The sequence below is a fragment of the Methylorubrum sp. Q1 genome, assembly GCF_004683995.1.
Lineage (GTDB): Bacteria > Pseudomonadota > Alphaproteobacteria > Rhizobiales > Beijerinckiaceae > Methylobacterium.
Genome location: NZ_SRHQ01000009.1, coordinates 113,719 through 196,445, shown reverse-complemented (window position 1 = coordinate 196,445; position 82,727 = coordinate 113,719). Strand labels below are relative to the sequence as shown.

74 protein-coding genes and 1 tRNA gene (1 of these 75 running past the window's edge) are annotated in these 82,727 nt (G+C 67.7%); 45 read left to right on the top strand and 30 right to left on the bottom strand.

All coding sequences use genetic code 11. The features are described from left to right. Nucleotides 1-122: 122 nt before the first annotated feature. On the top strand, nt 123-869 hold the full coding sequence (locus E4V01_RS11230; RefSeq protein WP_135298387.1) for a sigma-70 family RNA polymerase sigma factor: 747 nt from the start codon (nt 123-125) through the stop codon (nt 867-869). 97 nt (nt 870-966) lie between these two features. Here the strand turns inward: E4V01_RS11230 and E4V01_RS11225 are convergent, their stop codons facing one another. The 4 genes from E4V01_RS11225 to ilvN all read right to left on the bottom strand — a co-directional run bounded on the left by E4V01_RS11225 (nt 967) and on the right by ilvN (nt 5,188). After that, nucleotides 967-1,806, bottom strand: a complete 840-nt coding sequence (locus E4V01_RS11225) for a class II glutamine amidotransferase (RefSeq protein WP_135298386.1) — start codon at nt 1,804-1,806, stop codon at nt 967-969. A gap of 139 nt (nt 1,807-1,945) precedes the next feature. Next, nucleotides 1,946-3,715 carry an N-acetylglutaminylglutamine amidotransferase gene (locus tag E4V01_RS11220; RefSeq protein ID WP_135298385.1) on the bottom strand — a complete coding sequence of 590 codons (1,770 nt, stop codon included), beginning with the start codon at nt 3,713-3,715 and terminating at the stop codon, nt 1,946-1,948. Nucleotides 3,716-3,938: 223 nt separating this feature from the next. Then, complete coding sequence (locus E4V01_RS11215; RefSeq protein WP_135298384.1) at nt 3,939-4,583, bottom strand: glutathione S-transferase family protein; 645 nt, start codon at nt 4,581-4,583, stop codon at nt 3,939-3,941. A 62-nt stretch (nt 4,584-4,645) separates the two neighbouring features. Beyond that, the gene (gene ilvN, locus E4V01_RS11210; protein WP_060772074.1) at nt 4,646-5,188 is read right to left on the bottom strand and encodes an acetolactate synthase small subunit; all 543 of its coding nucleotides are present in this window, start codon (nt 5,186-5,188) and stop codon (nt 4,646-4,648) included. 106 nt (nt 5,189-5,294) lie between these two features. Between ilvN and E4V01_RS11205 the strand changes: the two genes are divergently transcribed. Then, on the top strand, nt 5,295-6,206 hold the full coding sequence (locus tag E4V01_RS11205) for a methyltransferase domain-containing protein (protein WP_135298383.1): 912 nt from the start codon (nt 5,295-5,297) through the stop codon (nt 6,204-6,206). Between the two features lie 60 nt (nt 6,207-6,266). Here E4V01_RS11205 and E4V01_RS11200 read toward each other — a convergent pair whose 3' ends face one another. From E4V01_RS11200 to E4V01_RS11190, 3 genes are all read right to left on the bottom strand, one after another. Beyond that, nucleotides 6,267-8,042, bottom strand: a complete 1,776-nt coding sequence (locus tag E4V01_RS11200; protein WP_060772444.1) for an acetolactate synthase 3 large subunit — start codon at nt 8,040-8,042, stop codon at nt 6,267-6,269. Between the two features lie 832 nt (nt 8,043-8,874). After that, entirely contained in the window at nt 8,875-10,371 is a 1,497-nt protein-coding gene (locus E4V01_RS11195) for a YdiU family protein (RefSeq protein WP_135298382.1), read from the bottom strand. Nucleotides 10,372-10,561: 190 nt separating this feature from the next. Then, nucleotides 10,562-11,065: a ferritin-like domain-containing protein gene (locus E4V01_RS11190; protein ID WP_135298381.1), complete on the bottom strand. Its 504-nt coding sequence runs from the start codon at nt 11,063-11,065 to the stop codon at nt 10,562-10,564. A 291-nt stretch (nt 11,066-11,356) separates the two neighbouring features. Between E4V01_RS11190 and E4V01_RS11185 the strand changes: the two genes are divergently transcribed. Beyond that, entirely contained in the window at nt 11,357-12,691 is a 1,335-nt protein-coding gene (locus E4V01_RS11185; protein ID WP_135298380.1) for an MFS transporter, read from the top strand. Between the two features lie 387 nt (nt 12,692-13,078). Continuing rightward, entirely contained in the window at nt 13,079-14,095 is a 1,017-nt protein-coding gene (locus tag E4V01_RS11180) for a PAS domain-containing protein (protein WP_135298379.1), read from the top strand. 73 nt (nt 14,096-14,168) lie between these two features. Here E4V01_RS11180 and E4V01_RS11175 read toward each other — a convergent pair whose 3' ends face one another. Beyond that, nucleotides 14,169-14,540 carry a hypothetical protein gene (locus tag E4V01_RS11175; RefSeq protein ID WP_135298378.1) on the bottom strand — a complete coding sequence of 124 codons (372 nt, stop codon included), beginning with the start codon at nt 14,538-14,540 and terminating at the stop codon, nt 14,169-14,171. 972 nt (nt 14,541-15,512) lie between these two features. Between E4V01_RS11175 and E4V01_RS11170 the strand changes: the two genes are divergently transcribed. Together E4V01_RS11170 and E4V01_RS11165 are read left to right on the top strand one after the other, a co-directional pair. Then, complete coding sequence (locus E4V01_RS11170; protein WP_135298377.1) at nt 15,513-15,968, top strand: hypothetical protein; 456 nt, start codon at nt 15,513-15,515, stop codon at nt 15,966-15,968. A 460-nt stretch (nt 15,969-16,428) separates the two neighbouring features. After that, nucleotides 16,429-17,130, top strand: a complete 702-nt coding sequence (locus E4V01_RS11165; RefSeq protein ID WP_060772067.1) for a GntR family transcriptional regulator — start codon at nt 16,429-16,431, stop codon at nt 17,128-17,130. 4 nt (nt 17,131-17,134) lie between these two features. On the opposite strand, the gene E4V01_RS11160 is transcribed toward E4V01_RS11165, so the two are convergent. Continuing rightward, a complete protein-coding gene (locus tag E4V01_RS11160; protein ID WP_135298376.1) occupies nt 17,135-17,545 on the bottom strand; it encodes a nuclear transport factor 2 family protein in 411 nt (136 codons plus the stop codon). A gap of 210 nt (nt 17,546-17,755) precedes the next feature. On the opposite strand from E4V01_RS11160, the gene E4V01_RS11155 reads away from it, so the two are divergent. The 7 genes from E4V01_RS11155 (at nt 17,756) to E4V01_RS11125 (ending at nt 25,723) form a co-directional block, all read left to right on the top strand. Further along, nucleotides 17,756-18,946, top strand: a complete 1,191-nt coding sequence (locus E4V01_RS11155; RefSeq protein ID WP_135298375.1) for an ABC transporter substrate-binding protein — start codon at nt 17,756-17,758, stop codon at nt 18,944-18,946. Nucleotides 18,947-18,992: 46 nt separating this feature from the next. Then, nucleotides 18,993-19,862 (top strand): branched-chain amino acid ABC transporter permease, encoded by an 870-nt coding sequence (locus E4V01_RS11150; protein ID WP_060772064.1) that lies wholly within the window; start codon nt 18,993-18,995, stop codon nt 19,860-19,862. Between the two features lie 2 nt (nt 19,863-19,864). Beyond that, complete coding sequence (locus E4V01_RS11145; RefSeq protein ID WP_135298374.1) at nt 19,865-22,336, top strand: branched-chain amino acid ABC transporter ATP-binding protein/permease; 2,472 nt, start codon at nt 19,865-19,867, stop codon at nt 22,334-22,336. Between the two features lie 41 nt (nt 22,337-22,377). Beyond that, nucleotides 22,378-23,271 (top strand): polysaccharide deacetylase family protein, encoded by an 894-nt coding sequence (locus E4V01_RS11140; RefSeq protein ID WP_193763191.1) that lies wholly within the window; start codon nt 22,378-22,380, stop codon nt 23,269-23,271. Nucleotides 23,272-23,444: 173 nt separating this feature from the next. Continuing rightward, complete coding sequence (gene ggt, locus E4V01_RS11135; RefSeq protein ID WP_193763190.1) at nt 23,445-25,061, top strand: gamma-glutamyltransferase; 1,617 nt, start codon at nt 23,445-23,447, stop codon at nt 25,059-25,061. Nucleotides 25,062-25,184: 123 nt separating this feature from the next. Continuing rightward, a complete protein-coding gene (locus E4V01_RS11130; protein ID WP_135298371.1) occupies nt 25,185-25,448 on the top strand; it encodes a hypothetical protein in 264 nt (87 codons plus the stop codon). Between the two features lie 77 nt (nt 25,449-25,525). Continuing rightward, a complete protein-coding gene (locus E4V01_RS11125) occupies nt 25,526-25,723 on the top strand; it encodes a hypothetical protein (protein WP_135298370.1) in 198 nt (65 codons plus the stop codon). A gap of 268 nt (nt 25,724-25,991) precedes the next feature. On the opposite strand, the gene E4V01_RS11120 is transcribed toward E4V01_RS11125, so the two are convergent. Beyond that, nucleotides 25,992-27,107 carry a calcium-binding protein gene (locus tag E4V01_RS11120; protein ID WP_135298369.1) on the bottom strand — a complete coding sequence of 372 codons (1,116 nt, stop codon included), beginning with the start codon at nt 27,105-27,107 and terminating at the stop codon, nt 25,992-25,994. A gap of 396 nt (nt 27,108-27,503) precedes the next feature. Between E4V01_RS11120 and E4V01_RS25675 the strand changes: the two genes are divergently transcribed. Next, the gene (locus E4V01_RS25675; RefSeq protein ID WP_158509762.1) at nt 27,504-27,662 is read left to right on the top strand and encodes a hypothetical protein; all 159 of its coding nucleotides are present in this window, start codon (nt 27,504-27,506) and stop codon (nt 27,660-27,662) included. A 49-nt stretch (nt 27,663-27,711) separates the two neighbouring features. Here E4V01_RS25675 and E4V01_RS11115 read toward each other — a convergent pair. Next, nucleotides 27,712-27,787, bottom strand: a tRNA-Lys gene (locus tag E4V01_RS11115). A 195-nt stretch (nt 27,788-27,982) separates the two neighbouring features. On the opposite strand from E4V01_RS11115, the gene hemC reads away from it, so the two are divergent. Continuing rightward, complete coding sequence (gene hemC / locus E4V01_RS11110; protein ID WP_135298368.1) at nt 27,983-28,912, top strand: hydroxymethylbilane synthase; 930 nt, start codon at nt 27,983-27,985, stop codon at nt 28,910-28,912. 244 nt (nt 28,913-29,156) lie between these two features. Here hemC and E4V01_RS11105 read toward each other — a convergent pair whose 3' ends face one another. Continuing rightward, nucleotides 29,157-30,218: a GSCFA domain-containing protein gene (locus E4V01_RS11105; protein ID WP_135298367.1), complete on the bottom strand. Its 1,062-nt coding sequence runs from the start codon at nt 30,216-30,218 to the stop codon at nt 29,157-29,159. A 47-nt stretch (nt 30,219-30,265) separates the two neighbouring features. On the opposite strand from E4V01_RS11105, the gene E4V01_RS11100 reads away from it, so the two are divergent. Further along, nucleotides 30,266-31,288, top strand: coding sequence for a WcbI family polysaccharide biosynthesis putative acetyltransferase (locus E4V01_RS11100; RefSeq protein ID WP_135298366.1), 1,023 nt, complete (start codon nt 30,266-30,268; stop codon nt 31,286-31,288). Between the two features lie 104 nt (nt 31,289-31,392). On the opposite strand, the gene E4V01_RS11095 is transcribed toward E4V01_RS11100, so the two are convergent. After that, nucleotides 31,393-31,791 carry a response regulator gene (locus tag E4V01_RS11095; RefSeq protein ID WP_135298365.1) on the bottom strand — a complete coding sequence of 133 codons (399 nt, stop codon included), beginning with the start codon at nt 31,789-31,791 and terminating at the stop codon, nt 31,393-31,395. A 102-nt stretch (nt 31,792-31,893) separates the two neighbouring features. Between E4V01_RS11095 and E4V01_RS11090 the strand changes: the two genes are divergently transcribed. The 11 genes from E4V01_RS11090 (at nt 31,894) to E4V01_RS11040 (ending at nt 43,466) form a co-directional block, all read left to right on the top strand. Further along, nucleotides 31,894-32,247, top strand: a complete 354-nt coding sequence (locus E4V01_RS11090) for an Hpt domain-containing protein (protein ID WP_060772054.1) — start codon at nt 31,894-31,896, stop codon at nt 32,245-32,247. A gap of 382 nt (nt 32,248-32,629) precedes the next feature. Beyond that, complete coding sequence (gene pal / locus E4V01_RS11085; protein WP_056116883.1) at nt 32,630-33,142, top strand: peptidoglycan-associated lipoprotein Pal; 513 nt, start codon at nt 32,630-32,632, stop codon at nt 33,140-33,142. A gap of 172 nt (nt 33,143-33,314) precedes the next feature. Next, nucleotides 33,315-34,340 carry a tol-pal system protein YbgF gene (gene ybgF / locus E4V01_RS11080; protein WP_135298391.1) on the top strand — a complete coding sequence of 342 codons (1,026 nt, stop codon included), beginning with the start codon at nt 33,315-33,317 and terminating at the stop codon, nt 34,338-34,340. After that, on the top strand, nt 34,337-35,365 hold the full coding sequence (gene tilS, locus E4V01_RS11075; RefSeq protein WP_135298364.1) for a tRNA lysidine(34) synthetase TilS: 1,029 nt from the start codon (nt 34,337-34,339) through the stop codon (nt 35,363-35,365). The genes ybgF and tilS overlap by 4 nt, the downstream gene beginning before the upstream one ends. A gap of 137 nt (nt 35,366-35,502) precedes the next feature. Further along, a complete protein-coding gene (gene ftsH, locus E4V01_RS11070) occupies nt 35,503-37,431 on the top strand; it encodes an ATP-dependent zinc metalloprotease FtsH (protein WP_060772051.1) in 1,929 nt (642 codons plus the stop codon). 115 nt (nt 37,432-37,546) lie between these two features. Further along, nucleotides 37,547-38,296, top strand: coding sequence for a sulfite exporter TauE/SafE family protein (locus E4V01_RS11065; RefSeq protein WP_060772050.1), 750 nt, complete (start codon nt 37,547-37,549; stop codon nt 38,294-38,296). Between the two features lie 234 nt (nt 38,297-38,530). Further along, nucleotides 38,531-39,871: a phosphoglucosamine mutase gene (gene glmM / locus E4V01_RS11060; RefSeq protein WP_135298363.1), complete on the top strand. Its 1,341-nt coding sequence runs from the start codon at nt 38,531-38,533 to the stop codon at nt 39,869-39,871. A gap of 264 nt (nt 39,872-40,135) precedes the next feature. After that, nucleotides 40,136-41,002, top strand: coding sequence for an outer membrane protein (locus tag E4V01_RS11055; RefSeq protein WP_060772048.1), 867 nt, complete (start codon nt 40,136-40,138; stop codon nt 41,000-41,002). Between the two features lie 183 nt (nt 41,003-41,185). Next, nucleotides 41,186-42,043 (top strand): outer membrane protein, encoded by an 858-nt coding sequence (locus E4V01_RS11050; protein WP_003601522.1) that lies wholly within the window; start codon nt 41,186-41,188, stop codon nt 42,041-42,043. Nucleotides 42,044-42,282: 239 nt separating this feature from the next. Continuing rightward, complete coding sequence (locus E4V01_RS11045) at nt 42,283-43,182, top strand: outer membrane protein (protein ID WP_135298362.1); 900 nt, start codon at nt 42,283-42,285, stop codon at nt 43,180-43,182. A gap of 26 nt (nt 43,183-43,208) precedes the next feature. After that, the gene (locus E4V01_RS11040; RefSeq protein ID WP_135298361.1) at nt 43,209-43,466 is read left to right on the top strand and encodes a hypothetical protein; all 258 of its coding nucleotides are present in this window, start codon (nt 43,209-43,211) and stop codon (nt 43,464-43,466) included. A 7-nt stretch (nt 43,467-43,473) separates the two neighbouring features. Here E4V01_RS11040 and E4V01_RS11035 read toward each other — a convergent pair whose 3' ends face one another. Beyond that, the gene (locus tag E4V01_RS11035) at nt 43,474-44,022 is read right to left on the bottom strand and encodes an HNH endonuclease (RefSeq protein ID WP_060772045.1); all 549 of its coding nucleotides are present in this window, start codon (nt 44,020-44,022) and stop codon (nt 43,474-43,476) included. 715 nt (nt 44,023-44,737) lie between these two features. On the opposite strand from E4V01_RS11035, the gene E4V01_RS11030 reads away from it, so the two are divergent. Together E4V01_RS11030 and E4V01_RS11025 are read left to right on the top strand one after the other, a co-directional pair. After that, nucleotides 44,738-47,467, top strand: coding sequence for a DUF3772 domain-containing protein (locus E4V01_RS11030; RefSeq protein WP_135298360.1), 2,730 nt, complete (start codon nt 44,738-44,740; stop codon nt 47,465-47,467). Nucleotides 47,468-47,686: 219 nt separating this feature from the next. Next, the gene (locus tag E4V01_RS11025) at nt 47,687-48,115 is read left to right on the top strand and encodes a CAP domain-containing protein (protein ID WP_060772442.1); all 429 of its coding nucleotides are present in this window, start codon (nt 47,687-47,689) and stop codon (nt 48,113-48,115) included. 21 nt (nt 48,116-48,136) lie between these two features. On the opposite strand, the gene E4V01_RS11020 is transcribed toward E4V01_RS11025, so the two are convergent. Continuing rightward, complete coding sequence (locus E4V01_RS11020) at nt 48,137-48,970, bottom strand: flagellar motor protein MotB (RefSeq protein WP_060772043.1); 834 nt, start codon at nt 48,968-48,970, stop codon at nt 48,137-48,139. Between the two features lie 14 nt (nt 48,971-48,984). Continuing rightward, nucleotides 48,985-49,758, bottom strand: coding sequence for a motility protein A (locus E4V01_RS11015; protein WP_060772042.1), 774 nt, complete (start codon nt 49,756-49,758; stop codon nt 48,985-48,987). 269 nt (nt 49,759-50,027) lie between these two features. Between E4V01_RS11015 and E4V01_RS11010 the strand changes: the two genes are divergently transcribed. Then, nucleotides 50,028-51,800, top strand: coding sequence for a glucan ABC transporter ATP-binding protein/ permease (locus E4V01_RS11010; protein WP_135298359.1), 1,773 nt, complete (start codon nt 50,028-50,030; stop codon nt 51,798-51,800). A 120-nt stretch (nt 51,801-51,920) separates the two neighbouring features. Here the strand turns inward: E4V01_RS11010 and E4V01_RS11005 are convergent, their stop codons facing one another. From E4V01_RS11005 to E4V01_RS10955, 11 genes are all read right to left on the bottom strand, one after another. After that, the gene (locus E4V01_RS11005) at nt 51,921-52,478 is read right to left on the bottom strand and encodes a hypothetical protein (RefSeq protein WP_135298358.1); all 558 of its coding nucleotides are present in this window, start codon (nt 52,476-52,478) and stop codon (nt 51,921-51,923) included. A 129-nt stretch (nt 52,479-52,607) separates the two neighbouring features. Next, entirely contained in the window at nt 52,608-53,339 is a 732-nt protein-coding gene (gene pgl, locus E4V01_RS11000) for a 6-phosphogluconolactonase (RefSeq protein WP_060772039.1), read from the bottom strand. Further along, nucleotides 53,336-54,328 (bottom strand): phosphogluconate dehydrogenase (NAD(+)-dependent, decarboxylating), encoded by a 993-nt coding sequence (gene gnd / locus E4V01_RS10995; protein ID WP_135298357.1) that lies wholly within the window; start codon nt 54,326-54,328, stop codon nt 53,336-53,338. The genes pgl and gnd overlap by 4 nt, the downstream gene beginning before the upstream one ends. 117 nt (nt 54,329-54,445) lie before the next feature. Next, nucleotides 54,446-56,041: a cytochrome c gene (locus tag E4V01_RS10990; RefSeq protein WP_135298356.1), complete on the bottom strand. Its 1,596-nt coding sequence runs from the start codon at nt 56,039-56,041 to the stop codon at nt 54,446-54,448. Nucleotides 56,042-56,084: 43 nt separating this feature from the next. Next, a complete protein-coding gene (locus E4V01_RS10985) occupies nt 56,085-56,450 on the bottom strand; it encodes a hypothetical protein (protein ID WP_060772036.1) in 366 nt (121 codons plus the stop codon). A 3-nt stretch (nt 56,451-56,453) separates the two neighbouring features. Further along, nucleotides 56,454-56,963, bottom strand: coding sequence for a TspO/MBR family protein (locus tag E4V01_RS10980; protein WP_060772035.1), 510 nt, complete (start codon nt 56,961-56,963; stop codon nt 56,454-56,456). Next, on the bottom strand, nt 56,960-58,153 hold the full coding sequence (locus E4V01_RS10975) for a geranylgeranyl diphosphate reductase (protein ID WP_135298355.1): 1,194 nt from the start codon (nt 58,151-58,153) through the stop codon (nt 56,960-56,962). The genes E4V01_RS10980 and E4V01_RS10975 overlap by 4 nt, the downstream gene beginning before the upstream one ends. 4 nt (nt 58,154-58,157) lie before the next feature. Continuing rightward, the gene (locus tag E4V01_RS10970; RefSeq protein ID WP_135298354.1) at nt 58,158-59,522 is read right to left on the bottom strand and encodes a BCD family MFS transporter; all 1,365 of its coding nucleotides are present in this window, start codon (nt 59,520-59,522) and stop codon (nt 58,158-58,160) included. Further along, nucleotides 59,519-60,406, bottom strand: coding sequence for a chlorophyll synthase ChlG (gene chlG, locus E4V01_RS10965; RefSeq protein ID WP_060772032.1), 888 nt, complete (start codon nt 60,404-60,406; stop codon nt 59,519-59,521). The genes E4V01_RS10970 and chlG overlap by 4 nt, the downstream gene beginning before the upstream one ends. Nucleotides 60,407-60,528: 122 nt before the next feature. Continuing rightward, nucleotides 60,529-61,989: a transcriptional regulator PpsR gene (gene ppsR / locus E4V01_RS10960; RefSeq protein ID WP_135298353.1), complete on the bottom strand. Its 1,461-nt coding sequence runs from the start codon at nt 61,987-61,989 to the stop codon at nt 60,529-60,531. A gap of 27 nt (nt 61,990-62,016) precedes the next feature. Further along, nucleotides 62,017-62,904: a B12-binding domain-containing protein gene (locus E4V01_RS10955; RefSeq protein ID WP_135298352.1), complete on the bottom strand. Its 888-nt coding sequence runs from the start codon at nt 62,902-62,904 to the stop codon at nt 62,017-62,019. Between the two features lie 256 nt (nt 62,905-63,160). On the opposite strand from E4V01_RS10955, the gene bchF reads away from it, so the two are divergent. The 14 genes from bchF to hemA are packed head-to-tail and all read left to right on the top strand — an operon-like array spanning nt 63,161 to nt 78,791. Continuing rightward, a complete protein-coding gene (gene bchF, locus E4V01_RS10950; protein WP_060772029.1) occupies nt 63,161-63,664 on the top strand; it encodes a 2-vinyl bacteriochlorophyllide hydratase in 504 nt (167 codons plus the stop codon). Next, nucleotides 63,661-64,929: a ferredoxin:protochlorophyllide reductase (ATP-dependent) subunit N gene (locus tag E4V01_RS10945; RefSeq protein ID WP_135298351.1), complete on the top strand. Its 1,269-nt coding sequence runs from the start codon at nt 63,661-63,663 to the stop codon at nt 64,927-64,929. Before bchF ends, E4V01_RS10945 begins: the two co-directional genes overlap by 4 nt. Before the next feature lie 5 nt (nt 64,930-64,934). Then, the gene (gene bchB / locus E4V01_RS10940) at nt 64,935-66,530 is read left to right on the top strand and encodes a ferredoxin:protochlorophyllide reductase (ATP-dependent) subunit B (RefSeq protein ID WP_060772027.1); all 1,596 of its coding nucleotides are present in this window, start codon (nt 64,935-64,937) and stop codon (nt 66,528-66,530) included. Then, a complete protein-coding gene (locus tag E4V01_RS10935) occupies nt 66,505-70,233 on the top strand; it encodes a magnesium chelatase subunit H (protein WP_135298350.1) in 3,729 nt (1,242 codons plus the stop codon). Before bchB ends, E4V01_RS10935 begins: the two co-directional genes overlap by 26 nt. Next, entirely contained in the window at nt 70,230-71,123 is an 894-nt protein-coding gene (gene bchL, locus E4V01_RS10930) for a ferredoxin:protochlorophyllide reductase (ATP-dependent) iron-sulfur ATP-binding protein (RefSeq protein WP_060772025.1), read from the top strand. The genes E4V01_RS10935 and bchL overlap by 4 nt, the downstream gene beginning before the upstream one ends. A gap of 16 nt (nt 71,124-71,139) precedes the next feature. After that, nucleotides 71,140-71,871 carry a magnesium protoporphyrin IX methyltransferase gene (gene bchM / locus E4V01_RS10925; protein WP_135298349.1) on the top strand — a complete coding sequence of 244 codons (732 nt, stop codon included), beginning with the start codon at nt 71,140-71,142 and terminating at the stop codon, nt 71,869-71,871. After that, nucleotides 71,868-73,313, top strand: coding sequence for a BCD family MFS transporter (locus E4V01_RS10920; RefSeq protein WP_135298348.1), 1,446 nt, complete (start codon nt 71,868-71,870; stop codon nt 73,311-73,313). The genes bchM and E4V01_RS10920 overlap by 4 nt, the downstream gene beginning before the upstream one ends. A 13-nt stretch (nt 73,314-73,326) precedes the next feature. Beyond that, nucleotides 73,327-74,100 (top strand): photosynthetic reaction center subunit H, encoded by a 774-nt coding sequence (puhA, locus tag E4V01_RS10915; RefSeq protein ID WP_060772022.1) that lies wholly within the window; start codon nt 73,327-73,329, stop codon nt 74,098-74,100. Nucleotides 74,101-74,111: 11 nt separating this feature from the next. After that, complete coding sequence (puhB, locus tag E4V01_RS10910) at nt 74,112-74,816, top strand: photosynthetic complex putative assembly protein PuhB (protein ID WP_135298347.1); 705 nt, start codon at nt 74,112-74,114, stop codon at nt 74,814-74,816. Nucleotides 74,817-74,831: 15 nt separating this feature from the next. Then, nucleotides 74,832-75,302 (top strand): photosynthetic complex assembly protein PuhC, encoded by a 471-nt coding sequence (gene puhC / locus E4V01_RS10905; RefSeq protein WP_060772020.1) that lies wholly within the window; start codon nt 74,832-74,834, stop codon nt 75,300-75,302. Between the two features lie 17 nt (nt 75,303-75,319). Then, nucleotides 75,320-75,616, top strand: coding sequence for a hypothetical protein (locus E4V01_RS10900; RefSeq protein ID WP_003600930.1), 297 nt, complete (start codon nt 75,320-75,322; stop codon nt 75,614-75,616). Next, nucleotides 75,613-76,707, top strand: a complete 1,095-nt coding sequence (gene acsF, locus E4V01_RS10895; protein WP_135298346.1) for a magnesium-protoporphyrin IX monomethyl ester (oxidative) cyclase — start codon at nt 75,613-75,615, stop codon at nt 76,705-76,707. The genes E4V01_RS10900 and acsF overlap by 4 nt, the downstream gene beginning before the upstream one ends. A gap of 1 nt (nt 76,708) precedes the next feature. Further along, a complete protein-coding gene (puhE, locus tag E4V01_RS10890; RefSeq protein ID WP_060772018.1) occupies nt 76,709-77,518 on the top strand; it encodes a putative photosynthetic complex assembly protein PuhE in 810 nt (269 codons plus the stop codon). A 55-nt stretch (nt 77,519-77,573) separates the two neighbouring features. Beyond that, complete coding sequence (gene hemA, locus E4V01_RS10885) at nt 77,574-78,791, top strand: 5-aminolevulinate synthase (protein ID WP_060772441.1); 1,218 nt, start codon at nt 77,574-77,576, stop codon at nt 78,789-78,791. 16 nt (nt 78,792-78,807) lie between these two features. Here the strand turns inward: hemA and E4V01_RS10880 are convergent, their stop codons facing one another. From E4V01_RS10880 to clpS, 3 genes are all read right to left on the bottom strand, one after another. After that, nucleotides 78,808-79,080, bottom strand: coding sequence for a hypothetical protein (locus tag E4V01_RS10880; RefSeq protein ID WP_060772017.1), 273 nt, complete (start codon nt 79,078-79,080; stop codon nt 78,808-78,810). Between the two features lie 135 nt (nt 79,081-79,215). Continuing rightward, nucleotides 79,216-81,699: an ATP-dependent Clp protease ATP-binding subunit ClpA gene (clpA, locus tag E4V01_RS10875; RefSeq protein ID WP_135298345.1), complete on the bottom strand. Its 2,484-nt coding sequence runs from the start codon at nt 81,697-81,699 to the stop codon at nt 79,216-79,218. A 22-nt stretch (nt 81,700-81,721) separates the two neighbouring features. Continuing rightward, nucleotides 81,722-82,117, bottom strand: coding sequence for an ATP-dependent Clp protease adapter ClpS (gene clpS, locus E4V01_RS10870; RefSeq protein WP_060772015.1), 396 nt, complete (start codon nt 82,115-82,117; stop codon nt 81,722-81,724). Between the two features lie 445 nt (nt 82,118-82,562). Between clpS and E4V01_RS10865 the strand changes: the two genes are divergently transcribed. After that, nucleotides 82,563-82,727 carry the 5' portion of a serine hydrolase gene (locus E4V01_RS10865; RefSeq protein ID WP_060772014.1) on the top strand. It continues 1,320 nt past the right edge of the window, so the window shows 165 of its 1,485 coding nt (coding positions 1-165); its start codon is at nt 82,563-82,565; the stop codon falls past the right edge of the window.

The window sequence follows — 82,727 nt, the reverse complement described above, 5'->3', positions numbered from 1 at the left end:
TGGCCGATACGCTCTTTCGAGCCCTGATAATCTATGTTGGCGCAGGGGACGGCAAATCGCGAGACAAGTCCGCCGTTGTGGCACGAACCCGTGTGCGCGTCCGTGACCAGCCAAAGGCCCTGATGCCAAAGACTGCCTTCAACGACCTCGCCTCGCCCCTCGACGATGAGGTGCCGACGCTCCCTGCTGCCGTTCAGCAACGCCTTGGAGCGCTTCTTGCCGATGCCTATGCGCAGATGCCGGGTAATCCGGGGGTCGAAAGCAGTCGCTTCGACGCCTTGCTGGCGAGGCTGGAGACCGTCCTCGTCGCCCAGGAAGGGAAGGACGAGGAAGCGTTCCGGGCCTCCATCATCGAGATGACGCCGCGCCTCTACAACTTCGCCATGTCGCTGACGAAGAACCCGTCGGCCGCCGACGACCTCGTGCAGGACACGTTCCTGCGGGCGTGGCGCAGCCGCGCGCGCTTCACCGTCGGCACCAATCTCGGCGCGTGGCTGTTCACGATCATGCGCAACGCCTTCTACTCGCGCCACCGCAAAGAGGTGCGCGAGGTCGCCGACAGCGACGGCGATTACGCCGAGCGCCTCGCCACGGCACCCGAGCAATCGGGCCATGTCGATCTGATGGACGCGCAGACCGCGCTCGCCAAGCTTCCCCTGCCGATGCGGCAGGCGTTGATCCTCGTGGCAATCGAGAACCTTAGCTACGAGGAGGCGGCCACCGTCATGAATTGCCGCATCGGCACGGTGAAGAGCCGAGTCTGGCGTGCCCGGGAGCAGCTTGCGCAGATCCTCGGCTACGGCGCCGCCGATGTCGGCTCCGACAGCATGACGCTGTCCGCTGTCAGCGGCTCGACTTGGATGGCCTGAAGCATCGTCCTTTTCCGAAAGCCGGCAACCACTTTCAGGTTGATACTCTGGCCCCGCAGGGTCGAAGGCGCCGGGTGCGGCCCGGCGCCGCGGTCGTTCACGCGCTCATCTGCATTTGCAGTTGCGGCAGTTGGGACGTCCGGGCGAGACCGAACTCCTTCAGCGATACGACCTCGACCAGCGCGTCCTTGCGGGCGATCACGACGCTGTTGTCCGGCACCGGGGTCCAGGTCGCGTGCTCCTTGTCCAAGGGCTCCGAGACCACCACGACGCCATCCGCCGACTGGCGGTAATACATGCTGTTGGCCGCATCGTTGGCCGCGTAGCGGAAGGCGTAGAGGTCGCGTCCATCGGCGAGCGCCGCAGTGAAGCGGAATGGGTGACCACCCTCGATGCCGCCGACCAGCTCCGTCACCGCGGCGAGCGCCCGCGTCGTGGCGGTGATCGGGTCGCGCTCCACTTCCGAGGCCATCAAACCCTGGCCGAGGATCGCCAGGAACAGCGCCTCGGAATCGGTCGTGCCGTTGCGCGAGGGATAGAGTTCATCGGGAATCAGGGCCTCGATCGGCCGGCGCAGCCGCGCCCAGTCGCCGATATAGCCGTTATGCATGAACAGCCACGGCCCGCAGGCGAAGGGGTGGCAGTTCGGCCGGGTGATCGGCGTGCCGGTCGCCGCCCGCACATGGGCGAAGAACAGGTGCGAGTGCAGATGGCGGCAGATGTAGCGCAGGTTCTCGTCGGACCACGCCGGCTGCACCTCGCGGAAGCGGCCGGGTTCGGGATGGTCGCCGTACCAGCCGAGGCCGAAGCCGTCGCCGTTGGTGCTCGCGGTCGATTCGAGCGCCTTGATGCTTTGCGAGACCAGCGAATGCGCCGGCTCGGTCACGTAATGCTCGAGCGGGATCGTGCGGCCTCGATAGGCGATCCAGCGACACATCGTTTGGGGTCTCCCGCAGCGTTCCAGCGCAGTGCGCATCGGCCAAGATCGTGGAGAATCCACGTCACCTTGAGCGATGCCACCCGCGCCGGGCGAATTTCGGCACGGCGGTTCATGCGTGCAACGCAGGAGCGGCGGATCAGATGCCGTGCGATTGCAGCCACGCTTCGAGCAGCGCGACCTGCCAGAGCTTGGAATTGCCCTTCGGCGTCAGCGTCCCGTCGGGATCGGCGAGCAGGTGATCGACGTAAGCCCTGTTGAAGATACCACGCTCGCGGGCGGCCGGACGGTCAAGAACGTCGCGCACGAACTCCAAGAACGGCCCACGGATGTGCTTGAGGGCCGGGACCGGGAAATAGCCCTTCGGCCGGTCGATCACCTCCGCCGGGACCACGGCGCGGGCAGCTTCCTTGAGGATGTATTTGCCCCCGTCGCGCACCTTCAATTCGGCGGGGATGCGGGCGGCGAGTTCGACTAGTTCGTGATCGAGGAAGGGGACGCGCGCCTCAAGCCCACAGGCCATGGTCATGTTGTCGACCCGCTTGACCGGATCGTCCACGAGCATGATCCGCTGATCGAGGTCGAGAGTCTTGTCGATGGCGCTCGCGCTCTGCGAATCGGCGAAGAAGCGGGCAAGGAAATCGCGGCTGTAATCCTCGTCCACGAAGTCGGGTGTGAGCGCCTCGCGCATTTCCGCGTGGTCGCGGTCGAAATAGGCGCTCGCGTAATCCGTCGTCGGATCGGTCGATCCCATCAGCTTGGGATACCAGTGGTAGCCGCCGAACACCTCGTCGGCGCCCTGACCGCTCTGGATTACCTTCACGTGCTTGGCGACCTCCTGCGAGAGCAGAAGGAAGGCCACCGCGTCGTGGCTCATCTGCGGCTCGGCCATGGCATGGATCGCCGACGGCAGGGCCTCCAGCGTGCGCGAGCCGTCCACGACGAGCTTGGCGTGGTCGGTCTCGAACCGCTCGGCGATGATGTCGGAGTACTTGAACTCGTCGCCCTCGACGCCGTTCACCGCATCGAAGCCAACCGAAAAGGTCTTGAGGCCGCTCTGACCGCTCTTGGCCAGAAGCGCGACGATCACCGAGGAATCGAGACCGCCCGACAACAGCACGCCGGTCGGCACGTCGGCGATCTGACGGCGCGCGACCGCCGTGGTAAGCGAGTCGAGCACCGCCGCACGCCAATCCGCCTCGGTCCTGTGGCGGTCCTCCTCGCGCGGACCGACCACGAGCGACCAGTAGGTCTCTTCGCGGCGCGAGCCATCGGGCTCGAACGTCAGGGTCGTGGCCGGGTGGACCTTCCGCACGCCCTTGAGGATCGTCAGCGGTGCCGGCACGCCCGCGTGCCAGCTCATGTAGTGGTGAAGCGCCACCTTATCGATCGTGGTGTCGACATCGCCTGCTGCGAGCAGGGCCGGAAGCGAGGAGGCAAAACGGAAGCGCTTGCCGGTCTCTGCGTAATACAGCGGCTTGATGCCGAGCCGGTCGCGGGCGAGCGTGACCCGGCCCGAATCGCGTTCGTGAACAGCGAAGACGAACATGCCGAGGAAACGCTTCACGCAATCCCGGCCCCAGGCGTGGAACGCCTTGAGCACCACCTCGGTATCGCTGGTCGAGAAGAAGCGGTAGCCCTTGGCGACGAGCTCCTCGCGCAGGTCCTTGTAGTTGTAGATGCAGCCGTTGAAGACGATCGAGAGCCCGAGTTCGGCATCGACCATCGGCTGCTGACCGGCTTCCGATAGGTCGATGATCTTCAGACGGCAGTGGCCGAACACGACACCGCCCTGGCCATGGATCCCGCCGGCATCAGGACCACGGGGGCGGAGAACCTCCATCATGGCCCGCACGGCGTTCGGATCGGCCGTACCGCCGAAATTGATCTCTCCGCAGATCCCGCACATCGCCGCCAGCCGCCCTCGTCTCGTCTTCGGTCGTTGAATCTAAGCGGCAGAACGGAGGCGCGCCCGGCGCGTTCCATGCCGCCCGCGAAACCGCCACCTTCGTTCGATTCCACACGAATAGGTCGCTGCCGCTGTCGCGGCCAAGCGATTCCCGCGCCAAGTGCGGCGACCTCGAAGATGGCCCACCAACGACGGGATGACGGTTTGACCGCGTGCCGAGGTCTCAGGCCGGCAGCGCCAGCCCCTCGCGGGCGAAGACGGCACGCACCGCAGCCCGTTCGGCCATGCGGCGGGCATGCGCCGTCCAGGCCGGGAAGAGCGCGGGCATATCGAAGCCGATCGTGGGGCCGCGGGCCCAGACCCAGAACACCATGAGGTAGGCATCGACGACGCTGTAGCGCTCGCCGAGCGCCCAGGCGCCGTTGGAAAGCCGCACCTCGGTCATGGTGCAGAGATCGCCGAAGGTGTCGGCCCCCTTCGCCCGGATCTCCGGGAAGGCGGCCTCGTCGGCGCTGCAGCGCTCGGGCCGGCGGACATGGGCATAGGCGATGTGATGCCCGGTCGAGAGCCAGGCCATCCACTCGTCGGCCGACGCCTGCCCACGCAGATCCTCCGGCAGCAAGCCGGCCTCCGGATGGGAGCGGGCGAGGTGGCGCAGGATCGCGGCGTTCTCGGTGAGCACCCAGCCCTCCTCATAGAGGGCCGGTACGCGTCCGCGCTCGTTGACTGCAAGGTATTCCGGCGCTCTCTGGTCGCCCTTGGCGAGGTCGAGGCGAATGGTCTCGTAGGGGGCGCCGATCTCCTCCAGCACGATGTGGGAGGCGAGCGAGCAGGCGCCGGGGGCATAGTAGAGGGTGCGGGCGGTCATGGACTTCTTATCGCTGCGGACGACGCCTCCCAAAGAATAGCGCCGTCCGCGAGAACGCCCAGCTACAGCGGCTCCGCGCCACGCCCCATCGCGGCGATGCCGGTGCGGGAGATCTCCACGAGGCCGATCACGCTGAGCAGGCGGATGAAGCGGTCGATTTCCTCCGTCGAGCCGGTCAGCTCGAACACGAAGGAGTTCAGCGTGGCGTCGAGGGTGCGGGCGCCGAAGGCGGCGGCGAGGCGTAGGGCCTCGCTCCGGTGCTCGCCGGTGCCGGCCACCTTCACGAGGCACAGCTCGCGCTCCAGCGCCTGCCCCTGGAGCGTCAGATCGACGACGCGGTGCACCGGCACGAGGCGGTCGAGCTGCGCCTTGATCTGGTCGATCACGGCGTTGGTGCCGGTCGTGACGATGGTGATGCGGGAGAGGTGGCGCGCCTCTTCCGTCTCGGAGACCGTCAGGCTCTCGATGTTGTAGCCGCGGCCGGAGAACAGGCCGGCGATACGGGCCAGGGCACCGGGCTCGTTGTCCACGACCACCGCGAGGGTATGGCGGTTGACGCTCTCGATCCGCGTGGGCTCGGGGTAATGGGTGTTCATCGCATTCATTTCGTCGCGTCCCTCAACTTGATCTTCCTACGATCTCGCCTGCGCCACCTCAGGTCGGCACTCCGGTGCTGGACCCGCCTGCCGATGGCATGATACCGGCCGCGCCATGGATCGGCGTCAGCGTGTTTTGAATCTCGTCCGGCCGCAGGGCCGAACCGGCGTCGAGCTCGGGCCCCTCACGCGCCCGATCGTCCTCAAGAGCGACGGCAACGTCCTCTATGCCGACCACCTCTCGACCGAGGGGCTGCGCCACCAGTACCGCGACCACCCGACCCTCGGCCCCGCCGGCATCGAGGGGATCGTTCCCGTCGATGTCGTGCTCGGCGAAGGCGGGCTGCCGCGGGCGCTCGGCTCGCGCGGTCCGGTCGATTACATCGTCGCCTCGCACGTCGTCGAGCACGTTCCCGACTGCATCGGCTGGCTGCGGGAATGCGGCGACGCCTTGAACGAAGGCGGCGTGTTCTGCCTGATGGTGCCGGACAAGCGCTTCACCTTCGACCATTTCCGCACGCCGAGCAGCGTCGGCGCGCTCGTCGCAGCCCATCTGCTGCGGCTGCGCACGCCACCGCCCGAGGCCGTCTACGAACATTTCGCGAGGGCCAGCGAGATCGACGTGCTCGCGACGTGGCGCGGCAAGCCGGTACCGGACAGGCCGATCGTCGGCGGTCCGCCGGCGGCTCTCGATGCCACCGCGACCGCCATCGCCAGCGGAGTGCACATCGACGTCCACTGCACGGTGTTCACGCCGTACAGCTTCGCCCGCGCCCTCACAGAACTCCTCGAACTCGACCTGCTCCCGTTCGAATGCGCGGCCCTGGAGCCGACCCGTCCGTGCGAGACCGAGTTCTTCGTGCTTCTGCGCAAGCGCAGCGACCTCACCGCCGCAGAGCGGGCCGCCACGGTGCCCCACCTGGACCCGAGCCGGCACGACGCCCTGCCGCCGCCCGCGGGTTGGCCGAAGCGAACCCGCGCGGCAGCGCGCCGATGGATCAGGCGCCTCCGCGGAAAGAGGTCCTGACCGGTCGAGGCGGGCGACGCTGGGCATGGCGGTCCGGGCGTTCGCGCGATGCGGGGCCGATCAGACCAGCATCTTGCCCTCGGCCGAGATGACGTCGCCGATCTCCACCCCGGTCTCACCGAGATAGTCGGACAGCAGCATCTCGTTATGCGCCTTGCCCGACGGGATCATCGGGAAGCAGTTTTCCTTCTTGTCGACGATGCAGTCGAAGATCACCGGACCGTCGTAGTCCAGCATCTCCTGGATCGCCGCGTCGAGTTCACCGGGCTTCTCGCACCGGATCCCCTTGGCGCCGTAGGCCTCGGCCAGCTTCACGAAGTCGGGCAGGCTCTCCGAGTAGCTCTGCGAGTAGCGCGAGCCGTGCAGCAGCTCCTGCCACTGGCGCACCATCCCCATATACTCGTTGTTCAGGATGAAGATCTTGACCGGCAGCCGGTACTGCACCGCCGTCGACATCTCCTGCATGTTCATCAGGATCGAGGCCTCGCCCGCGATGTCGATGACGAGGCCGTCGGGGTTGGCGAGCTGCGTGCCGATCGCCGCCGGCAGGCCGTAGCCCATGGTGCCGAGGCCGCCCGAGGTCATCCAGCGGTTCGGCTCATCGAACTTGAAGTACTGCGCCGCCCACATCTGGTGCTGGCCGACCTCGGTCGTGACGAAGGTCTTGCGGTCCTTGCACGCCTCGTAGAGCCGCTGCACCGCGTATTGCGGCTTGATGATCGTGCCCGACGGCCAGTAGGCGAGGCAGTCGCGGGACTTCCAGCGGCTGATCTTGTTGAACCAGTCCTCCATCCGATGCTTGTCGGGCTGCTTGGGCAGGGCGCGCCACTGGGCGAGCATCTCCTCCAGCACCGCGGCGCAATCGCCGAGGATGCCGACATCGACCTTCACGACCTTGTTGATCGACGAGGCGTCGACATCGACGTGGATCTTCTTCGAGAACGGCGCGAAGGCGTCGAGGCGGCCGGTGATGCGGTCGTCGAAGCGCGCGCCGATGCAGATCATCACGTCGCAATCGTGCATCGCGAGATTGGCCTCGTAGGTGCCGTGCATGCCCAGCATTCCGAGGAACTTGTCGTCAGAAGCCGGGAAGGCACCGAGGCCCATCAGCGTGGACGTGACCGGGAAGCCGGTTTCGGCGACCAGCTCCCGCAGCAGACGCGAGGCTTCCGGGCCTGAATTGATCACGCCGCCGCCGGTATAGAAGACCGGGCGGCGCGCGCCCGCCATGAGCTCGACCGCTGCGCGGATCTTGTCGGGATCGCCCTTCACCGGCGGGTTGTAGGTCTTGTGGCCGTCCTGCGCCGGGCGGGAGTAGACCCCGCTCGCGAACTGAATATCCTTCGGCAGGTCGATGACGACCGGGCCGGGACGACCGTGGCTGGCGACGTAGAACGCCTCGTGCAGGATGCGCGGCAGGTCCTCGATCGATTTGACGAGGTAGTTGTGCTTCGTGCAGTGCCGGGTGATGCCGACCGTGTCACATTCCTGGAACGCGTCCGAACCGATCAGGTGCGTTGGAACCTGACCCGTCACCGCGACGAGCGGGATCGAGTCCAGCATCGCGTCGGTGAGGCCGGTGACGATATTGGTGGCCCCAGGGCCGGACGTGACGAGGACAACGCCGACCTTGCCCGACGAACGGGCATAGCCCTCGGCCGCGTGGACCGCGCCCTGCTCATGGCGCACCAGCACGTGCTGGATCTTGGTCTCGTCGAAGAGGGCGTCATAGATCGGCAGCACCGCGCCGCCCGGATAGCCGAACAGGGTATCCACGCCCTGATCCTGGAACGCCCGGATGACCATCTGGGCCCCGGTCATGACCTCGCCGCTCATCGATTCCTCCATCAATCCGTTCTTCGTCTTCCGATCCGCATGCCGGCCCGCTGGGTTTCGCGCAATAAAAAAGGGCCCCGAGGGACCCTGCATGCGCCACCGACCGGGCCTGTCAGGCTTGAGATCAAGCCCGCCCCGTCTGTGGCGCTTCCACTACGATAAGAACCGTGCGCATCGTCGATCCGTTTGCCGCTGACCCGCCGAGTTTCGGCGAGTGACCTGCAAGTGACATTCTGCAAGTGAGGGGCGCGGAGTAAGCGATGCGCACCCTCCCGTCAATCCGCAGATCCCGTATTTGCGGCGGCGAAGCTTGTATTCGATACGCGCCCCGCCGTTCCGCCGCTTCAGGCCGCCCGCACCGTGCCCGGGAAGTGCGTCACCTCGGCGCGGAGACGCTCCGATTGCGGCGACGGTTCGGACGTCCGCGGCACGCCGGCGATGCTCGACGTCAAAGCGCCGGTTCGGAAGCGGCCTGAGCGTCGCTGCGCCCCACTCGTCCACCGCCGCCGCATCGGCGGCGCGGGCGCACATCTCGCAGCCGATTGCCGCTGACCGCAAGGGTGGAGACCCGTACGAACAGGCGGCCGAGCAGGGCAGCCCAGGCTGCGGGCGACAGCAGAACCGTCTGGAGTGAGCGGACGGTTTGCGCGATGACGAACGCCTCGACGACATCTCAGGAGCCGATCGATCGAGGACGAGCGTTAGAAGTGCATCCCTATCGAGCGATTCGTCTCGATTACGTTTGATTGCAAATATATATAAAATCTCATGCAGGCGCTTATATCACATAACGGTTGCTCGATACCAAATATACTGACGAAAATATTCTTTCTCAGGTTCCGCAGAAGGTGCGATATCCCCGGCCTCCGCCTTCCGGAGGCTCGGCATATTGTGCGAAATCCGGCTGGTCGTCGTAGGGGCGTGCGAGGACCATCAACAGTGTCTCGAACGATGCGAAATCCTGCCGTTCGACCGCGGCCGCGATCATCTCCTCGACGCGGTGGTTGCGTGGGATGAAAGCGGGGTTGGCGGCCCTCATGATCTGCCGCCGGGCGGCAGCATCGCCGGCTTCCTCCTCGAGCCGCCTGCGCCAGCCTTCGGCCCAGCGATCGAAGGCGGTCGGATCGATGAAAAGACTCCGCACGGCTTCGACAGCGGCCGGATCCGGTTCGCCATCGGGTCCCGGCGCAGCCTCGCCGAGGCGCCGGAAGGTGAGGGTGAAGTCGGCCTCGTTCTCGGCCATGGTTTTCAGGAGATCGCCCGCAAGTGCGGGATCGCCGTCGCGCGTCGTGGCGAGACCGAGCTTGCGGTTCAATCCGCCGTGATAGGCCGCCTCGAACTGGCCGGCGAAGCCGGTCAGCGCCGCCTCGGCCTCGGCAACAGCCTGCGTCTCGTCGTCCGAGAGAAGGGGCAGCAGGGCCTCCGCGAGCCGGGTGAGGTTCCAGAGGGCGATGCGCGGTTGGTTGCCGTAGGCGTAGCGCCCATGGCGATCGATGGAGCTGAAGGCGGTTGCAGGGTCGTAGGTGTCGAGAAAGGCGCAAGGACCGTAATCGATGGTCTCGCCGGCAATCGACATGTTGTCGGTGTTCATCACGCCGTGGATGAAGCCGACGGTGAGCCAACGCGCGACCAGCTCGGCCTGACGGCGGATCACACCGTCCAGCAGGGCGCGGTAGGGATTGTCGGCACGCGCCGCCTCGGGATCGTGGCGCGCGATGGCGTGGTCGGCGAGCGCGCGCAGACCCTCGACGTCCCCGCGGGCGGCGAAGAACTGGAACGACCCGACTCGGATATGGCTCGATGCGACACGCGTCAGCACCGCGCCCGGCAGCACCGTCTCGCGGATCACCCGCTCGCCGGTGGTCACGGCCGCGAGCGCGCGGGTGGTCGGAATGCCGAGGGCGTGCATCGCCTCGCTGACGAGATACTCGCGCAGCACCGGACCGAGGGCGGCGCGTCCGTCGCCCTGGCGGGAAAAGGGGGTCGGACCAGATCCTTTGAGTTGGATGTCGCGGCGGTGCCCGTCGCGACCGACGACCTCGCCCAGCAGGATCGCACGCCCGTCGCCGAGTTGCGGCACGAATTGCCCGAACTGGTGCCCGGCATAGGCCGCCGCTAGCGGCTCAGCACCTTCCGGAACCCGCCGTCCGGCCAGGACGTCGACGCCCTCCGGGCTTTCGAGACGATCGGGATCGAGGCCGAGATCCACGGCCAGCGCCCGGTTCAGCCGGACCAACCGGGGTGCCTCGACCGCCGTCGGCACGACCCGGCCGAAGAAGCGGCCGGGCAAGCGCGCGTAGCTGTTGTCGAAGGGAAAGAGGGCGGTCATCGGCAGTACCGGTGTGAAAGCGGCTCAGTGCGAGACGCGGGCAGAGCAAAGCGAAGGGCCGGGCCGAACGCAAGGTCCCCGCGCCGGAAGGCACGAGGACCGCTACGTCCGGCACGACGGGATCACCGGGTTGCCGATCCGATCAGAGCCGACCGGTGATGGAGCCACGGCGGTCCTTTCGTCGGGGTGTTCAGGCCGCCTTCTGGTTCACCCGGCTCTCGGCCAGAGCCGTGAGCTTCTGGTCAGTCGCCTTTTCCTCGTCGAGCGTCTGCTGGAGCACCGCCGCGCAATCGTCGCGGCCGAGCCGCTTGGCCCACGCGACGAGGGTGCCGTAGCGTGCGATCTCGTAATGCTCGACAGCCTGCGCCGCCGCGAGCAGGGCGGCATCGAGCACCTCCTTGTCGGCGACCTCGCCGGCGGTCTCGTTGGCTTCCTTAATGATCCCGTCGATGGCAGGGCAGTTGACCGCCTTCGGCTTGTGACCGTGCATCTCGAACACCTGTTCGAGGCGTTTGATCTGCCCTTCCGTCTCGCGCAGATGCGTCTCGAATCCCTGGCGCAGCTGCGCGTTCGTCGTCTTTCCGATCATCGTCGGCAGAGCTTTGGTGATCTGGTTCTCGGCGTAATAGACATCCTGCAACGTGTGCACGAAGAGGTCGTCCAGCGATTTGATGTCCTTCGTGAACAGACCCATGGCGTCCTCCTGTAACGGTCTCGGGCCCATGCCTGAGCAAGTCCCGTCGCAAGGGAAGCCCGACGGCGCTGCGGCGGTTCCGATACGCCAGCCATAGGTTCTGGCATCGCCAACGGCTTCGCTTCACGTTTGGGACAACATAGTTCTATTTTCCAATCCCGGCGGCGCCCTGCGGCGATCGGCGGTCACCCCCGTGGCGGCGCCTGAACCCGCTTCTATCCGGCCCCCGGCAAGTCCGGTACGAGATCCCCGCGCACGGCCTGCGGCAAGGCGATCGGACGGGGTGACGGCATGGCGGATGCGCTCACGAGCAAGGTGGCGCGGCGCCTGCTGCCCTTCCTGATGCTGTGCTACTTCTTCGCCTATCTCGACCGGGTGAATGTCGGCTTCGCCGCACTCACGATGAACCGGGATCTCGGCCTGTCGGCAACGGCCTACGGGTTCGGGGCGGGCCTGTTCTTTCTCGGTTACGTCGCCTTCGAGGTGCCGAGCAACCTGATCCTGGAGCGGGTCGGGGCGCGGGTCTGGATCGCGCGGATCATGGTGACGTGGTCGCTGATTTCGGCCTCGACCGCGCTCGTCGTCGGCGAGTGGTCGTTCTACCTCGTGCGCGTCGGACTCGGGCTCGCCGAGGCCGGCTTCTTCCCCGGCATCATCCTCTATCTCACCTACTGGTTTCCCGCCCGACAGCGCGCCGGCATCGTCGGGACCTTCATGATGGCGGTGCCGCTCTCGGCGGCGATCGGTGCGCCGCTGTCGGGCCTCGTCATGAGCCTCACCGAAGGCTGGCTCGGGCTTGCGGGCTGGCAGTGGCTCTACCTGCTGGAAGCCGCACCCAGTCTGCTTCTGGGCATCGCAACCCTGTTCGTGCTGACCGACCGGCCGGAACGCGCCTCCTGGCTGACCGCCGACGAACGGGCGAGCCTCGTGGCGCGGATGGCGGAGGATCGCCGGCTCAGCCCGAACCGGACCGCGCATCTGAGTGCGGCCCTGCTCGATCCGCGAGTGCTCGGGCTCGGGCTGGTCTATTTCGGACTCAGCACCGGACTCTACGCCGTCGGCCTGTGGTTGCCGCAGATCGTAAGCGGCTTCGGCTTCACGACGACGGCGACGGGGTTCGTGACCGCCGTTCCCTACATCGTCTCGGCTGCGGGCATGCTGGCCTGGACACGCCATTCCGACCGCACGGGTGAGCGCACCCGACATGTCGCGATCCCGACCGTGGCCGCCGGCCTCGCTCTCTTCGCCGCGAGCCGAGCCGGCACACCGCTCCTGACCATCGCCGCGCTCAGCGCGGCGGCACTCGGCGTTTTCGCGGCTCTGCCGACCTTCTGGACACTGCCCACCCGCCTCCTCACGGGCAGCGCAGCCGCGGGCGGCATCGCCCTGATCAACGCGCTCGGAAGCCTCGGCGGATTTGCCGGGCCCGCCCTCATGGGCTGGATCCGCGATGCGACCGGACGCTTCGACGACGCGTTGGCTGCGGTTGCCGCCGTGCTGGTTCTGGCAGGGCTCGCGGTTCTCCGCCTCGGCCGGGACATCGCACGGGATACGGGCGCATGCGCGGATGCCGGACCGGCCCGAAGCCCCGAGGGAGACGCTCGACCGGAGCCAAATCGACCGTGACATTGCCGGCGCCGCGACCGACGGATGCCACGCCGCGATCCGCTGGACCGGTGTCGAGCCCGTAGGATGGCGGACAGGCGGCCCTGAACCTGCCACGGACGACCGAACGCAAAGCTGGACGTCACGCCTTGCCGGATCGAGGGCGGCAGGCTCGCAGTAGAATGGCCCATGTCGACGACATTGGTTGGCGGCGCCGAACGCGGCGATCGTGATCGCGCGGCATTCTGAAGATTCCGCTGACACCTTCTCCCCAAGGGAAAGCTGAACTACGCATGCAACACATATGTTAGTTTTGCCCTCAGCGCTCCTCTGCTATCGAGGTCGTAAGTGGAGCGCCGCGCACAATCTGGTCGCACGAAATCATTCTCTCGTTAGAGAAACCGGGATATGCCCACGGCTGTGTCCCCGATCATGCCCCACGAAATCCTTCGTATGGTCGAAGGCTTCGGCCTGACCGGAACGTGGTCGTGGAGATTCGCCACGGATGAGCACGTCTGGTCGCCGGGTCTGTTTCGCATCCTCGGCCTCGAACAGACCGCAGCGCGGGCGGAATACGGCCTGCTCTTCGCCCTCGTCCATCCGGAGGACCGGGACAGTATCACCTCGACGTCGGAGATGCTTCAGACCGGCCACATGATCCAGCAGACCTTCCGGATCATTCGTCCGGATGGAACGCTGCGCACGGTGATGAGCCGCGGCGAGGTGATCATGGCGCCGGACGGGCGCCCGCTTCAGGCCATGGGCGTGCTGATCGATGTGAGCGACCGTGAGATGCTGGCGCGCGCGCAGGCCGCGGAACGTCGGCGCAAAAGAGCTCTCTTCGAGCGGACCGGGGCGTTTACCTCTGTCACCGCCATCTACCCCTACACCGATTTTTCGCCCGAGTGGCTGCAGCTGGTCGGGTTGCCGAGACAGGCCCTGCTCGAGGAGCCGACGCTGCCCGTGCTGAAGGAGGAACGCGCGCGTTGGCGTGAACACGGCCGAGAACTCTACCTCACGCGGCAGGTCGTCCACACGCGTCCTCGTCTCATTCTGGCAAGCGGCGCGATCGCAGCCTACCGCATGGTGATGGTGCCGATGCGGAACGCGAGCGGCGACGACGATGGTTGGGTGAACTACATCGCGCCGCTCCATCTCGACGGGGCCGTGCCCGGGATCATGCGGGAGAGCCTGGAGCAGCTTGTCCGCGGCATCCATCTGCGGGCGGGTCGCGCTCTGCTCGACTGGTCGATGCAGCAACTTGCCGAAGCGGCCGGAGTCTCGTTCTCAACGGTCCGCCGGCTCGAGGACGAGGACGTGAGTGCCTCCCGGCGCGCGTTGCAGGCCGCGATAAGCGCCTTGCGGAGGCACGGGATCGTCTTCTCGTTCATGGATGACGGGACGCTCGCCCTCGGAAAAGTCTGAGCCGTCCTGCTCGCGTCGGGCGGAGCCGGAATACTGCCCCGATTTCAGCTCGACGCCGATCGGGCCCGCGCGATCAGGTCGTCGCCGGCGAACGCGCAACCCGTGAGCGGGGCAGGACCGAGGAGGCGATGATCGGGTTCGGTGTTGGTGTCAGGCGAACCTTGCGCTGGAGTGCGGCATGGACGTCGGCCGGCACCGCAGCCACGGGAGGTTCGGCTTCGCTCTCGTGCATCGTGTCGGTCGGCTTCACGGCGACCGCATTCTTTGCAATCACCGGTGCCGGCTTACGGTCAGGGACGAGCCGGGTCGCTCCGAAGAAAACGAGACCGGCGAGGCCCCAGGTCACCGACGCGATGTTCGGCTCACGAGCGAACATCATGACCAGCAAGCTGCCGAGAGCGGCGGCCACGCCCAGGAATCGTAGCTCGGAAGCAAGTGAACCCATGGCCGCGTTCTAGAAAACCGCGGTTGCGAGGGCATGTACGCGACCCGTCGCATTTGAAGGGTCGGCTTTCGGGCAAACGCAGAGGGCGTGCGAAGGGCCACCCGTCGCACAGCAATCACGATCGCGGAGCAGCCGAACCGATACAATCGGTCCAAAATCACGAAGTAGTCATCGCGCACCGGCGAAGCTTGACAACAGGCAAAGGTATCATTTGAATTGTTTTGCTGCGCCGATGCTGTCGGGCCAGCGGCTGGTGGGTCGGCATCTTCATCCTTGCCGGCCCACCAATCTCACGTCTTGGCTGTGGCGGGGCGCAGAATTACGTTCAGGGGTGTATATTCTGGTACCGTCGTTCGGCACGGTACCGACGGCCGGATCGAGAAATTCGTTGCGTCTGACGGGACGAGCGTACCGTACCGGATGCTCGGGCTGTCAGCCTCATCGGCGGCGATCACGCCCGGTTGCCATGAATGGCTCGCGGCGAACGCCAAGACCGCAAGCCTTTGAACGGTGGGCTTATCGTGTTCGTGATGATCGCGCCTTCGGACCCTGCTCCGCCCTGTCTCGCGCCCGGCAACCAGATCTTTCCGTTCGCGATTGTCTTCCAGCAGCGACGAGTCGAGGGCCGCGCCCGGCCGGTTTCCGGTGCAGACACGTCGCCGGAGGGCAGGAGCAGGCCAAACTCAGAGAGAGACGTGGGACCTTTCCAAGCCCCCCGGAACAGGCGGCGGTCAGGACGCGGTCTTGAACAGGCTCCGTCTCGAAGGGACGCGCCTTCGTGCGGGATAAGACGACGCAAAAACGGGGAGCCACCGGATCCTCCGAAATCCGCCGTCCTGAGCGAGCCGTGAGCGTTTGAGAAAATGGACGAGCGAGCGCGGTACGCACCTTGATCGGTTTGTGACCGGGCCAGGGTGCAGATCTTGTCTGCCGGGGTGAGAAAAGGCGAAACGGATGCATGGAAGGCTGCCCATGACCGCTTCTATTCCCGGAATATCGCGCAAAGCGCTGGCAGACCGCCTCTCGAACGAGATGGCCGAGGCTGAGCGCCAGGGCTTCGGAACATCGACGGTCTGGCTTACCCGTGAAGAGATCGATCTGATCTGCGCAGCCCTCGAAGCGGCCTCCACGGACGATGGTATGCGCCTCGATTTCCTCGATCGGTGCATGGCGGCTATGACCGCACGGGACGGATCAGGCCGCAGGTGGCGGATGTCGATCGACCAGGACCACTTGCTGCTCGGCACGACCATGGACGCGCACGGCCTCCCGTCCTGCCGTGACGCCATTGATGAAAGGACGGCCGAACTGCGACGCGCTCAAGCAGTTGCAACCGGAGAACGGCACCGACAGGAACCGTTTCCTGCACGGCCCGACGGCCCCCATGACTTTTCGCCCCGCCCCTACGCACGTGACGGCAAAGCATAGCGTTGCTTTATCGCGACTGAATTCAGCGCTTATACGTTTCACATGATCGCTCGGCAAATATATTCAATTAACCGTCTGTGATCAACATTCATGAAAGCGAGTGACAAAATTTACGTTTTTACTGCCTCATGATCTGAGAGAAATTTTCGTCCGGACGACCGTGAATGCACGGCGCTCTATACCCGCGATCAGGTTGGAGAGCACCGGAGGTGCTGACCTTCGTGCTCAACTCGACAACGCGCCTGGTAAGGAGCAGGGGCCAACCGCAACGGGGCGCGTCATCCACGCGTTGCGCCGGTTCACCGAGCTGGGCAGGCGAAGCCAAGGTGCTTCGGCGTCATTTGTGCATCTGCTGCGAACCGGCTTTCAGGCGGTTCGAAGGGAGACCTGCGCTCGAATCGGTTCGCCGTGTCGGTCGAAAACGTTTTACCCATCGTCAAAAGGTTGATGCACGTCCGCGATGAGACAGGGTGAGACGAACTACCCGACCGACCGTGTCGGAACGATCTGCCGATCCCTGCGGCGGGCGATCGTGGAGCGGGCCCTGACCCCGGGAGACCGGCTGCCGGAGGACGCGCTCGGCGAGCGGTTCAGCGTCAGCCGGACCATCGCGCGACAGGCGCTTGGCCAGCTCGCGGGCGAGGGCTTGGTCGAACTGCGCCGGAACCGCATAGCGGTCGTGGCGAGCCCGAGCTGGGAGGAGGCGCGCGACACCTTCGACGTGCGCATCAGCCTGGAGCGCCTCGTGGTCCAGCGCCTCGCCGGCCGCCTGAGTGCCGAGCAGCAAGCCGTGCTCGAGGCACATATCGCGGGAGAAGAGCGGGCGAGCGGCGGTCCCGAGGGAGCCTCGATCCGGCTCGCCACCGAGTTTCACCTGCTGCTCGCCGAGATGACCGGGAGTCCGGTTCTCCGCCGCTACGTCGCCGAACTGGGCTACCGCTGTGCCCTGATCCTGTCGCTCTACAGCCGGCCGCACTCGTCGGACTGCGCGGTGAGCGAGCACCAGGAGATCGTGGCGGCGCTCGTCGCAGGCGACGCCGGGCGCGCAACCACACTGATGGATCACCACCTCGACGCGGTGGCCGAGCGGGCGCGCATCCTCAAGGAGCCCAGGCGCGAGCACGACCTCATCCGCTTGCTCGCGCCCTACATCGACGGCTGAGGGGTCAGGCCGATCCGCCCTGCCGTTCGAGCAGCCGCTCGGCGCTGTCGTTCCACACCTCCATCGAGATGATCAGACCGTCCCTCACGGTGAAGCGGTCGACGTAGCGGTTGCCCTCGAACGCGGTACCGTCCGGCCACGCGCCGTAGAGGGTGCCGAGACTGTAGACCGTGGTTTGGCCCTCACCCGGAACCACGTCGAGCCGCTCCATCCGCTTCTTGACCCAGGCGTATCGCCCGGCGTTGAACGCCGTGACCTCGCGCGGATGGTGGAACACCCGGCCGCCGGTGAAGACGATCGCGATGCCGGGCGCCATGTAGCGCGCCGCCGTTTCGGGATCGGGCACCATCGAAGCTTCCAGATAGGCCGTCACCGCCGCCGCATCGCGCGCGCTCTGCGTTGCCTTCGCATCCATACCGCAATCTCCCTGGTGTCGGCCGTGGCGCGCTGAACATGATGCTACCGCGACATGCGTGCATGCAGAAAGTGTATGCACTTTTCCGGGACTTTGTGCACAATCGGCGGACAGCGGGATTCGGACGGGAAAATGCGAGTAGAATCAAGCGCCTTTCATCTGGCACGCCCGTTGCGGTCTTTGGTCGACCGCATACGGAGCCGGATCGCCATGCCCCAACGCCTCAAGCTCGCTCGATCCCTCGCACGGCGTCTCATCCTCGGCGGCCTTTTGGCGGGCGTCACGAGCATCGGTGCCGTCCGGGCCGCCGAGCCGGTGAAGATCGGTCTCGTCACCGCGCTCAGCGGCCAATCGGCAAAATCCGGCGAGGCGATCTCCCGCGGGATCGGGCTGGCGATCGAAGAGATCAACCGCAACGGCGGCGTCCTCGGCCGGCCGCTGGAACTGGTTGCCCGCGACGACGAGGCCAACCCGTCCAAGGGCGTGCTTGCCGCCCGCGAGCTGGTCCAGCGTGCCGGTGTCGTCGCGCTGATCGGCGGGCTCGACACCCCGGTCTCGATGGCGATCGTGCCGATCGCCAACCAGATGAAGGTGCCCTTCGTCGGGCCCTGGGCGGCGGGCACCGGCATCACCCGCAACGGGGCGGCCGACAACTACGTCTTCCGGGTCTCGGCGGTCGACGCGCTCGTGGACGAGGCCCTCGTCGCCTACGCGGTGAAGACCTACGGGGCGAAGAAGCCCGGCGCGATCCTCGTCAACAACGCCTGGGGCGAGTCGAACCAACAGGGGCTGGTCGCGGCGCTGAAGGCCGCGGGCCTGCCCAGCGCCGGCATCGAGAAGTACGAGGCCAACGACATCGACATGGTCCCGCAGCTCTCCCGGCTGCGCGAGGCCGGGGCCGACGCATTGTTCCTCGTCGGCAATGTCGGCCCGTCGGCCCAGGTGGTGAAGTCCCTCGACCGGATGGGCTGGACCGTGCCGGTGATCTCCCATTGGGGACCGGCGGGCGGGCGCTTCGACGAACTCGCGGGCCCCGGCGCGGCGCGGGTGCACTTCGTCCAGACCTTCACCTTCGCCGGCAACGACAGCCCGAAGGCGAAGGCGGTACTCGACGCGCTCAAGGCGAAGTACCCGGCGATCAAGTCCATGGCCGACGTCACCCCCGCCGTCGGCATCGCCAACGCCTACGACGCCACCCACCTGATCGCCCTGGCGATCCAGGCGGCCGGCGCCACCGAGGGGCCGAAGGTGCGCGACGGCTTCTACAAGGTCGCGCCCTATTCCGGACTGATCAAGACCTACGAGGCGCCGTTCGCACCGGGCCAGCACGACGCCTTGAGGCCGGACGACTACATCTTCGCAAGCTTCAAGAACGGCGAGATCGTCGCGGTGACCAAGTGAACGGCGTCCGGAGCCGCCTTCCCGGAAGAGGGCAGGGGATGTCACCATGCTGACCAGCACCCTCGTCAGCGGGCTCGGCCTCGGCAGCATGTACGGGCTGGTGGCGCTCGGCTTCCACATCACCTTCGCGGTCTCCGGCACCGTGAACTTCGCGCAAGGGAGCGCCGTCACCCTCGGGGCGGTGCTGGGCTACACCTTCGCGGTTCAGCTCGGCTGGCCGATGCCGCTGGCGGTCGCCGCGTCTTTGGCCGGCTGCGCAGGGCTCGGCCTCGCCGTCGAGCGCCTGCTGGTGCGCCCCTTCGTGGTGCGCGGCTCCGATGCCTGGCTCCTGGCGACGGTGGCCGGCGGCATCATCCTCGACAACGTCCTCTTGTTCACCTTCGGCAAGGAGCCGCGCAGCCTGCCCTCGGCGCTGGTCGCGGCGCCCGTGCAGGTTCTGGGCGCGGGCGTCTACCCGCTCCAGCTCCTGATCCCCGTAGTCGGCGTCGCGGCAGCGGTCGCGATCCGCGCGGTGTTCCGCGGCACGGAACTCGGCCGGGTGCTGCTGGCGGTGGCGCAGAATTCTGAAGCCGCGCGGCTGATGGGCATCGACGTCGCCCGCACCGTGGCCTGTGCCTTCGCGCTCTCCGCCGTGCTCGCGGGCGCCGCGGGGCTGCTGATCGCGCCGCTCTTCTCCGTCTCGGCCGAGATGGGCGCGCTGTTCGGGATCAAGGCCTTCGCGGTGGCGATCCTGGGCGGGATCGGTTCGGCCACCGGCGTGGTGCTGGCAGGCCTCCTCTACGGCCTCGTGGAGGCCGGCGTCACCGCCACGCTCGGCTCCGGTGCGACCCAGATCGTCGTCTTCTCGGTCATCATCCTCGCGCTGGCGCTCCGCCCGAACGGGCTGCTCGGCCGCGCCGCCGTCAACAAGGTCTGATCATGCGCTCGCTTCTCCGGGCGCCGGCCGCAATGCCGCTCGCCATCCTGGCCCTGACGCTCGCGGGCCTCGCACTCGTCGCCGCGACGAGCGGCTACAGCCATTTCGTCATCGCCCTCACGGCACTCACGGTGGTGGCCGGAACCGGCCTCAACGTCCTGCTCGGGCTCGCGGGGCTGATCTCGTTCGGCCATGCCGGGTTCTACGCGCTCGGCGCCTATGCGAGCGCGATCCTGACGCTCAAGGGCGTGAGCTTCTGGCTGGCGCTTCCCGCCGCGGCCGGGCTCTCCGCCCTCGTCGGCGCAGCGCTCGCCGTGCCGGCGATGCGGGTACGCGGGCCCTACCTCGCCATGGTGACGATCGCCTTCGGATTCCTGGTCGAGCACGCGCTGATCGAGGGCGGGGAACTCACCGGCGGGCAGAACGGCCTCGTGGTCGCCATCGGCCCGAGCCTGTTCGGCCTTCCCCTCGGCGAACGCGACCTCGCCTGGCTCGCGGTGATCGGCGCGGGTCTCAGCCTGTACGGCTTCCACCGGCTCCGCCATGCCCGTCTCGGCCAGGCTTTGCGCGCGGTGCGCGACGCCGATGTCGCCGCCGCCTCACTGGGCTTCGATCCGGTGCGGGTGAAGACCGCCGCCTTCGCGATCTCGGCGGCGCTGACCGGGCTCGCGGGTGCGGTGCTGCCGCCGCTCATGCTGTTCATCGCGCCGAGTTCGTTCCCGTTCACGCAGTCGATCCTGTTCGTCCTCGCGGTGGTGGTCGGCGGGGCCGGCACCGTGCTCGGGCCCCTGTTCGGCGCGGGGGTGACGGTGCTCCTCCCCGAGGCGCTCGCCGGGCTCGCCGAGTACCGGCTGCTGTTCTTCGGCCTGACCACCCTCGTGGTGCTCTGGCTCGTGCCGGCGGGCATCGTCGGCAGCCTCAGTCGTCTCCTACCGCGGGGTGGCGGAACGCGCGCGGAGCCGGGAGCCGAGGCACCGGACTTCCTGCATCGGACCGGGGGCGTGCCGCTCGCCGTCGAGGGGCTCGGCATCGCCTTCGGCGGGATCCGGGCAGCGGACGGCGTCGCCTTCGACGCGCCCCCCGGTGCCATTACCAGCGTCATCGGCCCGAACGGCGCCGGCAAGACCACCGTCCTCAACATGATCTCGGGCTTCTACCGCCCAAGCGCCGGTACGATCCGCCTCGGAGCGCGCGAACTTAGCGGGAAGCCGGCCCACGCCATCGCCCGCGCCGGCATCGCCCGCACCTACCAGACGACCCGGCTGTTCGGCTCGCTCAGCGTCATCGAGAACGTGATCCTCGCCCGCGCCCCTGGGCGTCTGCTGCGCCGGGCGCAAGCGCGGGACCGGCAGGATGCGGCGGCCCTGCTCGCCTTCGTCGGCTATGCCGGCGAACTCGACCGTCCGGCCTCCGAACTGCCCCATGTCGACCGGCGGCTGGTGGAGATCGCCCGCGCGCTGGCCGGATCCCCGAAAGTGCTCCTCCTCGACGAGCCGGCCGCCGGCCTCGCCCGGGCCGAGACCGACCGCCTCGGCGCGCTGCTGCGCCGGATCGCGGCCTGCGGCATCGCGGTGATTCTCGTCGAGCACGACATGCCCCTGGTGATGGGCGTGTCCGACCGCATCCTCGTCATGGATGCCGGCCGCCCGATCGCCCGCGGCACCCCCGCCGAGGTGCGCCGGGACCCCGCCGTGCTGCGGGCCTATCTCGGAGCCGCCGAGACCCCGGCCCGGCCGCGGTCCGCGCCCTGGAGCGGTCCGGCCGACGCCGTCCTCTCCGCCCACGGCCTGCGCACAGGCTACGGCGCCGCGCCCGTCCTCGACGGCATCGCCCTCGCGGTGCGGCCGGGCGAGACCGTGGCTTTGCTGGGCTCGAACGGGGCCGGCAAATCGACGGTGATGCGCTCGCTCGCGGGCCTGCTGCGCCCGGTGGAGGGCTCGGTGGTGCTGGCGGACACGCCCGTGGCGGCGCTGCCGGCGCACAAGATCGCGCGGCTCGGCCTCGCCCTGGTGCCGGAAGGGCGCCAGGTCTTTCCCGAACTCACCGTCGTCGAGAACATCCGCCTCGGCGCCTGGAGCCGCGGCGGCCGGGTCGATCCGGTGGAGGTGGAGGCCCTGCTCGACCGGTTCCCGCGCCTGCGCGAGCGGGCGGGCAGCCGCGCCGGCCTGCTCTCGGGTGGAGAACAGCAGATGCTGGCGATCGCCCGCGGGATGATGGCGCATCCGCGTATCCTCCTGCTCGACGAGCCCTCCCTCGGCCTCGCCCCGGCGATCATCAACAGCCTCTACGCGACCGTGGCCGAGCTGCGCGACCAGGGCACGACGATCCTCATCGTCGATCAGATGGCCGCGCTGGCGCTGACCGTGGCCGACCGCGGCTACGTCCTGGAGCAGGGGCGCGTCGCCGCGGAGGGTACGGCAGCGGAGCTCAGGACGGACGAGGCCCTCGAAGCGGCCTATCTCGGGGCGGCGTGACGGTGCGCGCGTCCCATAACAACAGGATCGAGACCCTTCCCGTGACGACATCGGCGCCATCCCCTGCCGGCCATGGCCGCTACGCCTATTCCGCCCTGCCGGACCGCCCGGTCTACGACTGGCCGGGTGGAAAACGCCTCGCGGTCTACCTCGCGCTCAACCTCGAAACCTTCGACTTCGGCGCCGGCCTCGGCGCCGAGTTGGCGCCGGGCGGGCCGCAGCCGGACGTGCTGAATTATGCCTGGCGCGATTGGGGCAACCGGGTCGGCGCATGGCGCATGCGCGACATGCTCGACAACCTACGGATGCCGGCGAGCATCCTCGTCAACAGCCGGATCTACCGGGACTGCCCGGGCCTGATCGAGGCCTTCCGCGCCCGCGGCGACGAGATCGTCGGGCACGGGCGCAGCAATTCCGAGCGGCAGGGCACCCTCTCCGAGGCCGAGGAGCGGGCGCTGATCGCCGAGGCGACCGCGGTTCTGACGCGGGAGGAGGGCAGGGCGCCCGCGGGCTGGCTCGGACCCTGGATCTCGCAGTCGCGGGTCACGCCGGATCTGCTGGCCGAGGCGGGTTACCGCTACCTGCTCGATTGGTGCCACGACGACCAGCCGACGTGGTTCGCGACGCGGAACGGCGGGCGCATCCTCTCGGTGCCCTATCCGCAGGAACTCAACGACATTCCGGCGATCGTCGCCCGCAAGGACACGGGGCGCGCCTTCGCCGAGGCCATCACCGATGCCGTCGAGGAGATGCTGGAGCAGTCGCGCCGCGCGCCGCTCGTCATGGGCATCGCCTTGCATCCCTACATCGTCGGCCAGCCCCACCGCTTACGCCCCCTGCGGCAGGCGCTCGAACGGATCGCCGGGCATCGCGACACGGTCTGGCTTACCACGGCCGGCGCGATCGCGGCGCACGCCGCCGAGTTGCCGGAATAGCGGCACCGTGCGGCCGGTCTCAGGCATCACCGGGCGACGGTCTCTCGCTCGGCCCAAGCGGAAGCCCCGGAGACGCCGCCATGGATCTTAGCAAAAACCCCCACCATCCCGCGCTGACGGCCTCTCGGCGCGCACTTCTCCTGACCTCTGCGGCTGCTCTGGGAGCGACGACCATGTCGAGCCGTCTCTTCGCCGAAGCGAGCGCCCCCCGCGGCGCCCTCGCCCAGTCCCGTCAGGGCATGGTGACGAGCCCGCACGAACTCGCCAGCGAGGTCGGACGGGAGGTGCTGCGGGCGGGCGGCAACGCCATCGAGGCGGCAATCCCCATCAATGCCACCCTCTGCGTGACCTACCCGCATTTCTGCGGTCTGGGCGGTGACGCGTTCATGATCGTCAGCGACCGCAACGGCGCCAGCTTCACCCTGTCCGGCATCGGCCAGGCGGCGGCGACGCTGCCGGAGGACGGCCAGCCGATCCCGCTGCGCGGACCCGGTTCGGCGATCACCGCCGCGGCCGCCGTTGATACCTGGGAGCAAGCCTTCACCTACAGCCAGCGGGCCTGGGGTGGGCGGCAATCCTGGAAAGGGCTGTTCCAGCGCGCCATCGCCTACGCATCGGACGGCTTTCCCCTGACGCCGTCGCAACGCTTCTGGGCGAACTTCCGGGCCAAGGAGATCGGCAACTGGCCCGATGTCGTGCGCGTGTTCACCGCCGAAGGCCGCATCTTGGAGGCCGGGGAGACTTTTCGGCAGCCCGAGCTCGCCCGCACGCTCACGACGCTTGCGGAGAATGGCGGCCGCGACTTCTACGAGGGCGAGCTGGCCCGCCGGATCGCGCGCGGCCTGCAACAGGCGGGCTCGCCCCTGACGGCGGACGACCTTGCCCGCTGCCGTGCGCGCAACGAGAGCGCGCTGCGCGTGCCCTATAGGGGCGGGGAGCTCATCAGCCTGCGCCCGCCGACACAGGGCCTCACCACCCTGGAGATCATGGGCGTTCTCGACCGCTTCGACGTGGCTTCCATTCCCGAGGGCAGCGCCGATTACTACCACCTCCTCGTCGAGGCCGTGAAACTGGCCTTCATCGACCGCAACCGCTTCATCGCCGATCCCGATTTCGTCGATGTGCCCGTCGAGCGGCTCCTCTCGGCCTCGCACCTCGATGCGCAGGCCCGGAGCATCGATTCGCGCACGGCCGCGCCCTGGCCCCATCTCTTCAAGACCGGTGATACCGTCTTCATCGGAGCCGCCGACCGGGACGGCAACTGTGTTAGCCTGCTGCAGACGGTCTATTTCGATTGGGGAAGCGGCGTCGTCGCGGGCGATACCGGCATCCTTTGGCACAATCGCGGCGCATCCTTCAGCGTGGACGCCAACAGCATCAACGTGCTGCGCCCCGGAAAGCGCCCGTTCCACACGCTCAATCCCGGCATGTACTTCAAGAACGGCCGTCCGACGTTGCTGTACGGAACGCAGGGCGCAGATGGGCAACCACAGACCTTGTCGGCGGTGCTGACGCGCCTGATCGATTACGGGATGGATCCGCTCACCGCCCTCGCACGCCCTCGGTTCCTTCTGGGTAAGACGTTCTCGGACAGCCGCGACAGCCTGAAGCTCGAACTCGATGCGGGTCAGGCCGTGTTCGAAGAGCTGAAGGCACGAGGGCACGAGATCAGCCCCATCCCCGCCCAGAGCCCCCTGGCCGGCCATCCGGGCGCGATCCGAATCGAAGATGACGGCCGCTTCATCGGCGCCCACGATCCGCGCAGTGACGGCTTAGCCCTCGGCCTTTGATCAAAATGCGGACTGCCCCGACGGCGGTCTATCGACGGCAGCAGCCAAATGCGGGATGGCTCTGGAGCAAGTGTGAGCCGCTCTTTCTCGGCTGAGGGTCTGTCGACGCCTGGACGAATTGCGGTGTCTGACGATTCTCGTTTTCGAGCAAAGACAGACAGCCGCGTCCACGCCCTGACCGGCGACGACACGGTCAACGCCAGCGGCACCGACCGCATCACCTTCCGCTGGAACGAGTCGGTCGAAGCATCCCGGCGTCCGGTTGGCTTCGCCCGACGACCGGAGCGTATGAGCCTGCCGGAGCCATGGTCTACCAACGGCGGCGCTAGCGCGCATTCCGACGAAGTGGCCACCGGTTCGTCGAAAGAATGCGCGTCAAAACAATGAGCTAGACACGCCGGCCTGATGCAATCAGATCGGATACGGCTCTAGTGGCTGGGCGATCCGCATGGCATATGACATCCATGACCAACGAAGTGCCGCACCCCTACTCAATCACCATCGAGCCGCTGACGAAGCCCGAGGGCCAGTTCGGATGGGCCCTCAGGAAGTACGGGAAGCTGACCGAGCGGTCTGACCGAGCCTTCCCCAGCGAGGCCAAGGCCTACGAAAGCGCCCTGAAGGCTATCGAGCGCGAACAGACCGGCTTCGGGAGCCGGTAGGCTGCAGGTTTCCTGAAGCCCCTGTCCTCTGAGAGTGCCTCACAGAATCCCCGATCTCTGACCGTTCTCGCTTTGGCGAGGACGGCGCCGAGGGAATTTTGCGAGAGACACTAAGGGCACGCTCTATAGGACCAGCCTCCAAGGTGGAGAAGCCGTACAACCCGTCTCCGTCGCGGCTCAACATCGATCCCAGGCGGGAAATTACAACAAAAACGCAGACGTTGGCGCGGTTTCATACAGCTGCGCAGCGCATCAGCAATGGCTGCACTCACAGGATCAATGCGACGTCCCGTTGATGCGTGATATCGATACCCTGAAGGACGACAAGCGTCTGGAAGTTATCTGCACCGCCATCCTTGTCGAACAGAACTTCCGTGGACCCGTCGACCACGGCGAGCGATAGCCACCTATCGCCGAAGGGGTCGGCCGACGCCCCGACCCTGGCGAGCAGCCCCGACAGGTCCAGCTTGTCCCTGGACGCGACCGAGAAGTCGGTGATGGTGTCGGCGCCCATCATATCCAGTTGAACGAGATCGCCGTAGACGAAGCGATCCGCTCCCGCGCCCCCGGTCATCACATTCTGATAGGCGCCGCTCTCCAGCGTGTCGCGTCCATCGCCGCCGTCGAGGATGTTATGCCCGCGACTGGTGATCACGTCGTTCCCCGCCCCTCCGTAGAACTGGCTCGACACGTAGCGATCGTAGCCGCCCGTCAGGTGATCGTTGCCCTCGCCGCCATCGACGACGGCGCGCCCGACATTGACCGAAACGGTGTCGTTTCCGGCATCGCCGTAGACGTATGCCGTGGATTTGGCAGACCCGATCGAGATCGTATCGTTGCCGTCGCCGCCGTGGATCGTACCAAGCGCACTGCCGATTCTCATGCTGTCGTTGCCACCGTCGCCCGACAGCGTGCCGCTCGACATCGTGTTGATGTCGAACGTGTCCCCACCGTCTCCACCCTCGAGGTGGCTCGCCTGAAGGAAGTCGAAGCTGAAGCTGTCACGACCGGCGTCGCCATGCAGGGCCAAGCGGAAGCTGTAGTATCCCGACCCCGTGAAACTATCGTCGCCAGTGCCGCCGAAGGCTTCGATCTTGTCCAAGGGGCCGCGCGGTCCCGGTGTCAGCAGAACGAAATGGTCGTTGCCGCCTTCTCCGTACAGAAGGTCGCCGCTACCACCGATCAACATGTCGCGCCCACTGCCTCCCCAAAGGACATCGACGCCATCGCCACCATCGAGGCGATCCTCGCCGGATCCTCCGTACAAGATATCGTTTCCGGCCCCGCCGGTGAGGCTGTCGTTTCCGCCTCGCCCGTCGATGATGTCGTCGTCATCCGTGCCGAGGAGGGTATCTGCCTGATTGGTTCCATTGATCGCGGGCATGGCTTGAGCCTTCGCTGCACGGCCCCGAATGCAAAATATCAACTGTGCAGCAAACTTTTCGCAGACGCACTTTGGAGGTAAGACTTGATAAATTCAGATATTATAAAATTTTAATATTTAAATCATCTCCGTCAAATATCATATTATAAAAATTCAATCGACTTTGGGGCTTTCTATCTTTTGGCGACATTGGATCGCTTAAACTTTTGTAGGTGCAAGCGAAAGATTTGAGGCGCCTCCGAAAGGGCTCGTGGCCACGCACACCGAGTCGTTCGGCAGTATCGCATCGACGATCGCCGGGAAGCCCGCGAACGGTCCTTTGCGGACAAGGACGATCTGCCCGACGCGGATGCCCGTCCGCTGGACGATCTCGGCATCGGCCCGGAGGTGACGTTGATGGACCTGCGCCACGGCGGCAACGTCGAGGCCGGCTTGACCGACGCGCCGTTGCGCACGCTGAGCGGTCACCCGACCTCCGTCGCACAGCGCCCCGAGGGCGCGCAAGCGGCTGGAGTCGAGATTGAAGCGGGAGGGTTTGTCGAGATGAGCCGCTGACGTCATATCGAAATGGCGTCTGAGGTATCGGCTCAGTGCTTGGAATGTTTGGTGGGCGCACTAGGGTTCGAACCTAGGACCCGCTGATTAAGAGTCAGCTGCTCTACCAACTGAGCTATGCGCCCGAAGCCTCGGTGAGGAGGCTGGACCGCCGGGCCACCAATCCCGTTCGGTGGCGGCGGATTAGCAACGACCGGATGGCGTGTCCAGCCCCCTCGGAAAAGTTTTCCGACAAAGTGCCGCCGGGATCTCGCGTCCCGCACAGCCTCACATGCGCGCCAGCGCGTGACGGACGGCATCGTCTCGGGTAAAGCGCAAGCATGAGCCTTTCGCGTGCCTTGAGAATCGGAACCCGCGGCAGCCCGATGGCGCTGGCCCAGACCGGCATGGTCCGCGATCGGATCGTGGCGGCCAATCCGGGATTGGAGACGGAAATCATCGTCGTCTCGACCGTGGCCGACCGCGTGCTCGACCGGCCGCTCTCCGAGATCGGCGGCAAGGGCCTGTTCACCAAGGAACTCGAACAAGCCCTGTTTGCCGACGAGATCGATGTCGCCGTTCACTCGATGAAGGACGTGGAAACGTGGCTTCCCGACGGGCTCGCCATCGCCTGCATCCTGGAACGCGACGACCCGCGCGACGCCTTCCTCAGCGCGAGTGGGGCCAGCGGTCTGGCCGATCTGCCCTCCGGCGCACGGGTCGGCACCTCTTCGCTCAGGCGCGGAGCACAGGTGCTGATGCACCGGCCCGATCTCACCATCGTGCCGCTGCGCGGCAATGCCAATACCCGGATGCGCAAGCTGGAGGCGGGGGAGTGCGACGCCACCTTGCTGGCGCTCGCCGGCCTGCAGCGCCTCGGGATGGCGGATATCGCCCGCAGCGTGCTGTCGGTGGAAGAGATGCTCCCGGCCGTGGCGCAGGGCGCACTCGGCATCGAGTGCCGGGCCGGCGACGACGCGATCCGGGCGCTGCTGGCGCCCATCGCCTGCGCCACCACGACGACGGCGCTCGACGCGGAACGCGGGCTGCTTGCCGAACTCGACGGCTCGTGCCGCACACCCATCGCGGCCCTCGCGCAGGTGAGGGGGGATCGCATCAGCCTCGACGGCTTGCTGTTCCTGCCGGATGGCAGCCGCCACTGGGCGGTCCATCGGGAGGGATTGGCGGCGGACGCGGACGCGATCGGCCGCGAGGCCGGGGCCGAGTTGAAGCAGGCCGCGGGCGACGTCTACTTCGCCCACCTCAAGTAGCCTCCTTTCCTCTCAAATCCGGTTGATCCCCTTGGGATGGCGGATTGGGATGGCGGATTTGGGCCTCGGCGGGATCCCGTCGGGCCTGCAGGATGGATCGACTCCTCGCGCGTCGCGCGGGCGGAGCGTTACGCTTCCCCCTCGGATCGAGCGAAACGCTTAGAGTGCCTCACAAAACCCCCGGTCTCTGACCGTTCTCGTTCTGGCGATGACAGCGCGGCGGGAGTTTTGTGTGAGACACTTATCAGGCGAGGCTGCGCTCGATCGTCTCCTCGTCGCAGATGACGCCTGCGGTGCCGGCGAACTCCGCTTGGCTGTCGTGGGAGGGCTGCGGCTGCGGCTTCTCGGCCGAACCGGGGGCGAAGCTCGCCATGAAGGCGCGCATCACGTGGGCGACGCCGGCCTCGGCGATGCCGCGCTGGTCTTCCTCGTAGTAGCGCCCGCCATTGGTGTGGCTCGTGATGATCTCGTAGGACGGGAAGTAGACGAGGCGCGGATCGTTGCGTTCGCAGACCTCCCCGGCGGCGGCCCGCAGCACCGCCTTCGAGTGTGCGTTCGCGACGAGCACGTGTTGATCGCAATAGGTCGCGATCAGCGGCACCGGCGAGACGGTGAGGATGACCCGCGCACGCCCATTCACGCTCCAGAGCCGATCGAGAAACCCTTTGACGTCGGCGATCACCTCGGCCGTGCCCGCATTGACGAAGGCGACCTCCTGCGGATCGAACTGCCCGCCCGCGACCCCCGGCGCGAGGGAGAGCGCCGCCCCGTCGGCACGGCAACGCCAGCCCTCGGTAAGGCCGAGCGTCACGACCAGCACGTCGAGGCTCTCGAAAAGGTCACGCACCCGGGCGAGATGGGTTTCGCGGGCTTCGATCACCGCGGCCTCGTCGGCGAAGCCATCGGGTTCGATGGTCGGGCGGAACGGATCGACGAGGCGTCCGTCGTCCCGCTGCCATGCCTTGAGCTGCGGATCGAAGGCGCCGAAAGCCCGGTCGAAGAGCTGCACGAACTGGCGCGGGCCGTAGAGATTGCCGTAACGCGCCGAGAAGGTGCCGAACTGACGCGCGGTCGCCTCGGCCTCGCTCAACCCTTCGGGTGCGGTTTCCGTGACGTGGTAGCGGAATCCGCCGCGGGCCAGCGCCTGCGAGACGCGTTGTGCAAAGCAGGAGCCGGCGGTCGCCACGCGATCGGTGCGGGCGATGCGAAAGGTCCCGCGCGGACCCGGATCGAGGGCGAAGGGCGGCACGCCCGCCACCGCCTTGCGCCAGAAGCGCTCGGCCGGTAGATCGCGGTAAGGGTTCATCGCCTGATCCGATCCTGCACGCATGCCCGCGAGAGGCCGCGCGCCGCTTGGCCCCGCTCCCCGCCCTTTTCAAACCGCTCGCCCCGGCCGTCCGGGCCTTCGCGGCGCAGCCGTTCTCCCTGCGATCCTGGGCGAGACCGTGGCGGCGACCGGCCGGCCGCCCGCGGATCGCGGTGATCGGCAATTGTCAGGCGGCCGGCATCGCGCAGGCGCTGCGGTTGCTGCTGCCGGGCGCCGCGGTCGAGACGCTTCTCGTCGCCGGGCTTGGCCGACGGTTCGGGCATCTCGACCGGCTGGCACACCATCTCGGGGATGCCGATCACGTCTTCTCGCATTTCTTTCCCACGTGCTTCGTCGCGGGCGGCAACGTCCACGGGCTCGCCGAACGCGTGCCGGGGCTGCGGCTGTTTCCAACGATCCTGTTTTCCGGCTTCCATCCCGACCTCATCCATGTCGGCGACGAAGCGAGCCTGAGGCTGTCTCGTCTCGTCGCCTCGCCGATCGGGCCGTATCACTCGGCGATCGCGCTCCACGGCTTCCGCCAGGGCCTGAGCGTCGAGGCGACCCTGCGGCTCTATACCGGTGCCGTCTTCGAGCGGCTCGGCTACTTCGACCTGTGGCAGGCGAGCGCGGACTACCTGCTGCGCACCGCCCGCGACGTCGGGTTCGGCCTGGAGCGGGAATTCGCGCTGTGGAGCCGCGGCGGCGTGTTCATGCACGTCATCAACCACCCGCACCTGCACGTGCTGGGCGACATCGCCCGGCGCCTCGCCCGCGAGACCGGCTGCGACCCGCTCGACATCCCAGTCCATACCTACGCCCCCGATGCGCTGACGTCCGAGCCGGTCTGGCCCGTCCTGCCGGGTATTGCCGAACGCTACGGCGTGGCGGGCTCGACGCTGTTCAAGGGCGACGGCCGCCGCGCCGCGCCGCGCCTTCTCGATCTGCCGGATTTCGTGGCCGAGAGCTTCGCCCTCTACGCGCGGCAGCGGTCGGAGAACCTCACCAATGCGCGGGTCGAGGCTTGGGAGAAGGATCCGGAGATCTGCTCGCTCTTAGGTGCGGCGTAGATCGATTCAGCGCGGACGGGATGGGCATGCCGCCCCAATCGCCCGACTTCCAACCGCTTCCGTTCTCGCGACAACGGCGGCGCAGTGGTCTTGTCGGAACCCACTCAGCCGGCGACGCGGCGCGCGTCTCCGACGCCGCGCGACGCAGCCATGACGCTTGCCAGTTCCACGATCTCCCGGGCCTGGAACGGCTTACGGATATAGATGCTGCCGGGAACCGTGCGGCTCTCGATCTGCGCCGCGGTCGAGGCGTAGACGACCGGCCGCCTCGGATGACGCTCGCGATAGGCGGCAGCCACGGTCCAGCCGTCGATCAGACCAGGGAGGAGAATGTCGGTCAGCAGCCAATCGATGGCCTCGCCCACGTCCCGCAACGTCGTCAGCGCCGCCTCGCCGCTCGACGCTGCGAGAACGCGCATGCCCTCGCGCTCGCAAAGCCGCGTCAGCATCTCAAGTAGCAGGTAATTGTCCTCGACGATGAGCACGGTCGGGGCGGAAGGCATGGCCCTTATCCAGTTTGCGGCGCGCCCATCACATGGCGGAACAGTTAATGCATCATTAACTCCACCGCCGCATAGCAAGTTTTCGCAAAGCTGAGCAATGGAATGAATGAGCCTGACGCGCAGCGTCCCGCCCAGGCACCAGCCTTCGATGCCGACGCGCTGGCGGAGTTGGAGGATCTGTTCGGCCGCACCCGCCTCATGGAGCTGCTCGAAGTCCTCGACCACGAGATCGCGATCCGCCTCGATCCGCCCGCCCGTGAAGCGTCGCGGCTTGCCAGCGACGCACACATCCTCGTCTCGTCGAGCGGCGCGCTCTCCTTCAGCCGTCTGTCGGGCGCCTGTGCAGCTCTGGAGCAGGCCTGTCTGAGCGGCGCAGAGATCGCGGCGCCGCTGGGCGCTGCGGTTGACGCCGCCCGCCAGGCACGGAACGCGATCGCGACGTTGCGCGGCGTGTGACACCACTTGTGTTACCGCACCGCAACGTCAATCGGCAAAGCGGAGCCGTTTCCTCTCGCGCCCACGGCCCGCCGCAATCTTGAGCAGTACACTGACGTCGCTGCGGTCGAGCTTGGATCGGTCGTCGGTCGATGCGGTCGCGGCAGCGCAGCCGCCGTCCGGCCCGTCTCGCGGACAGACAGCGGTGCGGGTGCTTGCGTGAGAGACACTTAACCATCCGCGGCTACACTATTCGGCACGAAGCGCTTGGGGCCGACACGGATCCGTGTCCGGTCATCGGGAGCGCCTTCAAACTGAGATTCGGAGCCGGCCCCTTTCGCCAGACGATTGGAGCGGGCACCGGCAGGACAACCGGCACGGCTCGGCCGTGAGGAGAGTGACGATGTCGACACCCGCGCGTTTCCGTGGGCTTTCCCTGACGCTGGCACTTTGCGCCGCACTCGGCCTCGGGGCCTGCAGCAAGGACAGCGATCTTGCCGATGCGTCCGGCTTCGGTGCCGGCGGCGCCGGAGGCGCGGCCCGCCCCGGCAGCGCCCAGGATTTCGTGGTGAATATCGGCGACCGGGTATTCTTTGAATCCGACTCGACCGATCTCACCCCGACCGCGACCGCGACCCTCGACAAGCAGGCATCGTGGCTCCAGCGCTACCCGCGTTACAGCTTCCTCATTGAGGGCCATGCCGACGAGCGCGGCACGCGGGAGTACAACTACTCCCTCGGCGCCCGCCGGGCACAGACGGTGCAGGATTACCTCGCCTCCCGCGGCATCTCGGCCTCGCGGATGCGGACGGTGTCCTACGGCAAGGAGCGCCCGGTGGCGGTTTGCAACGACATCTCCTGCTGGTCGCAGAACCGCCGCTCCGTCAGCGTTCTGGACGGCGGCGCCGGCTCCTGAGACGGGGTGCAGGCCCGGTTTTGCGGCCGACCGGGCCATCTGCTATCGGGTAAGCGTGCCTCATCGAACCCTCCGCTGCGCCGTCGCCGCTCAGGCCGCGACGGCGCAGCGGAGGGTTCGGGAAGAACACGACGTCGGCCGCGAACCAGAAGACCGATCGGTGCCAGCCGCCATGTTCCGCCGCCTCCTCCTGACCCTCGGACTCGGTTTCGCGATCGCACCAGCGGTGCTCTGCGGCGCGCAGGCACAGGACGCGTCGGAGTTCGTGGTGCGTCTCAACCGTCTCGAGAACGTGTCCCGGCAGCTCTCGGGACAGATCGAGACGCTCCAGTACGAGAACCGGCAGCTCAAGGAACAGCTTCGGAAGTTCCAGGAGGATGTCGAGTTCCGCTTCCAGGAAGGGAAGGGGAGCGCCGCCGCGCCCACCCGCAAGGCACCGGCGTCCGCAGCACCCCCGCCCTCGGCCGCCCCCTATGGCACCAATCCGGGTGAGGGCCGGCCCGGCAAGCGCAGCGATGCCTTCGATCCGGAGCAGAACCCGAATGCGCCGGGCGCCCCGAAGCCACTCGGGACGACGCAGCCCTCGCTGCCCTTGCCGACCGGCGCCATCGCCGAGGCGGAGGCACCCCAGCGCCGCTCTGTCGCCCCGACGGTGGTGGAGGCGGATTCCGATTCGTCGGAGGACGGAGATCTGCCGCCGCCTGGCTTCGGCGGTCCGGTGGACCTCTCGCCGCCGCACGCGCGCACCGGGTCGATTGCGCCGCTCGAAGCACCCGTCGGGAGCGCCAGCATCGCCGCCACCGGCAGCGGCGACGCGCAGGCCGATTTCGAGGTCGCTTACGCTCTCATTCGCGAGCGCCAGTACGAGCAGGCCGAGATGAGCCTGCGTCAGTTCATCCAATCGCATCCGCGCGACCGGCTGGTGCCGAAGGCGACCTACTGGCTCGGTGAAAGCTATCTCCAGCGCAGCCGCTCCCGCGAGGCCGCCGAGCAGTTCCTGAAGGTCTCGACTGACTACGCGAATTCGCCCGTCGCCCCTGAGGCGATGCTGAAGCTCGGCACCTCCTTGCATGCGCTCGGCGCGAAGGCCCAGGCCTGCGCCACGCTGGCCGAGGTCGAGCGCAAGTTTCCGAGCGCCGGCGCCACCGTGCGCCAAGGCGTCGAGCGGGAGCAGAAGCGCGCCCGCTGCGCCGCTTGAGCGCAGCGCCCGCGTCCCTCGACGACCGGCTCGACCGCGCCCTCGCACCATTCCTCAACGAACCCGCTGGCCCGGCACTGATTGCGGTCTCGGGCGGACCCGATTCCACGGCACTGATGCACGCGGCCGCCCGTGCGGGGAAGGACCGGTTCCGCGTCGCCACGGTGGACCACGCCCTCCGGCCGGGTTCGGCCGATGAGGCGCTCGGGGTTGGGCGCCTTGCCGCCGAACTCGGCCTTGTCCACACGATTCTGACCTGGGACGCGCCGCGACGTGGCAGCCGTATCCAGGCCTCGGCGCGCAGCGCCCGCTACAGGCTCCTGACCGATCATGCCGCAGGGATCGGCGCGGGGCTCGTTCTCACCGCGCATACACTGGACGATCAGGCCGAGACCGTGCTGATGCGGCTCATCGCCGGAAGTGGGCCCTCCGGACTCGCCGGGATGCGGGACGAGCGCCCCCTGGCACCGGGCATCCGGCTGGTGCGGCCCTTCTTGAGCCTCTCGAAGGCCGATCTGGTGGCCTATTGCGAGATGCACCGGCTCCCGTTCCTTTGCGATCCCTCCAACACGGATGAGCGCTTCACCCGAGCCCGGTTGCGCCGCCTCTTGCCGCTCCTTGCGGAGGAAGGCCTGAATGCGGCGCGGCTGGCCCGCCTTGCCGTTCGCGCTCGGCGGGACGACACGGCGCTGAGGCAGCGTGCCGAGGTTGTCCTGTTGGAGATCACGCGCACGGACGATGGTGGGCTGCGTCTCGACGGGCAGCGCCTGTGTCGCGAGCCATGCGCCATCGTCGTGCGCGTCATCGACGCGGCTCTCGACACGGTCGCGCCGGCTCACGAAGCACCCGTTCCGAAGCGCCTGGAACGGCTCGAAGCGCTGGTGCTCGATGCGCTGCTGCCGGCTCTGACCGAGAGGAGGGCGTTGCGCCGCACCCTCCGCGGGGTCCTGATCGAGGCGGAAGGGGAGGGGACAATCCGCCTTGTCGCGGCGCCGCCGCGCAGGGCACCGGATCGCCGCCGCTAACGTTACGCGGTCGCCCTCGACGCAGGGGCATCCGATTTACTTGGCAACCGGTGGGGCGCCGCCTACATTGGCTCGGAGTGCGTGGGGTATGCCGCGACATTGCGGGACGACGCTCGCACGCCTCCCAGGACCGATCGATGAACCCGAATTTCCGCAATTTCGCCCTGTGGGTCGTCATCTTCCTGCTGGTGCTCGCCCTCGTGACCCTGTTCCAGAACCCGGGTCACCGTGGCGGCGGCAGCGAGATCGCCTACAGCCAGCTCCTGAACGATGCCGACGCCGGCAAGATTCAGTCCGTCACGATCTCCGGCCAGGACGTGAGCGGCACCTATGTAGGCGGCGGCAACTTCTCGAGCTACGCGCCGAACGACCCGGGCCTGGTCTCGAAGCTCCAGGCCAAGGGCGTGCAGATCACGGCGCGTCCGCCCTCCGACAACACGCCCTGGTTCATCCAGCTTCTTGTGAGCTGGTTGCCGATCCTCGTGTTCATCGGCGCCTGGATCTTCCTCTCGCGCCAGATGCAGTCCGGTGCCGGACGCGCCATGGGGTTCGGCAAGTCGAAGGCCAAGCTCCTCAACGAAGCGCATGGACGGGTCTCGTTCGACGACGTGGCCGGCGTCGAGGAGGCCAAGGAGGACCTTCAGGAGATCGTCGAATTCCTGCGCGATCCCCAGAAGTTCCAGCGCCTCGGCGGCCGCATCCCGCGCGGCGTGCTGCTCGTCGGCCCGCCCGGCACCGGTAAGACGCTGATCGCCCGTGCGGTTGCGGGTGAAGCCAATGTGCCCTTCTTCACCATCTCCGGTTCGGACTTCGTCGAGATGTTCGTCGGCGTCGGCGCGTCCCGCGTTCGTGACATGTTCGAGCAGGCCAAGAAGAACGCGCCCTGCATCATCTTCATCGACGAGATCGACGCCGTCGGCCGTCACCGCGGCGCGGGTCTCGGCGGCGGCAATGACGAGCGCGAGCAGACCCTCAACCAGCTCCTCGTGGAGATGGACGGGTTCGAGGCCAACGAGGGCGTCATCATCATAGCGGCGACCAACCGCCCCGACGTGCTCGATCCGGCGCTGCTGCGTCCCGGCCGCTTCGACCGCCAGATCATGGTGCCGAACCCGGACGTCACCGGCCGCGAGCGCATCCTGCGCGTCCACGTCCGCAAGGTGCCGCTGGCGCCCGACGTCGATCTCAAGGTCATCGCCCGCGGTACCCCCGGCTTCTCGGGTGCCGACCTGATGAACCTCGTCAACGAGTCGGCGCTGCTGGCCGCACGCCGCGGCAAGCGCATCGTCACGATGCACGAGTTCGAGGATGCCAAGGACAAGGTCATGATGGGCGCCGAGCGGCGTACCCTCGTCATGACCGAGGACGAGAAGCGGCTCACCGCCTACCACGAGGGCGGCCACGCCATCGTCGCCTTCAACGTCCCGGCCACCGATCCCGTCCACAAGGCGACGATCATTCCCCGCGGCCGGGCGCTCGGCATGGTCATGCAGTTGCCCGAGCGCGACAAGCTGTCGATGTCGTTCGAGCAGATGACCTCGCGGTTGGCGATCATGATGGGCGGCCGCATCGCCGAGGAGATGATCTTCGGCAAGGACAAGGTGACCTCGGGCGCCCAGTCCGACATCGAGCAGGCGACACGCCTGGCCAAGATGATGGTCACGCGCTGGGGCTTCTCGCCGGAGCTCGGCACCGTGGCCTACGGCGACAACAACGACGAGGTCTTCCTCGGCATGTCGATGGGCCGCCAGCAGACGGTCTCGGAGGCAACCGCGCAGAAGATCGATGCGGAAGTGCGCCGCCTCGTCGAAGCGGGCCTGGAGGAGGCGCGCCGCATCCTCGAAGAGCGCAAGGACGATCTCGAGGCGCTGGCGCAGGGCCTTCTCGAATACGAGACCCTGTCCGGCGACGAGATCCGCAAGCTGCTCCAGGGCGAGCCGCCGGTGCGCGACTCGGGCGACGTGCCGCCGACCCCGGCCCGCGGCTCGCCGGTGCCATCGACCGGCCGTGGTCGCCCGCGCGGCAGCGATGGCGGGTTGGAGCCGAGCCCGCAACCGCAGGGCTGAACACCGGATCGGACCTGGAGAAGGGGCGCCGCGAGGCGCCCCTTTTTCATGGCCATCGCGCGCGGCAGCGCATCGGCAGGCCGTGCCCCAAGACAAGGGTGAAAAGACCCGGCGCATGTCGAGTTCGGTCTATCTCATCGTCGCCTTCGGCGCAGCCATCGCCGGCTTCGTCCAAGGGCTGTCGGGCTTCGCGTTCGGCCTCGTCGCCATGTCGGTCTGGGCCTGGGTGATCGACCCGCAGCTTGCAGCGGCCCTCGCGGTGACCGGTGCGCTCACGGGGCAGATCATTGCTGCGGTCACGATGCGCAGGGGCTTCGATCTTCGTCTCCTGGCACCGTTCGTGCTCGGCGGCCTTGCCGGTGTCCCGCTCGGGACGCTCCTGCTGCCGCATCTCGACATGCACTGGTTCAAGACGATCCTCGGAGCCGTTCTCGTGCTCTGGTGCCCCGCGATGCTCCTGTCGAAGGATCTACCGCGCATCACCGTCGGCGGCCGTATCGCCGACGCTGCCGTCGGACTTGGCGGCGGCATTCTCGGAGGCCTCGGCGGGTTCACGGGAACGCTGCCGACACTCTGGTGCACGCTCCGCGGCTACGAGCGTGACGTGCAGCGCGCCGTCATCCAGAACTTCAATCTATCGATGCTCGCCGTCACGCTGGCCGTCTACGTCGCATCCGGTATCGTCACACGAAGCATGCTGCCGATGATCCTCGTGGTGCTGCCGGCCATGCTGATCCCGACCATCATCGGCACGCGTGCCTATATCGGCTTGAGCGAGACCGGGTTTCGCCGGCTCGTCCTCGGCCTTCTGACCGTCTCAGGCATCGCCCTGCTTCTCTCGGGCCTGCCGCAACTTCTTCGATAGCGCAGCCTGCGGCTTTCGGAAAATGCCATGCAAAAACAACAGGCTCGTGCCACCGCCTGAATCCAACGTCCGGGACGATGCACGCGCCGCTGGCCAAACCGGCCGGGCCGCCCCATTTCGAACGCCTTTGTCACGGAGCAACCGGTTCACGATACCCGAGATCTTTTCTGCCGGCCGGGTGCCATTCTGGTAATCTGCTCCGGTGCGAACCACGCCGAGTGCGGAGAAGCGACGTTGCGCAAACACTTCGGAACCGACGGCATCCGTGGACGGGCCAACGGCGTCATCACACCGGAACTTGCTCTCAAGGTCGGGCAGGCCGCGGGCGTGATCTTCCAACGCGGCGACCACCGCCACCGCGTCGTGATCGGCAAGGATACCCGGCTCTCGGGATACATGATCGAGACCGCGCTCGTCGCCGGCTTCACCTCCGTCGGCATGGACGTGCTGCTGCTCGGGCCGATGCCGACCCCCGCCGTCGCCATGCTGACCCGCTCGATGCGCGCCGATATCGGCGTGATGATTTCGGCCTCGCACAACCCCTTCGAGGATAACGGCATCAAGCTGTTCGGGCCCGACGGCTTCAAGCTCAACGACGAGCTCGAACTCGAGATCGAGAGCCTGATCGACGGCGACATGCGCAACCGCCTGTCCGCTTCGCGCGACCTCGGCCGCGCCAAGCGGATCGAGAGCGTGCATGCCCGCTACATCGAGTTCGCCAAGCGCACCCTCCCGCGCCACGTCACCCTGGACGGTCTGCGGGTTGTCGTCGACTGCGCCAACGGCGCGGCCTACCGCGTCGCGCCGGAAACCCTTTGGGAACTGGGCGCCGAAGTGATCTCCATCGGTGTCGAGCCGGACGGGTTCAACATCAACCAGGATGTCGGCTCGACCGCGCCCGAAACCCTCGTGCAGAAGGTGCGGGAGCTGCGCGCCGATGTCGGAATCGCCCTCGATGGCGACGCCGACCGTGTGCTGATCGTTGATGAGAAGGGCCAGAAGGTCGATGGCGACCAGCTCATGGCGGCCGTGGCCCGCTCGTGGCAGGAGGATGAGCGCCTGACCCAACCGGGACTGGTCGCGACGATCATGTCGAATCTCGGCCTCGAACGCTACATCAACAGCATCGGTCTCACCCTCGCCCGCACGGCCGTCGGCGATCGCTACGTGCTCGAACATATGCGCCAGCACGGCTACAATCTCGGCGGAGAACAGTCCGGCCACATCATCATGTCGGATTACGCGACCACGGGCGACGGGCTGGTGGCCGCGCTTCAGCTCCTCAGCGTCGTCAAGCGCCGCAACCTGCCCGTGAGCGAGGTGTGCCACTGCTTCGAGCCGCTGCCGCAGATCCTCAAGAACGTCCGCTTCCGCTCCGGTGAGCCCCTGCGCGCGGATTCGGTCGTCACCGCCATCGCCCATGCCAAGGACCGGCTCGGCCAATCGGGCCGCCTCGTGATCCGCCCCTCCGGTACCGAGCCCGTGATCCGGGTGATGGCCGAGGGGGACGACCGTGATCTCGTCGCCGAGGTCGTGGACGAAGTCGTGGACGCCGTCACCCGCGCAGCGGCCTAAAGCAATCCGGCCGGATACGGCTCTCAGCCGGGAATCGGTTCGGCGACGCGAAGGGCGGGACCGATCCGCTGCCGGGGCGGTCACCGGCGGAAAGTACAAGCAGCGATGGCACTGATTTTCCGGCACCTTTGCCAATCATGACAACGGATCGGCAAGGATAACTTTTTACGTTAAGTCCGACTTAACCTTCATCGATCATCCTTGCTTTCGCATCTCGGGCCGGCCTTCAATTTTCGGCGCGCTCGATGGGTCAAGGAAATCGTAATGCGCCGCCGCACCAAAATTCTCGCATTGGCGCGCTCCTTCACGCTCCTCGCGAGCGTCGGGGTGCCCGGCCTCGCACAAGCCGCCGACCTGCTGCCACCCCCGCCGCCGATGCCCGAGCCGCTGCCCGAGCCGGACGTGTTCGCGGGCGGGTGGTACCTTCGGGTCGATGGCGGCTACGGATCGCTCGACTTGCGCAAGAGCATTGCCGAGGACGTCTCCCATCCGCCCAAGCCGTACGACTACGCCGTCGTGCAGGATAAGGTCTCCAACCAGTACTTCATCGGCGGCGGCGTCGGCTATCAGATCAATCCGTGGCTGCGCGTCGATGCAACCGGTGAGTACCGCTTCCGCAGCAAGTGGACGTTCGTCGCCGAGGACAAGACCTTCGGCGATACCGGCGGCTACAACGTCACGAGCGGCAAGTTCGATTCCATCGTCGGCCTCGCCAACGGCTATGTCGATCTCGGCACGTGGTATGGCGTGACGCCGTTCGTCGGTGCCGGCGTCGGTGTCGCCCACCACAGCTTCGGCGGCGTGACCGACAAGGGCTTCGGCGCGTATGAGGGGGGCTACGGTATCGGCCGCCACAACGAGCGGACGAACTTTGCCTGGGCCCTTCATGCCGGTCTCGGCTACGCCGTGACACAGAACATCAGGTTCGAGGCGGCCTACCGCTACCTCAACATGGGCGAGGCCACGACCGGCGTCGTCACCTGCGCTCCGGACTGCCCGAAGACCGTCTATCGCGTGAAGGAACTGGAAGCCCACGACGTCAAGGTCGGCCTGCGCTACCTGTTCGGCGCCCCGGTTGCCGTCGCCGCGGTCGATTACGCGCCCCCGCCTCCGCTGGTGCGCAAGTACTGATTTTCCCGAACTTTCGATTGTATTGCCACGGCGCGGACACCCTCCGCGCCGTTTTTGTTTTCAAGTTGCCGACTCTCTGGATCCCTGCTGGTTAAGGTTAAGCCGATCATAACCTTTATCGGCAAATCTGCCGGTCAATCGAGGCGCGGGCCCCTCCTGCCGCCGCCTCCGACGAGGCTTCCCATGATCGCATCGCATCGTCTGGCGCTGGCGGCCACGCTCGCGACCGGCACCCTCCTCGGGGTTCTGACCGGCTCCTTCGCATCCCCTGCCGCGGCGGCGGATCTGCTTCCGCCGCCCCCGCCGCCGCCTGTCCAAGTCGAACCGGTGACCATCGGCAGCGGCTGGTACCTGCGCGGCGACTTCACGCAGAGCTGGTACGACCACCCGCGCGACGATGCCATTCTCGATCCGAACGATCCGGGCATGCCGCCGCTGGTCGGGCTGCGCCTGAGTTCCGAGACCGGCTACGGCGGCGGCGTCGGCTACCAGATCAATCCGTGGCTGCGCGTCGACGCTACCATCGACCAGCGCGCCGCCTCGTCCTTCCGCGGCTACTCCTCGCGCTCGGTGTTCGAGACCGGCTACAATCTCGAAGCCGGCAAGGTCGATGTGCTGACCGGCCTCGTCAACGTCTACGCCGACATTGGAACGTGGTACGGCTTCACGCCTTACGTCGGCGCGGGTGTCGGCTTCGCCGACAAGCGGATGAGCCGCAACTACACCCAGACGACATGCCTGATCGACGGCTGCGACGGGTCCGCGGGCACGGGACCGCGCAACGCCGCCTTCCGCGCCAACCACTCGGTCATGACCTTCGCCTGGGCTCTGACCGCCGGTCTGTCCTATGACATCGGTGCCGGTTTCAGCGTGGACGCGGCCTACCGCTACATCGATCTCGGCCGGATCCGCAGTGGACTGGACGAGTTCGGCGGCCTCACCCGTGTGAAGGATCTGACGGCCAGCGAATTCCGGGTCGGCCTTCGCTACCGCTTCGCCGACGGCCTGCTCGCCTCTCCCGTTCGGAACTTCGGCAACTGAATCGACCAAGATCGTTCCTGAGGAACGCACGGCGTCCGGGCTTATCCCCGGGCGCCGTTCTCGTTTGGACCGTCGCACCGAACGCTCGCGTATCGCGCCGAAAACGATGGGCAGGGGCACGAATCCACGATCTCGGGACGCCATCCAATGTTGGTCCGGCACGAAAAATTAAGGTTACCGAACTAGTACGAAAGGGTCAGCCCGGCGCAGCAACGGCCCGGTGCGTGAGGACGACGACGATGCGTATCGCGACCCTGGCTCTTCTGACCACCGTTCTGGCTTCACCCGCTTTCGCTGCCGATCTCGATTACGGCGTGCTGCGCGGCTACGACGATGATTACCCGGCACCGGCTCCGATCATCGACTGGAGCGGGTTCTATGTCGGTGGGCATGGCGGCTATTCGTCGGCCGCCCTCGGCTTCAACAATACGTTCCAGCCGATCGTCGCGAATGCGCTCCGGTATAGCGTCGTGGAAGCCGAAATGAACGCATCCCAGCTTCTTGCAGCGCGTTCGACCCATTCTGGCGGCGCCAGCTACGGTGTGTTTGCCGGTGTCAACTACCAGTTCGAAGATGTCGTCGTTGGTTTCGAGGCCGATTATACGTACTTTGGTCAGAGCGGAACCACCTCCGATCAGATCGCCCGCTACATGATCACGAAGGACAACTACCTTCGAACCGTCGATCTGAGCGGCCAAGCCAGCACCAAAATTCAAGACTATGGGACGATCAGAGGCCGACTTGGCTACGCCTTTGGCAATCTCCTTCCCTTCGTCACGGGCGGCATGGCAGTCGGTCGAGCGACCGTCCGTAATACTGTTACAATTCAGGATTACGGCTATAACAATACAACCTACGCCACCAATCAGACGGGCACTACGAAATCATACATCGACAACGAAGGCTACTCTGTCTTCTACCAAAATAATCCGCCTGGCAGCATCCCGGCGCCCGGCACGGTCCATGGGACGACAAAGAAGGTCACCGTAACCGGCATCGCCGTCGGTGGCGGCCTCGAATACGCCATCACGCCGAACTTCCTGCTGCGCGGCGAGTATCAATACGTCCTGTTCAACGACTTCCAGGGCCATAAGGCCGAGTTGAACACCGTGCGTGGCGGCGCGGCCATCAAGTTCTGACGCGCGACCGAGATCGGAGAGCCGCCATGCGCCATCTGCTTCCGCTCACGGCCGCGACGCTCGCCGGCCTGTCGATCGCGATGACGGATGCGCAAGCCGAGAGCCGCGGCGGAGCTTTCAGGAGACGCCCCGCCGTCACGGCACTCCCGCCGGACATGCCCTACCGCGATCCGCGCCCGCGCTTCCGCGCGTCAGGGCCGGTCGAGCGGTTCGCCGTCCGGGCCTACGTGCCGCGGCCGACCAACCAGCCGATGTTCAACGAGCCCCCGCAGCCGTTGCGCTGACGCGTGGTCAACTGTCGAGCTCGCTGTCCCAGTAGAGATAGTCGAGCCAGGTATGGTGGTACTGGCGGTGGTCGAATTCCGGTTGGCGCCGGTGCAACTCGTGCCGCGTCGGCCGGCGCGGTTCGTTGAGCAACGGCATCTCGGCCTCGTGCGGCGTGCGGTTGGCCTTGCGCAGATTGCAGGGCGAGCAGGCCGCCACGACGTTCTCCCAGGTGGAGAGGCCGCCGCGTGAGCGAGGCACGACGTGGTCGAAGGTCAGACCGCCCGAGGGGAGACGCAGGCCGCAATATTGGCAGGAGAAGGTGTCGCGCAGGTAGATGTTGTATCGGGTGAAGGCCGGGCTGCGGGCCAGCGCAACGTAGCTCTTGAGGGCGACCACGCTCGGCACCTTGAGGGATCGGCTCGGACTGTGCGCCTCGATATCGTAGTTCGCGACCAGGGTGACGCGATCGAGGAACAGCGCCGTGAATGCGTCCTTCCAGGACCACAACGAGAGCGGATTGTAGGAAAGCGGCCTGTAATCCGCGTTGAGCACCAGGGTTTGCAGATCGATCATCGACGCCACTCACTGCTCGTGACGGCGCCCCTCGGGCGCCTCGGCCTCGGACACCGAAGGTCCGACGGGCCATGCCGTACCCGCGACAGTCGGAGCCCAGGGGGCGCCTCGGAACCGTGCCGGAGGGCATGACGCCCCGGCACGGCCGCGAGTCCGCAGGCTGTCGCGCGCGCTCGCGCCGAACCCACGGCCTCAGCGCGTCGCGCTCGGGCGGGTTGGCGGGAAACGAAAGGTGGGGAGGGATCTTGACGCCAACAGCTTCCCCGACCGGCGAGTCGTGCCGGTTCGATCCGAAGCGTGGCGGGGCGGACGATCAGCGCCGCCTCCTCGCTGCGTGAGGATATGGCCAAGTCCATCGCGGCTTAGTGTAATATCAGCGTGACAAGCTTGTGAAGGCGGACCCACCGTCCGTGACGTCGCGGCCTATGATTTTCCTTGGAATAGAGCGTCCATCGCTCCGTTCCGCACGCTTTTGCCCCATTACGCGGGCACACAGACCCGACCGACGCGCCGTTGTGCGTTGCAAAAGGTGTCGCGGCGTGCCTCTCGGCAAGTCGCGCCATGACCCTAGCTGAGGGGCGGCGCGGAATACCGAGCCCGTCGAGCGCGGGGCAGGCGGATGTGGCCGCGCGCGACACCATCCGCGAACCGGCCGGCCAGGCTACCCTGGCGCCGATAACCCGACGCGATCCCGTTTCCCCCGCGAAGGACACCGATGCTACGACACTCCCTTCTCACCCGTCTCCGCCTCATGATGCGCAGCAAGGCTCTGATCGCGGCACTGACCGCGGCGGCTCTGCTGCCGAATGCGGCCGTCGGGCAGGGGAGTTCGCCCGGGGCGCAAGCGCCGGCCGCTCAGTCGGCACCGGCCCCGAAGCACCAGACGGCAGCGCCCCCGGCGAATGGGCAACCGGCTGCGACGGACGGGCAGGCCGCGCTGGCTCCCAAGCCGGCAGCGCCCAAGGTGCCCGTCTCGGAAGCGCTGCAAACGCTCCGCGACCGGCTCGACGCCATCAAGGCGGATCTCGAAGCGCGGGAAAAGGCGATCTCCGGGCAGAATGTCGGCGCGGGCGATCTGACCCGCGCCCGCGATGGGCTCGACCCGCTCGCAGACCGGCTGCGGTCGGTGATCGAGCTGCTCGGCCCACGGCTGGAGGCCGCGCGCGAGCGGCTGACGCAAATCGGCCCGAAGCCGAAGGAGGGCGAGGAGGGCGAGGAGGTCGCCCGTGAGCGGGCCGAGCGCGAGCAGGCGGTCAACGACATCGACGGCACCCAGCGGCTGGCCAAGTCGCTGCTGGTGCAGAGCGACCAGATCGTCGATCAGATCTCGAATCGCCGTCGCGCCGCCTTCACCCGCGGCTTGTTCGAGCGCAGCTCCTCGCTGTTGAGCCCAGACTTGTGGATGCGGGTCGCCGCCGACATTCCACGGGACATCAGCTCGCTGCGCAGCGGCTTCGACGACACCGTCTCCCTGTTCCGCCGCAACGGCACCCTGTGGAACCTGCTGATTCTCGGTCTCGCCTTCGGCCTGTCCTTCGCCCTGTATTTCGGACGCCGTAACATCGCCCCGGCGCTCGGCCGCCGGGACATCAACGTCACCTCACCGTCGAAGCGGGCCAAGCTTCTGGGTGCGTGGCGCGTGCTCCTGCTCGGCACGCTGCCGGCGCTCGCGGGCAGCTACGCGGTCTACTACGCCCTCGACGTCACCGAGTTGCTGCCCGCCCGGTTTCTGCCGGTCGCCAGCATCATTCTCGGCGGCATCGCCTTCATCGCCTTCGTCGAGGCGACCGCCGACGCGCTGCTGGCCGTCAACAAGCCGGCTTGGCGTCCGGCGCCGGTCTCGGACGCGGCGGCATGGCGGATCAACGCGCTCGCCGTCAGCATCGCCGTGGTCATCACGGTGTCGAAGTCGACGGAGGCGCTGAACTCGGCGATCTACGCCGCTCTGCCCATCTCCATCGCCACCCGCGGCATCGGGGCCGTCACGGCCGCGCTGCTGCTCGCCGTCGGCCTCCATCGCTTCGCCGATACCGCGGAGAAGGAGGAGGAGTGTTTCGGCCCCTATGTCGGCACCGACACCTCGGCCAATATCGGTGGGCCGCTGCGGTTGCTCGGCTGGGTCGCGGTCGCGGTGATCGCGGCGGCGCCCTTGGTGGGATATGTCGCCCTCTCGGCCTTCCTCGTCGATCAGTTGATCTGGAGCGCGAGCGTCCTCGTCCTGCTCTGGCTCCTCATCATGAGCGTCGATGTGCTGATCGGCGGCTCGCTGTGCGAGGAGACCCGCCTCGCCACCACGCTCCAGGCCAATACCGGGCTGCGCAAGCGCTCGCTCAACCAGATCGCGGTGCTGGTGACCGGCTTTGGCCGGGTCGTGCTGATCGCCGTCGCGGCGCTCCTGACGCTCGCGCCCTGGGGGCTCGATTCGACGGACGTGTTCTCCTCGATCCGCACGGCCTTCTTCGGCTTCAAGGTCGGCGACGTCACGATTTCGCTGTCGTCCATCGCCTACGGCGTCGGCATCCTCGGGGTCGGCGTGTTCATCACCCGCGGCGTGCAGCGCTGGCTGGAGAACACCTATCTGCCGGCGACCGACCTCGATGCCGGCCTGCGCAACTCGATCTCGACGGTCGCGGGCTATGTCGGCTTCCTGCTCGCCCTGGCGCTGTCCTTCTCGTATCTGGGCTTCAGCCTCGAGAAGCTGACCATCGTCGCCGGCGCGCTGTCCGTCGGTATCGGTTTCGGCCTCCAGTCGATCGTCAACAACTTCGTCTCGGGCCTGCTGCTGCTCTGGGAGCGCCCGATCCGGGTCGGTGATCAGGTGCTGATCGGCGACAGCGAAGGCATCGTGAAGCGGATCTCGGTGCGCTCCACCGAGATCCAGACCTTCGACCGCTCGGCCGTGATCGTGCCGAACTCGAATCTGATTTCGGGAATCGTGAAGAACCGCGTGCGCGGCGACCGCACCGGCCGGGTCATCCTTTCCGTCAGCGTGCTGCGCAGCAAGGATCCGGTCCAGGCCGCCGAGATGATGGTCGCCTGCGCCAAGGCCCATCCGGACGTGCTCAAGGAGCCGCCGCCGCGGGTGGTGTTCAAGAAGATCGGCGATCCCTTCCTAGAGTTCGAGCTTGTCGCCATGGTGGTCGACGTCAACCTCGGCCAGAAGGTGCAGAGCGACCTCAATTTCTCGGTGTTCAAGACGCTGGCTGATGCCGAGTTCATCCCGCCGATGGGCCCGGCTTCGAGCTTCATCACGGTTCAGGGCCTGGAACCGGTCCGCGACGCGCTCGGTCAGATCGCCCATGCGGTCGGCAGCTCGGCGACGCAGGTGATCGCGCCCGCGGCATCCGGAGCGGATGATGCCAAGAAGAGCTCGGCGCCCGAGGAAACCGCCCCCCATAGCCCGGCGAACGAATCGCAGGATGTGAACCGCCGACGCCACGGATAGGCAGGCGCGTCCTTCGGAAGAAACGGCGCCGGCCCTGAGGATATCGGGGGCCGGCAGCACCGATACACTTGAGTTTACCGGGGGCAGGGGCCACCTCATCCCTCTGCTCACCGGAAAGCCGTTGTCGTGCTCGGACGTCAAACTCTCGGACACAGGACTTTCATCACCGCACCTGCGGCGCTCGCGCTCGTTGCCCTGCTCCAGGGCTGCGCGGGGACGATGACGCCCGACACCACCGGGCTGCCGAGCATGTACCTGCCACTCACCACCGGCAGCACCGCGGTGGATACGGCGGCAGCCCGGGACATGATCTCGGCCTATCGCCGCAACAACGGCGCCGCCCCGCTCGTCATCGACCCCGAATTGCAGCGCCTGGCCGAGACCGAGGCCGCGGCCATGGCGGCCTCCGACCGTCCGAGCAGGAGTCAAACCGTGCGCGCGGCCGTGACCCGGCTCGGCTATGACGGGGCGGATGCCAACCTTTCGGCGGGCTACCACACGCTCGCGGAAGCGTTCTCGGGCTGGCGCGACAGCCCTCCGCACCGGGCCGTCATGCTGTCTCCCGAGGCGACGCGGATGGGCATCGCCACCGCCTACGCGCCGGGCTCCAAATACAAGGTCTACTGGGCGCTGCTTGTGGCCAAGTAGACGCGGTCGGCGGGGGCGCCCTCAGGGCAGGGCTTTACCGTTCGGCGTCGGCGGCGGCTCGGACAATAGCGTGACCGTGACCCGGCGGTTCGCCGCGAGATAGGGGTTGTCGGGAAACATCGGCTCGGTATCCGCCTTGCCCGTCACCGAGGCGAAGCGGTCGTCCGGCAGGCCGGCGCCGGCCAGCACGTCGCGCACGCTCAGCGCGCGGTTGGCCGAGAGCTCCCAGGGCGGGGCGGTGTCGCGCGTGCCGGGACGGGCCGTCGCGGTGAAGCCGGTCACGGCGATGCGGTTCGGCAGCTTCATCAGCGTCGGCGCCAAGCGTTCGAGCAGCCGGCGGGTGCGGTCGTTGGGGCGGCTCGATCCTTCCGGGAACATCGAGCGGCCGTCCTGATCGACGATGGAAACGTCGAGCCCCTTCCGGGTCGGCGCGATGATGACGTTCTTCGACAGCTCCGCCACCTCCGGCATGTCCTGCATCGCCTGCCGCAGGGAGGCGGCGGCCTGCCCGAAAGCATCGGGATAGCCGCGGTCGGGAATGCCGTCGTCGAGGCCGCTGTCGATCTGCGGCGGCGTGGTGCGGTCGGTGGCCCGCTCGGGCGGTACGTCGCGCAGGTGCTTGAACTTGTCCGCCGTCGGAATGCCCTCGCTTTCGAGGATACCGGCGAATTTCGATTCCTTGTTCACGCCGAAGGCGTCGCGCATCGAGCCGGCGACGACCTGGAGCTTCTTCTGGTCCTGCGTCGAGTAGGCGGCGATCATGACGAAGAAGCTCATCAGGAGCGCCATCAGGTCGGCGAAGGTCACGAACCAGCCGTGACCGCCGTGGGCGCCGCCGCGCTTCTTCTTGGCCACCGCTCAAGCCCCCGTTACGCCGCTTCCGCAGCGAGTTCCTCGCGGTGGTTGGCCGGCAGGTAGGCGATGAGCATCTCGCGCACCAGCGAGGGGCTCTTCTGGTCGCGGATCAGCAGGATGCCGTCGATGATGAGGGAGCGCGAGACATCCTCCTCCTCGAGCTTGACGTGAAGCTTGTCGGCGATCGGAATGGCGACCATGTTGGCGATCAGGGCGCCGTAGAGCGTCGCGAGCAGGGCGGTCGCCATGGCGGGGCCGAGCTTGGACGGGTCGGACATGTTGGCGAACATCGTCACCATGCCGAGGATGGTGCCGATCATGCCCCACGCGGGGGCACAGTCGCCGAAGGCACGGTAGATCTTCGAGCCTTCGTCGAGGTGCATCAGGAAGTTGTCGCGGTCGCGCTCCATCGTATCGCGGATGAAGTCGCGGTCGTAACCATCGGCGATGTAGCGCGAGCCCTGGGCCAGGAACGGATCGGAGATCTCCATGCTCTCCAGTGCGATCGGGCCCGACTTGCGCACCACGTCGGCGATCTTGGTGATCTCCTCGATCAGTTCGTGCGGCTTCACCGAGCGCATGGTGAAGGCGTAGCGCAGCCCCATCGGCAAGCCGTGCAGCATGGTCGAGAACGGAAAGCGGATCATCGTCGCGGCGATGGCACCGCCGAAGATGACGATCACCGCGTGCTTGTCGAAATAGGCGGCGAAGTTGCCGCCGTCGATCATGATGAGGGTGAACACGACGCCGACGCCGCCGAGCAGCCCGATACCGGTTGCGAGATCCATGACGCCGATGCCCGAAGCCCGGCCAATCACGCAGGCCGTCCCCAACTTCTAAAAAAACAGGCTGAAGGAACGGTAAAGGGCTTGGAGGAACGGGCTGTTCGCCGTCATGTGCCGTTCAGGGGGGAAGAGCCATATCTTTCCATGCCGATTGCCCGGGGGTGTCTGCGCGGAGAACCGCAGCCCCCCGGTCGGCCGGCGCCGGGTCCACCCGGTTCCCAACGGCAAGATCCCCACGGCTGCGGCCGGACGGGGCGGGGAGCGAAAACACGATGTCGATGATTCGCCTCTATGCGCGGGTGCTCGGCCTATTGGCAGCGGAAAAGCGTCTGGTCGGCGGCCTGATCGCGGCCAACGTCGCGCTCGCGGTCGCGGCCTTCGCCGAACCGCTCATCATGGGCCGCATCATCGACGGCCTGACTCACCTCTCCAAGGACGCGCCCGCGACCGCGCTGGCGCCGTGGATCGTCGCATGGGTCGTGTTCGGCCTGTTCACCATCGGTGCGGGGGTCGCGATCGCTCTGCATTCCGACCGGCTCGCCCATCGCAACCGCCTCTCGACCATGGCGAACTTCTTCGAGCACGTGCTCGAACTGCCGATCGCCTTCCATTCGTCCAACCATTCCGGCCGCGTGCTGAAGGCGATGCTGGAAGGCACGAACGCCATGGCCTGGGTCTGGCTCAACTTCTTCCGCGAGCACTTCTCCGCGCTGCTCTCCGTCGGCGTGCTCCTGCCGCTGACGCTGTTCGTGAACTGGCGTCTCGGCGCGATCCTCGTCGTGCTCGTCCTCGTCTTCACGGCGCTGGCGAGCTACGTCATGCGCCGGACCGAGACGCTTCAGGGCGAGGTCGAGCAGTTCCAGTCGGGGCTGGCGGCCCACGCTTCCGACGCGCTCGGCAACGTCGCGGTGATTCAGTCCTTCACCCGTGCGCGCGCCGAGAAGGAGGCGATGCGCACCATCATCCACGACCTGCTCCGCGTGCAGATTCCGGTCCTGTCGTGGTGGGCGCTGGCGAACGTCGCTACCCGCGCCTCCGGCACGCTGACCATGACCGCGATCTTCATCACCGGCATCGCCCTGCACCAGAAGGGTGCGGCCACGGTCGGCGAGATCGTCGCCTTCATGAGCCTCGCCACCATGCTCGTGACCAAGCTCGACCACGTCGTGACCTTCGTGAACGGCGTGTTCATGCAGGCTCCGAAGATGCGCGAGTTCTTCGAGGTGTTCGACACCGTGCCGACCGTCCGCGACCGGCCGCATGCCAAGCAGGTCGCCCGGTTCGAAGGCGAGGTGACCTTCGACGACGTCGCCTTCTCCTACGACGGCCGCCGCAGCGCGCTCGACGGCGTTTCCTTCGCCGCCCGCCCCGGCGAGACCGTGGCGCTCGTCGGCACCACGGGTTCGGGCAAGTCCACGACGTTGGGCCTGCTGCACCGGACCTTCGATCCCGATACAGGCGCCATCCGCATCGACGGGATCGATATCCGCGACATCGGCCTGTCCAGCCTGCGCCACAACATCGGCGTCGTCTTCCAGGAGCCGATGCTGTTCAACCGCTCGATCCGCGAGAACCTTCAGGTCGGCCGCCCCGACGCGACCGATGCCGAGATGCTTGATGCCCTCGATCGCGCTCAAGCCAGCGAGTTCATGGCGCGCCAGCCGGATGGGCTCGACACGATCATCGGCGAGCGCGGCCGGTCGCTGTCCGGTGGCGAACGCCAGCGCCTCTCGATCGCGCGGGCACTGCTGAAGAACCCGCCGATGCTGATCCTCGACGAGGCGACCAGTGCTCTCGACGCGGCGACCGAACGCAAGCTGCAGCAGGCGCTGGAGACGGTGATGGAGGGCCGCACCACCTTCGTGATCGCCCACCGCCTCGCCACGATCCGCAACGCCGACCGCATCCTCGTGTTCGAGAACGGCAAGATCGTCGAGGCCGGCGATTTCGACGAACTGGTCGCCCTCAACCAGCGCTTCGCCGCGCTCGCCCGGGCTCAGTTCATGGCGGCCGAGGCCGAGGACGACATGCCGATGGCCGCCTGAGGCGAGCCGGACTCGAATGAAAGATCCGGCGGGTCGAAGCGCCGGACACGGGACCTCTCACACGAATTCGCCCCCGCTCGCGTCGCGATCGGGGGCGTCCTTGTTCTCGGGCTCGGCGTTTTACGGCCTTGCAGGAGCCCGCGTACTCGTGCGGGAGGGGTTCTCCAGAGCCGGAACCTGCATCGCGTCGAACGTCGACTCGTCGAGTTCCAGAACCGGCAAGGTACCGAGTTCGGCCGGAAGGGCAGCGACGGGTTTCGGAGCCGGTGCAGCCGCCACGGAGGCGGCCCGCGGCCTCTCTTCGGAAGCCTCGACAGCAGGCGACGCCGAGGACGGCGTCTCGACCGCAACCGGCTCGGGCGCCGGCGCGACCTGCGGTGACAGCGCGGCGCCGACGATGCGGACAGGCTGCGAGACGTCCGAAAGCGACTCGGCAACCGGCGCAGCGGTGATGTGAGGCGCGTCGGCGGGGCTCGAACGGATCTGCGATGCGATCGCCCAGGTCGCGACGAGCGAGAGGCCCACCACGCCGACGCTCACCGCCCAGACCGGCCTAGGGCCGCGCCGTTCGACCGACTTCAGTGGCCCCGGCAGAATACGGCCACGCCGCAGAACGGGGCGCGGCTGACGCAGCTGCGGCCAGGGATCCCGCAAGGCGGCGTGTTCGGCTCCTACCATCGGAGTACTCCGGTTGAACGAGGGTCGGCCGTTCATACACGGGTAAGATCGACGTCGGAAATGAGGCGTATGCGCCGGCCGCAGAGGGCGTATCGCGGCCGGTCAGCGGGCGAACCGTTCCGCCGCGGGTCAGGCTGCGGCCGCGTCGCGATCGACATACCATGTCACGCGCCCGGCACTCTCGACATGCCGCGCCGGCAGATCCTCGCCGTCGGCGAGCCGTTGCAGCGGCTCGCGCTTGCCTGCGCCGTTGACGAGAAACAGCACCGAGCGAGAGGAGGCCAGAGCCGGAAAGGTCAGGGTGATGCGTGGCACGAACGGCTCCATTCCCGCCTCGGGGACCGGCGCGACCCAGGCCGTGCGCTCGGCGACGGCCGGCTTGCCTGGAAAAAGCGAGGCGGTATGGCCATCGCTGCCGAGGCCGAGCAGCACGAGATCGAACAGCGGTCGTTCCGGATCGAGCTCGCCAGCCCCGTAGAAATCGCGCAGCGTCTTCTCGTAGGCGCGGGCGCCGGCCTCGGCTCCGTGATCGGAGGGAATGAAGTAAAGATGCGTCGCCGGCACCGGCGCGGCATGGCCGAACGCCTCTCGAACCATGCGGACGTTGCTCAACGCATCGTCCCACGGCACCACCCGGTCGTCGCCGAAGAACCAGTGGATGCGCGTCCACGGCACCCGCTCGACAAAGCCGGGAGAGGCCAAAAGCGCGTAGAGCCGCTTCGGGGTCGAGCCGCCGGAGAGGCAGATCGCGATGCGCTCCCCCTCCGCACTCTCGGCCATCGCCACTAGATGCTCGGCCGCCGCACGGGCCGTCGACTCGGCATCCGCCATCAACTCGGTGTTCGGGGGCAGCGAAATCATGGGGCGGGCCCCCGGCGCGGCGGCTCTTTATGGCCTCCGAAGCCCTGACGCATCGCCGAGAGAAGCTTGTCGGCGTAGCTCTCATCCTCGCGTGAACGGAAACGGCGGTAGAGGGCGCTGGAGAGGACGGTGGCCGGCACGGCCTCCTCGATCGCCGCATTGATGGTCCAGCGGCCCTCTCCGGAATCCTCGACGTAACCGGAGAATCCTTCGAGTCGCTCGTCGCCCGCCAGGGCGGCGGCCGTCAGATCGAGGAGCCAGGAGGAGACCACGCTGCCCCGCCGCCAGACCTCGGCGATGTCGCCGAGATTGAGCTCGAACCGGCGCGCCTCGGGAATCTCGGGCGCGTTGGCATGGCGAAGGATGTCGAAGCCCTCGGCATAGGCCTGCATCAGGCCGTACTCGATGCCGTTGTGGATCATCTTCACGAAGTGCCCGGCGCCGCTCGGGCCGGCATGGATGTAGCCCTGCTCGGCGCGCGGATCGCGCGCCTCGCGGCCGGGCGTGCGCGGGATCTCGCCGAGTCCCGGCGCCAGCGTGCGGAAGATCGGGTCGAGCCGATCGACAGCATCCTTGTGGCCGCCGATCATCATGCAATAGCCGCGCTCGAGCCCCCACACGCCGCCGGACGTGCCGACATCGATATAGTGGATACCCTTGGCGTCGAGGTCGCGAGCCCGGCGCACGTCATCCTGATAGAACGAGTTGCCGCCATCGATGATGCAGTCGTCGGCACTCAAGAGGCCGCCGAGCGCGGTCACCGTCTCCTCGGTGATCTGGCCGGCCGGCAGCATCACCCAGGCGGTGCGCGGCGCTTCGAGCTTGGCGGCAAGATCCTCCAAGCTGGAGGCGGCCGTCGCCCCCTCGGCAGCCAATGCTTCGACCGCTTTCGGATCGCGGTCGTAGACGACGGCCGTGTGGCCGTCGCGCAGGAGGCGGCGGACGATATTGCCGCCCATCCGGCCAAGGCCGATCATGCCGAGTTGCATAGGCGCGCACTCCCATCGGGGACAATCGGGATCCGTCGTGCGATCCCTCGCGGCTCACCCTTCGCCCGTTAGGGAAGGGTGACCGCACCTGCCAATGGTAGGGCGTAAAAACCGGAATCAAGGCTTCGGCGGTGTCACCCCCGAGGCCGGCGGCTGGTCGGGGCTCGCTTCCGCCCGCTTCTCCGGATTCTTGACCTGGCTGTAGGCAACGTTGCCGAACGAGCCGATGGTCGCCGACCAGGGCAGCGGCTCCGCATCCTGGTCGCTGCGATTCGCCTTGCAGAAGGCCGAGAGCAGGCCGTTGACCACGCCGTCGTCGCCAGCCTCCGGAGCGGCGGCCTTCACTTTCGGTGCGATGCGGGCGAGGACCGGAACGAAATCGTTCGGCTTCAGCCCCTTCAGCGCGTCGCCGCCCGTGGCCTCCTCGATACTGGCCTTGAGCGCTTCGTTCTCGATGGTCGAGCAGGGCGCGTTGCCGGCCAACATCGTCTTGATATTCCCACGCGCGGTCGCGACGACACCCGACTCGGCCACGACCGGAGCCTTGTTGCCCCAGGAATTGCGGATGTAGTCGGTGACGTCCTTGATCTGCTGGTCGGTCATCTCCTGGCCGATGGCCGGCATCGGCGCATAGCCGCTCTGGGCGGCGAGACCGCCGAGGATCACGTTGATGATGGTCTCGGGGCCGCCGGACTGGATCGAGGTGTTGCCGGCCAGTGCTGGAATCGCGCCCTCGACGCCCTTGCCGTCCGGACGGTGGCAGGAAGAGCAGTAGGTCAGGTAGGTGTCCGCCCCGGGCGCGCCCGGCTGGTTGAAGGCCTGAAGATCCTTCTCCTTGTAGGTCTGCCTGGCGGGAATCGTGCGCAGATAGACGACCATCGCCTTCAGGTCGGCTTCGGTCATCTTGGAGAGCGATTCCTCGATGGTCTGGCGCATCGGTCCGGCGGCCACGCCCGGCCGGTTGCCGGGGGCCGTACCGGTCTTGAGGTAGCTGACGACCTCCTCGTCGCTCCAGGCACCGATACCCTGATGCCCGTCCGGGGTGATGTTGGGCGCGTACCAGCCGTCGATGACGCCGCCGCCGAACCGGCCGGCCAGGCTCGAATTACCCACAAGCTTGCGCTCGTTGTGACACATGCCGCAATGGCCGAGGCCTTCGACGAGATACCCGCCGCGGTTCACCTCCGCGCTGGCTTTCGGATCGGGCTCGAAACGCCCTTCGGTAAAGAAGGCGGTGCGCCACGTGATCAGGGCGGTGCGGACGTTGAACGGGAAGGGGATCTCGTTGTCCTCCCGCTTCTCCTTCACCGGCGTCAGCGACTTGAGGTAAGCAAAGATCGCTTTCGTGTCGTCGTCCGAAACCTTGGTGTACCAAGAGAAGGGAAAGGCCGGGTAGAGATACTCACCCTCGTCGCCGATGCCGTGACGGAATGCCTTTTCGAAGGTCTCGTAGCTCCACTTGCCGATGCCGGTCTCGTCGTCCGGCGTGAGATTGGGGGTCTTGATCGCCCCGATCGGCGTATCGAGCTTATAATTGCCGGCCATGAACTTGCCGCCGGCCTTGGTGTGGCAGGCGGTGCAATCGCCCGCCGTCGCCAGGTATTCGCCGCGCTTGATCAGATCGGCATCCGCCTCCTGCGCATGAGCCGTGCCGACCGAGAGGAGGGCGGCGACGGCGAGCCAACCGGAGCCCAAGGCGGTGAGGCGTGTCATGAACCCGATCTCCAGATGTCGAAGGCCTCGATGAAGCGTCGTTCTAAGTCATCGGCGGACGCGCACCGAACGTTCGCCACTTTTGGTTGTTCCCTGCCAACGTGTCACAGTCCGGCGAATCCGTCGCTCCGTCACGACGAAAGCGGATCACCATTTCGGTGAGATGCGCGGCCAGTGCCGCGGCCATCCAAGCCGCGACGCCGGGCCATGCCGCGCCGGTGAGCGCCGCCCGCAGGGCCAGCATCAGCGCCGCGCCGGAGGCGAGGTTGCTCAGCAGCGGCCCCGGTGCCGGGCCGCGGCCCCAGCGGGCGCGCACGGCGAGCAGCAGCAGCGCCTCCAGGGCCACCAGCACGAGGATGGCATCGACGATCCGCCCGGAGGCGAAGAGCGGCGCGAAGAACCCGTCCACGGATCACGCGCTCCCCAAGCGCGGCCCGAAGCGCGGATTGAGCCGGACGATCGTGAGGTTCAGGCAGGCGGCGACGCTGACCCAGGCGAGGTAGGGAAGGTTGAGCAGGGCTGCAGGCGTCGAGACCTGACCGATGGTGACCATTACGGCGAGGATGGAGAGCCACAACAGCAGCACCTCGGCGAAGGCCCAATCGGGCCGACGCAGCCGGAAGAAGATCACGCTCCAGGCAATGTTGAGCACGCCGTTGACGGCGAGGACCGCGACCAGCCGGCCCCGCGCGGCCGGGTTCGGATCACCGTTCCAGGCGATGATCGCGGAGACGGTGGTGAGAGCGAAAATCACGGTCCAGACCGGCCCGAAAGCCCAGTCCGGCGGCTTCCAGCCGGGGACGCGCAGGCGGCGATACCAAGCGTCCGTCCGGGTCGCGACTCCGCCCGCCACCGCGACGGCGAGCGCCACGAGGGCGGCGACGACAGGCGGTCCCCAGCCGCCGACCAGCAGGCCGCTCACGGCGAGACCCAGCGGAACAGGTGCGCGAGATCCTTGACGAAGATCCGTGCATGCGCGGCGGGTTTCGCGCGCACCAGTTCCTTGTTCATGTAGGAGTCCCAGGTGAGCTGTTGGACGTCCTTGTCCTTGCAGATCGAGACGAAGCGCTCCCGCAGGTTGTCGCTGCGATACCAGACCCACTGCATCATCCCGAGGATCCAGAAGACGCGTCCGTGCAGCCGCATGAACCGCTTTCGCGCCTGGGCGAGGGCGCGAGCGTCGCCGGTCGCGAGGAAGGCGCCCGCCGCCTCCGCGGCAAGGCGGCCGCCGAGCATCGCGTAGTAGATGCCCTCACCGGAAGCCGGCGCGACGACGCCCGCCGCATCGCCCGCGAGCAGCACGTCGCGTCCGTTGTCCCAGCGCCGCAACGGCTTGAGCGGAAGCGGAGCGCCCTCCCGGCGGATCGTCTCGCAGGCATCGAGGCCGGTATCGGCGCGCAGATCGCGGATCGCCGATCGCAGGGAGAAGCCCTTTCGGGCGCTGCCGGTGCCGACGCTGACGGTCTCGCCGTGCGGAAAGATCCAGGCGTAGAAATCCGGCGAGAGGCGGCCCTGGTAGTAGACGTCGCAGCGTGCGCCGTCGTGCCCGGCATCCGCGGGGCGACGGACGATCTCGTGATAGGCGAAGACCTGTCGCATCCGGGCATGCCCCGGAATTTCGGCGCGTCCGACGCTGGAAGTCGCACCGTCGGCACCAATAATGAGGCGAGCCCGCACCTTGTGCTCCTCGCCGCCTTTGCCGGAGCGGTAATGCACTAGGGCGAGCCCCGCGCTTTCGCGGGTGATGCGTTCGAACAGGCCGTCGCGCAGATCCGCCCCGGCAAGCGCTGCTCGCTCGCGCAGATACGGATCGAAATGCTCGCGATCGACCATGCCGACGAAGCCGTCGCCGACCGGCATGTCGACCGAGCGCGCGCTCGGCGCCACCATCCGGGCACACCGGATACGGGCGACGAGGAGCGCGTCGGGAATCGCGAAGTCGCGGATCAGCCGCGGCGGAATCGCACCGCCGCATGGCTTGATCCGCCCCGCCTTGTCGAGGAGCAGCACCCGCCGCCCGGTGGCGGCGAGGTCGGCGGCCGCGATCGCCCCCGCGGGGCCGCCCCCCACCACCACGACGTCGAAGGTTTCGGAAGCGTCGTGGTCTGCCATGGTGTTACCGCGCCTCGAAGCCGGGGTTGAGCTGGAAGGAGGCCGTCTCGGTCAGCGGGTTGCGCCGCCGGCCGACGGTGACGTGCTCGACGCGCAGGCTGATCAGCAGGGCGACGAGGAAGAGGATGCCTTCCGCCACGAACACCGCCGCGTAGGCGTAGACCGGTTCGGAGGCGACGAGGCGGGCGAGATCGACCGCGAGCGTGCCGAGGAAGCCGCCGACACCGAAGGCGACGCCCTGCGCCGCGCCCCAGACGCCCATGCGGGTGCCGCGCTCGGCCTCGCCGCCGCGCCCGGCCAGCGCCATCATCGATCCGATCGCCGACACGGCGTAGACGCCGTTGCCGAAGCCGAGGCCCGCCACCGCCGCGCGTAAGGGGAAGTCGGGCCCGAGCGGTCCGCCGGCAGCGATCGTCCCGAGCGCCAGCGCCGAGAGTCCGCAGCCGATGGTCGTCCAGAGCTTCAGCGAACCCAGCACCGGACCGCCGATGAACACGGTGACGCCGGCCACGAACAGCATGCCGGCGAGCACGCCGCCGTGCTGAAGCCCGGCGAGCTTGGTCGTCGCTCCCGGCGACATCGCGAAGACGAGGCCGGCATAGGGCTCAAGAATCAGTTCCTGCGCGCTGTAGGCGAGCATGGAGACGAAGATGAACAGGGTAAAGCGCCGGGCCGCGGGCTCGGCCAGCACCTGTGCCAGCACCGCGCGGAACAGCGGCTTCGTCTCGGCCCGGCCGGCCGCGGCTTCGGGGCGGGGCGGTTCGATGCCGCCCACCGCCAGCAGAGACACGGCGAAGGCGACGAGGGAGACGGTGCCCGACACGGCGACGAGCCGCGCGCCCGAAAACGGATCGAGGAAGTGGCCGGCCAGCGGCGCGGTGACGGCGAAGCCGGCGATCATCATCACCCAGACGATGGTGGCCGCCGCGCCCCGGCGCCCGGCTTCCACCCCGGTCGCGAGGAGGACGAGGAGCGAGGTGCCCGCCGCACCCGCACCCATGCCGACGAGCAGGAAGGACAGGACGGCGAGTGCGAGGCCGGCGGCGAGGTGACTCGCCGCCAGCGCCGTCGCCGCCGCGGCACCGAAACCGCCGAGGCAGAGTGCGGCCATGCCGCCGACGATCCACGGCGTCCGCCGCCCCCCGACATCGGAGCCGTAGCCCCAGCGCGGACGCAGCACCTGCGTGGCGTAGTGCAGGGCGACGAGGACGCCGGGCACGATCGCGGGCAGCGCCAGTTCCACCACCATCACCCGGTTGATGGTCGATGTCATCAACACCACGACCGCTCCGAGCGCGGTCTGGACGAGGCCAAGCCGAACGATCTGGAGCCAGGAGAACGATCGAGAGACGGCGGGCGTACGGGTCATGGCGCCAGCCCTTGCACGAGCGGGCGCAGGGCGAAAGCCGAGGCCAACATGCCGAAAACGTAGAGCGTCGTGCCGGTGCCGTTGTACCAAGCGGCGCGGGCGCGGGGCGCTTTCAGGAAATGCGTCATCAGGGCGAGCTGCCCCACCAGCAGGGCGCCGATCAACGCGGCATGCCAGGGACGTTCCCAATGAAGGAGGAGCGCGACCACCACCATCTGCGGCAGGGCCATGACGAGGCAGGCGAAGCGCGCCGCACGATCGGAGCCGAGCTGCACCGGCAGCGAGCGCAGGCCCATGGCCCGGTCCCCCTCCACCGACTTGAAGTCGTTGAGCGTCATGATGCCGTGCGCGCCGACCGAGTAGAGCAGCGCGACGAGAAGCACCCGCTGATCAGGCATCGAAGCGGCCATCACCGCGGCGCCGGTGAACCAGGGTAGCCCCTCATAGCAGAGCGCCACCGCCGAATTGCCCCACCAGCCGTTCTGCTTCAGCCTGAACGGAGGCGCCGAGTAGATCCAAGCGAGCACGAGGCCGAACAGGGCGGCGCCGAGGATCCAGGGTCCGAGCATCGCGGCGACGACCAGCGAAAGGACTGTCCAGCCGGCGGCGAGATACAGGCCCCACCGGCCGGGAATGCGCCCTGAGGGTATCGGCCGGTTAGGCTCGTTGATGGCATCGACATGGCGATCGAACCAGTCGTTGGCGGCCTGGCTCGTGGCGCAGACCAACGGCCCGGCGAGAAGCACGCCCGCGGCGATGACCAGCCACTGCCCGGATGGCGTCTGGCCGGAGGAGACGACCCCGCAGCCGAACGCCCACATCGGTGCGAACCACGTGATGGGCTTGAGAAGCTCGACGATGGCGCTCGGTGCGGGCGTTGCCATGCTCAAAAGCTACCGGCGCCCAGCCGCACGTGTCAATCAAGCTTTACACACGACCGAAAATAAGATCGCGATGTCACCCGTTTTTGACTAATGCATTATAGCGCCGATCGCCGGGGAATGACCTAAGAGGTCAACTCAGGGTCGTTGCCGTCAAGATCACCGATGCCGTAGCGGCGCATCTTCGCGTAGAGACCCTGACGGCTCAGGCCAAGCATCTCCGCCGCCGAAGCGCGGTTGTCGCGCGTGATTCGTAAGGCGGCCTCGATGCACAGCTTCTCGATGAGGTCGGTCGTCTCGCGCACCAGGGCCTTCATGGAGACGCGCCCGACGAGTTCGGTCATCTGTTCGACCGAGCGGGGCAGGTCGTGCCCGCCGCCAGCGTGAACCGGGGCCGCACGCCGCGGTGTCGCGCGGACGGTGAAGCCGAAACAGGGCTGATCGGCGTGAGAGGTGGAGACGGCGGCAACCTCCACCTCCTCCATGGAGCCGTATTGGCCGCGCATCGCCGTCGAGAAATGCCGCACCGAGCCGTGGTCGCGCAGCATCGCGAACAGCGCGAGCGCGTCCGTTTCCCCACGGCCGAGCCAATTGTCGAGGGTTCGGCCACGGACCTGTTCCTCGGTCGCGTGCTGGGTGAGATCGAGAAAGGCGGTGTTGGCGGTGAGGATACGGCGCGCGGCGTCCGTGACGACGAAGCCCTCCGGCATCCGCTGGATGATGTCGAGCGCGCCACGTCCGAACTCGACGCGCTCCGGCGCTGCCGGAACGAGTGTGGCGAGGCGCAACAGCACCGAGGTCGCGCCCTCACCGCGAAACAGGGAGGCCGAGACCCGGACGTCGCCCCGGCCGCCGGCCAACGGCGCGACGAGATCCGTCGCCTGCCCGGTGACGCGCAGGCCGGCAAACAAGCTCTGCAAGTCCCGCAGGCTGCCCGCGTCGAACAGGTCGGCCGCGTCCTGGCCGATCACGCGTTTCTGCGGTCGGCCGAGCAGCCGCATCGCTGCCGGGTTGATCTCCGTCACCCGCCGTGTGCCGGAATCGACCACGAGAACCGGCTCACCGGAGAGCTGGAACAGCAGTTTGTAGCGGGTCTCGGCGGTGCGCAGGCGGTCGTAATCCCGCTCCAGCGCCTGCTGCGTCTCGGCCAAACGCCGCTGAAGCGCCGCGATCGTCCGCAGATCCTGCCCGACCACGATGATCGGCCCATCCTTGCGCGGACGGAGCGTGGCGTAGCGAATCGGCAGGTCCGTGCCGGTGGGAGAGGGGTGGTTGACCTGCCGCCAGCGGGTCATCGTACCGGGCGCCGCATCGCGCAGCAGCGCATCGATCTTCGGCCGGCTCTCGATTGTGACCGTGTCGATCCAGGGCTTCCCGAGCCAGGATTCGATGCCCTGTCCTTCAAGATCGGCCCGGCCGGCCATGGTATCGCGAACGATACCGTCATGATCGACCACGAGGGAGAGATCGGAGGTGGCAGCAATCAGCAACCCGGCCGCCTCGCCATCGAGGAGACCGGCTGCCTGTTGCAGCGCCGGGGTGGGGCGCCGGGGAGAAGGGCTCGCCAAGCTGCTCAAGGTCAACACTTCGTGATGGCGCTGAAAGCGCCCTTATCAACAGGCTCGCGTCCGCATTTCAAGCAAGCTTTCCGCAATGAGCGGTGCAAGACGCCCATCTTCCGCTGTGCCATCCGCGCCAACAAGGCGGACGTGATCAGGATTCCGGACGAAATAGGGGCCACCGACCAGGACCTTGATCCGCGTATTGCACGAAGCGGCCCGCAGCGCACGGATCCGATCCGTGAGGGCGGGCAAGAACACGTCGCAGGACAGCGTCAGCCCGAGGATGTCGAACCATTCCATGCGGACGAGATCCGCCGCGTCGAGGCTCGAATGGGCGCCGGTGGTGGTCACGTCCCACCCCGATTCGCGGAAGATGGTCGCGACCAGCGACAGACAGAAAACATGCGTCTCGCCCGGACCCGGCAACAAGAGGATGCTGCGCCCCGCGGGATCGACCGCGTCGTTCTCCAGCCGCGCGCACAGTTCGCGCGTCGCCGCCTGGAGGCGCCCGAGAGCAACGGTGACGTCCACGAAATCGCAGGTATCCTCCTCCCAGAGCCACCCGAGATGCCGTGCCACCGGCGCCAGCAGATCGACCAGCATCCCTTCGAGGGTCAGCCCCTCGTCGAGGATACGCAGGAGATGGGGCGCGAGATCCGTGTCCGTGCGGGCGAGCAGCAGGTCGCTGAGCCGCTGGACTTCCTCGGGTGTCGGCCGGTGCCCGACGATCGCGGGCCGAGGCGTCGCCCGTTCACGGTGAGCCAGCATCAGCCGAGGCAGGATCTCCGCCTCGACCACGCTCGCCAATTGTCGGCGCATCCCGAGTCCGTCGGGCTGCTGCTCGAACGCCGAGGGGACAAGCGGCTCGGCCACGACACCGCATTCCGGTGCCACAGCGGGAAATTCGAGACGCTCGCCGAAATGCCTCCAGTCGCCCATGGGCGTCTCCCTGAGGATGCGGCTCTGTGGATGCAGCGTGCAACTTAATTCGCTGATCGGCACCAGGGCAACGGACGCGTGTATCCCAACGATACGCTTCCGCCGAGGATTGGCAATCCCCGGTTCCGTCCAAGTCGGCGGAAATGTAATTTGGAACGAGCGTCAAGTTGGATTGACACTTTTGGGCGGCCAGGCCTAGGTTCGGGGCATCGAGGTCTCCGAAGACGGGGCCGAAGGACGAGCGAGGGCGGACGCCATGCGTCAGCACCAGGGCCGGCAACAACCGCTCTACACGAGCGCTCAGCGTCAGCGGCGCGACGCGTCGCGCTGGACGCTGGTGCAGGGGATTCTGGCTCCGCTGCAGTTTCTCGTCTTCGCGGTGAGTCTCGGCCTCGTCCTGCGCACGCTCGCCACGGGTGAGGGCGCTGCGGCCGCCAACGCCTCCGTCGTCGTCAAGACCCTCGTACTCTACGCGATCATGGTCACGGGCTCGATCTGGGAGAAGGTCGTGTTCGGCCGCTACCTGTTCGCGCCGGCCTTCTTCTGGGAGGACGTGTTCAGCATGCTCGTGCTGGCGCTGCACACGGCCTATCTCGCCGCACTCGGCCTCGGCTGGCTCGATACGCAGGGATTGCTGGTCCTCGCGCTCGCCGCCTACGCCACCTACCTCATCAATGCCGGCCAGTTCCTCCTAAAGCTCCGGGCGGCGCGGCTCGAAACCCCGGCCAACCTCTCTTTCGCAGGTGAGGTGGCCCGGTGAACGCGCACGCGCCCCTTCCCGCCACCGAGTGCGGCGTCTCGGTGCGCGCCGAGCACGGCCAGCGGGCCGTGTTCTGCGGCCTCACCGGAATCGTCTGGCTCCACCGGAAGATCCAGGACGCGTTCTTCCTCGTCGTCGGCTCGCGCACCTGCGCCCACCTGATCCAGTCGGCGGCGGGCGTGATGATCTTTGCCGAGCCGCGCTTTGCCACCGCCATCATCGACGAGCGCGATCTCGCCGGCCTCGCCGACATGAACGAGGAACTCGACCGGGTGGTGACGCGGCTGATCGAGCGACGTCCCGACATCCGGCTGCTGTTCCTCGTCGGTTCCTGTCCCTCGGAAGTCATCAAGCTCGACCTGTCGCGGGCAGCACAGCGACTGTCGCGGCGGCTCGCCCCGGACGTGCGGGTGCTGAACTATTCGGGCTCCGGCATCGAGACGACCTTCACGCAGGGCGAGGATGCCTGCCTCGCCTCGCTCGTGCCGGAATTGCCCGAGGCGGCGGCAACGGATGAACTCCTCGTCGTCGGCGCGCTCGCCGACGTGGTCGAGGACCAGTTCGCCCGGTTGTTCTCCGATCTCGGCATCGCTGCCCGCTTCCTGCCGGCGCGACGGGCGGGCCAGATGCCCCCGGTCGGACGCGGCACGCGCTTTCTCCTGGCCCAGCCCTTCCTCGCGGACACCGCGCGCGCCCTGGACGAGCGCGGAGGTCAGCGCATCGCCGCCCCGTTCCCGCTCGGTGCCGAGGGCACGACCGAGTGGCTTCGCGCGGCGGCCGAGGCCTTCAGCGTCGATGCCGCCCGCTTCGAGGCGGTGACGGCGCCGGGCCTGCGCCGTTCCCGCCAGGCCATGGCCGCATACGCCGAAAAGCTCGCCGGCAAGCGGGTGTTCTTCTTCCCCGATTCACAGCTCGAAGTGCCGCTCGCCCGCTTCCTTTCGCGGGAGATGGGCGCCGAACTGATCGAGGTCGGCACGCCCTATCTGCATCGCGGCCACCTCGCCGCCGAACTCGAATGGCTCCCCAGCGGCACCGCCGTGGTGGAGGGCCAAAGCCTCGACGACGGGCTCGACCGCTGCCGCGCCGCCCGGCCGGATCTGACCGTGTGCGGCCTCGGCCTCGCCAACCCGCTCGAGGCGGAGGGGCTGACCACGAAGTGGTCGATCGAGCTGCTGTTCACGCCGATCCAAGGCTACGAGCAGGCGGGCGACCTCGCCGAATTGTTTGCGCGCCCGCTCGAGCGGCGCACCCGGCTGGAGGTGTAGCGGCCATGCAGCTCACCGTCTGGACCTATGAGGGACCGCCACATATCGGCGCCATGCGGGTCGCCACCGCGATGGAGGGGCTGCACTACGTGCTGCACGCCCCCCAGGGCGACACCTATGCCGACCTTCTCTTCACGATGATCGAGCGGCGCGCCAAGCGCCCGCCGGTCACCTACACCACCTTTCAGGCTCAGGATCTCGGGCGCGACACGGCCGCGATCTTCAAGGATGCGGTCGCCGCCGCCTACGCGCGCTTCCAGCCTCAGGCAATGATCGTCGGCGCTTCCTGCACGGCCGAGCTGATCCAGGACGATCCGGGCGGCCTCGCCAAGGCGCTCGACCTGCCGATCCCGGTGATTCCGCTGGAGCTGCCGGCCTATCAGAAGAAGGAAAACTGGGGCGCCTCCGAGACCTTCTACCGGTTGGTCCGCGCCCTGGCAGGATCGCCGGCCGAGCGTTCGCCTCGCGAAGGGCGGCGCCCCGCCTGTAACATCCTCGGCCCCACCGCCCTCGGCTTCCGCCACCGCGACGACCTGATCGAGGTCCGACGCCTCCTCGACGGCCTCGGGATCGCGGTAAACGTGGTTGCGCCGCTCGGTGCGACGCCCGCCGATCTCGTCCGGCTCGGCGAGGCCGATTTCAACGTCGTGCTCTATCCCGAGGTGGCGCGCAGCGCCGCGCAGTACCTCGAAAAGACGGTCCAGCAGCCCTTCGTCGATGTGGTGCCGATCGGCGTCGGCGCGACGACGCGTTTCGTGGAAGCGGTGGCGGCCCTTGCCGGCGTCGATCCCGCGCCGGTCCTCGCCGACGCGCCCTCGCGTCTGCCCTGGTACAGCCGGTCGGTCGATTCGACCTATCTCACGGGCAAACGCGTCTTCGTGTTCGGAGACGCCACCCACGCGCTGGCCCTTGCCCGCGTCGCCACACATGAACTCGGCTTCAAGCTCGTCGGGCTCGGCACCTATACCCGCGAGTTCGCCCGCGAAGTCCGAGCGGAAGCGGCGCTCAACGGGATCGAGGCGACGATCACCGACGACTACCTCGACGTCGAGGCGGCGATCCAGGCGGCGGCCCCCGAACTCGTGCTCGGCACGCAGATGGAGCGCCACATCGCCAAGCGGCTCGGCATCCCCTGCGCGGTGATCTCGGCGCCGATCCACGTCCAGGACTTTCCCGCCCGACACTCGCCGCAGATGGGGTTCGAGGGCGCCAACGTCCTGTTCGACACTCTCGTACACCCCCTGATGATGGGGCTGGAGGAACATCTCCTCGGGATGTTCCGCGAAGATCCCGAATTCCACGATGGCGCCGCCCCGTCTCATCTCGGCCGCGGGCCGAGCGGGACGGCGGGCGCCGTGGAACGGGCGCCGAAGACTCCCCCCCTCGCGTCGGCGCCCGTTCCATCCCCCATCCCAATCCCCGGCGCGGATACGGTCCGCACCGCGCCGTGGGCGCCCGATGCCGAGAAGGAACTGAAGAAGATCCCGTTCTTCGTGCGCGGAAAAGCCCGCGCCAACACCGAGCGATTCGCCCGAGAGCGGCAGCTCCCGCTCATCACTCTCGAGACCCTTTACGATGCCAAGGCGCATTTCGGCCGATAGGCCCACCATTCGCGTCGCCATCGTCACGCTCGACAATCATTTGGCGAGCGCGGTGGAACGGGCGCGCCTGCGGCTCGCGGCGGAGATGCCGGGGCTCACGCTGAGCTTCCACGCCGCCGCCGAGTGGGAGACGGACAAGTCCGCGCTCCGGGCTTGCGAGGCGGAGATCGCGCGGGCCGACATCGTCCTCTCGGCGATGCTGTTCCTCGACGAGCACGTCCGGGCGATCCTGCCGGCGATCCTGGCGCGCCGCGAGAGCTGCGACGCGATGATCGGTTGTCTCTCGGCCTCCGAGATCGTGCGCACGACCAAGCTCAACCGCTTCGACATGAGCGGGACCAAGCGCTCGGCCCTCGACTTCCTGAAGCGGCTGCGCGGCAAGCCGGGCGCGGAGGGCAACGCCGCCCGGCAGATGGCGCTGGTGCGCAAGCTGCCGAAGATCCTGCGCTTCATCCCCGGCTCGGCGCAGGACGTGCGCGCCTATTTCCTTACCCTGCAATACTGGCTCGCGGGCTCGGACGAGAACGTGGCGAGCCTCGTGCGCTTCCTCGTGCAGCGCTACGCCGCCGGCCCCCGCGCCGTGTGGCGGGAGATCGCCGCGGCGCCCGCGCCCCAGCATTATCCCGAGACCGGCCTCTACCATCCGCGGATGGCCGACCGCGTCGGCGAAAGCCTGTCCGCCCTGCCGACCATGCCGGGCGCCCGGGGCCGCGTCGGCCTGCTGCTGATGCGCTCCTACGTTCTGGCCGGCAACACGGCGCATTACGACGGCGTCATCGCCGCTCTGGAGGCCAAGGGTCTCTCGGTGGTGCCGGCCTTTGCCGCCGGCCTCGACAACCGCCCCGCGGTGGACGCCTATTTCACGGTGAACGGCCGGCCGGCGATCGACGCCCTGGTCTCGCTCACCGGGTTCTCGCTGGTCGGCGGCCCGGCCTACAACGACGCGGCGGCGGCCGAGACGACGCTGGCGCGGCTCGACGTGCCTTATCTCGCGGCCCACGCGCTGGAATTCCAGACGATCGAGCAGTGGGAGGCGGGCAGCCGCGGCCTGTCGCCGGTCGAGGCGACCATGATGGTCGCGATCCCCGAACTCGACGGCGCCACCGCGCCGATGGTGTTCGGCGGCCGTTCCTCCGCCTCCGGCCCCGGCAATGCCCGCGACATGCGCGTGCATCCCGAGCGCGCCGAGCGGCTCGCCGCCCGGATCGATCGGCTCGTGTCCCTGCGGCGCCGGCCGAAGCGCGAGCGGCGCCTGGCCGTCATCCTGTTCAACTTCCCGCCGAATGCCGGCGCCACCGGCACGGCCGCCTTCCTCTCGGTCTACGCCTCGCTGCTGAACACCCTGCGCGGCCTCAAAGCCGAGGGCTACGACGTCACCGTGCCCGACAGCGTCGATGCGCTGCGCGAAACGATTCTCGGCGGCAACGCCACCCGCTACGGCACGCCGGCCAACGTCCACGCCCGCGTTTCGGCTGAGGATCACGTCCGCCGCGAGACCTACCTGGCCGAGATCGAGGCACAATGGGGCCCGGCGCCCGGCCGCCACCAGAGCAACGGGGCCGACATCCTCGTGCTCGGCGCGCAGTTCGGCAACGTCTTCGTCGGGGTGCAACCCGCCTTCGGCTACGAGGGCGACCCGATGCGGCTGCTGTTCGAGCAGGGCTTCGCGCCGACCCACGCCTTCAGCGCCTTCTACCGCTGGCTGCGCGAGGATTTCTCGGCCGACGCCGTGCTGCATTTCGGCACCCACGGCGCGCTCGAATTCATGCCCGGCAAGCAGGCCGGATTGTCGGAGTCCTGCTGGCCCGAGCGGCTGATCGGTGCGCTGCCGAACATCTACCTCTACGCCGCCAACAACCCGTCCGAGGGCACGATCGCCAAGCGGCGCTCCGCCGCGACGCTCGTGAGCTACCTCACGCCGAGCCTCGCCGCCGCCGGGCTCTACCGCGGCTTGAGCGACCTCAAGGCTTCGGTCGAGCGCTGGCGCGGTCTGGAACCGGAAGCGACGGCCGAGCGGACGGCGCTCGCCGTGGTCATCCAGGCACAGGGCGCGGCCGTCGATCTGGTCCCGGCCGAGCCCGCCTGGGAGGGCAATCCCGCACCGCACGTCGCCGCGCTCGCCGCCGCCCTGTTCGAACTCGAGCAGACGCTGATCCCGCACGGCCTGCACGTGATCGGCCACGGGATGGGCTGCGAGGAACGTGTCGATCTCCTGCTCGCCCTGGCGGAGGCCTCCCACGGGCTGAAGCCGGCCCGCGCCGGGATCGAGCTCCTGATCGAGGGTGCGTCCCTCAACGAGGCACTGGCCGCCGCGGGCCTGCCCGCCGACGAGACCCACCGGGCCGCCTTCGCCGACCTCGCCCGGATCGATGCCGACCTCGCCCGCGACAGCGAGCTGCCCGCGCTGATGCGGGCCCTCGACGGGCGCTTCTTGGCCCCGGTCGCGGGCGGTGACCTGCTGCGCAATCCCGGTATCCTGCCCACGGGGCGCAACCTGCACGGCTTCGACCCCTACCGCCTGCCCACGGCCTTCGCGCTGGCCGACGGCGCCCGCCAGGTGGCGCGGGTGCTGGAGCGTTACCTCGAGGAAGGCCGGGCACTGCCGGAGAGCGTCGCGCTCGTCCTGTGGGGCACCGACAACCTGAAGAGTGAGGGCGGCCCCATCGCCCAGGCGCTGGCGCTGATCGGCGCAGCGCCCCGCTTCGACGGCTACGGCCGCCTCGCCGGGGCCGAGCTGATCCCGCTCGAACAACTCGGCCGTCCGCGCATCGATGCGGTGGTCACGCTCTCGGGAATTTTTCGCGATCTTCTGCCCTTGCAGACCAAACTCCTGGCGGAAGCGAGTTTTCTGGCGGCCAGCGCGGACGAGCCGGCCGACAAAAACTTCGTGCGCAAGCACGCGCTGGCGATCCAGGCCGAGCAAGGCTGCGACTTCGAGACGGCGGCCCTACGGGTCTTCTCCAACGCGGAGGGAGCCTACGGCGCCAACGTCAACCATCTCGTCGAATCCGGCCGCTGGGATGACGAGGACGAACTCTGCGAGACGTTCTCGCGCCGCAAGAGCTTCGCCTACGACCGGTCGGGCCGTCCGGCGCCCCGGCGCGACCTGATGAAGGCGGTGCTGTCGCGGGTCGATCTCGCCTACCAGAACCTCGATTCGGTCGAACTCGGCGTCACATCGGTCGATCACTATTTCGACGGGCTCGGCGGCATGGGCCGGGCGGTGGCCCGCGCCCGCGGCGAGGCGGTGCCGATCTACATCAGCGACCAGACCCGCGGGGAGGGGCGCGTGCGCTCGCTCGACGAGCAGGTGGCGCTGGAAACCCGCACCCGCATGCTGAACCCGAAATGGTACGAGGGCCTGCTCGGTCACGGCTACGAGGGCGTGCGCCAGATCGAGGCGACCCTGACCAACACCGTCGGCTGGTCCGCCACCGCCGGCGCGGTGCAGCCCTGGATCTACGAGCGCATCACCGAGACCTTCGTCCTCGACGACGTGATGCGCGACCGTATGGCGACGCTCAACCCCACGGCCTGCGCCAAGGTCGCCAGCCGCCTGATCGAGGCTCACCGCCGCGGCTTCTGGACTCCCGACCCGGCGATGCGCGACGCGCTCGACCGTGCCGAGGAGGAACTGGAGGACCGGCTGGAGGGCGTCACGCCCGGAGCCTTGCCCAGGATCACCGCAGGAGTCGCGGCATGAACATCGCCATCCGAAATCCGGTTCCCGTCCGCCGCGAGGAGGGCAGCCTTCAGGTCGGGCTCGACCCGAACGACCGGATCGACACCGCCAAGGTCTTCGCCGTCTATGGCAAGGGCGGCATCGGCAAGTCGACCACCTCCTCGAACCTCTCGGTCGCCTTCTCGAAGCTGGGCAAGCGCGTCCTGCAGATCGGCTGCGATCCGAAGCACGACTCGACTTTCACACTCACCAAGCGTCTTGCCCCGACCGTCATCGACGCGTTGGAGGCCGTGAACTTCCACTCCGAGGAGCTGCGCGTCGAGGATTTCGTGGTCGAGGGCTATAACGGCGTGAAATGCGTCGAAGCCGGCGGACCGCCCGCCGGCACCGGCTGCGGCGGCTACGTCGTCGGGCAGACGGTGAAGCTCCTCAAGGAGCATCACCTGCTGGAGGATACCGACGTCGTCGTGTTCGACGTGCTCGGCGACGTGGTGTGCGGCGGTTTCGCCTCGCCGCTCCAGCACGCCGACCGCGCGCTGATCGTCACCGCCAACGACTTCGACTCGATCTTCGCGATGAACCGCATCGTCGCGGCCATCCACACCAAGTCGAAGAATTACGGCGTGCGGCTCGGCGGCGTCATCGCCAACCGCTCGGCCAAGACCGACGAGATCGACCGCTTCAACGCAGCGGTGGGCCTGCGCCGCCTTGCACACTTCCCCGACCTGGACGTGGTGCGGCGCTCGCGACTGAAGAAATCGACGCTGTTCGAGATGGAGCCGACGCCGGAGCTGAAGGCCGTCACCGACGAGTACATGCAGCTCGCCGAGACGCTCTGGTCCGGCGCCGACCCCTGCGAGGCGGTTCCGATGAAGGACCGCGACCTGTTCGAATTCCTCGGCTTCGACTGATCTCGGGACGCGATCGATGAGCACGCCCTACCTCACCCGCCGCTCCCAACTCGAGACCTACTTCGACCGCACCGCGGTCGAGGCATGGTCGCGCCTCACCTCCGACGCGCCGGTCTCGAAGATCCGCGCCACGGTGCGGGCCGGGCGCGACACCATGCGCGCGAACCTGCTCGGCTGGCTGCCGGCGGATCTGACCGGCCTGCGCCTGCTGGATGCCGGCTGCGGCACCGGGGCGCTCGCGGTCGAGGCCGCGCGCCGGGGTGCCGAAGTGGTGGCGATCGACGTCTCGCCGACGCTGGTCGGGCTCGCCCGCGAGCGCCTGCCCGCGATCCCCGGCCCCGGCTCGGTCACGTTCCGGGTCGGCGACATGCTCGACCCCTGGCTCGGCCGCTTCGACCATATCGTCGCGATGGATTCGCTGATCCATTATCAGGCGCCGGACATTGTCCGGGCGCTCGCCGAACTGTCGCTGCGCACCGATGGCAGCCTGCTCTTCACCGTCGCCCCGCGCACGGCGCTGCTGACGCTGATGCACGCGGCCGGCAAGCTGTTCCCGAAGGCCGACCGGGCTCCTGCCATCGTGCCGATCACGGAGAGCGGCCTGCGGCGGCGCATCGCCGGAGAGCGGGCGCTGGCCCGTTTCGCCGTCGAGCGGACGCAGCGGGTGAACAGCGGGTTCTACCTCTCGAACGCGATCGAGCTGCGCAGGGATGCGTCGCCCGCGAGCGAGACCGGGGCCGCTCGATGAAATCCGGCCTCGCCATCACCCAGGCGCTGCTCCGCCTCGGCCCGGCGATCCTTCCGTTCGCCGATGCGGCGACGAAGGAGTTGCCGCTCGGGCGCCTGATGCGGCTCGCGCTGTTTCAGGTCACGGTCGGCATGGCCGCCGTGCTGCTGATCGGCACGCTCAACCGGGTGATGATCGTCGAGCTTGCAGTGCCGGCCTGGATCGTCGCGGTGATGCTGTCGCTGCCACTCCTGTTCGCCCCCCTGCGGGCGCTGGTCGGCTTCCGCTCGGACACGCACCGCTCCGTGCTCGGCTGGCGGCGGGTGCCCTACATCTGGTTCGGCACGCTGCTGCAATTCGGCGGGCTGGCGATCATGCCGTTCGCCCTGCTGATCCTGTCGGGCGACACCACCGGTCCGCTCTGGGTCGGCCATGTCGCGGCCGCGCTCGCCTTCCTGCTCGTCGGCGCGGGGCTCCATACCACCCAGACCGTCGGGCTGGCGCTGGCCACCGACCTCGCCCCGGCGCATGCCCGCCCGAAGGTGGTGGCGCTCCTCTGCGCCATGCTGCTGGCCGGCATGATGGGCAGCGCCGTGCTGTTCGGGCTGGCGCTGGCGAATTTCTCCGCGGTCCGCCTGATCCAGGTGATCCAGGGCGCGGCACTGGTCACGATCGTGCTCAACGGCATCGCCCTGTGGAAACAGGAGCCGCGCGATCCGCACCGCACCGAAAGGGCGGCACCGCGGCCGAGCTTCTCCCAGTCCTGGCGCGGCTATGCCGGGGAGGGCACCGCGCGGCGGCGGCTGGCGGCGATCGCGCTCGGCACTGCAGCCTTCTCGATGCAGGACATCCTGCTCGAACCCTATGGCGGCCAGATCCTCGGCCTGACGGTGGCCCAGACCACGGCGCTCACCGCGATGCTCGCGGCCGGCGGCGGGCTGGGGCTGATCGCGGCGGCGCGCTGGCTCAACCGCGGCGGTGACCCCTATCGGGTGGCAGCGACAGGCGCGGTGATCGGCATCGCCGCCTTCTCGGCGGTGATCTTCGCAGCACCCCTCGCCTCGGCCCGGCTGTTCGCAGCGGGGGTCACGCTGATCGGCATTGGCGGCGGATTGTTCGCCCACGGCACGCTCACCGCCTCCATGGCCAAGGCCGGGCCGGACGATACCGGCCTTGCGCTGGGCGCCTGGGGCGCGGCGCAGGCCACCGCCGCCGGCCTCGCCATCGCCGCCAGCGGCATCCTGCGCGATCTCGGCGCCGCCGTGGCGCAATCGGGTGCGCTCGGCGAGGGCATGAACGAGCCGGCAATCGGCTACCTCATCGTCTACCACGTCGAGATCGCGCTGCTGTTCGCCACGCTGGTCGCGCTCGGCCCGCTCGTACGCGCGGACGCCCCCGGTTCCATCCGTCCGGACGAGCGGCGTTCCGGTTCGTTCGACCCCCTCGTCAACCGCCCCACCTGATCGGAGGCCTGCCATGCCCAGAGGCGAGATCACCGGTTACATCGATGTCGCGCAGGTCACGCTCTACGCGTTCTGGATCTTCTTCGCCGGCCTGGTCTTCTACCTGCGCCGGGAGGATCGCCGCGAGGGCTATCCGCTGGAGAACGAGGCGGCCGGCCGGCTGAAGAGCCCGGACCCGATCCTGATCCCGATGCCGAAGGCCTTCCATCTGTCGAGCGGCCACACGATGTACGCGCCGCAGACCAACATCGCCTACGACTCGAACGTGCCGAGCGCCCGCCGCGAGGTCTTCCCCGGCGCGCCCTACTTCCGCACCGACACGTCGCTGCAGGCCGGCGTCGGCCCCGGCTCCTGGGTTCCGCGCCACGACGAGCACGACCGGACCTGGGACAACGAGTACCGCATCGTCCCCCTACGCGTCGCCGACGCCTTCGTGGTCCACGAGGACGGACCGAACCCGATCGGCATGCCGGTCTTCGGCGCCGACCGGCAGGTCGCCGGCACCGTCGTCGATCTCTGGCTCGATCGCGGCGAATCCTTCGTGCGCTACTACGAGGTCGAACTCGGTGCCGGCGGACGCCGGGTGCTGATGCCGGTGACCTTCTGCACCACCGGCCGATTCTCCCGCACGGTGAAGACCGAGGCGCTGCTGGCGGCGCAGTTCGCCGACATCCCCGGCACCAAGGATCCCGACTCCGTCACCCTGCTCGAGGAAGAGCGGATCATGGCCTATTTCGGCGCCGGCACCCTCTACGCCTCGCCCGCTCGCCAAGAACCCATTTTCTGAGGGCCGATCCTATGAGCGACTCCGACTTCCTGCCCGAAGGGACGTTGCGGGGCCTGCCCGGTCCCCTGCCGCCGGGCGAGCGCATCCTGTGGCGCGGCGCCCCGAGCCTCTCCGGCGTGTTGCTGCGCGCCTTCCACGCCAGGCTCGTCATGGTGTGGTTCGCCGGCACCGCCACGGTGCTGGCCATCGGTGCCGCCGCGAGCGGAGGGCCGACGCGGGCGCTCGCCGTGGCGGGCCCGACCCTGCTGATCGGCGTTGCGGCGCTCGGGCTGCTGAGCTTCCTCGCTTGGCTCGTCCACCGCACCACGGTCTACACGCTGACCGACCGGCGCATGGTGCTGCATGTCGGCATCGCCCTGCCGATCACCCTCAACCTGCCGCTCACCCGAATCGAGTCGGCGGGATTGCGGCTGTTTTCCGACGGGACCGGCGACATCCCCCTGCGCCTGCCGCCGGGCGAGCGGGTCGCCTACCTGCATCTCTGGCCGCATGCCCGGCCCTGGCGGGTGAGCCGGCCGGAGCCGATGCTGCGCTCGGTGCCCGAGGCCCGGAGCGTGGTGGACCTGCTCGCACCGGCGCTCGCGGCACAGATCGAAGGTTCGCCCGAGAGAGTCGGTGAAGGACCTGCCAAAGGTCCGGCGCGCACCGTGGAATCCGCCGCGACCGGGCGTGCGAGCGCTGCCCCCGGCCGCCTCGCGACCGCCGGTGCCCGATAGCCGAGAGTGAGACCGATGCCCGTCGAGCTGAACTTCCGCCGTCCGCCGCAGAAGCCGCAATCCCAGCGGCCGGCGCTTCTGGCCGTTGCGGCCCTGCTCGCGGTGGCGATTTTCGCCGTCGCCCTCGGCCGCGGCCAGGAGACGGAGCCGCAGACACCGGCAGCCCACCCGGTTCAGACGCTGGCCTTCCACGCCGAGGACCAGCCGGATGGCGCCATCGACCTGCGCGAGGCCAGCGACGGGAAACTGGTCGCCCGGATCGAGCCTGGGCAGGACGGCTTCATCCGGGGCACGCTGCGGGGGCTCGCCCAGGCCCGGCAGCGGGAAGGCCTGAGCCGCGAGCCCCCGTTCACCCTCACGCGATTCGACAACGGGACGTTGTCGTTGGAGGATGGGGCCACCGGGCGGCACGTGCCGCTGCTGGCCTTCGGCCCTTCGAACGCGAAGGCCTTCGCCCGCCTGCTTCCCGGCACGGAGCTGCGGTGATGGGAGAGGGGGCGGACATGGCCTGGATCGGCAAGACGGTCGTCGAGGTGCCCTGCACCGTCGAGATCGAACAGACGCCGGAGAGCCTGCACGCGCATGTGACGCTCGATGGCGGGTTCGAGATCGAGCCCGGCGACGAGGTCCAGGTTCACGATGCGCCGACCGAGGTGCCCTACGGCGAGCGCCTCACCGTGCGCCGCACCGCCACCGTGACCCGCGCAGGCCGGCTGGAGCGGGCCTGGACCAAGCTGATCGCCCATCTCGAGCTGACCGAGCTCTACGAGGTGAGCTTTTCCGAACGGAGGAAGCTGTGAACGCCAACGTTCAGCCCCAACCGGCGACGGGAGTTCCGTTCCCGCGCCAGCCGCTCAACGAATCGACCAAGAGCGCGCAGCAGACGACCTTCCTGAGCCCGCGCTTCTACACCACCGATTTCGACGAGCTCGACCGCACCGATGTCGAGCCCGTGCGGCGCGAGTGGGACATCCTGATCGAGGAGTTGCGCTCGGACCCGAACAAGCGCCACTTCGTGCGCAACGAGGCGTTCGACTGCGACCTTGCCGACATGGACCCGGAGTTGCGCAAGGAGTTCCTCGACTTCCTCGTCTCCTCGATCACCGCCGAATTCTCGGGCTGCGTGCTCTACGCGGAGATGCGCAAGCGCGCCAAGAACAAGGACATCAAGGAGCTGTTCGGCTTCATGAGCCGCGACGAGGCGCGCCATGCCGGCTTCATCAATGACACGCTGAAGGATTTCGGCGTCGGCGTCGATCTCGGCTTCCTGACGAAGGCGAAGAAGTACACCTTCTTCAAACCGAAGTTCATCTTCTACGCGACCTACCTGTCCGAGAAGATCGGCTACGCCCGCTACATCACGATCTACCGCGAGTTGGAGCGGCATCCGGAGCGGCGCATCCACCCGATCTTCAAGTGGTTCGAGAAGTGGTGCAACGATGAGTTCCGCCACGGCGAGGCGTTCGCGTTGCTCATGCGCGCCAACCCGAAGCTGACGACGGGGATCAACCGCTACTGGATCCGCTTCTTCCTGCTGGCGGTGTTCGCGACGATGTATGTCCGCGACCATTGCCGCCCGGCCTTCCATAAGGCGCTCGGGGTCGATCCGACCGACTACGACTTCAAGGTCTTCCGGATCACCTCCGAGATCTCGAAACAGACCTTCCCGATCACCCTCGATCTCGACGATCCCCGCTTCAAGGCGGGGCTCGACCGGCTGCTGGTCTGCGCCGACAAGATCGCCGCCGCCAAGGCGGAAGGAGGCCTGTCGGGCAAGCTGAAGCACGGCGTCCAGACCTTGGTCGCGGCGGCGACCTTCGCGCGGCTCTACCTGCTTCCGGTGAAGCAGAACGCGATGCCCGCCGACATCCGCCTCGATCCGGTCTGGTAGCATGGGCGTCTACGCCGCTCCGGCGCTCTACGCCGTCCTGCTGTGGTGGTCGGCCACCGGGCTGGTGCTGGTGCTCCAGCACCTGCCGCGGCGGACGCACGCCCGCAGCATGGTCGCGGCGAGCGCCGTCCTGGCCGGCGCGCTCTGGACGATCCGCGCGGTCGCGGACGACGACACGGAGACGGGCGCCTATCTCGGCTTCACCGCCGCTGTGATCGTCTGGGGCTGGCAGGAGATGAGCTACTATATGGGCTTCATCTCCGGCCCGAAGCCCGCCGCCTGCGCGCCGAACCTGCGTGGATTCGATCGCTTCCTCGCGGCGCTTGCCACCAGCCTGTGGCATGAATTCGCGATCCTGATCGGCGGGCTCGCCATCCTCTGCCTCACCTGGGGGGAGGGGAACCGGGTCGCGCTCTGGACCTACGGCCTGCTCACACTGATGAACGCCTCGGCGCGGCTCAACCTGTTCCTCGGCGTGCGCAACCTCCACGCCGAGTTCCTGCCGCCGCATCTCGGCTATCTCGCCTGCTACCTGAGCCGGCGGCCGATGAACCCGCTGTTTCCGCTCTCGGTGACGCTGGGGACCGCAGCGACGGTTCTGCTCGCCCGCGGCGCGCTCGGGGATGCGGCGGCGCCGCAGACGGTCACGGGCTTTGCTCTGGTCGCGACGCTCGCGGCGCTCGCCACCCTGGAGCATTGGTTCCTGATGCTGCCGCTGCCCTCGGCGGCGCTGTGGAACTGGAGCCTTCCGGGGCGCACCGCACCCACGGCGGCCGAGATGCCCGAAACCCGGGCGATACACCGCGAATGAGGTGAGGCGGACGCAAGATCCGCCCACCGGCATCATCTTCTTCGGGGAGGACGGAATGGATTACGAAGCGTTCTTCGGCAATGCGATCACCGGGCTCCACCGGGAGGGGCGCTACCGCGTCTTCACCGATCTGGAGCGGCAGGCGGGGCGTTTTCCCTACGCGACGCATCACAGCCCCGGCGGTGAGCGCGACGTCACCGTCTGGTGCTCCAACGACTATCTCGGCATGGGCCAGCATCCGTCGGTACTGCAGGCGATGCACGAGGCGATCGACCGATGCGGAGCCGGCGCGGGCGGCACCCGCAACATTTCCGGCACCAACCATTATCACGTGCTCCTGGAGCAGGAACTCGCCGACCTCCACGGAAAGGAAGCGGCGCTGATCTTTTCGTCCGGCTACGTCTCGAACTGGGCGGCACTCGGCACGCTCGCCTCGAAGCTGCCGGGCTGCGTCGTCTTCTCCGACGAGGGCAACCACGCCTCGATGATCGAGGGCATCCGTTCGAGCCGGGCCGAACGCCAGATCTTCCGTCACAACGATCCGGAGGATCTGGACCGCAAGCTCCGGCTGATCGAGCCGGGCCGGGCCAAGCTCGTCGCCTTCGAGTCAGTCTATTCCATGGATGGCGACATCGCCCCGATCGACGAGATCTGCGACGTCGCCGAGGCGCACGGGGCGCTCACCTATCTCGACGAGGTCCACGCGGTTGGCCTCTACGGCGCGCGAGGCGGCGGTATCTCGGAGCGGATGGGGCTCGCCCACCGGCTCGACGTGATCGAGGGAACGCTGGGCAAGGCGTTCGCCGTCCATGGCGGCTACATCACCGGATCGACGCAGCTCTGCGACTTCGTGCGCAGCTTCGCCTCGGGCTTCATCTTCACGACCTCGCTGCCGCCCGCGGTCGCGGCCGGCGCCGCGGCAAGCATCCGCCACCTCAAGGCGAGCAGCGTCGAGCGGGTGCGGCATCAGGAACGGGTGGCGCGGGTGCGGCAGGCGCTGGACGCGGCGGGCATCCCGACTTTGGCCAACCGCAGCCACATCGTGCCGGTGATGGTCTGCGACCCCGTGCTGTGCAAGGCGATCAGCGACACCCTGCTCGATGAGTTCGGCATCTACGTGCAGCCGATCAACTACCCGACCGTGCCGCGTGGGACCGAGCGCCTGCGGATCACGCCCTCGCCGCTGCATTCCAATGCCGACATCGACCACCTCGTGGATGCGCTGAGCACCATCTGGCGGCGAATCGGGCTGAGCAAGGCAGCGGCGGAATAGGGTAGGGCAGGCTGCGCTACATCTTCTTCTCGAGCGCGGCCTTCACCTGCAAGAGCTGATCCCACACCACGCCGGGGCTGGTGCCCATCGCCTCAAGGACCGCGTTCACGCCCCAGAACAGGCCGAACAGGATCACCGGCACCAGGATCCAGCCGAGAATCTCCTCGCCGCGATGACGCGACTTGCGACGGCGACGGCGTCTCTCGCGGGACGTCAACGGCTTCGGCCGCACCGGAGCCGGCGGTGGCGCGACAGGCGTGAGGGGCTCCTCCTGCGCGTCGCTCGTCATGCTACCCTCATTGCTGGCCGATACCGGCCCCTCTGGCAGAGCGCGGCGCCGCCCATATCCGGGAGCCGGCGCAGGAACGCAACCCGCGCCGGCTTCGAAGGCCGCTCACTCCTGCGAACGAGCGGCCCTGCACTCTCAGACTTTCAGCGGAACCTTCGGCACAGTGCGGACGGAACCGCCACCGGACGATCCACCGCCGGACGGACCAACGTCACGCTTGGCCGCCTTCTTGCGCGGTGCTGAGCGTGGCTTCGAGCGCTTGCGCTTGGCCGCGTTGGCAACGTCGGTTTCCGGCTTCGGGGTGACCGGTCCGGCGGGGAATTCGAACCCGAGTTCCGCCTTGCCCTTGCCGTCCTCGGCCTCCGGCTTCTTCAGCACCACCTTGACGGCACCACCATCCTTGAGGCGGCCGAACAGCACCTCGTCGGCGAGCGGCGTCTTGATCGTGGACTGGATCAGACGGGCCATGGGGCGAGCGCCCATCGCGTCGTCGTAGCCGTTCTCCACGAGCCATTCGCGGGCCTCGTCCGACAGTTCGATCGTGACGTTGCGGTCGGCGAGCTGCGCTTCGAGCTGGAGCACGAACTTGTCGACGACCTTGGACACGACCTCTTTCGGCAGGTGGCCGAACGAGATGATCGCGTCGAGGCGGTTGCGGAATTCCGGCGCGAACAGCCGGTTGATCGCCTCGACGTCGTCGCCGGTGCGCTTCGATTGCGTGAAGCCGTAGGCCGACTTCGCCAGATCCGAGGCGCCCGCATTCGACGTCATGATGATGATGACGTTGCGGAAATCGACCTGCTTGCCGTTGTGGTCGGTCAGCTTGCCGTGATCCATGACCTGCAACAGGATGTTGAACAGGTCCGGATGCGCCTTCTCGATCTCGTCGAGCAGGAGCACGCAATGCGGGTGCTGGTCGATCCCGTCGGTGAGCAGGCCGCCCTGATCGAAGCCGACATAGCCGGGCGGGGCACCGATCAGCCGCGAGACCGTGTGGCGCTCCATGTATTCCGACATGTCGAACCGCAGCATCTCGACGCCGAGCGAGGCCGCGAGTTGCTTGGCCGCTTCGGTCTTGCCGACGCCGGTCGGGCCCGCGAACAGGTAGGAGCCGATCGGCTTGTCGGGATCACGCAGGCCTGCACGGGCGAGCTTGATCGCCGAGGTCAGCGCCTCGATGGCATTGCTCTGGCCGTAGACCACCCGCTTCAGGTTCTCGGTCAGGTTCTTGAGAACCACCGCGTCGTCTTTCGACACGGTTTTAGGCGGGATGCGCGCCATCGTGGCGATGGTGGTCTCGATCTCCTTGACGCCGATGGTGCGCTTGCGGCGCGCCTCCGGCACCAGCATTTGCGAGGCGCCGGTCTCGTCGATCACGTCGATCGCCTTGTCGGGCAGCTTGCGGTCGTTGATGTAGCGCGCCGACAACTCCACCGCCGCCTTCACCGCCTCGGCGGTGTACTTGAGCTTGTGGAACTCCTCGAAATACGGCTTCAGCCCCTTGAGGATCTCGATCGTGTCCGGGATCGACGGCTCGTTGACGTCGATCTTCTGGAACCGGCGCACCAGGGCGCGATCCTTCTCGAAGTACTGGCGGTACTCCTTGTAGGTGGTCGAGCCGATGCAGCGCAGCGCGCCGGAGGCCAGAGCGGGCTTCAAGAGGTTCGAGGCATCCATCGCACCGCCCGAGGTGGCACCCGCACCGATCACGGTGTGGATCTCATCGATGAACATGATGGCGTTGGGGTGCGCCTCGATCTCCTTCATCACCTGCTTGAGGCGTTCCTCGAAGTCACCGCGGTAGCGGGTGCCGGCGAGCAGCGTTCCCATGTCGAGGGAGAAGACCGTCGCGTCGGCCAGAACTTCCGGCACTTCGTGCTGGATGATCTTGCGCGCGAGCCCTTCGGCGATGGCGGTCTTGCCGACGCCGGGGTCGCCCACCAGCAGCGGATTGTTCTTCTGGCGTCGGCAGAGCACCTGAATCGTGCGCTCGACCTCGGAATGGCGTCCGATCAGCGGGTCGATTTTGCCGTCCCGGGCCTTCTTGTTGAGGTTGACGCAGTAGGCATCGAGCGCATCGCCCTTCTTCTTGGGCCGCGCTTCGCTCTCCTCGACGCCGGGACGCTCGGACGCGCTCTCTTCCTCGGCGCCGCGCACGGGCTTGGCCTCGGACGCGCCGGGCCGCTTGGCGATGCCGTGGCTGATGTAGTTCACGGCGTCGTAGCGGGTCATGTCCTGCTCTTGCAGGAAGTAGGCGGCGTGGCTCTCGCGCTCGGCGAAGATCGCGACGAGCACGTTGGCTCCGGTCACCTCCTCGCGGCCCGAGGACTGGACGTGGATCACGGCCCGCTGGATCACCCGCTGGAAGCCGGCGGTCGGCTTGGCATCCTGGCGCCCGTCGCCCGTCAAGTTCGAGAGTTCGGTGTCGACGTACTCGATGAGATTGCGGCGCAGGACGTCGGTTTCGACGTTGCAGGCCTTCATCACCGCGGCCGCATCCTGATCATCGACGAGGGCGAGCAGGAGGTGTTCGAGGGTCGCGTATTCGTGGCGGCGCTCTCCGGCCAGGGCCAGGGCGCGGTGGAGGGCTTGCTCGAGGCTACGTGAGAAGCTGGGCAATGCTCTGGCCTTCGCTGGATGCCTATTTCTTTTCCATAACGCACTGAAGCGGATGTTGGTGCTTGCGGGCGAAATCCATCACCTGCGTCACTTTCGTTTCCGCGACCTCGTAGGTGAACACGCCGCACTCCCCCACACCATTGTGGTGGACGTGCATCATGATCCGGTAGGCGTCGTCGTGGTTCTTGTTGAAGAACCGCTCCAGGATGTGCACGACGAATTCCTGAGGCGTGTAGTCGTCGTTGAGCAACAGCACGCGGTACAGGCTTGGCCGCTTCGCCCGCGGCTTGGTGCGGGTGATGATCGCGGTGCCCGAGCGGTCGTCGTCGCCCGAACCGGGCGGAGTCGAGGCCGCGCGCACCGGAACGCGTCCCCGACCCGCCTCCTGCACGTTGTCCTGGATCAGCTTGGAAGACATCTGAATCGAAGCGACCTTGGTCTGGCAGCCTTCGGCGCCGACGTCCCGGTGAGGGGCGCAACGCTCAACAGGCAATCTATAGGCCGATCGGCGCCTGCGCCAGTGAGGTGCGTGAAACTGTCCGTACTGTTTGAACGCGCAGCCACCCCGCGCGCACTCCCCGCGCCCACGCGCGAGAGGCGGCGCAGCCGTCGTTGGATCCGAAGACGAAACGCCGCATGGCGGATCGGATGACGCCGACGCCGGCCTCGCCGAGCCGGTCTCATCAAGATCAGCTTAACCCCTGTGGCGAAAGGACGATCTCGCGCCCGCAACGGCCGGCATTAACGGCCGCGTAACCGCGTTCATCCTACCGTCTTCGACAGAGATTGCGAACCCGATGGCGGCGTTCGTGAAGGGTGCCAGCCGGGCTTGAACGTCCGGTTGTCGAGGCGAAGGTTTCGAGATGCGTCGCGTAGAAGGCCGGCCCACCACGGGGTCCCGCGCTGTCGCCGTGCTGCTCCTGGCGACGAGTTTTCTCGTCGCAGTGGCCGACCCGGCCGAGGCAAAACGCCGAGGCCATGCCCGCAAGGCGGTGAGCGGGTACAATCCGCCCTATGCCGCGATGGTC

Excerpts from the sequence above, each read along its gene's own strand:
- E4V01_RS11205 (WP_135298383.1), top strand. The coding sequence starts at position 5,295 with ATGGATCGGCGTCAGCGTGTTTTGAATCTCGTCCGGCCGCAGGGCCGA.
- E4V01_RS10970 (WP_135298354.1), bottom strand. The coding sequence starts at position 59,522 with ATGACCCGTACGCCCGCCGTCTCTCGATCGTTCTCCTGGCTCCAGATC.
- chlG (WP_060772032.1), bottom strand. The coding sequence starts at position 60,406 with ATGGCAACGCCCGCACCGAGCGCCATCGTCGAGCTTCTCAAGCCCATC.
- ftsH (WP_060772051.1), top strand. The coding sequence starts at position 35,503 with ATGAACCCGAATTTCCGCAATTTCGCCCTGTGGGTCGTCATCTTCCTG.
- ilvN (WP_060772074.1), bottom strand. The coding sequence starts at position 5,188 with ATGAATGCGATGAACACCCATTACCCCGAGCCCACGCGGATCGAGAGC.
- E4V01_RS11155 (WP_135298375.1), top strand. The coding sequence starts at position 17,756 with ATGCCCCAACGCCTCAAGCTCGCTCGATCCCTCGCACGGCGTCTCATC.
- pal (WP_056116883.1), top strand. The coding sequence starts at position 32,630 with ATGTCGACACCCGCGCGTTTCCGTGGGCTTTCCCTGACGCTGGCACTT.
- E4V01_RS11160 (WP_135298376.1), bottom strand. The coding sequence starts at position 17,545 with ATGGATGCGAAGGCAACGCAGAGCGCGCGCGATGCGGCGGCGGTGACG.
- E4V01_RS11030 (WP_135298360.1), top strand. The coding sequence starts at position 44,738 with ATGCTACGACACTCCCTTCTCACCCGTCTCCGCCTCATGATGCGCAGC.
- E4V01_RS10975 (WP_135298355.1), bottom strand. The coding sequence starts at position 58,153 with ATGGCAGACCACGACGCTTCCGAAACCTTCGACGTCGTGGTGGTGGGG.
- E4V01_RS11220 (WP_135298385.1), bottom strand. The coding sequence starts at position 3,715 with ATGTGCGGGATCTGCGGAGAGATCAATTTCGGCGGTACGGCCGATCCG.
- bchF (WP_060772029.1), top strand. The coding sequence starts at position 63,161 with ATGCGTCAGCACCAGGGCCGGCAACAACCGCTCTACACGAGCGCTCAG.
- gnd (WP_135298357.1), bottom strand. The coding sequence starts at position 54,328 with ATGCAACTCGGCATGATCGGCCTTGGCCGGATGGGCGGCAATATCGTC.
- E4V01_RS11195 (WP_135298382.1), bottom strand. The coding sequence starts at position 10,371 with ATGACCGCCCTCTTTCCCTTCGACAACAGCTACGCGCGCTTGCCCGGC.
- bchM (WP_135298349.1), top strand. The coding sequence starts at position 71,140 with ATGAGCACGCCCTACCTCACCCGCCGCTCCCAACTCGAGACCTACTTC.
- E4V01_RS11035 (WP_060772045.1), bottom strand. The coding sequence starts at position 44,022 with ATGATCGATCTGCAAACCCTGGTGCTCAACGCGGATTACAGGCCGCTT.
- E4V01_RS11025 (WP_060772442.1), top strand. The coding sequence starts at position 47,687 with ATGACGCCCGACACCACCGGGCTGCCGAGCATGTACCTGCCACTCACC.
- E4V01_RS11015 (WP_060772042.1), bottom strand. The coding sequence starts at position 49,758 with ATGGATCTCGCAACCGGTATCGGGCTGCTCGGCGGCGTCGGCGTCGTG.
- E4V01_RS11095 (WP_135298365.1), bottom strand. The coding sequence starts at position 31,791 with ATGCCTTCCGCCCCGACCGTGCTCATCGTCGAGGACAATTACCTGCTA.
- E4V01_RS11230 (WP_135298387.1), top strand. The coding sequence starts at position 123 with ATGCCAAAGACTGCCTTCAACGACCTCGCCTCGCCCCTCGACGATGAG.
- bchL (WP_060772025.1), top strand. The coding sequence starts at position 70,230 with ATGAACATCGCCATCCGAAATCCGGTTCCCGTCCGCCGCGAGGAGGGC.
- E4V01_RS11200 (WP_060772444.1), bottom strand. The coding sequence starts at position 8,042 with ATGAGCGGCGAGGTCATGACCGGGGCCCAGATGGTCATCCGGGCGTTC.
- E4V01_RS11010 (WP_135298359.1), top strand. The coding sequence starts at position 50,028 with ATGTCGATGATTCGCCTCTATGCGCGGGTGCTCGGCCTATTGGCAGCG.
- E4V01_RS11105 (WP_135298367.1), bottom strand. The coding sequence starts at position 30,218 with ATGAACCCTTACCGCGATCTACCGGCCGAGCGCTTCTGGCGCAAGGCG.
- E4V01_RS11065 (WP_060772050.1), top strand. The coding sequence starts at position 37,547 with ATGTCGAGTTCGGTCTATCTCATCGTCGCCTTCGGCGCAGCCATCGCC.
- E4V01_RS25675 (WP_158509762.1), top strand. The coding sequence starts at position 27,504 with ATGGACCTGCGCCACGGCGGCAACGTCGAGGCCGGCTTGACCGACGCG.
- E4V01_RS11190 (WP_135298381.1), bottom strand. The coding sequence starts at position 11,065 with ATGGGTCTGTTCACGAAGGACATCAAATCGCTGGACGACCTCTTCGTG.
- ggt (WP_193763190.1), top strand. The coding sequence starts at position 23,445 with ATGTCGAGCCGTCTCTTCGCCGAAGCGAGCGCCCCCCGCGGCGCCCTC.
- E4V01_RS11185 (WP_135298380.1), top strand. The coding sequence starts at position 11,357 with ATGGCGGATGCGCTCACGAGCAAGGTGGCGCGGCGCCTGCTGCCCTTC.
- E4V01_RS11150 (WP_060772064.1), top strand. The coding sequence starts at position 18,993 with ATGCTGACCAGCACCCTCGTCAGCGGGCTCGGCCTCGGCAGCATGTAC.
- E4V01_RS11090 (WP_060772054.1), top strand. The coding sequence starts at position 31,894 with ATGAATGAGCCTGACGCGCAGCGTCCCGCCCAGGCACCAGCCTTCGAT.
- E4V01_RS11215 (WP_135298384.1), bottom strand. The coding sequence starts at position 4,583 with ATGACCGCCCGCACCCTCTACTATGCCCCCGGCGCCTGCTCGCTCGCC.
- E4V01_RS11055 (WP_060772048.1), top strand. The coding sequence starts at position 40,136 with ATGCGCCGCCGCACCAAAATTCTCGCATTGGCGCGCTCCTTCACGCTC.
- E4V01_RS11125 (WP_135298370.1), top strand. The coding sequence starts at position 25,526 with ATGACCAACGAAGTGCCGCACCCCTACTCAATCACCATCGAGCCGCTG.
- E4V01_RS10990 (WP_135298356.1), bottom strand. The coding sequence starts at position 56,041 with ATGACACGCCTCACCGCCTTGGGCTCCGGTTGGCTCGCCGTCGCCGCC.
- clpS (WP_060772015.1), bottom strand. The coding sequence starts at position 82,117 with ATGTCTTCCAAGCTGATCCAGGACAACGTGCAGGAGGCGGGTCGGGGA.
- pgl (WP_060772039.1), bottom strand. The coding sequence starts at position 53,339 with ATGATTTCGCTGCCCCCGAACACCGAGTTGATGGCGGATGCCGAGTCG.
- bchB (WP_060772027.1), top strand. The coding sequence starts at position 64,935 with ATGCAGCTCACCGTCTGGACCTATGAGGGACCGCCACATATCGGCGCC.
- E4V01_RS11225 (WP_135298386.1), bottom strand. The coding sequence starts at position 1,806 with ATGTGTCGCTGGATCGCCTATCGAGGCCGCACGATCCCGCTCGAGCAT.
- E4V01_RS10955 (WP_135298352.1), bottom strand. The coding sequence starts at position 62,904 with ATGGGCGACTGGAGGCATTTCGGCGAGCGTCTCGAATTTCCCGCTGTG.
- hemA (WP_060772441.1), top strand. The coding sequence starts at position 77,574 with ATGGATTACGAAGCGTTCTTCGGCAATGCGATCACCGGGCTCCACCGG.
- E4V01_RS11040 (WP_135298361.1), top strand. The coding sequence starts at position 43,209 with ATGCGCCATCTGCTTCCGCTCACGGCCGCGACGCTCGCCGGCCTGTCG.
- E4V01_RS10935 (WP_135298350.1), top strand. The coding sequence starts at position 66,505 with ATGCCAAGGCGCATTTCGGCCGATAGGCCCACCATTCGCGTCGCCATC.
- E4V01_RS10880 (WP_060772017.1), bottom strand. The coding sequence starts at position 79,080 with ATGACGAGCGACGCGCAGGAGGAGCCCCTCACGCCTGTCGCGCCACCG.
- E4V01_RS11165 (WP_060772067.1), top strand. The coding sequence starts at position 16,429 with ATGAGACAGGGTGAGACGAACTACCCGACCGACCGTGTCGGAACGATC.
- E4V01_RS11180 (WP_135298379.1), top strand. The coding sequence starts at position 13,079 with ATGCCCACGGCTGTGTCCCCGATCATGCCCCACGAAATCCTTCGTATG.
- E4V01_RS10900 (WP_003600930.1), top strand. The coding sequence starts at position 75,320 with ATGGCCTGGATCGGCAAGACGGTCGTCGAGGTGCCCTGCACCGTCGAG.
- puhA (WP_060772022.1), top strand. The coding sequence starts at position 73,327 with ATGCCCAGAGGCGAGATCACCGGTTACATCGATGTCGCGCAGGTCACG.
- E4V01_RS11005 (WP_135298358.1), bottom strand. The coding sequence starts at position 52,478 with ATGGTAGGAGCCGAACACGCCGCCTTGCGGGATCCCTGGCCGCAGCTG.
- E4V01_RS11120 (WP_135298369.1), bottom strand. The coding sequence starts at position 27,107 with ATGCCCGCGATCAATGGAACCAATCAGGCAGATACCCTCCTCGGCACG.
- puhE (WP_060772018.1), top strand. The coding sequence starts at position 76,709 with ATGGGCGTCTACGCCGCTCCGGCGCTCTACGCCGTCCTGCTGTGGTGG.
- hemC (WP_135298368.1), top strand. The coding sequence starts at position 27,983 with ATGAGCCTTTCGCGTGCCTTGAGAATCGGAACCCGCGGCAGCCCGATG.
- ybgF (WP_135298391.1), top strand. The coding sequence starts at position 33,315 with ATGTTCCGCCGCCTCCTCCTGACCCTCGGACTCGGTTTCGCGATCGCA.
- puhB (WP_135298347.1), top strand. The coding sequence starts at position 74,112 with ATGAGCGACTCCGACTTCCTGCCCGAAGGGACGTTGCGGGGCCTGCCC.
- puhC (WP_060772020.1), top strand. The coding sequence starts at position 74,832 with ATGCCCGTCGAGCTGAACTTCCGCCGTCCGCCGCAGAAGCCGCAATCC.
- E4V01_RS11050 (WP_003601522.1), top strand. The coding sequence starts at position 41,186 with ATGATCGCATCGCATCGTCTGGCGCTGGCGGCCACGCTCGCGACCGGC.
- E4V01_RS11175 (WP_135298378.1), bottom strand. The coding sequence starts at position 14,540 with ATGGGTTCACTTGCTTCCGAGCTACGATTCCTGGGCGTGGCCGCCGCT.
- E4V01_RS11170 (WP_135298377.1), top strand. The coding sequence starts at position 15,513 with ATGACCGCTTCTATTCCCGGAATATCGCGCAAAGCGCTGGCAGACCGC.
- E4V01_RS11145 (WP_135298374.1), top strand. The coding sequence starts at position 19,865 with ATGCGCTCGCTTCTCCGGGCGCCGGCCGCAATGCCGCTCGCCATCCTG.
- E4V01_RS11045 (WP_135298362.1), top strand. The coding sequence starts at position 42,283 with ATGCGTATCGCGACCCTGGCTCTTCTGACCACCGTTCTGGCTTCACCC.
- E4V01_RS10920 (WP_135298348.1), top strand. The coding sequence starts at position 71,868 with ATGAAATCCGGCCTCGCCATCACCCAGGCGCTGCTCCGCCTCGGCCCG.